The organism is Sulfitobacter sp. SK025, assembly GCF_003352105.1.
GTDB classification, from domain to species: Bacteria; Pseudomonadota; Alphaproteobacteria; order Rhodobacterales; family Rhodobacteraceae; genus Sulfitobacter; species Sulfitobacter pontiacus.
Window position 1 is genome coordinate 314950 of sequence record NZ_CP025808.1, and the last position, 114485, is coordinate 429434.

General features: G+C 59.7%; 107 protein-coding genes and 1 pseudogene (2 of these 108 only partly in view). 62 read left to right on the forward strand and 46 right to left on the reverse strand.

Annotated features, from left to right (window positions below; genetic code table 11):
• Together C1J04_RS01460 and C1J04_RS01465 are read right to left on the reverse strand one after the other, a co-directional pair.
• Positions 1-1018 carry the beginning of a TRAP transporter permease gene (locus C1J04_RS01460; protein WP_114865230.1) on the reverse strand. The gene continues 1751 nt to the left of window position 1, outside the view, so the window shows 1018 of its 2769 coding nt (coding positions 1-1018); the start codon lies at positions 1016-1018; its stop codon lies beyond the left edge, outside the window.
• Between the two features lie 123 nt (positions 1019-1141).
• On the reverse strand, positions 1142-2101 hold the full coding sequence (locus C1J04_RS01465) for a TAXI family TRAP transporter solute-binding subunit (protein WP_005850616.1): 960 nt from the start codon (positions 2099-2101) through the stop codon (positions 1142-1144).
• 445 nt (positions 2102-2546) lie between these two features.
• Between C1J04_RS01465 and C1J04_RS01470 the strand changes: the two genes are divergently transcribed.
• Positions 2547-4163 (forward strand): FMN-binding glutamate synthase family protein, encoded by a 1617-nt coding sequence (locus tag C1J04_RS01470; RefSeq protein WP_114865231.1) that lies wholly within the window; start codon positions 2547-2549, stop codon positions 4161-4163.
• A gap of 70 nt (positions 4164-4233) precedes the next feature.
• Here the strand turns inward: C1J04_RS01470 and gabT are convergent, their stop codons facing one another.
• Positions 4234-5628 (reverse strand): 4-aminobutyrate--2-oxoglutarate transaminase, encoded by a 1395-nt coding sequence (gene gabT, locus C1J04_RS01475; RefSeq protein WP_174226591.1) that lies wholly within the window; start codon positions 5626-5628, stop codon positions 4234-4236.
• 178 nt (positions 5629-5806) lie between these two features.
• Between gabT and C1J04_RS01480 the strand changes: the two genes are divergently transcribed.
• A complete protein-coding gene (locus tag C1J04_RS01480; protein WP_009825647.1) occupies positions 5807-6358 on the forward strand; it encodes a cupin domain-containing protein in 552 nt (183 codons plus the stop codon).
• 43 nt (positions 6359-6401) lie between these two features.
• On the opposite strand, the gene C1J04_RS19275 is transcribed toward C1J04_RS01480, so the two are convergent.
• The 4 genes from C1J04_RS19275 to C1J04_RS01495 form a co-directional block, all read right to left on the reverse strand.
• Positions 6402-6551, reverse strand: coding sequence for a hypothetical protein (locus tag C1J04_RS19275; RefSeq protein WP_005850628.1), 150 nt, complete (start codon positions 6549-6551; stop codon positions 6402-6404).
• Between the two features lie 295 nt (positions 6552-6846).
• Positions 6847-8517, reverse strand: coding sequence for a sensor histidine kinase (locus C1J04_RS01485; protein ID WP_254655128.1), 1671 nt, complete (start codon positions 8515-8517; stop codon positions 6847-6849).
• 53 nt (positions 8518-8570) lie between these two features.
• The gene (locus tag C1J04_RS01490; RefSeq protein ID WP_005850631.1) at positions 8571-9128 is read right to left on the reverse strand and encodes an RNA polymerase sigma factor; all 558 of its coding nucleotides are present in this window, start codon (positions 9126-9128) and stop codon (positions 8571-8573) included.
• A complete protein-coding gene (locus tag C1J04_RS01495; protein WP_005850632.1) occupies positions 9125-9280 on the reverse strand; it encodes a NepR family anti-sigma factor in 156 nt (51 codons plus the stop codon). Before C1J04_RS01495 ends, C1J04_RS01490 begins: the two co-directional genes overlap by 4 nt.
• Before the next feature lie 108 nt (positions 9281-9388).
• Here C1J04_RS01495 and C1J04_RS01500 point away from each other — a divergent pair, with 108 nt between their 5' ends.
• From C1J04_RS01500 to C1J04_RS01510, 3 genes are all read left to right on the forward strand, one after another.
• The gene (locus tag C1J04_RS01500) at positions 9389-10198 is read left to right on the forward strand and encodes a response regulator (RefSeq protein ID WP_005850634.1); all 810 of its coding nucleotides are present in this window, start codon (positions 9389-9391) and stop codon (positions 10196-10198) included.
• 146 nt (positions 10199-10344) lie between these two features.
• Positions 10345-10647 (forward strand): DUF883 family protein, encoded by a 303-nt coding sequence (locus C1J04_RS01505; RefSeq protein ID WP_235183729.1) that lies wholly within the window; start codon positions 10345-10347, stop codon positions 10645-10647.
• Positions 10648-10658: 11 nt separating this feature from the next.
• Entirely contained in the window at positions 10659-11024 is a 366-nt protein-coding gene (locus C1J04_RS01510) for a hypothetical protein (protein WP_235183728.1), read from the forward strand.
• Here the strand turns inward: C1J04_RS01510 and C1J04_RS01515 are convergent.
• Complete coding sequence (locus C1J04_RS01515; RefSeq protein WP_009825650.1) at positions 10987-11343, reverse strand: hypothetical protein; 357 nt, start codon at positions 11341-11343, stop codon at positions 10987-10989. The genes C1J04_RS01510 and C1J04_RS01515 overlap by 38 nt on opposite strands.
• Positions 11344-11426: 83 nt before the next feature.
• Between C1J04_RS01515 and C1J04_RS01520 the strand changes: the two genes are divergently transcribed.
• Positions 11427-12155 carry a Crp/Fnr family transcriptional regulator gene (locus C1J04_RS01520; RefSeq protein WP_009825651.1) on the forward strand — a complete coding sequence of 243 codons (729 nt, stop codon included), beginning with the start codon at positions 11427-11429 and terminating at the stop codon, positions 12153-12155.
• Positions 12156-12158: 3 nt separating this feature from the next.
• Here the strand turns inward: C1J04_RS01520 and C1J04_RS01525 are convergent, their stop codons facing one another.
• Positions 12159-13085 carry a YihY/virulence factor BrkB family protein gene (locus tag C1J04_RS01525; RefSeq protein ID WP_005850639.1) on the reverse strand — a complete coding sequence of 309 codons (927 nt, stop codon included), beginning with the start codon at positions 13083-13085 and terminating at the stop codon, positions 12159-12161.
• 53 nt (positions 13086-13138) lie between these two features.
• Complete coding sequence (locus C1J04_RS01530) at positions 13139-13990, reverse strand: formate/nitrite transporter family protein (protein WP_009825653.1); 852 nt, start codon at positions 13988-13990, stop codon at positions 13139-13141.
• Between the two features lie 120 nt (positions 13991-14110).
• On the opposite strand from C1J04_RS01530, the gene C1J04_RS01535 reads away from it, so the two are divergent.
• Both C1J04_RS01535 and C1J04_RS01540 read left to right on the forward strand, forming a co-directional pair.
• Positions 14111-15361 (forward strand): aminotransferase class V-fold PLP-dependent enzyme, encoded by a 1251-nt coding sequence (locus C1J04_RS01535; RefSeq protein ID WP_009825654.1) that lies wholly within the window; start codon positions 14111-14113, stop codon positions 15359-15361.
• A 100-nt stretch (positions 15362-15461) separates the two neighbouring features.
• On the forward strand, positions 15462-16742 hold the full coding sequence (locus tag C1J04_RS01540; protein WP_009825655.1) for an acetylornithine deacetylase/succinyl-diaminopimelate desuccinylase family protein: 1281 nt from the start codon (positions 15462-15464) through the stop codon (positions 16740-16742).
• A 5-nt stretch (positions 16743-16747) separates the two neighbouring features.
• Here C1J04_RS01540 and C1J04_RS01545 read toward each other — a convergent pair whose 3' ends face one another.
• Positions 16748-18019, reverse strand: coding sequence for an Hsp70 family protein (locus C1J04_RS01545; protein ID WP_050766233.1), 1272 nt, complete (start codon positions 18017-18019; stop codon positions 16748-16750).
• Positions 18020-18161: 142 nt separating this feature from the next.
• Here C1J04_RS01545 and C1J04_RS01550 point away from each other — a divergent pair, with 142 nt between their 5' ends.
• Positions 18162-19640 (forward strand): ABC transporter substrate-binding protein, encoded by a 1479-nt coding sequence (locus tag C1J04_RS01550; RefSeq protein WP_009825657.1) that lies wholly within the window; start codon positions 18162-18164, stop codon positions 19638-19640.
• 70 nt (positions 19641-19710) lie between these two features.
• On the opposite strand, the gene C1J04_RS01555 is transcribed toward C1J04_RS01550, so the two are convergent.
• Both C1J04_RS01555 and C1J04_RS01560 read right to left on the reverse strand, forming a co-directional pair.
• Positions 19711-21462 carry a type I secretion system permease/ATPase gene (locus C1J04_RS01555; protein ID WP_009825658.1) on the reverse strand — a complete coding sequence of 584 codons (1752 nt, stop codon included), beginning with the start codon at positions 21460-21462 and terminating at the stop codon, positions 19711-19713.
• Between the two features lie 122 nt (positions 21463-21584).
• Positions 21585-22793 (reverse strand): O-antigen ligase family protein, encoded by a 1209-nt coding sequence (locus C1J04_RS01560; RefSeq protein ID WP_254655130.1) that lies wholly within the window; start codon positions 22791-22793, stop codon positions 21585-21587.
• A 269-nt stretch (positions 22794-23062) separates the two neighbouring features.
• Between C1J04_RS01560 and C1J04_RS01565 the strand changes: the two genes are divergently transcribed.
• Complete coding sequence (locus C1J04_RS01565; RefSeq protein WP_254693845.1) at positions 23063-25141, forward strand: hypothetical protein; 2079 nt, start codon at positions 23063-23065, stop codon at positions 25139-25141.
• Here the strand turns inward: C1J04_RS01565 and C1J04_RS01570 are convergent.
• The 4 genes from C1J04_RS01570 to C1J04_RS01585 form a co-directional block, all read right to left on the reverse strand.
• Entirely contained in the window at positions 25113-26204 is a 1092-nt protein-coding gene (locus C1J04_RS01570; protein WP_009825661.1) for an acyltransferase family protein, read from the reverse strand. The two genes, C1J04_RS01565 and C1J04_RS01570, sit on opposite strands and share 29 nt — an antisense overlap.
• A 57-nt stretch (positions 26205-26261) precedes the next feature.
• On the reverse strand, positions 26262-27671 hold the full coding sequence (locus C1J04_RS01575) for an oligosaccharide flippase family protein (RefSeq protein ID WP_114865232.1): 1410 nt from the start codon (positions 27669-27671) through the stop codon (positions 26262-26264).
• 27 nt (positions 27672-27698) lie between these two features.
• Positions 27699-28580: a glycosyltransferase family 2 protein gene (locus tag C1J04_RS01580; protein ID WP_254655131.1), complete on the reverse strand. Its 882-nt coding sequence runs from the start codon at positions 28578-28580 to the stop codon at positions 27699-27701.
• Positions 28581-28664: 84 nt separating this feature from the next.
• Positions 28665-29981: an HlyD family type I secretion periplasmic adaptor subunit gene (locus tag C1J04_RS01585; RefSeq protein WP_037954024.1), complete on the reverse strand. Its 1317-nt coding sequence runs from the start codon at positions 29979-29981 to the stop codon at positions 28665-28667.
• 570 nt (positions 29982-30551) lie between these two features.
• Here C1J04_RS01585 and C1J04_RS01590 point away from each other — a divergent pair.
• On the forward strand, positions 30552-33821 hold the full coding sequence (locus C1J04_RS01590) for a Hint domain-containing protein (protein ID WP_009825665.1): 3270 nt from the start codon (positions 30552-30554) through the stop codon (positions 33819-33821).
• 98 nt (positions 33822-33919) lie between these two features.
• Here the strand turns inward: C1J04_RS01590 and C1J04_RS01595 are convergent, their stop codons facing one another.
• A complete protein-coding gene (locus C1J04_RS01595; protein ID WP_037954025.1) occupies positions 33920-34372 on the reverse strand; it encodes a hypothetical protein in 453 nt (150 codons plus the stop codon).
• A gap of 172 nt (positions 34373-34544) precedes the next feature.
• On the opposite strand from C1J04_RS01595, the gene C1J04_RS01600 reads away from it, so the two are divergent.
• From C1J04_RS01600 to C1J04_RS01615, 4 genes are all read left to right on the forward strand, one after another.
• Positions 34545-35492 (forward strand): ABC transporter permease, encoded by a 948-nt coding sequence (locus tag C1J04_RS01600; protein ID WP_037965886.1) that lies wholly within the window; start codon positions 34545-34547, stop codon positions 35490-35492.
• A complete protein-coding gene (locus C1J04_RS01605) occupies positions 35489-36304 on the forward strand; it encodes an ABC transporter permease (RefSeq protein WP_009825668.1) in 816 nt (271 codons plus the stop codon). The genes C1J04_RS01600 and C1J04_RS01605 overlap by 4 nt, the downstream gene beginning before the upstream one ends.
• A complete protein-coding gene (locus C1J04_RS01610; protein ID WP_009825669.1) occupies positions 36301-37887 on the forward strand; it encodes an ABC transporter ATP-binding protein in 1587 nt (528 codons plus the stop codon). The genes C1J04_RS01605 and C1J04_RS01610 overlap by 4 nt, the downstream gene beginning before the upstream one ends.
• Positions 37888-37955: 68 nt before the next feature.
• Positions 37956-38951: a P1 family peptidase gene (locus C1J04_RS01615; RefSeq protein WP_009825670.1), complete on the forward strand. Its 996-nt coding sequence runs from the start codon at positions 37956-37958 to the stop codon at positions 38949-38951.
• 62 nt (positions 38952-39013) lie between these two features.
• On the opposite strand, the gene C1J04_RS01620 is transcribed toward C1J04_RS01615, so the two are convergent.
• The 4 genes from C1J04_RS01620 to C1J04_RS01635 all read right to left on the reverse strand — a co-directional run bounded on the left by C1J04_RS01620 (position 39014) and on the right by C1J04_RS01635 (position 42875).
• Positions 39014-39496 (reverse strand): c-type cytochrome, encoded by a 483-nt coding sequence (locus C1J04_RS01620; RefSeq protein WP_009825671.1) that lies wholly within the window; start codon positions 39494-39496, stop codon positions 39014-39016.
• 91 nt (positions 39497-39587) lie between these two features.
• Positions 39588-40292, reverse strand: a complete 705-nt coding sequence (locus C1J04_RS01625) for a fumarylacetoacetate hydrolase family protein (protein WP_009825672.1) — start codon at positions 40290-40292, stop codon at positions 39588-39590.
• 159 nt (positions 40293-40451) lie between these two features.
• Positions 40452-41963, reverse strand: a complete 1512-nt coding sequence (locus C1J04_RS01630) for a heme biosynthesis protein HemY (RefSeq protein WP_009825673.1) — start codon at positions 41961-41963, stop codon at positions 40452-40454.
• Positions 41964-41975: 12 nt separating this feature from the next.
• Positions 41976-42875: a COG4223 family protein gene (locus C1J04_RS01635; protein WP_009825674.1), complete on the reverse strand. Its 900-nt coding sequence runs from the start codon at positions 42873-42875 to the stop codon at positions 41976-41978.
• Between C1J04_RS01635 and C1J04_RS01640 the strand changes: the two genes are divergently transcribed.
• Positions 42856-43587 (forward strand): hypothetical protein, encoded by a 732-nt coding sequence (locus C1J04_RS01640; protein ID WP_254655132.1) that lies wholly within the window; start codon positions 42856-42858, stop codon positions 43585-43587. The two genes, C1J04_RS01635 and C1J04_RS01640, sit on opposite strands and share 20 nt — an antisense overlap.
• Here C1J04_RS01640 and C1J04_RS01645 read toward each other — a convergent pair.
• A complete protein-coding gene (locus C1J04_RS01645) occupies positions 43579-44280 on the reverse strand; it encodes a uroporphyrinogen-III synthase (RefSeq protein ID WP_254655133.1) in 702 nt (233 codons plus the stop codon). The genes C1J04_RS01640 and C1J04_RS01645 overlap by 9 nt on opposite strands.
• An 80-nt stretch (positions 44281-44360) precedes the next feature.
• Between C1J04_RS01645 and tsaD the strand changes: the two genes are divergently transcribed.
• The 4 genes from tsaD to C1J04_RS01665 are packed head-to-tail and all read left to right on the forward strand — an operon-like array spanning position 44361 to position 47089.
• Positions 44361-45446: a tRNA (adenosine(37)-N6)-threonylcarbamoyltransferase complex transferase subunit TsaD gene (tsaD, locus tag C1J04_RS01650; protein WP_037954028.1), complete on the forward strand. Its 1086-nt coding sequence runs from the start codon at positions 44361-44363 to the stop codon at positions 45444-45446.
• Entirely contained in the window at positions 45443-46396 is a 954-nt protein-coding gene (locus C1J04_RS01655; protein ID WP_009825678.1) for an NAD(P)H-dependent glycerol-3-phosphate dehydrogenase, read from the forward strand. The genes tsaD and C1J04_RS01655 overlap by 4 nt, the downstream gene beginning before the upstream one ends.
• Before the next feature lies 1 nt (position 46397).
• A complete protein-coding gene (locus C1J04_RS01660) occupies positions 46398-46670 on the forward strand; it encodes a YciI family protein (RefSeq protein ID WP_005850688.1) in 273 nt (90 codons plus the stop codon).
• Complete coding sequence (locus C1J04_RS01665; protein WP_009825679.1) at positions 46670-47089, forward strand: EVE domain-containing protein; 420 nt, start codon at positions 46670-46672, stop codon at positions 47087-47089. The genes C1J04_RS01660 and C1J04_RS01665 overlap by 1 nt, the downstream gene beginning before the upstream one ends.
• An 86-nt stretch (positions 47090-47175) precedes the next feature.
• Here C1J04_RS01665 and C1J04_RS01670 read toward each other — a convergent pair whose 3' ends face one another.
• Complete coding sequence (locus C1J04_RS01670) at positions 47176-47517, reverse strand: DUF2853 family protein (protein ID WP_009825680.1); 342 nt, start codon at positions 47515-47517, stop codon at positions 47176-47178.
• Between the two features lie 187 nt (positions 47518-47704).
• Here C1J04_RS01670 and C1J04_RS01675 point away from each other — a divergent pair, with 187 nt between their 5' ends.
• Complete coding sequence (locus C1J04_RS01675) at positions 47705-49054, forward strand: cytochrome-c peroxidase (RefSeq protein WP_009825681.1); 1350 nt, start codon at positions 47705-47707, stop codon at positions 49052-49054.
• Here the strand turns inward: C1J04_RS01675 and C1J04_RS01680 are convergent, their stop codons facing one another.
• Both C1J04_RS01680 and C1J04_RS01685 read right to left on the reverse strand, forming a co-directional pair.
• The gene (locus C1J04_RS01680; RefSeq protein ID WP_009825682.1) at positions 49055-50554 is read right to left on the reverse strand and encodes a CRTAC1 family protein; all 1500 of its coding nucleotides are present in this window, start codon (positions 50552-50554) and stop codon (positions 49055-49057) included.
• Positions 50555-50565: 11 nt separating this feature from the next.
• Positions 50566-51792 (reverse strand): ROK family protein, encoded by a 1227-nt coding sequence (locus C1J04_RS01685; RefSeq protein WP_009825683.1) that lies wholly within the window; start codon positions 51790-51792, stop codon positions 50566-50568.
• A 262-nt stretch (positions 51793-52054) separates the two neighbouring features.
• Here C1J04_RS01685 and xylF point away from each other — a divergent pair, with 262 nt between their 5' ends.
• The 6 genes from xylF to C1J04_RS01715 all read left to right on the forward strand — a co-directional run bounded on the left by xylF (position 52055) and on the right by C1J04_RS01715 (position 58757).
• Positions 52055-53077: a D-xylose ABC transporter substrate-binding protein gene (gene xylF / locus C1J04_RS01690; RefSeq protein ID WP_037942471.1), complete on the forward strand. Its 1023-nt coding sequence runs from the start codon at positions 52055-52057 to the stop codon at positions 53075-53077.
• Positions 53078-53194: 117 nt separating this feature from the next.
• Complete coding sequence (locus tag C1J04_RS01695; RefSeq protein ID WP_009825685.1) at positions 53195-54514, forward strand: sugar ABC transporter permease; 1320 nt, start codon at positions 53195-53197, stop codon at positions 54512-54514.
• On the forward strand, positions 54511-55254 hold the full coding sequence (locus C1J04_RS01700) for an ATP-binding cassette domain-containing protein (protein ID WP_005850705.1): 744 nt from the start codon (positions 54511-54513) through the stop codon (positions 55252-55254). The genes C1J04_RS01695 and C1J04_RS01700 overlap by 4 nt, the downstream gene beginning before the upstream one ends.
• A gap of 21 nt (positions 55255-55275) precedes the next feature.
• A complete protein-coding gene (xylB, locus tag C1J04_RS01705; RefSeq protein ID WP_009825686.1) occupies positions 55276-56709 on the forward strand; it encodes a xylulokinase in 1434 nt (477 codons plus the stop codon).
• A gap of 19 nt (positions 56710-56728) precedes the next feature.
• Positions 56729-58027, forward strand: a complete 1299-nt coding sequence (gene xylA / locus C1J04_RS01710) for a xylose isomerase (RefSeq protein ID WP_009825687.1) — start codon at positions 56729-56731, stop codon at positions 58025-58027.
• 52 nt (positions 58028-58079) lie between these two features.
• Positions 58080-58757, forward strand: a complete 678-nt coding sequence (locus tag C1J04_RS01715; protein ID WP_009825688.1) for a DUF1045 domain-containing protein — start codon at positions 58080-58082, stop codon at positions 58755-58757.
• A gap of 63 nt (positions 58758-58820) precedes the next feature.
• On the opposite strand, the gene ahcY is transcribed toward C1J04_RS01715, so the two are convergent.
• Complete coding sequence (gene ahcY, locus C1J04_RS01720; RefSeq protein WP_009825689.1) at positions 58821-60209, reverse strand: adenosylhomocysteinase; 1389 nt, start codon at positions 60207-60209, stop codon at positions 58821-58823.
• Between the two features lie 108 nt (positions 60210-60317).
• Positions 60318-60620, reverse strand: a complete 303-nt coding sequence (locus tag C1J04_RS01725) for a hypothetical protein (RefSeq protein ID WP_005850714.1) — start codon at positions 60618-60620, stop codon at positions 60318-60320.
• Between the two features lie 71 nt (positions 60621-60691).
• On the opposite strand from C1J04_RS01725, the gene C1J04_RS01730 reads away from it, so the two are divergent.
• Positions 60692-61285 carry an HD domain-containing protein gene (locus tag C1J04_RS01730; RefSeq protein WP_009825691.1) on the forward strand — a complete coding sequence of 198 codons (594 nt, stop codon included), beginning with the start codon at positions 60692-60694 and terminating at the stop codon, positions 61283-61285.
• On the forward strand, positions 61285-61770 hold the full coding sequence (locus C1J04_RS01735; protein WP_009825692.1) for a GNAT family N-acetyltransferase: 486 nt from the start codon (positions 61285-61287) through the stop codon (positions 61768-61770). Before C1J04_RS01730 ends, C1J04_RS01735 begins: the two co-directional genes overlap by 1 nt.
• A gap of 4 nt (positions 61771-61774) precedes the next feature.
• Here the strand turns inward: C1J04_RS01735 and C1J04_RS01740 are convergent, their stop codons facing one another.
• Both C1J04_RS01740 and C1J04_RS01745 read right to left on the reverse strand, forming a co-directional pair.
• Positions 61775-62329 (reverse strand): ActR/PrrA/RegA family redox response regulator transcription factor, encoded by a 555-nt coding sequence (locus tag C1J04_RS01740; RefSeq protein ID WP_009825693.1) that lies wholly within the window; start codon positions 62327-62329, stop codon positions 61775-61777.
• A gap of 75 nt (positions 62330-62404) precedes the next feature.
• Positions 62405-63025 (reverse strand): SCO family protein, encoded by a 621-nt coding sequence (locus tag C1J04_RS01745; protein WP_174226592.1) that lies wholly within the window; start codon positions 63023-63025, stop codon positions 62405-62407.
• A gap of 99 nt (positions 63026-63124) precedes the next feature.
• Between C1J04_RS01745 and regB the strand changes: the two genes are divergently transcribed.
• The 8 genes from regB (at position 63125) to trxA (ending at position 75046) form a co-directional block, all read left to right on the forward strand.
• The gene (gene regB / locus C1J04_RS01750) at positions 63125-64522 is read left to right on the forward strand and encodes a sensor histidine kinase RegB (protein WP_009825695.1); all 1398 of its coding nucleotides are present in this window, start codon (positions 63125-63127) and stop codon (positions 64520-64522) included.
• A gap of 133 nt (positions 64523-64655) precedes the next feature.
• Entirely contained in the window at positions 64656-66167 is a 1512-nt protein-coding gene (locus C1J04_RS01755) for a PAS-domain containing protein (RefSeq protein WP_009825696.1), read from the forward strand.
• 51 nt (positions 66168-66218) lie between these two features.
• Complete coding sequence (gene tsaE / locus C1J04_RS01760; protein ID WP_009825697.1) at positions 66219-66689, forward strand: tRNA (adenosine(37)-N6)-threonylcarbamoyltransferase complex ATPase subunit type 1 TsaE; 471 nt, start codon at positions 66219-66221, stop codon at positions 66687-66689.
• A complete protein-coding gene (locus tag C1J04_RS01765; RefSeq protein ID WP_009825698.1) occupies positions 66677-67690 on the forward strand; it encodes an aminoglycoside phosphotransferase family protein in 1014 nt (337 codons plus the stop codon). Before tsaE ends, C1J04_RS01765 begins: the two co-directional genes overlap by 13 nt.
• A complete protein-coding gene (locus tag C1J04_RS01770; protein ID WP_009825699.1) occupies positions 67666-68358 on the forward strand; it encodes a nucleotidyltransferase family protein in 693 nt (230 codons plus the stop codon). Before C1J04_RS01765 ends, C1J04_RS01770 begins: the two co-directional genes overlap by 25 nt.
• The gene (gene addB / locus C1J04_RS01775; protein WP_009825700.1) at positions 68351-71314 is read left to right on the forward strand and encodes a double-strand break repair protein AddB; all 2964 of its coding nucleotides are present in this window, start codon (positions 68351-68353) and stop codon (positions 71312-71314) included. The genes C1J04_RS01770 and addB overlap by 8 nt, the downstream gene beginning before the upstream one ends.
• Positions 71311-74688, forward strand: coding sequence for a double-strand break repair helicase AddA (addA, locus tag C1J04_RS01780; protein ID WP_009825701.1), 3378 nt, complete (start codon positions 71311-71313; stop codon positions 74686-74688). The genes addB and addA overlap by 4 nt, the downstream gene beginning before the upstream one ends.
• A 37-nt stretch (positions 74689-74725) precedes the next feature.
• On the forward strand, positions 74726-75046 hold the full coding sequence (gene trxA, locus C1J04_RS01785) for a thioredoxin (protein WP_005850739.1): 321 nt from the start codon (positions 74726-74728) through the stop codon (positions 75044-75046).
• Between the two features lie 36 nt (positions 75047-75082).
• On the opposite strand, the gene C1J04_RS01790 is transcribed toward trxA, so the two are convergent.
• A complete protein-coding gene (locus tag C1J04_RS01790) occupies positions 75083-76048 on the reverse strand; it encodes a phosphotransferase (RefSeq protein WP_009825702.1) in 966 nt (321 codons plus the stop codon).
• Positions 76049-76122: 74 nt separating this feature from the next.
• On the opposite strand from C1J04_RS01790, the gene hslV reads away from it, so the two are divergent.
• From hslV to C1J04_RS01805, 3 genes are read left to right on the forward strand one after another with little or no spacing between them, the layout of a single operon-like run.
• Positions 76123-76680, forward strand: a complete 558-nt coding sequence (hslV, locus tag C1J04_RS01795) for an ATP-dependent protease subunit HslV (protein ID WP_005850743.1) — start codon at positions 76123-76125, stop codon at positions 76678-76680.
• Positions 76677-77984 (forward strand): ATP-dependent protease ATPase subunit HslU, encoded by a 1308-nt coding sequence (gene hslU, locus C1J04_RS01800; protein ID WP_009825703.1) that lies wholly within the window; start codon positions 76677-76679, stop codon positions 77982-77984. Before hslV ends, hslU begins: the two co-directional genes overlap by 4 nt.
• A 38-nt stretch (positions 77985-78022) precedes the next feature.
• Positions 78023-79252, forward strand: a complete 1230-nt coding sequence (locus tag C1J04_RS01805; protein ID WP_009825704.1) for an MFS transporter — start codon at positions 78023-78025, stop codon at positions 79250-79252.
• Here C1J04_RS01805 and C1J04_RS01810 read toward each other — a convergent pair.
• Genes C1J04_RS01810 through C1J04_RS01820 form a run of 3 tightly spaced genes read right to left on the reverse strand, consistent with a single transcriptional unit; the run spans position 79249 to position 81538 of the window.
• Positions 79249-79848 (reverse strand): Smr/MutS family protein, encoded by a 600-nt coding sequence (locus C1J04_RS01810; RefSeq protein WP_005850748.1) that lies wholly within the window; start codon positions 79846-79848, stop codon positions 79249-79251. The genes C1J04_RS01805 and C1J04_RS01810 overlap by 4 nt on opposite strands.
• Positions 79845-80840, reverse strand: a complete 996-nt coding sequence (mltA, locus tag C1J04_RS01815; RefSeq protein WP_037954540.1) for a murein transglycosylase A — start codon at positions 80838-80840, stop codon at positions 79845-79847. Before mltA ends, C1J04_RS01810 begins: the two co-directional genes overlap by 4 nt.
• Before the next feature lie 38 nt (positions 80841-80878).
• Positions 80879-81538: a Tim44/TimA family putative adaptor protein gene (locus C1J04_RS01820; RefSeq protein WP_005850752.1), complete on the reverse strand. Its 660-nt coding sequence runs from the start codon at positions 81536-81538 to the stop codon at positions 80879-80881.
• Between the two features lie 102 nt (positions 81539-81640).
• On the opposite strand from C1J04_RS01820, the gene C1J04_RS01825 reads away from it, so the two are divergent.
• Positions 81641-82135 carry an FxsA family protein gene (locus tag C1J04_RS01825; RefSeq protein WP_009825706.1) on the forward strand — a complete coding sequence of 165 codons (495 nt, stop codon included), beginning with the start codon at positions 81641-81643 and terminating at the stop codon, positions 82133-82135.
• Between the two features lie 117 nt (positions 82136-82252).
• The gene (gene secB, locus C1J04_RS01830; protein ID WP_005850756.1) at positions 82253-82744 is read left to right on the forward strand and encodes a protein-export chaperone SecB; all 492 of its coding nucleotides are present in this window, start codon (positions 82253-82255) and stop codon (positions 82742-82744) included.
• On the opposite strand, the gene dnaQ is transcribed toward secB, so the two are convergent.
• From dnaQ to C1J04_RS01850, 4 genes are read right to left on the reverse strand one after another with little or no spacing between them, the layout of a single operon-like run.
• Positions 82741-83427: a DNA polymerase III subunit epsilon gene (dnaQ, locus tag C1J04_RS01835; RefSeq protein ID WP_009825707.1), complete on the reverse strand. Its 687-nt coding sequence runs from the start codon at positions 83425-83427 to the stop codon at positions 82741-82743. The two genes, secB and dnaQ, sit on opposite strands and share 4 nt — an antisense overlap.
• Positions 83420-84010: a dephospho-CoA kinase gene (coaE, locus tag C1J04_RS01840; RefSeq protein ID WP_009825708.1), complete on the reverse strand. Its 591-nt coding sequence runs from the start codon at positions 84008-84010 to the stop codon at positions 83420-83422. Before coaE ends, dnaQ begins: the two co-directional genes overlap by 8 nt.
• Complete coding sequence (locus C1J04_RS01845; protein WP_009825709.1) at positions 84010-84843, reverse strand: shikimate dehydrogenase; 834 nt, start codon at positions 84841-84843, stop codon at positions 84010-84012. Before C1J04_RS01845 ends, coaE begins: the two co-directional genes overlap by 1 nt.
• Positions 84840-85439 (reverse strand): Maf family protein, encoded by a 600-nt coding sequence (locus C1J04_RS01850; RefSeq protein WP_009825710.1) that lies wholly within the window; start codon positions 85437-85439, stop codon positions 84840-84842. Before C1J04_RS01850 ends, C1J04_RS01845 begins: the two co-directional genes overlap by 4 nt.
• Positions 85440-85843: 404 nt before the next feature.
• On the opposite strand from C1J04_RS01850, the gene C1J04_RS01855 reads away from it, so the two are divergent.
• The 7 genes from C1J04_RS01855 to C1J04_RS01885 all read left to right on the forward strand — a co-directional run bounded on the left by C1J04_RS01855 (position 85844) and on the right by C1J04_RS01885 (position 93183).
• Positions 85844-86293 carry a CopD family protein gene (locus C1J04_RS01855; protein WP_009825711.1) on the forward strand — a complete coding sequence of 150 codons (450 nt, stop codon included), beginning with the start codon at positions 85844-85846 and terminating at the stop codon, positions 86291-86293.
• Positions 86294-86416: 123 nt separating this feature from the next.
• A complete protein-coding gene (gene rho / locus C1J04_RS01860; protein ID WP_005850767.1) occupies positions 86417-87688 on the forward strand; it encodes a transcription termination factor Rho in 1272 nt (423 codons plus the stop codon).
• A 30-nt stretch (positions 87689-87718) separates the two neighbouring features.
• Positions 87719-89005, forward strand: a complete 1287-nt coding sequence (mnmE, locus tag C1J04_RS01865) for a tRNA uridine-5-carboxymethylaminomethyl(34) synthesis GTPase MnmE (RefSeq protein ID WP_009825712.1) — start codon at positions 87719-87721, stop codon at positions 89003-89005.
• Between the two features lie 14 nt (positions 89006-89019).
• Positions 89020-90882 carry a tRNA uridine-5-carboxymethylaminomethyl(34) synthesis enzyme MnmG gene (gene mnmG / locus C1J04_RS01870; protein ID WP_114865234.1) on the forward strand — a complete coding sequence of 621 codons (1863 nt, stop codon included), beginning with the start codon at positions 89020-89022 and terminating at the stop codon, positions 90880-90882.
• Positions 90879-91487: a 16S rRNA (guanine(527)-N(7))-methyltransferase RsmG gene (rsmG, locus tag C1J04_RS01875; protein WP_009825714.1), complete on the forward strand. Its 609-nt coding sequence runs from the start codon at positions 90879-90881 to the stop codon at positions 91485-91487. Before mnmG ends, rsmG begins: the two co-directional genes overlap by 4 nt.
• Complete coding sequence (locus tag C1J04_RS01880) at positions 91480-92280, forward strand: ParA family protein (RefSeq protein ID WP_009825715.1); 801 nt, start codon at positions 91480-91482, stop codon at positions 92278-92280. Before rsmG ends, C1J04_RS01880 begins: the two co-directional genes overlap by 8 nt.
• Before the next feature lie 15 nt (positions 92281-92295).
• Entirely contained in the window at positions 92296-93183 is an 888-nt protein-coding gene (locus tag C1J04_RS01885; protein ID WP_037954033.1) for a ParB/RepB/Spo0J family partition protein, read from the forward strand.
• Here the strand turns inward: C1J04_RS01885 and hemW are convergent.
• Genes hemW through rph form a run of 3 tightly spaced genes read right to left on the reverse strand, consistent with a single transcriptional unit; the run spans position 93180 to position 95651 of the window.
• On the reverse strand, positions 93180-94337 hold the full coding sequence (gene hemW, locus C1J04_RS01890) for a radical SAM family heme chaperone HemW (protein ID WP_009825717.1): 1158 nt from the start codon (positions 94335-94337) through the stop codon (positions 93180-93182). The genes C1J04_RS01885 and hemW overlap by 4 nt on opposite strands.
• Positions 94330-94941 (reverse strand): RdgB/HAM1 family non-canonical purine NTP pyrophosphatase, encoded by a 612-nt coding sequence (rdgB, locus tag C1J04_RS01895; protein ID WP_009825718.1) that lies wholly within the window; start codon positions 94939-94941, stop codon positions 94330-94332. The genes hemW and rdgB overlap by 8 nt, the downstream gene beginning before the upstream one ends.
• Positions 94938-95651, reverse strand: a complete 714-nt coding sequence (rph, locus tag C1J04_RS01900; protein ID WP_005850783.1) for a ribonuclease PH — start codon at positions 95649-95651, stop codon at positions 94938-94940. The genes rdgB and rph overlap by 4 nt, the downstream gene beginning before the upstream one ends.
• Before the next feature lie 100 nt (positions 95652-95751).
• Between rph and hrcA the strand changes: the two genes are divergently transcribed.
• Entirely contained in the window at positions 95752-96816 is a 1065-nt protein-coding gene (gene hrcA / locus C1J04_RS01905; RefSeq protein WP_083779622.1) for a heat-inducible transcriptional repressor HrcA, read from the forward strand.
• Positions 96817-96825: 9 nt separating this feature from the next.
• On the forward strand, positions 96826-97389 hold the full coding sequence (locus tag C1J04_RS01910; protein WP_009825720.1) for a nucleotide exchange factor GrpE: 564 nt from the start codon (positions 96826-96828) through the stop codon (positions 97387-97389).
• A gap of 62 nt (positions 97390-97451) precedes the next feature.
• Here C1J04_RS01910 and mutS read toward each other — a convergent pair whose 3' ends face one another.
• Positions 97452-100073 (reverse strand): DNA mismatch repair protein MutS, encoded by a 2622-nt coding sequence (gene mutS, locus C1J04_RS01915; protein ID WP_037954543.1) that lies wholly within the window; start codon positions 100071-100073, stop codon positions 97452-97454.
• Positions 100074-100274: 201 nt separating this feature from the next.
• Here mutS and C1J04_RS01920 point away from each other — a divergent pair, with 201 nt between their 5' ends.
• The gene (locus C1J04_RS01920; RefSeq protein ID WP_009825722.1) at positions 100275-102533 is read left to right on the forward strand and encodes an NADP-dependent malic enzyme; all 2259 of its coding nucleotides are present in this window, start codon (positions 100275-100277) and stop codon (positions 102531-102533) included.
• Positions 102530-103408, forward strand: coding sequence for a ribokinase (locus tag C1J04_RS01925; protein ID WP_009825723.1), 879 nt, complete (start codon positions 102530-102532; stop codon positions 103406-103408). The genes C1J04_RS01920 and C1J04_RS01925 overlap by 4 nt, the downstream gene beginning before the upstream one ends.
• A gap of 26 nt (positions 103409-103434) precedes the next feature.
• Here C1J04_RS01925 and msrA read toward each other — a convergent pair whose 3' ends face one another.
• Complete coding sequence (msrA, locus tag C1J04_RS01930; RefSeq protein WP_009825724.1) at positions 103435-104100, reverse strand: peptide-methionine (S)-S-oxide reductase MsrA; 666 nt, start codon at positions 104098-104100, stop codon at positions 103435-103437.
• 152 nt (positions 104101-104252) lie between these two features.
• Between msrA and C1J04_RS01935 the strand changes: the two genes are divergently transcribed.
• The 3 genes from C1J04_RS01935 to C1J04_RS01945 all read left to right on the forward strand — a co-directional run bounded on the left by C1J04_RS01935 (position 104253) and on the right by C1J04_RS01945 (position 106356).
• On the forward strand, positions 104253-105161 hold the full coding sequence (locus C1J04_RS01935) for a D-amino acid aminotransferase (protein WP_009825725.1): 909 nt from the start codon (positions 104253-104255) through the stop codon (positions 105159-105161).
• Entirely contained in the window at positions 105161-105853 is a 693-nt protein-coding gene (locus C1J04_RS01940; RefSeq protein ID WP_037954036.1) for a hypothetical protein, read from the forward strand. Before C1J04_RS01935 ends, C1J04_RS01940 begins: the two co-directional genes overlap by 1 nt.
• Positions 105854-105942: 89 nt before the next feature.
• A complete protein-coding gene (locus C1J04_RS01945; protein WP_009825727.1) occupies positions 105943-106356 on the forward strand; it encodes a DUF7282 domain-containing protein in 414 nt (137 codons plus the stop codon).
• A 59-nt stretch (positions 106357-106415) separates the two neighbouring features.
• On the opposite strand, the gene C1J04_RS01950 is transcribed toward C1J04_RS01945, so the two are convergent.
• Positions 106416-107636 (reverse strand): argininosuccinate synthase, encoded by a 1221-nt coding sequence (locus C1J04_RS01950; RefSeq protein ID WP_009825728.1) that lies wholly within the window; start codon positions 107634-107636, stop codon positions 106416-106418.
• 125 nt (positions 107637-107761) lie between these two features.
• Here C1J04_RS01950 and ilvA point away from each other — a divergent pair, with 125 nt between their 5' ends.
• Positions 107762-108994 (forward strand): threonine ammonia-lyase IlvA, encoded by a 1233-nt coding sequence (ilvA, locus tag C1J04_RS01955; protein ID WP_037954546.1) that lies wholly within the window; start codon positions 107762-107764, stop codon positions 108992-108994.
• Here ilvA and C1J04_RS01960 read toward each other — a convergent pair.
• Entirely contained in the window at positions 108957-109322 is a 366-nt protein-coding gene (locus C1J04_RS01960; RefSeq protein WP_009825730.1) for an Hpt domain-containing protein, read from the reverse strand. The genes ilvA and C1J04_RS01960 overlap by 38 nt on opposite strands.
• A 255-nt stretch (positions 109323-109577) precedes the next feature.
• Between C1J04_RS01960 and C1J04_RS01965 the strand changes: the two are divergent.
• A pseudogene (locus C1J04_RS01965) lies at positions 109578-110666 on the forward strand (SpoIIE family protein phosphatase); the annotation flags it as partial.
• A 59-nt stretch (positions 110667-110725) separates the two neighbouring features.
• On the opposite strand, the gene C1J04_RS01970 reads toward C1J04_RS01965, so the two are convergent.
• On the reverse strand, positions 110726-111172 hold the full coding sequence (locus C1J04_RS01970; protein ID WP_009825732.1) for an NUDIX hydrolase: 447 nt from the start codon (positions 111170-111172) through the stop codon (positions 110726-110728).
• A gap of 78 nt (positions 111173-111250) precedes the next feature.
• On the opposite strand from C1J04_RS01970, the gene hslO reads away from it, so the two are divergent.
• From hslO to C1J04_RS01990, 4 genes are all read left to right on the forward strand, one after another.
• Positions 111251-112237, forward strand: coding sequence for an Hsp33 family molecular chaperone HslO (gene hslO / locus C1J04_RS01975; RefSeq protein ID WP_009825733.1), 987 nt, complete (start codon positions 111251-111253; stop codon positions 112235-112237).
• Complete coding sequence (locus C1J04_RS01980) at positions 112227-112823, forward strand: CoA pyrophosphatase (protein WP_009825734.1); 597 nt, start codon at positions 112227-112229, stop codon at positions 112821-112823. Before hslO ends, C1J04_RS01980 begins: the two co-directional genes overlap by 11 nt.
• On the forward strand, positions 112802-113986 hold the full coding sequence (locus tag C1J04_RS01985; protein WP_037954038.1) for a CCA tRNA nucleotidyltransferase: 1185 nt from the start codon (positions 112802-112804) through the stop codon (positions 113984-113986). Before C1J04_RS01980 ends, C1J04_RS01985 begins: the two co-directional genes overlap by 22 nt.
• A gap of 69 nt (positions 113987-114055) precedes the next feature.
• Positions 114056-114485, forward strand: partial view of an ABC transporter ATP-binding protein gene (locus C1J04_RS01990; protein WP_009825736.1) — the 5' portion only. 1412 nt of this gene lie beyond the right edge of the window; the window shows 430 of its 1842 coding nt (coding positions 1-430); it begins with the start codon at positions 114056-114058; its stop codon lies off the right edge, out of view.

Genomic DNA, 114485 nt, shown 5'->3' on the forward strand with positions numbered 1-114485 from the left:
AGCTGAACCCCACCTTTTTCATCAGCGGAATGGTAAATGTCCCCGTGGTCACGACGTTGGCGATAGAGGAGCCGGAAATCAGCCCCGTCATGGCAGAGGACACAACAGCAGCCTTCGCAGGCCCGCCTTTCATGTGGCCCATCATGCTGAAGGCGACCTGGATGAAATAGTTACCGGCACCGGCCTTATCCAGCAGCGCGCCGAACAGGACGAAGAGGAATACGAAAGACGTCGAGACACCAAGCGCGATGCCGAACACACCTTCGGTGGTGATCCACTGGTGGTTCACGATCTCAGAAAGCGAGTTGCCCTTATGCGCGATGATATCCGGCATCATCGGCCCCAAGACGTTATAGACAAGGAAGACCGACGCAACGATCATCAGCGCAGGCCCAAGAGCGCGGCGCGTTGCCTCTAGCAGGATCATGATGCCGATCACGAAAACAACCGTATCTTGCATGTTCGGCGCACCGACACGGCCCGAGATTTCGCGATAATACACAAACAGATACAATGCAGCCGCCGCGCCAACCAGCGCCAAGGCCCATTCCCACAAGGGGATACGGTCTTTGGGCGATCCAAGCACGACACATGCGACAATGACGATGGCGACCAGCGGGATCCACCAGGTCGGCGTGCCGTCTTTGGCCGCAACCATGAACAGATAGGCCAGCACGACGGGCACGATAATCCCCAGCCCCAGTTGCACCTTGGTGCGCGCGGCGGGGAAGGCGGCGATGCCAAGGAAGATAGCAAAGGCCAGATGGATTGACCGGGCTTCGGTGTCGTTAAAAACACCCCAGCCGAAAACAAAAGGAAGCGGGGAGGCGATCCACAGCTGGAACAGCGACCACGCCAGCGCAGTCAACGCCAGAAAGACGCCAACGCTACCGGTCGCTGACCTGCCGCCCGTGTCCGAAGACGCGACAAGTTCGTCCAGTTCGCTTTGGCTCAGCCCGCCTTTTCCGGCGGCTTCGGCTTCTACAGCGGCGGCTTGGTGTTGATCGTTCTGTGACATCTTCGTCCCCTTGGCGGCCCCGTATCAGGACAGGTGCACGTTTATTGTCGTTCTGCTGCGGTCGTTGCCGCAGGATGCGAACGCGAGGCTGTCCTCGCGTTCGCGAATGGTCAAACGGCGGGCTTATTCAATCCAGCCACGCTCTTTGTAGTACTTCGCCGCACCATCATGCAGAGGGGCGGACAGACCGTCTTTGATCATCTCTTCTTCTTTGAGGTTCTCAAACGCGGGGTGCAGCTTTTTGAAGCGGTCAAAGTTGTCGAACACAGCTTTTACAACTTCGTATACGACTTCTTCGTCCACATCAGCGGAGGTCACAAAGGTCGCTTTCACGCCGAATGTTTTCACATCCGCGTCGGTGCCTTTGTACATGCCACCGGGGATGGTGGAGTATGCGTAGAAGGGGTTATCGGCGACCAGCTTGTCGATCGCTTCGCCTTCAACCGGCACCAGCTTGGCGTCGACGGTGGACACGGCTTCCTGGATCGACCCGTTGGGGTGGCCCACGGTGTAGATGATCGCGTCGACCTTGTTATCGCCCAAAGCGGCGGCCTGTTCGGCTGGCTTCAGCTCGGATGCGAGCGCGAAGTCATCCATGGTCCAGCCTTTGGCGTCCAGAACGACTTCCATCGTGGCGCGCTGACCGGAACCGGGGTTACCGACGTTGACGCGTTTGCCTTTCAGGTCGTCAAAGCTTTCGATGCCGGAGTCGGCACGCGCGATGACGTTGAAGGGTTCGGCGTGTACGGAAAAGACCGCGCGCTCTTTGTCGAACTTGTCGCCTTCGAACTGCGAAGACCCGTTGTACGCGTGGAACTGCCAGTCGGACTGGGCAACACCCATGTCCATGTCACCCGCCTTGATGGCGTTGATGTTGGCGATGGAACCACCGGTGGACGGAGCGGTACATTTCAGGCCGGTTTTGGCGCTGTCACGGTTTACCAAGCGGCAGATCGACTGACCCACAACAAAGTAGACGCCGGTCTGGCCGCCGGTCCCGATGGTGATGAATTTCTCCTGCGCGGTGGCGGCGGTACCCGCGACCAGTGCAGAGGCGATGGCGATGGACTTGAAAATAGTCATTTGAAGTCTCCCAACTTAATTGTCTGAACATACGTCATTGATGCGCATGCTCTCCGTCATGGTTGAAATGAGCGCAGATATTCCGAAGCAAAACAAGCTGATTTATTGCGATTTTTCCCCGAAATAATGCTCTGACCCTGTGCAAATCGCGGCGTGAAATCATGAATTATTTTCACTATGCGGTACACATGGCACCCGTCATTTAAGGGACGCGGATGGTAAATCGCAACGCGAAAAACGATGTAATAAACTGATTTTCCATATTTATTTCACTTCCCCCAATCCCGTGCCTAAAAATACTAGCGCGCAGCGGCACAAAATCAAAACTGCGGGCCGGAATATGCGCCGGACATCTGCCTTCGCCGCGCGGTACTTTCGGGCTATTTGTGCTATATAACCGAAAAAGCAGCGATTTTCGACCCAGACGCGCCAGCAGGAGCCCCACATGAAAGCACTCAAATCCCTCGGCCGCTTTGGCCTTTTTGCGACTGTCATCGTCCTTTTCGGCGCGTTCGCGATGCTCACAGCGCTATGGTCGTGGTGGATGGTTCTCCCGTCGGTGATCTTCGGCATCCTCGCGGGTATGGGGGTGTACGACCTGATCCAGGCCAAACATTCGATCCTGCGCAACTATCCGGTGCTGGGACACATGCGGTTTTTCTTTGAAGGTATCCGCCCGGAAATCAGGCAATATCTGATTGAATCCGATCAGGACGAAGAACCCTTCAGCCGTGATGACCGGTCGCTGGTCTATCAACGCGCCAAAGGCGTGGAAGACGCGCGGCCTTTCGGCACGCGGATGCGGGTCTATGATGCGGGGTATTCATGGGTCACCCATTCGGTCCAGCCGGTCCATATCACCGACACGGATTTTCGCGTGACCATCGGCAACAAGGACTGCAAGCAGCCCTATGACGCGTCGATCTACAATATCTCGGCGATGAGCTTTGGGTCGCTATCGGCAAATGCGATCAGCGCCCTGAACAAGGGGGCCAAGATGGGCCAGTTCGCCCATGACACCGGCGAAGGCGGGATCAGCCGCTATCACCGCGAGGGGGGCGGCGACCTGATCTATGAAATCGGGTCGGGCTATTTTGGCTGCCGCACGGAAGACGGGCAGTTCGACCCCGACAAATTCAAGGAGCAGGCAGCCAGCGACCAGATCAAGATGATCGAGCTTAAGTTGAGCCAGGGTGCCAAACCCGGTCATGGTGGCATGCTGCCCGCGTCGAAGATCAGTGCCGAGATCGCGGCGGCACGGGGCATCCCGATGGGGCACGACTGCATCTCGCCCGCTGCCCATTCGGCGTTCACCTCTCCTGTGCAGATGATGGAGTTTCTGGGCAAGCTGCGCGATCTGTCGGGCGGCAAGCCTGTGGGGTTCAAGCTGTGCATCGGCCACCAGCGTGAATTCATGTGTATGGTCAAGGCGATGCTGGATACGGGGATCGTGCCTGACTTTATCGTCGTAGACGGCACCGAAGGCGGCACGGGCGCTGCCCCGCTTGAATTCGCCAACCACGTCGGCATGCCGATGGTCGAGGGGCTGACCTTTGTGCACAACACCCTGCGCGGTGCCGGTATTCGCGATCAGGTGAAACTGGGCGCGGCGGGCAAGGTCGTATCAGCCTTTGATATCGCCCGTGCGCTGGCTTTGGGCGCGGATTGGTGCAACTCCGCCCGTGGGTTCATGTTTGCGGTGGGCTGTATCCAGGCGCAGGCGTGCCACACCAATCACTGCCCCGTCGGTGTCGCGACCCAAGACCCCACCCGTCAGCGGGCTTTGGATGTGGATGACAAAAGCCAGCGTGTCGCGCGGTTCCACCGCAATACGCTGATGGCCTTGGGCGAGATGACAGGCGCCGCCGGTCTAGAGCACCCCAGCGATTTCCTCCCCCGCCATATGATGATGCGGCAAAGCGATAACAGCATGGTGCAGGGTGATCAGGTCTATGGCTACCTGCCCGAAGGCTATCTGCTGGATGATCAATCGCCCGACTATAACGGCAATAAAACCCGTTGGGCGCGGGCGCAGGCCGACAGCTTTGTACCGTTTGATTAAACGCGCCCAAGACCGGAAACACAAAAGGCGCGCAGGTTTCCCGGCGCGCCTTTCATTATGAAGTCAGAGCTTACTTTGCTTCTTCGGCGACCGCGGCAGCGACGGAGGCTTCGAAAATCCCGAGCCCCTCTTCGATGATCGCATCCGACGCGGTCAGCGGCACCATCACACGCACCGCGTTGCCCTGCATGCCACAGCTCAGCAGCAGCAGACCGCGCTTGAGCGCGTGCGCGATGACGCGTTTGGTGAAATCACCGTCCGGTGTCGCCGTGTCAAAGTCGGTCACAAACTCGACCGCGACCATCGCACCAAGACCGCGGATATCCCACATGCGGAAAGGCGCAGAGCGTGCGCCGATCTCGGCAAAGCGCGCCTTGAGGTGTTCCCCCATGTCCAGCGACCGCTGCAGCAGGCCTTCTTCCTCGATCGCCTCGATCGCGGCAAGCGCTGCGGCACAGGCGACGGGATTGCCGCCGTAGGTGCCACCCAACCCGCCGGGGATCATCGCGTCCATCACATCAGCGCGGCCGATCACACCCGCCAAAGGATAGCCACCCGCCATCGACTTTGCGACGGTGATCAGATCGGGGGTCACGCCGGAGTGTTCGATGGCAAACCATTTGCCGGTCCGGCCAAAGCCCGCCTGCACTTCGTCGGCGATCAGCATGATACCGTGCTGGTCACAGATCTCGCGCAGCTGGTGCATCATCTCGAACGGCACAGGGGTATAACCACCCTCGCCCAAGACGGGCTCGATGATGATGGCTGCCACACGTTCGGGCTGCGCATCGGTCAGGAAAAGGTTCTTCAGGCCGGTGATCGCATCCTCGACCGTGATCCCGTCGCGAGGCGATGGGAAAGGCGCGCGGAAGATATCGGACGGGAAGGGACCAACGTCTTTTTTGTAAGGAGAGATTTTACCCGTCATCCCCAGCGTCAGCAGCGTGCGCCCGTGGTAGCCGCCGGTAAAGGCGATCACACCGGGGCGGCCGGTTGCAGCCCGCGCGATCTTGACCGCGTTTTCCACCGCCTCGGCACCGGTTGTCACCAACAGCGTTTTCTTGGGCGCGTCACCGGGGGCCAGCGCGTTCAGCTTTTCCGCCAGTTCGATATAGGGGGCGTAGGGCACAACCTGAAAACTGGTGTGCGTGTATTGGTCTTCTTGCGCCTTGGCTGCCGCGATCACCTTGGGGTGACGGTGGCCGGTGTTCAGCACGCCGATGCCGCCAACGAAGTCGATGTAGCGGTTGCCATCCACATCCCAAAGTTCCGCGTTCTCGGCGTATTTCGCATAGATCGGCGCCGCAGAGGCAACGCCACGTGGAACAGCCTGTTCACGGCGGGCGATCAACTGAGCGTTGGTTTCGACAGATACGTTTGCATCAAGCATGTCGGGCACGACGCTGCTTTTTGCCGGTTTCTTTGCAGCGGCCTTGCGCGGCTGCTTTTTGACAGTACTAGGCATATACAAATCCTCTTGTTGAAACGCGACCCGCGTTTAAAATCCTCTTATTGCGTTTAATTTAATTGTCAATATAGATTTGCCTCAGCGCGCCTCAGTTGAATCGGCTGCGCCAAAATTTGCCTGTGATCGCACCAAGATACGGGTTAGGAAGCTGACAGAAATAATCCGGGGACCGGACGTGGACATAGGTCAAAGACTAAGATCGATTCGAGAAGAACGCGGCCTGTCTCAGCGCGAACTGGCGACCAAGGCAGGGCTGACCAACGGCACCATCTCCCTGATCGAGAAGAACAAGACGAGCCCCTCGGTCGCATCCTTGAAAAGCCTGCTGGACGCGATCCCGATCAGCATGGCTGAATTCTTTTCAACGCTGGAAGACACGCAATCGCCCAAGGTCTTTTACCGCGAGAGCGAGTTTACCAAAGTCTCTCCCACCTATGACGGTCAGGTGTCATTGCGCCAGCTTGGCAATGCGGAGCAACACTCCTTGCAAGTGCTGCACGAAACCTACCCGCCTGGCGCGGATACAGGCCCCGAACTGCTGGTGCATGAGGGCGAAGAAGCTGGTGTGGTTATTTCCGGAGAGATCGAGGTGACGGTCGATGATGCCGTGGCCGTGCTGGCACCGGGGGATGGCTATCTTTTTGACAGCCGCTTGCCGCACCGGTTCAGAAACATCGGCGACGTACAATGCATTGTTGTAAGTGCATGTACGCCGCCGAGTTTTTGATTTCGTTTTCTTGACGTGCGGATGGCTCGCACTAAACCTTTGATTATCGTTCGTCGTCGCGCCGGGAATGGCTATGCAATGACGATCTTTGGCGCTTTTTCTCTTCGCTGCCCCGTTGCGTGGTCAGCGAAACGATAGCGATTGCGGCCAAAGCGAGAATCAAAAATGAAGCGATAAACAAATCTGTCGTCATTGATGCCTCCTATTCGCTTGTGTGGCTCGTTCAGGAAACTAACAGCCCACGGGTCACATGGTTCCACAGGCTGGAGGGCGCAATTGCTGCATTGCAGAGTTTGCGCGGCGCTTTGCTGAGACGGCGAATGTCGCCTGACATACGCGATCGAGACCACATCCATCGCGAAACCACCGAAAGTCCCATGAATCCCGCAGGTTGCACCCCAACAGGCCCCGCTGACTGGGACGCGAAGGATTCACCGCCGACATACTGAAAATAAATTTAATTTTACCGAGTTTTCTGCGCCGAACCCTCAGTAATCGTAGACTTCTTTCGCCTGCAGCGGCACGTGGAATTCAACGCTCAGCGTATAGGTGCCCTCTTCATCGGTGATCTCTACCTGCCCGTTCAACTGACGCGAGAACGCGTTGATCAACCGAGAACCAAGGCCGGTTCCTGCTTCGGGATCAATATTGCCGGTGGTGTTCTTAACAAACAGCAACGCCATTTCCGGCTGGGTATGAGACAGGCTCACCTCGATATGTCCCTTTGCCTTGCCGTCGGCGGCGACATATTTCAGCGCATTGGTAATCGCCTCGGACACCAGTAACGTCAGCGGTGCGGCGTCGTCGGGGTCAAGCTGAACCGCCTCGTAGTTTTGCGACACCGTCACGCCAGAGCCGGACGGCAGACCTACGCTAAGGAGCTGGTTCACGATCTCATGCATGAGCGCGCCACCATCGACACGGGTCAGGTTGTCGTTCTGGTAAAGGCTTTTGTGCACTGTCGCGAGGCTGAGGATCCGGTCCTGCAAACGCTGCAGCACGCGTTTCGCATCCGATGTGGTCGCCTGACGGATCTGCATGTTCATGATAGAAGAGATCAGCTGAAGGTTATTCTTCACCCGGTGATGCACTTCTTTCAGCAGAATATTCTTTTGGCGCAGGTTGTCTTCTAACGACGCTTCATCCCGCAGGATCGATTCCGCCATACCGACAAAGGCATGCTCCATATTCACGATCTCAGTCGGGACGACACCCCCCAAAGGCGTGCGCGGCAAGGTTCTGTTCAACGCGAAATGGCGCATCTGCCGACCAAGTTTGCGGATGTGTTTAATGGCCAGACGGTTCAGCGCCCAGAAGGCCACGACAAGGCTTGCCAGCCACATCGCCACCGGCAGCACGAAGCTAAGCGTTGTCATCGCCCCTGCCTGAAGCAGCGGGGAATCCTCGGGCCAGACGCTCATGGCGTAGGCAACACCGGGGACGATGGGCAAAACGGCATAGACGCGGTCCTGCCCTTGCTGGTTGGCATCATGGAAGACGCGACCAGACTGGCCCACATACCATTTCAACGCGGCAAAGGAGGGCAGCTCTTGCTCGGCCGCTTCAACGCCATTTTTGGTCGTCAGGATGTCGCCCTGCGCGTTGAAGGTCAGCATCGCGATCGGCTGCGACCCTGTCTCGGGTACCGATGCGTCGTGAAAAACCTTCTCGGGAATGGACAGGTTGATAAAGCCGATCAGCTCTTCTTCCACCTTAAGCGGGTTGGTGACGATCAGCACCGGTTCCTTGCTTTGCGCCGGCGTGCTGGTGACATTCGCCATGCGACTTTTGTGTTCGATCATCTTCTGAAATACAGGCCGGCCCGACACGTTTCCCGAAACGCCTGTCGACACGCAGTCCATCCGCCCGTCGTTTTGGATGAAGCTTGCGACCGTATAAAGGTCGGAGGCTCGCTGATATTCCCGCATGAAAGCGCTGCATGACACATTGTCAGACTTGATCAGTTTGACCACGGACGCCAAAGCCGCCGCTGCGCCGAACGCTTCCTGTATGGTGCTGCTTTCCTTCGCCGAGGCTTGCTCTGTAATGGCAAGCAGCGACAGTTCGGCATTCTCGAGGTTCTGCTCCGCAATCTCTCGCGTCTGAACAACGGCGATCAAACCGATGGGCAGCAACGCAAGCGAAAGGAAAAGCAGCACGCGAAACGCGAGGCCCCGAAAGATATTTGTGGACAGAAACCCCGACGTCACGATCAGAAAGAAGACACTTTAGATGCCGAGATAACCGACATCGTCGCATCATCCGTCATTTCGAGGCTTTCGTCATCGCGCAGGCCCATCAGCTCAGCCAGTCGCGCACGGGCACGGTTCGTCCGGCTTTTGATCGTACCGACGGCCACGCCACACATCTCGGCGGCTTCCTCGTAGGAAAAGCCTGATGCACCGACCAGCAGCAATGCTTCGCGCTGTTCGTCTTTCAGCAAACCCAGAGCTTTGCGGAAATCGGTCATTTGCATATGCCCGTCATGCGCCGGCTTTTCGGCAAGGCTTTCGGTGAACACACCATCCACATCAGCGACCTCGCGGTTGGCTTTACGACGGGAAGAATAATAGGTGTTCCGCAAAATTGTGAAGAGCCAAGCGCGCATATTTGTGCCGACTTCAAATTTTTCGATGTTGGTCCAGGCTTTGACCAGAGTATCCTGAACCATGTCATCCGCGACGGCACCGTTCCGGGTCAGGCTGATGGCAAAGGCGCGCATGGCGGGCAAATGCTCCACCAGTTGGTCGCGGGGATCAGAATTGCTCATCCTTTTTTACCAGCGTTTTTATCCTGTTCTTTCAACTGATTAAGCAGGTCTTTAAATTTATCGGGAATCCCTTCTTCCATCGTCTCGTCATAAACGCGGCGAAGATTTTCGTCGATAAAGCGCTCACGCTCGTCGTTTTGGCCTGATTGCATGAACAAGTTTCCTGCCTTCTTTAAATACTGTATTTATACATATGACACGGAACCAAACACAGCGTTAGGGGGTTTGGTTCCAGAAATATTTTAAAAGGACGACAATAAATGACGGATGTCACCGAAACACCAAGTGTCAGCGATGCGTTGGGTGAATGCCTTCCTTACCTGCGTCGCTACGCGCGCGCACTGACCGGCAGCCAGAACAGCGGCGACGCTTTTGCAGCCGCCTCGCTCGAAGCGATTTTGACGGACCGGTCGGTTCTGGATGGTGTAGACACCCGCACAGGTGTGTTCCGCGTTTTGTACGGCATCTGGGCCAGCGCCGGTGCGCCTGTCGAAGAAGGTGAAAGCGGCCCCCGCGCCAAGGCGCAAAAACACCTCGCCAAGCTGACCAATCACAGCCGCGAAGCGTTGCTGCTGCACACGATCGAAGGGTTCTCCTTTAAAGAAGTCGGCCAGATCATCGGTGTAGAAGAAGGCGAAGCCAGCGAGCTGGTGCAGATTGCCCGTCGCGAAATGGCAGATAGCGTTACCGGTTCGGTCATGATCATCGAGGACGAGGCGATCATCGCGATGGACATCGAATCCATCGTCGCCGAAATGGGCCACCGTGTGACCGGTGTTGCGCGCACGCGTGACGAAGCTGTCAAACTGGGCAAAGCGGATGTGCCGGACCTGATCCTCGCGGATATCCAGCTGGCCGATAACTCCTCCGGGATCGATGCCGTGAACGACCTGCTGCGCGATTTGGGTAACCGTCCGGTGATCTTCATCACCGCATTCCCCGAGCGCCTGCTGACCGGTGACAAGCCCGAACCCGCATTCCTGATCTCCAAGCCCTACACGGTGGATCAGGTCGTATCGGCTGTTTCGCAAGCGATGTTCTTCTCGTCGACAGAAACGCTGCACAGCTAAACCGGCATACACGCAAACAAACGAGGCCGCGGTGGTTCCACCGTGGCCTTTTTTTATCGATACTGTGTGACGCAAGCCACGCCTTTAAGGAACTTATATCTACAGGGCGCGTTTGGTTGGTGAACACATGAATAATGGAGACCACCATGGCCAAGGACGTAACCAACACAAGCAACCTGTCTGTCGATGATATCTCGGTCCAGCTGGCCGTTTTGAAAGACGACATCGCGTCGCTGACAAGCACGATGGCCGATCTGACCAAAGCCAAAAGCGCTGAAGCCGCCAACCAGGCGAAATCCACAGCGCAGGATTTGGCGAACTCCGGCCGTGACAAGGCACTGGAAGCGCAGCAAACAGCCGAAGACTTTGTGCGCACACAACCAGCCGCCGCATTGGGTATCGCTGCGGGTGTCGGCTTTATCGCCGGTCTGTTTGCGACACGCCGCTAATGTTCGAATACGTGACGGATAGGGTTGCCCAAAAGGCAACCCGAACGGCGCAAACTGCCGCCATCGGCTTTGGCGCAATGCTCTGCCTGATTGTGGGCGGGGCGTTTCTTGCCGTCGCCGCGTGGCTGTTCTTGCTTACCATCACCACACCGCTGGTAGCCTGTCTGATTATGGGCAGCCTGTTTTTCGGTATGGGTCTTGTATTGATTGCGGCCCTGTCGATCCGGGCGCGTGCAATCCGGCGTCAGAAACGCGAAGCCGCCTTACGCGCACAGGCGATGCAACAGGCGCAAGCCACCGGCGGCGTCGGCGGAATCGCCGCGATCATCACGGCTTTCGTCAACGGTCTGAACGCAGGGAAGCAAGCGCGTCGCTAATGCCTTGCACCATGGTGTCATTGGTGAAAGGCCGGTCTACGACGGAGTAGATGTAGGTGTCGGGAATGCTTTGACCTTCGCCATATAGAACATAGGCGACATCTTTCGTGGGCAGGTCTGCGGCAAAGAGTTCCGACAGGTCATTCGACGTGCCGGACACAAGCGCCACGGCCTGAGACGAACAACTGCGCAGCTCAGAGATAAAAGCGGAAAGGGTTTCGGACACAGACAATGCGGCGTCACCGAATGCCTGTTCCAACATGTCGATCACATCCGCCCGAACGATCGGGTCAGTATCGAATACGAAAAAAGGAATCACATCGCGCCTTTCTAATCCCGCGAAGATAGCAATATTTCCAAAGCGCCGCGTTAAACTATGACATACGAGTTAGGAATTTTTTCATGGGTATCGATTGCCGCTATTGTCCGCTTCACAAAAAGGACGCCTTTGTCACCATGACAAGGGAAGAGCTTGAGTTCATGCAGAAATTCAAAGTCGGTGAGCTTAGCGTCGACCCTGGCACGACAATCCTGATGCAGGGGTCCAACTCCCCCCAACTCTATACGGTGCTGTCCGGCATGGGCATCCGGCATAAGTCGCTGGATAATGGTGAACGGCAGGTCATTAACTTTGTCTTCCCCGGCGATTTCATGGGGCTTCAGGCCGGTATGCTTGGCGAAATGGGCCACAGCGTAGAGGCGCGGACGCATATGCGCATGTGCGTGTTCAACCGGTCGGATTTCTGGACCTTTTTCCGCAGTAATCCCAGCCGCGCGTTCGATATCACATGGCTCGCCGCGATAGAGGAGCATTTCCTTGGCGAAACGCTTGCCACGGTCGGGCAACGCACCGCGCTGCAAGCGGTGTCATGGGCGATGCTCAAGTTCTTTGAACGCGGGATGGGGCTGGGGTTGGTGACAAATAACACAATGACCCTGCCCTTCACGCAACGCGATCTGGCGGATGCTTTGGGTCTATCGCTTGTTCATACCAACAAGACCCTCGCGAAGCTGCGGGACCAGCAACTCGCGTCCTGGTCGGATCAGATGCTGCAGGTCAACGACCTCGACAAGCTCGCCGACGTCGCCGAGACAGAGCGCAGCAAACCGGCCAAACGCCCCTTGATGTAGGCGCTATTCCTCGCTCACACTTACCAGATTATCGGCCACATAAGCCCCGCGTTTGCCAAGCGGCCGGTCACGGCCAATGGTGCTGTCAGGGCGCGTGCGCAGTTCAACCTGCGCGTTCCACGACGCCCCCATCAGTACCAGAAAACTGCTGATCCACAGCCAGACCAGCATGGCGATCACAGCGCCAATAGACCCGTAGACCTGATTGTAGTTACCGAAGTTCGCAACGTAATAACTGAACCCGATCGACACCACTGCCCATGAAAACACCGCGAAAACGGCCCCCCATGTCAGCCAGCCGATGCGCGCCGCACGACGGTTCGGGCCGAAGCGGTACAGCACACCAACACCGGCCAATAGCACCAGTATCGCAATGCTCCAGCGGATGATCTCGGCCACGAAATAGCCGAACACCCCCAGGGGGATGAACGACAGCACAATCGGTGCGATCACCACAGTGATCAGCGCAATCAGCCCCACCATCACCAAGGTAAAGGTCAGCATCAGCGCCCGCAGATAGTGTCGCGCGGCGTTGCGATTGCGTTCACTATACACGCTGTTCAGGCCGATCATCATCGCGCCCACGCCTGCCCGCGCCGACCACATCGCCACCAGAACCGAAGCGGCACCAGCCCACCCCAGTTTGCCGGTGCTGGTCGTGACCAACGACACCACCTGATCATTGAGAATATCATAGACGTCATCGGGCAGCAGACCGCGCATGTCTTCCAGCTGGGCGATGACAACCACAGGGTCAGAGATCAGGCTCAGGATCGTGACCAACGCGGCAAGCGCGGGAAACAGCGACAACATCGCATAAAAAGCGACCCCCGCCGCAATCAGCGAGACGTTCTTTTCAGAGATATCAACCAGCGCCGCTTTCAGCGCATCCCAGTACAGCTTTACGGTGCCCACCGATTTCTGTGTCAAAACCCTTGATCCTCGTTCCCCACGACTGCGGCCCCTGCCACATCACATTTACGCTACTTTTCCTCTTCTACCTCATCGCGCACCTGACCCCAAGCGACGAGGGTAAAGATGATCGTTCCGCCAACAATGTTGCCCGCAAGCACCGGTAAGAAGAACTCGAACACCGCCGCCATCAGGCCAAGCTGGCCGTCCAGTATCATCACTGCCATCTCGACCGACCCCGCAACGATATGCGCGAAATCCCCCGCGGCGATAAGCCAGGTGAACACAAGGATCAGGAAGAACGACGTCTCATCCGCTTGCGGCATCATCCAGACGATAAGCGCGACGATGACCCCCGCCGGAATGGCCCGCCAGAACCCCTGATAGGCCCCCATGCTGGTTGCGTGATGCGACAGGTCCAGAATGGCGGGCAGCACCTCGGGCGAAATCGCGGGCGTCCACAGAAACAGCATCGCCGCAGCAAAGGCCCCCACCACATTCGCCGCCAGCACGATCCCCCACAGGCGGAACATGCACATCAGCGAATGCCAGGTCTTGGCCCGCATGATCGGCAAAACGGTGGTGATGGTGTTTTCGGTGAACAGCTGCATCCGCCCCATGATCACCGCCAGAAAACCCAACGAATAGCCCAGGTTCTCGATCAGGAAACGATGCGCGGTATCGGGCAGATAGGTCCGGAACACGGCCTCGCCCAGAACCGACAGGCTGATCATCACCCCCGCCGCGATCCCCGACCAGATCAACGACCGCTTGCTGCGCGCCAGCTCTTCCTCGCCCTCACGGCGGATCACCTCGTAGATCAGCTTGGGCGACAACGCCGTCGCTTCGCTGACCGATTTCTCCTCGGCTTGCGCGTCCTGTGGTTTCTTACGCGAAACCCTGCGTTGAATAAGAGGGGCCATTCCTGCGCTCCTGAAAACTACGAACAAACGGGGCCGAAGCCTAAAAATCTGATTGTGATCCAGCATCAAACTAGCGCAGAAACTGCATAAGCACAGAAAGTAACGCAGCAGGGCCGCATAATGTTCACAGAAGATACCAAACTCATGTCGGCAATCCGCGACCGCTTTGCCCATGTTGACAGCTGCCCGTTCCAGGGACCGCGCGTGTTTTTCGAAAACGCTGGCGGCGCGCTGACGCTGAACACGGTCGTCGAGACCTCGACCAAATTCGCAGCCATCCCCGACAATCAGGGGCGCGACAACCCCGCGTCCCATGCGCTGGTCGATATCATCAAACAGGCCCGCGCCGATATGGCGTTGTTCTTCAACTCGCCTGACGGGCAGTTCTTTGTCGGCGAAAGCGGGACAGAGCTGTCGTTCCGCCTGATCCGGACAGCCGTCATGGGCAGCGCCCCCGGTGCCGTCATCGGGTCTACTGTGGAACACCCCGCCTCGCGCAGCGCGGCGCAACACTGGGCCGATGTGGCGGGCAAACCCTATATCAGCGTGCCCCACGATAACGCGACAGGTCAGGTAACGCCCGACGCCTACGCCGCTTTGATGACCCCCGAGGTACGGGTCGCCACGATCCTGCACACCTCCCCCGTGACGGGGATCTCCAATGATGTGGTGGGCATCAGCGCCGCGATCCGCGCCATCGCCCCCGACGCCTATATCTTTGTCGACGGCATCCAGCACGCCAGCCATGGGCATATCGACATCGCCAGCTATGACATCGACGGCTATGTCATCTCTCCGTACAAACTGTTCTCGCGCCACGGCTATGGCATTGCCTGGGCGTCAGAGCGTCTTACCGCGCTGCCGATCGAGACACTGGCGAACGGTCCCGCAGGGAATTGGGAAATGGGTACCCGTGACACGGGCGCCTATGCGACATTCTCGGATGTGGTGCGCTATTTCGACTGGCTCGGCAGCCAGGTGTCAGACGCCACTGCCCCCCGCGCGCGGATAGAGGCCGCCGCCGCTGCGATCCACGACCACGAACAGCAGCTGACCAACGCGCTGCTGTTCGGCACGGGAAACCTCGCCGGATTGGCCGATCTGGCGGGCGTCACGATCCTGGGCGGCACCGAAAACCCCGACCGCGAGGGGCTTGTGTCCTTCACGCTCGACGCCCTGCCCGCGGCGGATATCGTGGCCCGACTCAACGCCCAAGGCATCCGGACCCATGTACGCAAGGCGGATCACTACTCCGGCAATATCCTGACCCCACTCGGGCTTGATGCCGCGGTGCGTGTGTCGCTTTGCCATTACAACTCCATGGAAGAAGTCCGCGCCCTGCTCACGGCGATAAAGGACATCGCCGCATAAATGCCCGGTCGCCGCTTCATTTTGCAAAATAAACTCGAATCCGACGGGGCAACTGCAGACTTCGCTTGCCATATATGAACGCCCGTTCAAACATGGCGGTATGACAAGCACTCTCTCTACCGCCATTATCGCCAAGCGTGACGATCTGATCGCGCTGACCCAAGATCTGATCCGCATCCCGACGCTCAACCCGCCGGGTCAGGACTACCGGCTAATCTGTGAATACCTCGATACCCGCCTGCGCAAGCACGGGTTCGAGACACAGCTGATCCGCGCCTTTGGCACCCCCGGCGATAGCGAGAAATACCCCCGTTGGAACATCATCGCCCGCCGCGAAGGGCGCAGGGCGGGCGAATGTGTCCACTTCAACAGCCACACCGATGTGGTCGAGGTCGGGGCCGGCTGGACGTTTGATCCCTTTGGGGCCGAAATCTCGGACGGCAAGATTTACGGACGCGGCACCTGCGATATGAAAGGCGGGCTGGCGGCCTCTATCATCGCGGCGGAGACTTTTATCGAACAGCATCCCGATTTCAGCGGCGCAATCGAAATCTCCGGCACAGCGGACGAGGAATCCGGCGGCTACGGCGGTGTCGCCTATCTGGCCGAGCACGGGCATTTCAACCCGGACCGCGTGCAACATGTGATCATCCCCGAACCGCTGCAAAAAGACCGTATCTGTCTGGGGCACCGGGGCGGCTGGTGGGCCGAGATCGAAACCAAGGGCGAGATCGCCCATGGCTCCATGCCGTTTCTGGGCGATTGTGCCGTGCGCCACATGGGCGCAGTGCTCTCCGAGTTCGAAAACAAGCTGTTCCCCGCCATGGCCGCCCGTCACACAGACATGCCCGTGGTCCCCGAAGGGGCGCGTAGTTCGACGATGAACATCAATTCGATCCATGGTGGGCAAAAGGAAAACGACCCGGATTTCGACGGGCTGCCGGCCCATTGCGTGCCAGACAGCTGCCGCATCACCATTGACCGGCGCTTTTTGCTGGAAGAACCGCTGGATCAGGTGCGCGGCGAAGTACGCGCCCTGCTGGAAGGTCTGCGCGAAACGCGGGTCGATTTTGACTACGAGCTGACAGAGCTGAATTCGGTCCTGCCGTCGATGACCGACCGCGATGCGCCGGTCGTGCAAACCGTCGCCCATGCGATCGAGGATATCATGGGCAAGCCCCCTGAATACGTCGCCTCCCCCGGGTCATACGACCAGAAACACATCGACCGGATCGGCAAGCTCAAAAATTGCATCGCCTATGGCCCCGGCCTGCTAGAGCTAGCGCATAAGCCGGATGAATACATCGGCATCGACGATATGGTCGACAGTGCCTGCGTGATGGGGGCCGCGCTGGAGACGCTGCTGCTTCCGAAAGACTAAGGCCCTCAGCCTTCAGCAAAGGCGTGTGGCGCGGCGATTGCCAGACCGTCGACGATCGCGGTCATCGCGGCCCCGCGGTGCAGTTCGGCCTGCGGAAATGCATCGCGCATGGCGCGGTCGATCACGCCCATCAGGCTGGACCCGCCGACAAAGATCAGCTTGGTCACGGCATCGGGTTTTACCTCTGCCTGCGCCGTCAGATCGGTCGCAACCTGCGCGATCTCTGTCGCCATCTGCGCCAAACTCGCCGCCATCATCGCCGGTGGCAGTGGGACCGTCAGCCCGCGCTCCACGATCTTGAGGTCGATCTGCGGCGGTGCGCTGGCATCGGGGTCATTCGCCGCGATCTTGCCGGCCTCTACCGCGAAGGCCATATCGTGGCCCAGCTCATCCTCCAGCACCCGTTGCAGTCGGTTCAGCAGCTTCGGCTCCACCGCGTATTTCGCCAGATCCTCGACCGCGCGACGCTGTTCGCGGGTGTAAAGGAACGGGATTTTCTGCCACGTCGCCAAATCGGCAAAAACCGCATGAGGGGCGGCGTGGGTTTCATCCCCGAACACATGTTTGATCTGGCTGCCCATCCCCAGATGCGGCATCACATGCTGAAGGCTCAGCTCGCGGTCAAAGTCGGTCCCGCCAATGCGCACCCCTTTGCTGGCGAGGATATGAATACCCGCGTCACCTTCCTGCCGGAAAAGGGTAAAGTCAGACGTACCGCCCCCGATATCGACGATCAGCCCCAGATCGCCGGGTTCTAGCACAGCACGATTGGCCAGAGCCGCAGCCTCGGGTTCGGGCATGAAGCGGACCTGCTTGAAGCCGGCTTGCAGATAGCATTCGGTCAAATCCACCAGCGCCTGCGCGTCCCGCGCCGGATCGGCACTGTGGAACATCACAGGTCGCCCTGACAGCGCCCGATCAAACTGCTGGCCGGTGGCGTGCTCTGCCTTCGTCTTCAGCTCGGCCAGAAAGCGCGCCACGATGGCAATGAAATCCATGCGTTTGCCCAGCAGAACCCGACTTTCGCGCATCAAGGGCGTGCCCAGCAGACTTTTGAGCGCACGCATATAGCGCCCGTCCTCCCCGCCGATCAGCGCCTCTTGGGCACCGCGACCATAGATGATCCGCTTTTCCTCATTGTCGAAAAATAGCGCGGTCGGCAGCGTGTTCTGCCCCGCCTCGACGGTAATCAAATGCGGCACACCGTCTACTGCATACCCCACGGCAGAGTTAGACGTTCCGAAATCGATACCCAAAGTGGGTGACATCGTAGCCATGGCGCGCCCCTTCAAAACCTCAAAAAACGGCGCATAAACCGCGCACAGGCTGGGTACAACCGATAATTGCGACAGCATCCCGACGCTGGTCAAACCTGACAGAACTGGTTAACATTTTCCTTATTGCCAACAGGAGACACCCATGGCCCATCTTCGCAAACTTATTCTAGGCACCTGCGCTGCCGCGCTGATGGCCACCGGCGTCGCCGCGAAAAACGACATCACCGTCGCGATGCAACTTGAGCCACCGCATCTGGACCCGACCAGCGCTGCGGCGGGGGCCATTGATCAGGTGCTCTATTCCAACGTTTTCGAAGGCCTGACCCGCTTTATGGGCGACGGATCGGTCGTGCCCGGGCTGGCGCAATCGTGGGAAATCTCTGACGATGGCCTGACCTATACGTTCAAACTGCAAAGCGGCGTGACCTTTCACGACGGAACGACGATGGATGCCGCCGACGTCAAATTCTCGCTTGACCGGATCAATGCCGAAGACAGCGCAAACGCTCAAAAGGCGCTGTTCGGCGCGATCTCGGAGGTGACAGTCGTCGACCCGTCGACCGTCGAAATCAAACTGTCAGAGCCGGACGGCAACCTGTTGTTCAACCTCGCATGGGGCGACGCGGTGATCGTGGCACCCGAAAGCATCGACAATATCAAGCAACTGCCCATCGGCACCGGCGCGTTCAAATTCACCAGCTGGACCCAGGGCGACAATATCCGCATCGAGAAGAACCCGAACTACTGGGGGACCCCGGCCGCGCTGGATATTGCCACATTCAAATTCATCTCTGACCCGACCGCCGCTTTCGCGTCGATGATGGCCGAAGATGTTGATGTGTTCGCCGGCTTCCCCGCGCCCGAGAACCTGCCGCAATTCGAAGCGGACCCGCGGTTTCAAGTGCTTGTCGGTTCTACCGAGGGCGAAACCATTCTGGCGATGAACAACAAACAGCCGCCGTTTGATGACCCCAAGGTGCGCGCCGCCGTCGCCCATGCCATTGATCGTCAAGCCATTATTGACGGTGCGATGTTCGGATACGGCACGCCCATCGGTACGCATTTCGCGCCCCATAACCCGGCCTATGTCGATCAAACCGCGCTGAGCCTGCATGACATCGAAAAATCCAAAGCTTTGCTGGCCGAAGCCGGCTTTGCCGACGGGTTCGAGACCACGCTGGACCTGCCACCCCCCTCCTACGCCCGCCGCGGCGGAGAGATCATCGCCGCGCAGCTGGCCGAGGTTGGTATCACCGCCAAGATCAACAATGTCGAATGGGCCCAATGGCTTGAAACGGTGTTCAAGGGAAAGAACTTCGGCATGACAATCGTAAGTCACACCGAACCGATGGATATCGGCATCTACGCCAACCCTGATTACTATTTCCAATATGACAATCCTGATTTTCAGGCTTTGATGACCAAGCTGAACACGACCACCGACCCGGAAGCACGCAACGCGTTGCTGGGCGAGGCGCAGACCATGATCGCCCAAGATCACGTCAACGGTTTCCTGTTCCAGCTGGCGTCACTGTCCGTTGCAAAAGCAGGTCTGACCGGCCTTTGGCGCAATGCCCCGACGCAGGCTGTCGACCTTACCGGTGTTTCCTGGGCCGAATAGGGCGACATTTGAAAAAAGCGATAGAAGGGGGCTTGGGCCGTGCGCAATGCCCCTTTTTTATACCATATGATTACCCCCCGCTCGCCCGAGTTGTGCCATTGCCCAAGATCGGCAGCGTCTGAACCTTCGCCGCCACCCGCGTAGGGAAAGCGCGCCCGAAGATATCACTGGTCAAGCCGAACTGCCTTATCCGCCCCTCGGACAATATTAGCACTTTGTTCAACGCCGAAATTGCACAGGGCTGGCGCGCCGTGATCACCACCGTGCTACCCCGATCACGCATATGGCGTGCGACCTCTGCCACGATCTGTTCAGCATCGGGACAGCTGAAAAGCGACCGCAGCGGATCATCCATCAAAACCAGCGCCGGATTGCAGACCAACGCCCGCGCCAGCCCGATCTGCTGTAACTGCCCTTGGGTTAACGAGGATCCCCCACCCCCGCTCACAACACTCATATACCCATTCGGAAGAGCCATAATGGCGTGGTGTACACGGGCCAGCTTCGCAGCGGCGATCACCTGCGCATCCGTGGTATCGGGGCGAAATCTGGAAATGTTGTCGAAAATCGTCGCGGGCAGAAGATCAATGGTATCGGGCAAATAGCCGATCGCAGAGCCAATCTGCGCGGAAGGCCATCGGGCCAGATTAACGGCATCAAACCGAACCTCACCGGTTGTAGGAGCCGCAACGCCAACAGCCAGTTTTGCCAATATGCTTTTGCCCGCATTTGGCCCGCCAAGCACGCACAGCCCATCCCCCGGTGACAGGTCAAAAGAGACATCCTTCAGCCCGTTTTCCGCTCGCCCCTCGATCCCGTGGGAAACGGCAGTGAAAGAAATCCGGCCCTTTGGTTCAGGCAAAGCAACCCCCTCGCGCGCCGGGATATTCTGAGAAAAATGGTGGTGCAGATGGCGGTGCGCGGACCAACCGCATGCAATCCCCTGCCAGCCGCTGATCATCTGGTCGATAGGGGCCAGTACGCGCCCCGCCAAGATCGAAGCGGCCATAATCATCCCCGCCGAGATTTGGCCCTGAATGACCAATATGGCCCCGACTGTCAGGATCGAGGATTGCAACATCAGGCGGAACGATTTGCTGAACGATGCCAGTGCATCCGGCGGGGCATGCAGGCGCTGGTGCCACGCCAGACTGCTGCGCTGAAGCCCGCGCCAATATGTGGCAAGATCATCTTGCATACGCATGGCGCGCAGCGGCTCCGCCAGACGGCGACTGTGATAGGACATATCAGCGAGGGTATGATCCTTATTTGCAGAGATGTTGATGGTGTTGCGCGTCAAATATCGGCCCGTTGCCATCATGGCACAAGCCAACGCCGCGCCGCCCAGAACCATCGCCCCCAACCAAGGGTGAATGATGAATAGGGCCAACAAAAAGATCGGCACAAACGGCATATCACAGACACTTATGAACGCGGCACTAGACAGCAGACGTCTAAGTTGCCCCAGTTGTTGCAGGGGCTCTTGTGCGCTTGCCGGTACGTTGTTCTTTTCATCATTGCTGATCCAAGCCGCGAAACACTCAGCCCCAAGCGCCAGGTCCAAACGCACCGAAAGACGGGCCAAAAGCCGTTGCCGGATCAGGTCAAAAAGCCCGAAGAAACAATAGAGAAGCAGTACAAGCCCGAAGAGCCCCATCAGCGTGACCACTGAGCCACTAGGCAAAACGCGGTCATATATCTGGATCATGTAAATCGATCCTGTGAGCAGCAGGATGTTGATCAACCCACTGACAACAAAAAGCAGCCCAATCCCCCCAAGCTGTGATCGCAACGCGGCGGCATAGATGTTGTGCGTCTGCACGTTGCACTTCCCCCAAACCAATCAGTCGTCATGGCCGACATCCCCTTGCGGCCTGACTTCTGTGGTAGGGTGATTTCCTTTACAAAGTGGAAAAATTGGCAAATCCGAAAAGGATCAATATTTCAAATTGTACGTTCATTCTGCGGGGATCGCGGCTTCGCATCTACCATCCACAGTCCCGCCCCAAATATGAAGAATACGAAACCATAGATGCTGCCCCAAATGTGCACCGTCGACAGCGTGAGGGTGAGCCCTGTAAAGCAGAGTATCCAGCCTAGCCGTAGCGCCGCTAGGGTCCGATCCATGGTGAAATCTTTGCGCCCGACACGCCAGAGCGCATAGCCATAGCCGACTGTCAAAAAAGTAAACGCCGGCAATCCGAAACGCATCGCGATAAATAGCCAAAAATTATCGATACTCGAGGTGTGCATCCAAACCGGCCTGAGCCAATCGTTTAGCCCAAGTCCAAATACAGGCGCGCTCCAGACATTGGTCATACCCCATTGGAAAATAGCCGACCGCCAATAGGCGCTTTCGGCAGAAAATGTCGCATAGCTCATGAAAACTTGGATCGGGGTTCGATTGGAAAGGAGATCAATCACGACGTAAAAAATAACAAAACAGGTTGAGAGGATTAGCCATCGTCGCCCGATCCTGCGACATAGGTAGCTCCAGAATATCAGCCCTATCTGCACGATTGCCGCCAGCAGCGCGCCGCTGGACAGCGATAGAAAGCAGCTGGCGCAAATCACCGTCATAACCACGGACCGCAAACCCAAGCTGTGCCGCTCCCCCAGCCCGATAAAGTACAGAGACGTCGCCATTGTACAAAACAAGCCCCAGTGAATTGGATGCTCGAACGAAAGTTGCACCCGCTCCAGTCCCATGCGGCGATCAATCGCCAGATCCACCGGGGTCGTAAGCCCGGTCATCTTCCACAGCTCAATGGGAACAGATGTCCCGCTTTGCGACTCTATCAAAGCCAAAGGGAAGCATAACACGATCAGTCCTGTGAGGATCTTAACCACTGCGGCAAAGCTGTGTCTGTCTCGGATAAAGGCGCGCCCGATCAAATACCCGCCTAGAAACTCGACCCCGATTGAGCCTGCATTCTGTGTCGCTTCCACCGGGTTGTTGACCGCCAAGGCCAGCGAAACCCAGAGAAAATGCATAAAGAACATAATGTCTGTCAACAAAACACGCCCGAAGTGGCCGCAAAACAGACGGAGACTTAGCGGAATAATCAGCACTGCTAATAACGCCTTGGTCCCGGTCATATAGACCGACCCTAAATTGAAGCCGACGGGCACCAGCAGGAGCACGAAATACACGAGCACAACCCGTGATACGGGCCGTTGACGGTATAGCCGTATGCGCTTGAGAGAGCGGTGCTGGTCCGTCGCGTATATATGGTTCACGTCCAAATCATATCTGTCCTTTCGTAAGAAGAATCGGCAGTGCCACCACCATTGGGCTGAACATTTAATATTGCGTGAAGATTAACCCGCCCTTCGCCTCTTCCCCTGCGAATGCAACGGCTCAGCGAGGTTGATATGTATCGATGCCTACGAATTCTGATCGCAAGGTATGGACTATGCAGATGACACTCGGACTGGGCATGAAACTGGGGCAAACGATGGCGGGGTCGCTGCCGCTAAAGATTTCGCCCGTCACGGAAATTCTTGCAGATGGTTGGCGGGCCGAGCACCGAGATATGCCGTCGTTTTCCACCACTTCCGAGGCGCGGAATGTGACCGTGAACCGGCGCGGTTTTGATACGGCGGCGACGGCTGTCAGCAAGGCTTCGGTTGTGCAGCTCACCAGCCGTGTCAGGCAGCCCTACCCAAATCATTCAAATTTTACTGACAAGACAGTCGCGTGTTCAGACTTTGTTTACGCGGGCGATACTATCAACGGTGCAATCAATCACAGCACAAGGCCAGCGCCCCGGCCTATTGCCATGTGGTTAAACCATGACCGTGAGAGGGTAGAAGATGATGCACATATACTAAGGCTGGCAGTTGCCCACGCATATGCCCAACAGGGGCAACCCGTCGCGGCGGTGCGGTTCATCGTCCGCGATACGCTTGGCAACGAAGCATCGCAGCTTGTGTCGTCGCAAAGCAGTCTTGGATTTGAGGCGTCGGGGCTCCATGTTCCGCATTATGCAGCGACGGTTGATCTATCAGGCTTGGCCCAGGGGGATTTATTGACTGTAGATGCCACCATCTACCCATGGGTGGGGGACGCCTTTTCCATCAGTGCCGACGCCGATGAATATCCGTCCCCCAACCTGACGACGCTTCGGATGCTGAACGACACGAGCGGCGGGTATGGGGCATGTTATGCCCAGGTCGATGGAACCACGGGCGACGATGCGACGGGTCAGGCTGCGTCTGCGCGCGCAGATGCCATTGCCGCCCCATTTGCGTCAATCGCGGCCGCGGCCGACGCGATAAAGGAATTTAATGCCGCGCATTTTGGGCGGGTGGATGATGCAGGGGGTGGAACGATTTTACTGGCAGAGGGGGCGCATATCCTAACGCCTTTCAAGGCTGCCGGTCGCTCGGCACAGTTGCCCTTGTGTATCAGGGCTGAAGACCCGTCCAAACGGGATACCACGATCTTAACGGACGGTGGAGTCAATCGGTTCAACGGCATACCAACGCACCTCAAGATTTGTGATGTCACTTTGCAGAAAGGCGGGGCGAACACGGTGTTTCTGGACAGTGGTGCGGACTCGGCAGGCAATCTTTTGATAACAAAGAACTGTCTTTGGGACGCCAACGGATTCGGCAGCTACGGCGCTTGGGTTTACCGGGTGGGGCGCTTTGTACAAATCAACTGCTCCGTCGTGCCCAACGAAGATCCACACCAGGGTAATTCATTTTCGACCGAAGCAATCATGGTCACCGCGATCGGCTGCAAAAGCTGTGCCGGAACAATCACCTATCAGGCGCTCGGCTGTTCGGGGCTTGACGAATTTACCCTCCGGGCGCCGATTGGCAACCGGCCTGCCATGACCGGCACGTTTTTAGGGTGGAACACATTCAGCAATGGCAGCGCGACCAATGCAATCGTTTCCGTAAGCGCCGAGATCGGCGCGCGGGGCTTTGCTTTTGTAGGGAACATCGTGGAAAGCTGGGGGAGCTCCACAAATGCGGCGCTGCGATTGAACGCTGACAGCGACACAAATGCAGCCCAAAACATCGTTGTGCACAACAATACCATCGCGGGGGAACGCGCGAATTTGCTGTATCTGGACGGCAGCGAGAACGTGGCGAAATCGGGCTCTTTCCGGAACAATCTGTTTCACCGCATCAATATCAAAAGCGATGTATTTTCCGGCGAAACCTCCCTTACCGGCAACTGGCCAGCGCGGTACAAGGTTGGATGGTCGCATAATGTCGCAATCGCAGGGTCAAGTAATGAACCCGGCTATGGCCCGTCCTCGTGGCTGGGGGAACTGCCGTCGATCGGTGAGGTTTCACATATCGCCTCGCCTTGGGTCGACGACCGCTCTCACACCGGCAGCAACACAGGCAGCGGTGACTACCGCCCCGACGCACTGTCCGATCTGCCCAAAATATCACCCGCGCAGGCCCCCTATGGGACCGACCTTGTGGGAAATACATTGGGCGATAGCGGCTTTATCGGCGCGGTGCTATCCTTCGCGTGATCAAAGACCCGCGCTGCCCCTCCCGCGCGAAGGTCAGCGCGGGCCGTTCAATCCAGTGCCAGGACGATACCGCGCAAAGCAACGTCAACGGCAAGGCCAGCGCAATGTTCAGCGCCGGCGTCATGTCCGCCCACACCCAAACCACCAGCCCCTGCAGCGGCATCGCGTAAATATATATACCGTATGAATAATCTCCGACCCTATTGAACATCAGCAGGGGGCCTACCTTGCAATACCCTGCCCAGAGGCTGGTGTAGGTCACAGCCAGTGCAAGCATTGGAAAAGCGAAAACCGTAGCGTGCACGGCCCATGTCAGGACGATCAACCCAAGGACGAAGGGCCACCGCAAGGGGATATAATCACGCCAGATCCAGCAGGAGGCCCCGAAAACAAAGGGCAACGACAGCAGCCGCGTTTGCTGTAGGCGCGGATGAATGAGGTCGCCGAGATACGGCGCGATTCCCCACGCGATCAGGTAAAGCGCCAACAGCACCGCCATCACCCGCCGGCGGGACAGGGCCCCGACAAGGCCGACGAACAGGATAAGTGCATAGCAGGCGACCTCATGCGCGAGCGTCCAAATCGACCCCTCTACGGTGGGATAGGGGTTCGTCGTGAACACGCCCGGCAAGGTATATTGTGGTTTAAACAAGAGTATATTTTGCACGATAAACCGCGCCGTATCGGGATGCGACAGATACGTACCCGCGTCTAACCCGCTGACCAGCGGCCCCATGATCAGCGCCACGATCAAGATGGACACGGCCAACCCCGGCAGCAGACGCGCGGCCCGCGCCGTGACAAAGGACAAGGCAGACCCCTGCCGGTCGTAGCTGCCCGCGATGAAAAAGCCGGACAGGCCAAAGAACACAAAAACCGCCAGCTCCCCCAGCGAATAGCCAAGCGCTGTTTTCAAAGGCTCAACCGTGCCGCGCCCAAGCGCGAGCGGCCACGCGTGAGAGACCAACACCGCCACCGCCGCGAGAAAGCGAATGAGGTTAAAGTGGTTGTCCCGCCCGATGGCAAGCTCGGACAGACGGGGCGGCTTGACGCGTCTCTTCATGGTGAGCGGCTGCCGTTGCTTTGGCCGGGGCATGTCACTTGTGCGGTCAAAGTCTTCTTAACGGTGCTGTATCGCCTTGGGATCCATCCCATCGGGTGCTCCTTTTGTGAAAGTAATTCTGCAGACATCAGGCAGCACCATCGCCAGACCGGCCAGCAACAGGCCGAAGCCTGCGGCCCGAACCCCCATCGGCTGGCCCTGCGTGAAAACCGCCCAAGCCAATACCGCGACCATACAGATCAGCGGCAGGGCCAATGACCGGAGCGGCACCCGTTGCACGCGGTGCATCCAGAGCAGCGCAATCATCAGCCCCGCGGCTTCGCCCAGTCCTGCGATATGCACCACATGGGGCAGGCTTGCGCCTTGCAGCACACCCCATGCCGCGAGGGGTAGGAACGTGATACGCAACAGGTCCGTCAAAAGCTCGGTCTTGCGATAGCCTTCGCCCAGCGCGACAATCGCACACCCGCCTTTGACCACCCGCAACGCCTGAACCGCCGTCAAGAGCGTCAGCAGGGGCAACACAGCGCGGTATTTATCGCCCAAAACATGATGCACGAAGGAACCCCCAAGCAGGTTGACTGCCATGACCATTCCCGCAGCCAGCACAATATGGCTTTGGATCGTGGTGATCGCCTGGGCCCGAAATTCCTGGCGCGCGGTGCTGGCTGACAGGCGGGGTAGAAACAGGCTCATCGTGCTGCGCATCAGAACCAGCGACGGCGTCAGTGTCAGCGATACGGCCATGGAAAACAGGGCCAGCGCCTCTAGCCCCAGAAGACGCCCGACGATGGCGCGTTCGCCATTGAACACCAGAAACATCACCGCCCCGCTTGCCATGAGGGGCCAGCCGAACTGCATGCTTTGGACCATAATGGTCCGATCAAACCGCAGCCGATAAGGGCGTTTCGCAACTGCGTGAGACATGAGCGTGCCCAGCGCCATATGCACCAACACGGCAAAAAGCATGATGCGGAAGTCATCGAACATCCGCGATAGGGGCAGCAGCGCGGCCAACGACCCCAGCGGCGGCAGCAGCGCGATCCATATCGCGGCGCGATATTTGTGGTGACGGGTCTGGCGATAGACGTCCAGATGCATCGCCCCCTGTAACAGCGGCACTACAGAGATCAGCTGAAACGCCCATGTCAGCTGCAACACCCCGAAGGCACGCGCCAGAAGCGGCGCGAGAAGGAACAGCGCCGCCGCCCCGATCACGCCGCGTATCAGCGCCACACCATGCAGCGCGCTATGAAAATCCGCATCATCCCCCTTGGGCGCATTGACGATCTGTTGTTGAAAGCCAAGCGCGGTCAGCATCTCTATCATGGCAAGCGCGAGCACGAGGCTTGTGCCGATCCCGAAATCTTCGAGGCTGATCAGACGCGACACCACCACCATGCGCAGCAGCAAGATCGCGGCGGCGCAGGCGTTGCCGGACAGCAGAAAGCCAAACGACCGGATCACGGGCCACCCCCTGTCGCGCATCTGATGTCAGGGCAGGTCAATGCGGTTCCACCGGTGCAAAAGCCGTTCGGGGTCATGGCCCCGCAGCAGCGACAGCATCCGTCGCGCGCGGTAAAGACGGATAGACATCAGCCCGATCAACGCCATCAGACGGTTGCGCGCGCCCTTGACGCGGGGACTGGTCGCGACCTCTGCCACAGCGCAGAGCGGTGACGGAACGAGCAGCAGCGCCTTTATCGCCCACCGGATCCGGCCGCCAAGGCCGGTACAGCGCGCCCAGTCATGGGCAAGCTGCCTGTCCCATTTCAGCCGCAGGCCCGTCGCCGTATGCGGCGGGTGATAGACAAGCAGATCGGCGGCGAAGCCTATGCGATATCCGGCAAAGGTGGCGCGCTGGCCCCAGTCGCGGTCTTCGGCATGGTGGAGGCCCTTGAACGGGCCGACCGCGTCGAACACCTTGCGATGCACGATCAGATTGCCCGTCCCCGTGAACCCCTGCTGCGCGATGTAGCGGTCCATCCGATAAGCAAAAATCGCTTGATATGCGGTCGCGGGATCAAGTCTGCGCCCATTACGTTCGATACGGACATCACCGCCAAGGATCGCATTGGGGTCGCGCGCCATATGCGCGGCAATATGCGCCAGCCAATGCGCGTCGGGCAGGCAATCGGCGTCGAGAAAGGCAAGCACATCGGCCTGTGCCCGCGCCGCGCCAAGGTTACGTGCGGGGCCGGGGCCGGGGATCGGCTGATGGATCAGGGATACCCATGGGTAATCGCTAACAACTCCTTGCGGTGACCGGGCGGAGCCATTGTCGACGACGATCACCTCGACCGGCTTGCATGTGCCCGCATCCAGCGCGGCAAGGCAACGCGCAAGGGCCTTGTGTTGGTTGAGATGGGGGATCACGACAGTGATTCCGGGTGGGGCGGACGGTGTGTTCATCCCCTCTTAAGACGGGAAGATGGTAAAGATTTCGCTAACGTCGAGGTCTCAGGAGCCGCGGAACCCCCGGCGCAGCTGGCTGCTGATAGGTTCCGCCAGATAACTCAACACGGTCCTGTCCTTGGTCTTCAAAAACGCCTCGATCGGCATGCCGGGGACCAAACGGACGGAGGTTGGCAGACGGTCCAGCTCGGTACGGGGGATATCCAGAATGACCCGATAGAAGCTGTCGCCATTGCGCGGGTCCACCACCACTTGCGGAGAGATGCTGTAAACGCTGCCGGTCAGTTGCGGGGTCGTATGCGGGTCAAAGGCGGTGAGCACGAGGGTGGCGGGCTGATCATAGCGTACTAGATTGATCGAGCGCGGATCGACCTGCACCTCGAATTCGAACTTTGATTGCTGCGGCACGATATCCATCAAGGTCGCACCCGCCCCGACAACCGCGCCAACGGTCGTGGCGCGCAGTTCATGCACCATCCCGTCGACGGGGGCCCGAATGGCAATACGGTCAAGCTGCGCTTGGCGGGTGAGGATCGACAGGGTCAGTTCCTGAACTTCAGCGGTGACCTCGCGCAGTTGCAGCGCGACCTGTTCCTGAAACCGGCGATCGGCTTGCAGGCTTTCCAGCTTGAGCGTCCAACGTTGGTGGATCAACCGCGCCAGATCCGCCCGCCGCGCGGCAAGGTCACCGCGCAAACCGGCCCGCGTGGACTGTAGTTGCGACAAACGGACCTGCGGGGCCAGCCCCTTTTCAACCAAGCGCGTGAGGCTGCGCAGCTCTGTCGTGAGGATGGCAAGTTGTTGTTCCAGCGCAGAGATTTGGCCATTAAGGCCCGTGGCCTGGGTTTCGACATCGGCAAGATCACTGGCCATGCGGGCGCGCATCCCCGCGCGCATCTGGGCCCGCGCCTCGAATATCGCGGCCTGCCCTGCCTGCGCTTGCGTCATATCCAGCGCGCCGATTTTTGCTGGCAGATCAATGGCATCGAAACGGGGGGCGGGGCTTTCGTCACGCTCTGCCTCCAGACGGGCGCGCAGGCCCGCTGCCTCGGCCAGACGGGCGCGCGCCATGCGCAGGTCAATCTGCAAGATCGTGGCATCAAATCGCGCCAAGACCTGCCCCGCCTTGACGATATCCCCGTTCTGGACCGGCAATTCCGCCAATACGCCGCCATCCACCGTCTGGATCACCTTGGGCTTGCCCGCCACATCGATCTGCCCCGTCGCGATCACCGCCCCCGAAATCTGTGTTGTCGCGGCCCATCCCCCAAGCAGCGCAAACAAGCAGAACATCGCAGCCATCGCAGCACCGGTAATGTGCCAAAGGCCGGTCTTGGGCTCAGGGGGGGCATGATGTGGCACGGAAAGCTCCTTTGGTTGATGAACCCGGCGGGGATGCTGGGAGTGCATTCACCTTCGACAGAGGCTTGAGGCGCTGCGGCGGCATTCGTGCGGCGGAATTGAGGCGCGGAGTCTGCATGACGGCGCGGCACGGGGGTCAGGGGCGACCCGTTGCGCGATGGGTTTAAACCAAGCAGGAGGTCAGCCCCGAGGGGGGAGAGACTGATAAACTCGCTTATTTTCAGTAGACTAGGTCAAAACCTCTGCGGTCAACCTTCAGCAAGCCCCCCTATGACCGCTGCAAGTTCACGCCGCTTTTACCGTGCACTTCGGTCACATCTCTAAATACCCGGCATTTTAGACCATTTGATCACATCGCGGCGCATACGCCCTGCCCCCGCGTTTCCACGCTGTGCGCTTGGCGTTGATCCTTACCAGACTGTGTATTGTTTCGATCAAAAGCATAGAAACATGGCCACATTGTTTTTGTTTCCGGTCAAAGTGACGCCACATTGTCCCCGTACCCACAACAATACACAGGACGCGGGCCACAGGCCTGCCACCGGTTCAAAGATGTTGAGGGCTGTAACAATGGCAACCAGATTTAACGTTTTCTACCTTGGGAATGTCGATCGTATCGATACGACCGAGGGAAACCAGATCAGCGAAAACGCACGCTCGCTGGAGGGGGAAACCTTTGGGGGTGCCAACAGCCCGCTTTACAACAACGTCAAATCCTTCTCTCCGGGGGCGCGGGGGTATGGAAATACGGCACGCGGCACATACTCTACTGATAACAGTGGGGAAAACGGGTCTGACACCTTCCGCATCGACGATGGCAACAGCCAGAACTTTGACGCCATTGCCTCCTATGCCGCGACGCTGACCTACGCCGACGGTTCCCAGGCGACCGTAACGGCGATTGTCTTCCAATCCACCAACGGCGACCTGTTTCTTGCGCCGGCTGCCAGCTCCTCCGATTACCAATCCGCGCTTGAGGCGGGGCCGATTGAATCCATCACGTTCAACACTGTCTCTTCAGACGAGGCGATGATGTACGCCAGCCGGGTCGATGCTGACTATGTGGCGCCAGATGGCACCGTTGATGGGACGTCGGGAGACGATTCCATGCGTGTGGGATCGACCGACGCGCAAGCGGACGAGGTCGACAACAGCGGCAACGCGGTAAAGCTGGGCGCGGGCAACGACAAAATCTCGGCCGGGTCGGGCGATGACACGATTTTGGGCGGCGCGGGAAATGACTATATCGCAGGCAATGACGGCGACGACCGCATCCACGGCGATGCCGACACCACCGAAGAAACGACGTTTTCCTGGGCCAACCAGAATATCGAGGACGGCGTTAGCGTCACGGGTGGCATCACCGGGGTCACCTCGTCGGGCAATATCCAGGTCACGATGTCGGTGGATCAGGGGGAGAACTTCCGCTCTGCCACGATGGAGCGGAACGACCCGCTGTATGACTACAACGAACTAAGCGACAGTTCGTCGATCCGTATCCTTGGCGGTGCGGCGGGGTCGGACCCGAATACCGCGAAGATGAGCATCGACTTCTCGTCGCTGGACAGCGGCGTGTCGGACGAGGTGAGCAATGTCACCTTCGGTATTTTCGACATCGATCAGGCCTATGGCTTCGTGGATGAAGTCATCGTGCGCGCCTATGACGCCGACGGCAATCTTATCCCTGTCAATCTGACGGCGGGCAATAGCGATACGCTGGACGTGAACGACGAAACCGGCCGTGCCATCAGCACGGATGCGGGGCGGGGCACGACCAATGCCAAGACGGGTTTCCTGCAGGTCGATATCGCGGGCCCCGTTTCGCGGATCGAGATCGAGTATAACAACCACGACCCCGATGATACCGGCCACGCGATCCGTGTTGGCGACCTCAAGATGTCGACCATCAGCGCGACCGATGCGGGCAATGATACGCTGGACGGTGGGGCTGGCAACGACACGATCTATGGCGACGGTGGGGATGATAGCCTTTCTGGTGGGGCGGACAATGACAGCCTGTCCGGCGGCAGCGGTGACGACCGGATCGAGGGTGGCACAGGCCACGATACGATCGCGGGCGGCACTGGCAATGATGCCATGTCAGGCGGGGATGACGCCGATCTGTTTGTCATGGAAGATGATTTCGGCACCGATAAAATCGTCGGTGGCGAAGGCGGCAAGGACTATGATGTCGTTACCTTCGACGCGCTGAGCAACGGTGTCTCTGTCACCTATACCGGCGCAGAGGCGGGCACCGCGACCGAAGGCCCCAACAGCGTTTCCTTCACCGAGATTGAAAAGCTGGTTCTGACCAATTCATCGGACTATGTGGATGCCAGCATTGGCGGTGTCGCGGTTGATACCGGTGCAGGCGATGACACGATCAAGGTTGGTGATGGTGCCTATGACATCGACGCCGGGACGGGCGACGACCGGATCATCCGCGAGACGGGCACCACAGCGGACGACGCGAACTCCGTCATCGACGCGGGCGATGGCATCGATACCTATGTCGCAGGCAGCGGGCTGGGGGCGGACCACACCGTCGATCTTGCCGCCAGCCGGCTGGACCACGCAGGGAGCGACCGTGGCGATCTGCTGAACTTTGAAAACGTCGCGCTCGAGAACTCTGCCGCGTCGGTCAAGGGCGACAGCAAAGACAACACCATCACCGCGCGCGGGACACAGGACAACAGCTTGTCCGGCGGCGACGGCGATGATTCAATCGACGGCGGCGGTGGCAATGACAATCTGCATGGCGACGCGGGCCGCGATACCCTGATCGGGGGCGACGGCAATGATACGCTGGACGGCGGCCAAGGCGACGACCAGCTGACAGGCGGCGACGGCGATGACGTATTCGTCTACTCCGGCGGTCACGACACGATCACCGATTTCAACACGGGCAACACCGGCCCGCTGGATGACGACGACACCACCAATAATGATTTCATTGATCTAAGCGGCTATTACGACAAGATCTTCGATCTGCGTGCTGACTATGAAGACAATGGCATTCTGGATCAGTCCAACTTCGAGACCACGGATTACACCTATAATTCCAAGTTTGAGGATGGGTCGCTCAAGTTCATCGGCGTGCAGGCGCAGCACTTTACCTATGACAACACCGGCGTTGTCTGCTTTGGCAAAGGTACCGCCATCCGCACGCCGCGCGGGGATGTCTTGGTCGAAGACCTGCGTGTCGGCGATCTTGTCACCACAATGGACAACGGCCCGCAGAAAATCCGCTGGATCAACACGCGGTCTTACGATGCCGGACAAATGCAAAAGGGATCACATCTGCACCCCGTGCTGATCAAACGTGGCACTTTCGGTGCCGAACGGGATCTCTTGGTCTCGCAGCAACATGGTGTTTTGGTCGGCCAGAGCGGCGATAGCTTTGCCCGCGCCAAACATCTTGCCGACGCGGCCAAAGGCGTGCGCATCGCCAAGGGCAAGAAATCGGTCACCTACGTTCACCTGATGTTCGACGACCATCAGGTGATCTTTGCCGAGAACGTCCCGTCGGAAAGCTTCTACCCCGGCCCGATGGCGCTGTCGCAGATGAGCAAACCGCATCGCGCGGCATTCTCCAAGGTAGTGCCCGCCTTGGGCACGGGGCGCGTCAGCCGGGAAGAAGTCGCCAAGGTCTATGGCCCCACAGCACGCGTGTTCCTGAAAAAGAAACAGGTGTTGAACCGGCACGGCGCGCCTGCGCGCGGCAAGGGCAAGGCCCCCTCGCGCCTGATCCTGCAAGCAAGCGCTGATCTGGCCCGGCAACAGGCGAGCAAGGCAATTCGGACCCGTAACACAGTGACAACGGCAGAGGCCCGCGCCTGACCCTAAAGCGCGGTATCGTCACTGCATCGTAGGCTGTATCGCACAAAAAAGGCGGGCGCATTTCTGCACCCGCCCGCAAAACCCTGAAGGGTTAAGTCTTATTTGTCGCCTGGCAGACCAGCAGCGGCCTCACCTACGGTGGCGTCAAGGTTCTGGTTACATACAACCATGAACTGTTCCATCGCGGCTTCGTCCATTGGCTCTGCTGTCATGTTGGATTCAGCAGTGTTACCACCGGTGTCTTCCACAGCTTTCAGGTCACCTTCCAGCGAACCTTCTTCAGGCTCATCGTCGGTCGCTTCGGCTGCTGTTACAGTAGTGGTGGTGGTTGTATCACCTGTGTCACGGCCAGAGTTGCCCATGGAACCGCCGTTGTCACCATCATCGATCTCTGCGATCGCAGCGGAAGCCACCATCATCTGATCGTCTTTCGACAGTTCGTTGAACTCGGCGCAGGTCATCGAGGTGTCAGCATGTGCGGCAGCAAATGCTGGTGCGGATACGGTACCCATAAGGGCGGCAATAGCGAGTGTCTTAAATGTGTTGGTCATCGTTAAGCTCCTAAATTCTCGTTTCTGCATACCCAACCCCGGGCAGCGCGAATTGGTTCCCCTGCCCCAAAACTAATCGCTTCACCAAAAAGAGAGCGACGGGTAACCCGCTCGCCTTAAAAAGGTTTTTCTGCGCTGGACGCTGTTGATTTGCGCGCCTACCTTCAGCCGCATGATCCGGTACACGCTCAAACGTTTGCTTTCGCTCTGTATCAGCCTGGCTGTTGCGTCGCTGGTGATCTTTACCGTCATCGAAGTTGCCCCCGGTGACCCGGCCTCTTTTATGCTGGGGATGAATGCGCAGCCTGAAACGCTTGCTGCTTTGCGCAGTGAACTTGGGCTCGATGCATCGAAACCGGCGCGCTATCTGGCTTGGGTCGGCGGGCTGCTGCAGGGGGATTTCGGCACCTCCTATACCTACCGCACCCCTGTGTCCGAGATGATCGCCGCGCGGCTTTGGGTGTCCCTGCCACTGGCGCTATACGCGCTTGGGCTGTCCACGCTGATCGCCTTTCCCGCGGGGATCTATGCGGCGGCACGGCGTGGCAAAGCCGGTGATATGGGCGTCATGGGGGCCACACAACTGGGGGTCGCGGTGCCCAATTTCTGGTTCGCGATGATCCTTGTGCTGATATTCGCCATCAACCTGCGCTGGTTCGCCGCTGGCGGTTTTGTCGGCTGGGATCAGGGTGTGCTGACGGGGCTGCACGCCCTTACCCTGCCCGCCATCGCACTGGCCCTGCCCCAGGCGGCCATTCTGGCGCGGGTCATGCGGTCTGCGCTGCTGGATGTCTTGGGCGAAGACTATATGCGCAGCGCCCGCGCCAAAGGGCTGACCGAAAGACAAGCGCTGTGGCGGCACGGGTTACGCAATGCGCTGATCCCTGTGCTGACGATCATCGGGCTGCAATTTTCGTTCCTGCTGGCGGGGTCGATCATTATCGAACAGGTGTTCTATCTGCCCGGGCTTGGACGGCTGGTGTTTCAATCCATTTCGGCGCGGGATCTGATCGTGGTGGAATCCGTGGTCATGCTGCTGGTCTTTTCGGTCATTGTGGTGAACTTCCTTGTGGATCTGGCCTATGCGGCGGTTGACCCGCGTCTGAGGGCGCGCGCATGAACCGGAACCTGATCCTTGGCGCGCTGCTGACCTCGGTCTTTCTGCTGTCCGCGCTTGTGTCCTTTGTCTGGACGCCGTTTTCCCATACGGCGATGGATATCCCGAACAAGCTGCAAGGGGTCGGCGGTGCGCATCTGCTGGGCACCGATCACTTTGGCCGCGACATCCTGAGCATGATCATGGTCGGCGCGCGCACCTCTATCGCCGTGGCGCTGGTGGCGGTGGGCATCGGCATGGGCCTTGGCGTGCCGCTTGGTCTGTGGGCGGCAGCCAAACGCGGGTCGCTGGTGGACGAGATCATCATGCGCGGCAACGATCTGGTCTTTGCTTTCCCCTCGCTGGTGATCGCAATCCTGATCACGGCGATCTTCGGGGCCAGCGCGGTGAACGCGATCATCGCCATCGGCATCTTCAACATTCCCGTCTTTGCGCGTATCACCCGCGGGGCCGCGCTCAGCCTGTGGGAGCGTGAGTTCATCCTCGCCGCGCGGGTCGCTGGTAAATCGGCGGCGCGGATATCGGTCGAACATATCCTGCCCAATGTGACCAATCTGCTGATCGTGCAGGGGACGATCCAGTTCAGCCTCGGCATTCTGGCCGAGGCAGGGCTGTCCTATGTCGGGCTGGGCGCGCAGCCGCCGACGCCTTCCTGGGGCCGGATGCTGGCAGATGCGCAAACCATGGTCAGCATCGCGCCGCATATGGCGCTGGTGCCGGGGTTCGCGATCATCCTGATAGTGCTGGGGCTGAACCTGATGGGCGACGGGCTGCGCGATGCGCTGGACCCACGGTTGCGGGTGCGCCGGATATGAGCTTGCTTAGCATCACCAACCTGTCGGTGGCGATCCACCGGTTCAATATCCTGCAGGGCGTAACCCTCTCTGTCGACGCCGGAGAGATCGTGGCCGTCACCGGCGAAAGCGGGTCGGGCAAATCCATGACCGCGCTGGCGGCGATGCAACTGCTGCCCAAGGGGACGCAGGCGCGCGGTCATATCATGCTGGGGGATCAAGACCTGCTGGCCCTGCCCGAAGCCGAGCTTTGCGCGATCCGCGGCAATGACATCGGCATGGTGTTTCAGGAACCGATGACGGCGCTGAACCCGGTGCAGACCATCGGCCATCAAGTGGCGGAAACCATCCGTATCCACGACAAAACCGTGTCACGCCAAGCCGCGGCCCGCCAAGCCGCCGAAACGCTGGAACGGGTCGGCCTGCCAAATGACCGCTTTCCCCTGTCCCGCTACCCGCACGAGCTGTCGGGCGGGCAACGCCAACGGGTGGTGATCGCGATGGCGATCGCGCTGCGGCCGCGCTTGCTGATCGCCGATGAACCGACCACCGCGCTGGATGTCACGACGCAGGCGCAGATCCTTGATCTGCTGAAATCGCTGGCGCGGGATGACGGGATGGGGCTGCTGATGATCACTCATGATCTGGCAGTGGTCGCCGATATGGCCGACCGCATCATCGTCATGCGCAAGGGAGAGATCGTCGAACAGGGGCACACACACACCCTGCTGCACACCATGCGCCACCCCTATACGCGGATGCTGTTTGCCGCCTCGACCCATGCGGTCGCCCTGCCTGCCGCCCCGCCTCCGCAACCACTGCTGAAGGTGGAAAACGTGAGCCGCGATTATGCCCTGCCACGCAAGACGCTGTTCGGCAAACCGGGGCGTTTCCGCGCCGTCGATAACGTGTCCTTCACCCTGCAACGGGGGGAACGCCTTGGCCTCGTGGGTGAAAGCGGCTGCGGGAAATCGACCCTGACACGGGCGCTTTTGGGTCTGGAACCGGTTCAATCGGGCAACATCACACTCGACGGCACCGCGGTCTATAGCGGCAGCAAACCCGATCTTGCCGTGCGGCGCAAAATGCAGGTGGTGTTCCAGGATCCCTTCGGCAGCTTCAACCCGCGCCACCGCGTGGACCGGCTGATCACCGAACCGTTCCACCTGCTGCCCGACCCGCCCAAGGGCCGCGCCCGCAGCGATGCCATCGCCGATGCGCTGACCGCCGTGGGGCTGTCGCCGGACGATGCGACCAAATACATCCACGAATTCTCGGGTGGGCAGCGCCAGCGCATTGCCATCGCCCGCGCCCTGATCATCCGCCCCGACCTCATCCTCTTTGACGAGGCGGTGAGCGCGCTCGACGTCTCGGTTCGGGCGCAGATCCTTGATCTGCTGGCAGAGCTTTGCAGCGCCTATGACCTGACCTACCTCTTTATCTCCCATGATCTGTCGGTGGTGCGCACAGTCACGGACCGGGTGCTGGTCATGAAATCGGGGCAGATTGTCGAACAAGGCGCCACCGCCGACGTCTTTGATCGCCCGCAACACCCTTACACGCAAAAGCTCCTCGCCGCCGCGCCCCGTTTGCCGGATCTGTGATGCCCCTGCTTCATTTTGCCAAATAAACTCCCCGCGGAGCGTCCCGCACCAACCAAAGGCCCTGCCCTATGAAACCCGGACCCAGAAACCTGATCACCGATGTGCCCGGCCTTCGGGTGGGAAACGCGCAGGACGATGCGCTGAAATCCGGCACGACGGTGCTGCTGGCGGATGACCCCTTTACCGCCTCTGTCCATGTGATGGGCGGTGCCCCCGGCACGCGCGAGACGGATCTGCTCGCCCCCGATAAATTGGTCGCCGCGGTGGATGCGCTGGTGCTGTCGGGCGGGTCGGCCTATGGGCTGGATGCCTGTTCGGGCGTGGTGGACGGGCTGCGCGCGGCGGGGCGCGGGTTTCGGCTGGGCGACGCGACGATCCCGCTGGTGCCGGGGGCGATCCTGTTCGACCTGCTGAACGGCGGGGACAAGACCTGGGCAGAGAACCCCTACCGCGCCTTGGGCCGTGCCGCCTATGACGCCGCGGCTGAAGATTTCACGCTCGGCACCATCGGCGCGGGCACCGGCGCGCTGAGCGCGATGGTGAAAGGCGGGCTGGGGTCCGCGTCACTGCACCTGCCCGATGGAACAATGGTCGGCGCATTGGTCGCGGCCAATCCGGTGGGGGCCGTCACCACGCCGAGTGACCGTCACTTCTACGCCGCCCCCTTCGAGGTGGATGCAGAGTTCGGCGGCATGGGCCCGGACCCGGCGACGGGGCTGGGGATGACGATGGAAAGCCGCAAGATGGCGTCGATGTCCCCGCGCGAGAATACGACGATCGCGATTGTCGCCACGGATGCGACCCTGACAAAGGCGCAATGCCAGCGGATGTCCGTTGCGGCCCATGACGGGATCGGGCGGGCTACGGTGCCTGCGCACACCCCCTATGACGGTGATCTGGTCTTTGGCCTTAGCACCGGCGCGCATGAGGTTGCCGAAAGCATTCTTCCGCTGATCGGCCATGCCGCGTCACTGTGTCTGGCGCGCGCAATTGCGCGGGCAGCCTATCACGCGACACCGGCGGCGGGCGATCTGCTGCCCTGCTGGTCTGATCTGAACAGTTAAGGTCATAAAAAAGCCCGCGTCCCCCTCTGGAAACGCGGGCCAATCAGGCGGGTTAGAGCCGCTTATTCGGTTTTCTCGGCCTCTGCATCGTCGGCCATGGGCGCGTCTGCTGCGGCCTCGACTTCGGGAGAGAACGTCGCGAGATAGGCCGCTACATCTTCGCCGCCTTTACGCATTCTGAACGACATCTTCGAACGGGCTTTCTTGTCATCCAGTGTGGTGCGCAGGAAATCGGTGGGGTTCTGCAGGTATTTGGCCACATTGGCTTCGTCCCAGACCAGACCGGCTTCACCGGCGGCGACCAGATCATCGCCGTAGCGATAGTCTTCGACGGTGCCGGCCTGCTTGCCGATGATACCGTAAAGGTTCGGACCGACTTTGCCGCCGCGCTGGATCGTCTCGCCTGCGTCGTCCACGATCATGTGGCAGGCTTTGCATTTGCCGAACTGCTTTTCGCCGGCGTCTGCGTCACCCATGCTATGGCTGTCTGCCAGGGCCGGAACCGCGATCACGGTGGCCAGTAGAGCGCTATAGATATGTTTCATTGCGATTTCCCATATGTATCAATCATCTTGTAACCTAGGGGGCGCCCCCGTGATTTCAACGGGCGCTTTTGTCGCGGGGCGATGCTGGGGCTCAGGCGCGGGGGCCTATTGTCACCTCAAGCGTCGCGACCCCGTCAACGCCGCCGGTCACGACATCCCCTTCCACAAGGGCTGCGACACCGGCCGGTGTGCCCGTCATGATGATATCCCCCGGGGCCAGCGCCATAGATTGCGACAAGATCGCCACATGTTCACGTACCGACCAGATCAGATCGGCCAGATCGGCGTCCTGCCGCACCTTACCGTTCACGGCAAGCCAGATGCGCCCCTGTTCCACAGACGGGACATCGGCGATGGGTTTCAGCGCGGCAATCGGGGCGGAGTTGTCAAAGGCCTTGCCCCAATCCCATGGCCGACCGGCTTTCTTCGCCTCTGCCTGCAGGTCACGGCGGGTCAGGTCGATCCCGACCGAAGCCCCCCAGACGTGATCCATCACGTCAGCTTCCGCGATGTTGCGCCCGCCTTTGCCGATGGCGATCACCAGTTCGATCTCGTGGTGCAGATCCTCTGTCTGGGGCGGATAGGGGATGGTGCAGGGCGTATCCAGCGCCGCATCGGCGGGTTTGGTGAAAAAGAACGGCGCCTCACGCGTCGGATCTTTGCCCATCTCGCGGGCGTGCGCCTCGTAGTTGCGACCCACGCAGAAGATGCGGCGCATGGGAAAACGGGCGTCGGTGCCCTGCACAGCCAGACTGGCCTGAGGTGCCGGGGGGAATACAAAATCATCAGCGGGCATGGGGGATATCCTTTGCAATAGTCGTGCCACAGACATACGCCCCTGCGGCAGCCCCGTCATCCGATAAGACACCAAAAGGCCGGTTAGACATAAACCCCAACGCAAAAGGCCGACACAATACGTGCCGGCCTTTGTTTTCGTTCACCTTTGGGCCCTGCGCTATTTCTCGGGCTGGGTCGCTGGTTTTTCAACCGGATCGACGGCGCCTGCGGGGGTGTCGTCGATCAGCTCTGCATCCTCGATATCGGCGCGGGTGGCGACAGGCGGCTTGGCATCCGCGCCCGAGTTATCCTCTAGTGCGCCGACGATCAGCGGCAGCATCTGCACACCGCCGGGCATGGCGACTTCGGACATGGGCGGGGTTTTCCACGCCAGCGTATCGAAGCTGTGGCAGTTTTCGCAGATCGGCTTCCAGCTCGCGTGGATATGTTGGCAGTTGTCACAAATCCACTGAGGGCCGCGCGATACGGTCAGCGCCCGTGCCAGCCAGCCTTTGACGATAGTATCCGAGGCCCCCTCGCCCCGTTCGATGGCCGCCATCAAGGTGACCGAACGCGCGGTCGGGTCGGTTTCAACCAGATCGCCCAAGGACCGGCGCGCTTGCGGGAAATCTTCGGCGGCGATGTTCAGCTCTGCCAGCAGCATCTTGGTCTCGGGGTGGTCCGGCTGCACGCGGGTCAGCGTGGTAAACCGCTTGAGCCGCTCTTTCGGGGTCTCGTCCGGCTGGATCGCGGCGAAGGCACCGGCCAGATCGGGGTGCGGCTGCACGTCCCACGCTTTCTTCAGCACGCGAGCCGCATATTTCGGTTTGCCCTGATCGATATAACCATGCGCCGCCATCACGGCTGCGGGGATCAGATCGGGGGACAGGCGGTTCGCCTCGATCGCGGCCTCGCGGGCTTCGATGCTGTTCCCTTCGGCAATGACGTCTTTCGCCTCGGACAGGGCGAGCACGGCATCGCGACGTTTATGCACATCGCGCGGCATCTGGCCGTTCTTGAGCTTGGTGTTCAGCGTTTGGCGCGCACCGGCCCAATCTTCTTTCTCGGCCTGCAGTTTCAGCAGCACATCACCGGTTTCGGCGTGTTTCGGTTTGATGGCAAAAGCTTTCTCGGCCAGCTTCAGCGCGGTTTCCGTGTCGCCTTCGGCCAGCTTCTGTTTCATGATCCCGCGCACACCGACAAAGCGGGTGCGTTCGTTGGTGACCAGCTTGCGATAGGTCTCTTCTGCCTTGCGACGGTCGCCCGCCATTTCCGCGGCCTGCGCGATCAGCAGATTGGTCAGGTCAGGACGTTCAAGGTATTTATCCGCCTTTGCGGCCTTGGCCATCGCCAGACGCCCTTCGCCGCTGGCCAGCGCCATAAGCCCTTCGGAGAGCGCCTCGTAGCCTTTGCGTTCGCGGTTGCGGTCGAAATAGCGCGACAGCGCGGTTTCGTCGCCGTTCAGGAAATGCCAGACCGCAACCAGCAGCGCAAAGATCTTGAGCATGATCCAGACCGCGACAACCAGCAGGACCACGGCGATGACGGATTGCAGCGGGCCAAAGCTGTATTCGGTGCCCATCACGGTGACCTGCAACCCGCCCGAGCTTTCCAGCAAGAACGATGCGCCCCAGGTGATGGCGGCAATCACCGCAACGAACACAACGATCTTTATCAGTGACCAAAGCATAAATCAGGTTCCTCAGTTCGCCGTCAGGCGTTGTGTCAATGTCTGTACGGCGTCTTGGGCGTCGTGGCGCGCTTGCGCATCAGAGAGCCATTCGGACAGGGGTTCTTGGGCTTCGGGCGGCAGGGCTTTCACCTCTGCCAGCGCATCGGCCAGACGCCCGTCGCGCATTGCCGCTTCGGCGCGGGACAGGATCGCGTCGGGGTCATCCCCATCACGCGGTGCAACCGACCGCGCCCCCAACTGCTGCTTGAAGAAGCCGCCAATGCCGCCCCCGTCCACATCAGGCGAGGCCGCGCGTGCCGCGGCAAGCGATGCCCGTGCCGCATCGGGGAAACGGTCCTGAAGATTGGCCGCAGTAACAACGCCCGTCGCCGCCGTATCGGCAAGGGCCGGCGGGACATCCTGAATACCATTGGCTTTCAGATCGGCGATCTCTGCCTCGAAGGGCTGGCCGGTTGTGACGGCAGAGACGATCCGGCCCAAGGCGGATTGCAACGTCGCGGCCTGTGCGGCCTGTGCCGTCGCTTCTTCGACGCTGAGCGCATTGTCGAGCAGACGTTGAATTTCATCGCGCTGCGTCTCGACCGAGGATTGCAGCGCTGCCAGTTCCTGTTCAAAGGCTGACGTATCGACGGGGGCCGGTGCCTCTGCCGCGGGGCGGTTGCCCAGATCATCGACACGGGTGGCCAGTTCGGCCACCAGCGCCTGAACCTCTTGCAGGGCGGCGTCATCGGTGGGCGCGGGGGCCGGGTCTGTCTCTTCCAGCGCCTTGATCCGTGCTTCTTGCGCGGCGATCATGTCGGTCAGGTTAGATTGCGACGTGTCCGCAGGGCGCAGGCCCGCCTGTTCCAGCAGATCATATTCCGCCACGGCAAAGCCGATCCCGCCCGCGATGATGCCGCCAAACAGCATCGGCCAAAAGACACTACCGCGCTTTTCAGGCTCTGCCACGGGGGTGACGGGGGGCGGCGTCTTGGTCGGCGTGGCCGGTTTCGCCGTTGTGGTCGATGCGGTTGACGTCGCTGGCTTTGACGCGGGTGTCGCCGGTTTATCAGAGGCCGCGTCCGGCTTTACATCTTTCGCGTCGGGCTTTGCATCGGATTTCGCGTCGCTCGGCTTCGTCTCGGGTTTGGCAGACGTCGAGGCGGTCGCGGTGGTCGCGGGCGAAGCAGCCTTGGCCGCCGTATCACTGCCCCCCGTTTTCACAGCGGGTGTCGTTGCTTCTTTGGCGTCGCTTGCTTTCGCGGCACTCGATGCGGTGTCGGTGGTTTTCACGCTTTCCGGTTTGGCACTCGCTTTGTCATCGCTGGCTTTACCCGTCGCGGTTTTATCGGCGCTCGCCGCGCTTGCAGCAGATGTCTTGGCCGCGGGCTTGGGCTTGGCCGTTGATGGCTTCGCCGTTGTCCCAGCCGGTTTTGTCGCGGTGGACGATCCGGTTTTCTTGGCTGTGGTCTTCGGCTTGGCGGCGGCAGCAGACGCCCTTGATGTCGAAGATGTCTTCGGGGTGTCGTCACCTGAACTGGGTGTTTTCGCTTTCGCCACGCTTAAAAACCTTTCCGATTCTGACCTGATATCAGACGTATTGCACAACCTTAGACGGCATCTAGGTCGATCTTCAAGCTAACCTGTTCCAATCCACCGCAGTTTCAAGCGTAAAACGCAGTGACGTGGCGGTTGGTTCAGGGGCGATGAGCATCTGCTGAACCACTGTGCGGTCCAGCGCCTCGGCCACGGCGGGGCTCAGGGCGATGATGGTGGCCCGCCGCGTGTCATGAGCCTGATCAGCGAATTGCGCGGCGGTGCGCGGGGAAAACAGCGGCACGATCGACGGGCCATCTGACAGCGCGGCTTGGGCGTCACGCGTCAGGGGCAGCGCCTGCTGGTCATAAAGCACCACAGCGCGTGTCGGCAGACCGGCCTGCGTCAACCGTTCGGCAATATCCCCGCGCTGATGCGTGCCGCGCAGATGCAGCAGGGGCGTTGCGGGGCGATGTGCCTTGATCATCGGGAGCAAATGCGCAGCATCGGGGGCGTGAAACGCGACCTGCCAGCCCTTGGCCGCAGCCGCCTGCGCCGTCGCCTCGCCCACACAATAGGCCGGCACGGTGCCGCCCTCCGGGCCATGCGCCACCCCATTGGCCGAGGTAAAAATCACCCCGCCGATGCCGCCCAGATCAACAGGCGCTGCGGTCGGTAGAATGTGCAGCAACGGGCTGGTCACCACCCGCACCCGCGACAGCAGCGCAGCCGGCAGGCTGGCCGCAAACGCCGCGCAGGCGGGCGCAGGGCGGGTCAGGATCAACGCTGGTTTTGTCATCTGACGCTTGGGCCCCAAGGATTGTTCCACCTGCCCCAAGGTGTTACTTGGCCCCTGTCACCCTTGCAACGGAAACAGCCATGTTACTTCTTGGATTGGAAAGCAGCTGCGATGATACCGCCGCCGCGTTGGTGCGTCAGCTGCCGGGGCAACGCGCCCTCGTGCTGTCCTCCGTCGTTGTGGGGCAGACCGAGCTTCATGCCTCTTTCGGCGGTGTCGTCCCAGAAATCGCAGCCCGCGCCCACGCGGAAAAGCTGGACCTTTGTGTCGAAAAGGCGCTGGCCGAGGCCGCGCTGACCTTGGCGGATGTGGACGGCTTCGCCGTGACCGCGGGACCGGGGCTGATCGGCGGCGTGCTGTCGGGCGTGATGTGCGCCAAGGGGCTGTCTGCCGCGACGGGCAAGCCGCTTTATGGCGTGAACCATCTGGCGGGCCATGCGCTGACGCCACGGCTGACCGATGATGTCCCCTATCCCTATCTGATGTTGCTGGTGTCCGGCGGGCATTGCCAGTTCCTGCTGGTGCATGGGCCGGACCGGTTTGAACGCCTGGGTGGCACCATCGACGACGCCCCGGGCGAGGCTTTTGACAAGGTGGCGCGCCTGATCTCACTGCCGCAACCGGGGGGCCCCGCGATTGAAAAGGCGGCCAAGGCGGGCGATCCGAAGCGCTTTGCCCTGCCGCGCCCGCTGCTGGACCGGCCCGATTGCGACATGTCTTTTTCGGGGTTGAAAACGGCGGTGCTGCGCACGCGGGACAAGGTGATCGACGAAAAAGGCGGGTTGAGCGTTCAGGATCAGGCCGATCTGGCTGCCGGTTTCCAGGCTGCCGTTACCGATGTACTGGCCGAAAAGACCCGCCGCGCCTTGCGGAAATATCTGGATCACGCGCCTGATGTGCGCACCCTTTGTGTTGCGGGTGGCGTGGCCGCGAACAAGGCGATAGGCCGCGGGTTAGAGACTGTTGCCGCCGAAGTAGACTGCGCCTTTGTCGCGCCGCCGCTGTCGCTGTGCACCGATAATGCCGCGATGATCGCCTTTGCCGCGATCGAGCAAAGCCAGCTGCGCGCGCCCGATGATCTGACCCTGTCGGCCCGTCCGCGTTGGCCGCTGGACACACGCCAGCCCGCCATGTTGGGCAGCGGCAAAAAAGGAGCGAAAGCATGAGCATTGCCGTTCTGGGGGCCGGTGCCTTTGGCACTGCGTTGGCGATCTCTTTGGCGGGTAAGGGCGCGGTGACGCTATGGGCGCGGGATGCGCAGGGCATGGGGCAAAGCCGCGAAAACACCGCCCGCCTGCCCGGTTGCCCGCTGCCCGAGGGCCTGTTCGTGACCGAGGATCTGGCAGAGGCCGCCAAGGCGCAGACCTTGCTCGCCGCCGTCCCGATGCAAAAACTGCGCGGGTTTCTGCGTGACAACGCTGCCGCGCTGGACGGCAAGACCATCGTCGCCTGTTGCAAGGGGATCGAGTTGAACACCGGTCTTGGCCCTGTCGCCGTGATCCGCGAGGTGCTGCCCCATGCGACCGCAGCGATCCTCACGGGGCCAAGCTTTGCCGCGGATATCGCACGGGGGCTTCCCACGGCGCTGACTCTTGCTTGCGCCGACAAAACCACCTGCGCGACCCTACAACAGAGCCTAACAACGGCAAACCTGCGTCTTTACCGCACCGCTGATACCGTGGGTGCGGAACTGGGCGGGGCGCTGAAAAACGTTGTGGCCATCGCTTGCGGTGCGGCGATCGGGGCCGGTCTGGGCGAAAGTGCGCGGGCTGCCGTAATGACCCGTGGCTTTGCCGAAATGCAGCGGCTTGCCGCGCATCACCACGCGGATCCGGTGACCTTGGCGGGCCTGTCCGGTTTTGGCGATCTGACGCTGACCTGCACCTCGACCCAATCGCGGAACTACCGGCTGGGGCTGGCCCTGGGCCGGGGGGAGCCCTTTGACAGCGCCACCACCGTCGAAGGTGCCGCCACCGCGCGGGCGGTCGATGCGCTGGCCCATGACAACGGGCTGGATCTGCCGATCACCGCCGCCGTTGCAGGTCTGGTCGAGAACCGCTTAGATGTAGCCAGCGCGATGAAAGCGCTTTTGACCCGCCCTTTAAAGGAAGAATAACATGCTGGTTGCCCTTATTGCCAAAGACAAAGCTGGCGCGCTTTCCGTGCGTCAGGAAAACCGCCCCGCCCATGTGGAATATCTGAAATCCACGGGCGTCGTTGCCCAGGCCGGTCCGCTGCTGGATGATGCCGGCGATATGATCGGGTCTTTGGTCATTCTGGATGTCGCCGACAAAGCCGCGGCGCAAGATTGGGCCGACAATGACCCCTATGCCAAGGCCGGGTTGTTCGCCGATGTGCAGCTGATCCCGTGGAACCGGGTGATCGGGTAATGGCCTACTGGCTGTTCAAATCCGAACCCTCGACCTGGGGCTGGCTGGATCAGGTCGCCAAGGGGGACACGGGCGAGGAATGGGACGGCGTGCGCAACTATCAGGCGCGCAACTTCATGCGCGAGATGGCGGTTGGCGATCTGGGGTTCTTCTACCATTCGCAGGGAGAGCGCGCGATTGTCGGCATTGTCGAGGTCTGCGCCGCCGCGCATCCCGATAGCTCGACCGAGGACGCACGCTGGGAATGTGTCGATATCAAAGCCGTGCGCCCGTTTGAAAAACCGGTGACGCTGGACGATATCAAGGCCGATGGCCGGTTCGATGATATGCTGCTGGTCAAAAGCCCGCGTCTGTCTGTCCAGCCTGTCACAGCAGAGCAATGGAGCGCGATCTGCGCCCTGGGAAACACCAAACCCTAGAGCCTACCACACGCTTTAGGCACACGCTTTGGACATAAAAACGCCCGCTGAACCAAGCGGGCGTTTCCAGTTCGACAGGGTCAGATTTACGCGTAAACGGATTCTTTGCCGAAATGTTTGGTCAGCATATAGTAGACCACCGCGCGGTATTTGTTCCGCTCGGATTTGCCGTAGGTCTCTACGGCTTTGTTGATACCGTCCATCAACTCGGGGCTATCCGAGAGACCCAGCTTTTTGATGAGGAAGTTGTTCTTGACCAGCTCAAGCTCGCTTTCCTGCGACGCGGCGATGGTCTGCGCGTCAGCGTTATAGATCGACGGACCGCAACCGATGGTCACTTTTGTCAGCAGGTCCATATCTGGCGTCATGCCGCATTTCGTTTGCAGATCGTCGGCATATTTCGCGATCCATTCATCTCTTTTGCCCATTCGTGGTCTCCAACCGTTGATTTGACCGATGTTTCCGGCCTTGTTTCAGACCCTAAAGCGGTTTTGACGCGCGCAAAAGAAATTTTTCCCCCCTGCGTTTGTCTGTGCGGTTTTCGGCATGTCTTGATTGCGGGTCGCCCCGCGTCAAACGCTTGTACCGAAGCGGTTTTTCCGCAAAACTGCGAGGATGAAGACCGCCCTCGCCACCGCTTTCGCCCTTTGTCTTGCGCCGTTTCCTGGCGTCGCGGGTCCGCTGCCCGATCCCGTTGATCCGGCCAGCTTTGCGCCCGTTGATCTGGACGAGGCGATCCTCGGGCAATTGCTGTTTTACGATCCGATCCTGTCGGGAAACCGCAATATCGCCTGCGCCACCTGTCACCACCCTGATTTTGCCACCAGCGATGGTGTATCATTGGGTCTGGGCGAAGGTGGGGTCGGGCTGGGGCTGGAACGGCGCGGGGATCCCGACAACATGCCGCCCCATCGCATCCCGCGCAATTCGCCCGCGTTGTTCAATCTGGGCGCAAAGGAATTCACCGTGCTGTTCCACGATGGCCGGATCGAGGTTGACGCCGAGATGCCCTCCGGTTTCCGCACGCCGCTGGACGACGATATGCTTGACGGTTTTGCGTCTTTGCTATCGGCGCAAACCATGTTTCCGGTGCTCAGCCCCGACGAGATGGCCGGCCAGAATATGGAGAATGACGTTGCCAAAGCAGTGCGTCAGGGTCTGATCACGGCGCAGGGCGGGGCGTGGGATATTCTGGCGCGACGGGTGGCGGGTTTGCCCGACTATGCGCAGCGGTTCCAATCGGTCTATGATCATATCAACAGCCCCGACGACATCGGATTTACCGATATTTCAAACGCGATTGCCGTCTTTGTGGCCCATGAATGGCGGTCAGACAGCTCTGCCTTTGATGCCTATCTGCGCGATCCGTCAGCCCTGCTGGACGCCGATGCGCAAAAGGGCATGGCGCTGTTTTATGGCGCGGCAGGCTGTAGCGCCTGCCACGCGGGGGCGTTCCAGACCGACCATAGTTTTCACGCGATGGGGGCGCCGCAGCTTGGCCCCGGTAAGGCGGCCGCGTTTGAAACCCACACCCGCGATACGGGGCGCATGGGTGTGACCGGCAATGGGGCCGATGCCTATGCGTTTCGCACGCCGTCCCTGCGCAATGTGATGCAGACCGGCCCTTGGGGGCATGCGGGCGGGCACAGCCAGATAGAGAAGTTCTTGCGCGATCATATGGATCCGGCCCGCGCGGCGAAACGCTTTGCCCCCGGCGCGGCTGACAGAAACGGGGTGCGCCTGCCGCCGCTGGACGGGGATGACTGGCGCGAGATGGACGACCCCGCCGCCCGCGATGCCATCACCCAAGCCGCGATGATCCGCGCGCCCAAAGGGCTGAATCCCGGTGATATCGCCGCGTTAGTGTCTTTCTTGCGTAGTCTGGATGACCCGCAGGCGCTGTCGGGGCGCTTGGGTATCCCTGACACGGTGCCAAGCGGTCTGGCCGTAGGCGGTGCGCCCTGATCAATTGGGCTGCGTGACCGTGATCTGATCGCCTGACGTCATGCGCATGGGGTCGCTTTGCGTGCCGTCGGGCCAGCGGACCTGCACCGTTGCTTCTGCGGCGTCGCCGATGCCGAAATGCAGCGGTGCCAGCACCGCCCCCGCATGACCGCCGCCAAGGGTGACTTGCTGGCTTTGCACAGCGTCGCCCACCGTCACGATCACCCGCGCCCCCACGGCAAAGCGATTGCCGCCCGCGCCCCGCACCGCGATGCGCACAAAGCGGCCTGCCTCGGGCGTCACATTGCGATACATACGCATCGGCGCGCGCCGGTTCACCACGGCAAGATCCAGCAGCCCGTCGCCGTCAAAATCCGCCAGTGCCGCCCCCCGTGACCGCGCGATATCGGCCACACCTGCGGTGTCACCAACCTCGGTAAAGCGGCCATCGGCCTCTTGGATCAACAGATTATTCGGATCGCGCATCGCCATGCCGGGCATCTGGTCGACATTGCCCTTGGCGATAAACAGATCGGCGCGGCCATCGTTGTTCACATCGGCGAAACTGGCGTGCCAGCCGGTAGACGGGCGGCCATCGCCGGGCACATAGGGGCGCTGCGCATAGGTGCCGATGTCATAGGGCGCGCCGCGATAGCTGCCGTCGGCTTGCGCCACCTGCATCAATTGGTCCCCCATAGAGGTGAGCATCAGCTCGTCCCGTTGGTCGCCGGTCAGGTCACGGCTGGCGATCCCCATCCCCCAAAGCGAGACTTTGGCCCAGCCATCCGCCTCGGTCAGGAACCGCTGTTCGGCGATGTCCCACATCTGCTCGGCCCCGCCGGAGACATAATAGTGTCTATCATTGGAGATTCGCAGCGATTTGAGCCCACGCGCATCCTCTGCGGCAAGCATCGACAGGGCGCAATACCCCGGCGACAGCTCTTGCGCGGTATATTGGGGCGAGGTGCCGCCCCTGGGCCTGAGCAGCGTGTTGGTATCACATGCACCAAACGGCCCATCGGGATTGGCGCGGTCAACATAATGGCCGACAGCAAGCGTGGGGAAGGATGCGCCATCCTCCCACCAGGCGGTGAAGGCGGTGGTCCATTGATCGGTTTGCGGGATGCCCCATGCCTCTGTCACATCGGTGAACTGGCAATCCGCGCCGCCCTGAAGCACGCGGTCCGGCCCGACGCGCATGACATATAGATCAAGCAGCCCGTCACCGTTCATATCGACAGGATAGGCCCCCGTGGCCCCCGTAATCTCGGGGTCGATCACAGCCCGTTCAAAGGCGATTTTCCTTGTGTCAGAGACGTTTTTGAGCAGCAATAGCGGCGCGGTGCCGCCTGCGGCCACCAGATCGGGCAGCCCGTCGCCCGAACAGTCAAACGCCGACACACCGCCGCCGACAAAATGTTCCCACCCGCCGGTATAATGGTGATCGGGCAGGCCCGCGCTGATGTCCTGAAACAACGGATCGGCATGGGCAGCAGAGGCAAAAACACAGGCTGCCGCCATCAAACGATGGATCACGCAGCATTCTCCCCCAGCAGGGCGTCGGTCACATCGGACAGGGCCAGTGCAGCGGCCCCTTTCGCCCAGACGGACCCGCCCCAAGCGTGGATATCGACAGGGGTCGGCGCGCGGCCTGCGGGTAGGATCATAGAGTTCATCTCGCTTAACACATCGTCAACGTTCAGATAGTCATAGCGCATCCGTTCGCCGCTGAGAATGATCCGTTCGGGGTCAAATAACTGCACGATATTGGCAAGCCCGACGCTGAGGAACCGTCCGGCGCGGTTAAAGATCGCCAGCGCGGCCTCGTTGCCTGCGTTCGCTTCGTCATACAGGGTTTCGATCATCGACACGGCAGAGCTTTCGGCGCGCGGGTCGCGTTCAAACGCGGTGCCTGCCTCGCGGATAATGGCGTAATCGGCGACATAGGCCTCAAGACAGCCGCGCTGCCCGCAACGGCACAGGGCACCGTCCAGCTGCACCTTGGTGTGGCCCAGCTCCATCCCCGGGCCAAGGGCGCCGCGGAACAGTCGGTTGTTCAGCACCAGCCCCATGCCGACGCCGCGTTCAATGGTCACCACGGCAAAGTTGGAAATCCCCCGACCGGCCCCGAACCACAGTTCGGCCAGCGTCAGCAGGTTGGTGTCATTGTCCAAAGACACCGGCAGCCCCAGCGTTTTCGATAGCAGATCGCGCAGCGGCATGTCTGTGTCCAGCATCACCGGCGACCATTTCACGATCCCGAGGCTCGCATCCACCAGCCCGGGCAAGCCGATTCCCACGGCGCTGATGTCGGACATCACGCGCCCCGATTTCTGCAACAACCTGTCCATGAGGGAACTGACTTCGGTCAACATATCCTCGGTAGACTGCCGCAGCGACGCACTGGCGACATGGGCCTCGGCGATGATCGTGCCGGCAAGATCCAGCAATACCGCGGTATGGCGTTCGTCCGACAGCTTCATGCCCACGACGAAACGGCTTTGCGGGGCGACCCGCAGGGCAATGGGCGGGCGGCCACGGCTGGGGCCGCGCTGGCTGTCCTCTACCTCTTGCAGCAGACCGCGCGCGATCAGATCAGAGGTGATGGTGGTCACCGACCCGGGGCTGATATTGAGCTTGCGCGCCACATCCATGCGCGGCATCTGCCCGTTCGCGCGGACCTGTTCAAACACCTGTTGGCGCAGCGGGCGTGTATCATCCTGCGGCAAGGCCAGCAGCGGGCCACAGCCTGAAGACACAAGTTTTGACCCCTCCGACCCAAGGTCGCGAATTAGTTCGCTCGCCAAACTTTATCCTCCCGATGTATTTTGAAATTCCCCTGCAACAGGTTAATCCCTCTGTCTCCCACAGGAAATAAGCCGTGTTTTGCCAATCTGTGTCAAATTCTTTGTGTCATAATGTAAAATTTATTTTGACAACTGAATTAAAGTGCGCAACCTCATACTACGACGTCACCGATGCCACCAAGGACATCGGATCATTTCATCTGGGAGGAAAGAAATGCGTAAACTCTTTATGGCAGCGGCCGTCGCCACTGCTGGCTTCACTCAGACCGCAGCAGCCGAGGATATCACCGTCGGCGTGAGCTGGTCGAACTTCCAAGAAGAGCGCTGGAAAACAGACGAGGCCGCGATCAAGGCCGCGCTGGACGCTGCCGGTGCGAAATATGTCAGCGCCGATGCGCAATCGTCGTCGGCCAAGCAGTTGTCGGATGTGGAAAGCCTGATCGCCCAAGGCGTTGATGCGCTGATCATCCTTGCCCAAGACAGCCAGGCCATCGGCCCCGCAATCACCGCAGCCGCGGACGAAGGTATTCCGGTTGTGGGCTATGACCGTCTGATCGAAGACCCCCGCGCCTTCTACCTGACCTTCGACAATGTCGAGGTGGGCCGTATGCAAGCGCGTGCCGTGCTGGAAGCGATGCCAAAGGGCAACTATGTGATGATCAAGGGCTCGCCCACCGATCCGAACGCCGACTTCCTGCGCGGCGGCCAGCAAGAAGTGCTGCAATCCGCGATTGATGCAGGCGATATCACCATCGTTGCCGAAGCCTATACCGACGGCTGGCTGCCCGCCAACGCGCAGCGCAACATGGAGCAGATCCTGACCGCGCAAGACAACAACGTTGATGCGGTTGTTGCCTCCAACGACGGGACAGCAGGCGGTGCCGTTGCCGCGCTGACCGCGCAAGGCATGGAAGGCACGCCCGTATCCGGCCAGGACGGCGACCACGCGGCGCTGAACCGTGTTGCCAAGGGCACGCAGACCGTCAGCGTCTGGAAAGACGCCCGTGATCTGGGCAAGAACGCTGCTGAAATCGCTGTTGCCCTTGCCGGCGGCACCGAGATGGCAGACGTGGACGGCGCGCAGGAATGGACATCCCCTGCGGGCACAGCCCTGTCGGCCAAGTTTCTGGCCCCCGTGCCTGTCACCATCGACAACCTGAACGCGGTTCTGGACGCCGGCTGGATTTCGAAAGAAGCCCTGTGCCAAGGCGTGACAGACGTCGCGGCCTGTAACTAAGACCATAACGCACACCCCGCCCCTGATGCGGGGTGTGCCACCCGTTTGCTTCAGCCCGGCTGCCGCGCTTTGCGGCCCCGCTGATTGACATTGCGACCCAATCCGGAAGCCAATCACATGACAGATACGACCACCGAAACCGGGGCAGATGTACATCCGTCGCCGACAGCGCCCAAGCGCTCTTTTCTTAGCCAGCTCGAAATCGATACCCGTCTGTTAGGGATGATCGGTGCGTTCATTCTGGTCTGCCTCGTGTTCAACGTGCTGACCGACGGGCGCTTTCTGACGCCGCGCAATATTTTCAACCTCACGATCCAGACGGTCAGCGTTGCCATTATGGCGACCGGTATGGTCTTCGTGATCGTGACCCGTCACATCGACCTGTCGGTCGGCGCGATGCTGGCCACCTGCTCTGCCGCGATGGCGATGACCCAGACCGATATCCTGCCGCGTATGCTGGGCATGGGGCTGGGGCATCCGATGATCCCCTGGATCGCCATCGTCGTCGGCCTTCTGTTTGGTACCATCATCGGCGCGTTTCAGGGCTGGCTGATCGGGTTCCTCACGATCCCCGCCTTCATCGTGACCCTTGGCGGCCTGCTGATCTGGCGCAACGTGGCGTGGTATATGACCGACGGTCAGACCATCGGGCCGCTGGATGAAACCTTCCGCAAGTTCGGCGGAATCAACGGAACCCTGGGCGAGACATGGTCTTGGGTCATCGGGCTGATCGCCGTGGTTCTGGCGCTTTGGGCGCTGTGGTCGTCACGCCGCAACAAGGTCACCCACGGGTTTCACGTGAAACCGGTTTGGGCCGAGGTGCTGGTCGGTCTGATCATCGCCGTGGGCATTCTGGGCTTTGTCGCGATCCTGAACGCCTATGAGGTTCCGACCGCGCGTCTGATGCGCGAGTTCAAGGCCCGTGGCGATGTGATGCCCGAAGGCTATACCGCGTCTTACGGCATCCCCTATTCGGTATTGCTGCTGATCGCGCTGGCGATTGGCATGACCGTGATGGCAAAACGCACGCGGCTGGGGCGCTATATCTTTGCCACGGGCGGTAACCCCGACGCGGCGGAGCTGTCGGGCATCAATACCCGTCTGCTGACGGTCAAGGTCTTTGCCCTGATGGGGGCCCTGGTGGCGCTGTCCGCGGTTGTTGCCTCTGCCCGTTTGACCAACCACTCGAACGACATCGGCACGTTGGACGAACTGCGTGTCATCGCGGCGGCTGTCATTGGCGGCACGGCTCTGGCAGGCGGTATAGGGACGATCCACGGGGCTATTCTGGGTGCCTTGATCATGCAATCGCTGCAATCGGGCATGGCTATGGTGGGCGTTGACGCACCGCTGCAAAACATCGTCGTCGGTGCGGTTCTTGTTTTCGCCGTCTGGATCGACATCGTCTATCGCCGCCGTATGGGAGGGAAATCATGACACCGCTTGTAGAGCTCAAGAATATCTCGCTGTCCTTCGGGGGGGTGCGTGCCGTCGATAACGTGTCGCTGGACCTGTATCCGGGCGAGGTCGTCGGCCTGTTGGGGCACAATGGCGCGGGGAAATCCACGCTGATCAAGATCCTCGCTGGAGCCTATCAGATGGACGAGGGCGAAATCTGGATCGAGGGCAAGAAAGCCAGCATCCATTCGCCCCGTGACGCCCGCCGCCACAACATCGAGACCATTTACCAGACGCTGGCGCTGGCCGATAACCTTGATGCGCCCAGCAACCTGTTTCTGGGGCGCGAACTGACCAATAAATTCGGCCTCGTGGATGATGCGCGGATGGAGGCAGAGACCCGCAAGATCATGGCGCGTCTCAACCCCAACTTTAAGAAGATAAGCGAGCCTGTCTCGGCGCTTTCGGGCGGTCAGCGGCAATCGGTTGCGATCGCCCGCGCGGTCTATTTCAACGCCAAGATCCTGATCATGGACGAACCAACCGCCGCCCTTGGGGTGCATGAAAGCAAGATGGTTGCCGATCTGATCAAAGAGCTGAAGGCCCAGGGGCTGGGCATCTTCCTGATCAGCCACGACACCCGCGAGATGCTTGAGCTGTGCGACCGTGTGTCGGTGATGAAGAACGGTGCGCTGATCGGCACCGAAAAGGTCGGCGACGTGACCGAGGATGACATCCTGAGCATGATTATCATGGGCAAGGCGCGCGACGCCGCATAGGCGCTGACAAAGGGGAAAACCATGTTTCTGGGGCTTGATCTGGGCACCTCTGGGCTGAAAGCCCTGCTGGTGGACGACGCCGAAAACATCATCGCGGAAAGCGTGGCGCCCTTGCAGGTGTCGCGCCCCCACGATGGCTGGGTCGAACAGGACCCGCGCGATTGGTTCACCGCCTGCGCCGACGCGATTGCGGGGCTGGGGGTTGATCTGGCCGCCGTGCAGGGCATCGGGCTTAGCGGGCATATGCATGGCGCGACTCTGCTGGATGGTGCGGGCACGCCGCTGCGCCCCTGTATGCTGTGGAACGACACCCGCGCCGCAGCACAGGCCGCCGCGATGGATGCTGCCCCCCTCTGGCGCGCGGTCACGGGCAACATCGTGTTCCCCGGTTTCACCGCGCCCAAAGTGGAATGGGTGCGCGACCATGAACCCGATATTTTCGCGCGGATCGACAAGGTGTTGCTGCCCAAGGACGCGCTGCGCTTCTGGCTGACCGGCGACGCGGTGTCAGAGATGTCGGATGCCGCGGGCACAAGCTGGCTGGATACCGGCGCGCGCGACTGGTCCGATGCTTTGCTGGAACGGTCCGGCCTGACGCGAGCACAGATGCCATCACTGGTTGAAGGATCGCAGGTGTCAGGGCACCTAAGCGGCTCTATCGCTGCGCAACTGGGCCTACCTGCGGGGATCCCCGTTGCGGGGGGCGGCGGCGATAATGCCGCCTCGGCCATCGGGATGGGTGTGGTGAAACCGGGTCAGGCGTTCGTCTCGCTTGGCACCTCGGGCGTGCTGTTTGCCGCGACGCCGGGCTATGCCGCGGCACCTGAAAGCGCGCTGCACAGCTTTTGCCACGCGTTGCCGGACCTGTGGCACCAGATGGGGGTGATCCTGTCGGCCACGGATTCGCTGAATTGGCTGGCCGGTGTTTTGAACGAGGACGCGCGGACGCTCACCTCTGATCTGGGCGCGCTACAGGCCCCCGGTCGCACGATCTTTATGCCCTATCTGGGCGGCGAGCGGACGCCCCATAACGACGCCAATATCCGGGGTGGTTTCCTGCATCTAGCCCATAACACCGACCGCGCCGCCATGACCCGCGCGGTGCTGGAAGGGGTAACCCACGCCCTGCGCGACAGTTTCGACGCGATGCGGCACACCGGCACCCACATCGATAGCCTGATCGCCGTCGGTGGCGGATCTAAATCCGACTATTGGCTGTCGGCCATCGCCACGTCGCTGAACATGCCGATCCAGCTGCCCGCCGCGGGTGATTTTGGCGGTGCCCTTGGGGCTGCGCGCTTGGGTCGTATGGCCGCCACAGGTGCCGGGGCCGAGATCGCCGTGCCGCCCCCCATTTCCCGCGTGATAGAGCCTGTTCCAGCCCTGGTAGACGCCTTTTCAGAGGCCCACGCCCGATATTCAGACACGTATAGCGCCGTAAAACATTTGCGCTAAGACAAGAAGGACCATCCCCATGACCAGCTTTTTCGACGGCATCCCGACGATCTCTTACGACCCGCAAGCGGACCATGATTTCGCCTATCGCAACTATAATCCCGACGAGATGCTGATGGGCAAGACGATGGCAGAGCATCTGCGCTTTGCCGTTGCCTATTGGCACAGTTTCGCATGGGAAGGCGGCGACCCTTTTGGCGGCCAGACCTTCCTGCGCCCGTGGTTTGACACCACGATGGACGCCGCCCGCGCCAAGGCCGACACCGCGTTTGATATGTTCAAGATTCTCGGTCAGCCGTATTTCTGCTTCCACGACGCCGATGTGCGCCCCGAGGGCGATACCTTTGCCGAAAGCACCGCGCGGCTGCACGAGATCACCGATTACTTTGGCGAAAAGATGGAGCAGACGGGCACCAAGCTGCTTTGGGGCACGGCCAACCTGTTTTCCAACCGCCGCTATATGTCGGGTGCCGCCACAAACCCCGACCCCGATATCTTTGCCTATGCCGCCGCGACGGTGAAGGAATGTATCGACGTCACCCATAAGCTGGGCGGCGAGAATTATGTGCTGTGGGGCGGGCGCGAAGGCTATGAAACGCTGCTGAACACCGACCTGAAACGCGAACGCGAACAGGCGGGGCGTTTCTTGCAGATGTCCGTCGAATACGCCCGCAAGATCGGCTTCAAGGGTGCCATCCTGATCGAGCCTAAACCGCAGGAACCGACCAAACACCAGTATGATTATGACGTTGCCACCGTCTATGGTTTCCTCAAGGACTACGGGCTTGAGAACGAGGTGAAGGTGAACATCGAACAGGGTCACGCCATTCTTGCCGGGCATTCGTTCGAACACGAATTGGCGATGGCCTCGGCGCTTGGGATTTTCGGGTCGATCGACATGAACCGCAACGACTACCAGTCAGGCTGGGACACCGACCAATTCCCCAATTCCGTCCCCGAAGTCGCGCTGGCCTATTACGAAGTGCTGAAAGCGGGCGGTTTCACCACCGGCGGCACCAACTTTGACGCCAAACTGCGCCGCCAGTCGCTGGACGCCGAGGATCTGATCCTTGCCCATGTCGGTGCGATGGATGTCTGTGCCAAGGGCCTGAAAGCCGCCGCCGCGATGCTGGAGGATGGCAAGCTCGAAGCGGCGCGTGACGCGCGCTATGCCGGTTGGGGCTCTGAACGCGGCCAAGGCCTGCTGAGCAGCGATCTGGAGACGATCAACGCGCAGGTCAAAGCCGATGCGCTGAACCCGCAGCCCGCCTCGGGCCGTCAGGAAGCGCTGGAAAATCTGGTTAACCGCTATCTTTAAGCTGTTACATGGCGCTGTTAGGGGTCTAGGCTGACCGATAAGGGGGCCCAAGATGTTCAAACGCTACGCCATTTACTATACGCCGCCGCCGGGGGATTTCGCCCGGCGGGGCGCGGCCTGGTTGGGCTGGGATGTGCAGGCAGGCGAAGCTGTGGCACATCCCGATATCGCGGGTCTTGATATTGCCAAGCTGACCCAAAGACCACGCAAATACGGGCTACACGGGACGGTCAAGGCGCCGTTCTTTCTGGCCGACGCCACCAGCGCGGCACAGCTGACCGAAGGCCTCGCCGCCTTTTGCAAGGGGCAAGCGCCGGTGCAGTTGGATGGGCTGGCGCTGTCGCAGATCGGGCGGTTTCTGGCGCTGGTGCCGCAGGGCGACACGACCGCGCTTGGCAGTCTTGCGGCCTCTGCCAATGTGGTGCTGGACGCCTTCCGCGCGCCGCTGTCAGAGGCGGAGTTCACGCGCAAGAACGCCCCCTATCTGACCGATCAGCAGCGGATTTACCTCAAAACCTACGGATACCCCCATATTATGGAGTATTTCCGCTTTCACATCACCCTCACCGGACCGCTTGCGCCCGATCAGATCGACCCCGTAAAAACGGCTCTGCACCGCTATTTAGGATCGGATACCCCTGCCCCCTTCACCATCGATAGTCTGACGCTCTGTGGCGAGGATGCGCAGGGACGTTTTCACGAGGTCGAACGCTTCGCGTTTGGCACCTGACCCACGAAAAACGCCGCCCTGCATCCCTGCAAGGCGGCGTTTTGTCAGACGGTATGAACCGGCTTAGTAGCGGTAGTGTTCGGGCTTGAACGGGCCCTCGGGTGTGACGCCGATATAAGCGGCTTGTTCGCTGCTCAGCTGGGTCAGTTTCACGCCGATACGATCAAGGTGCAAACGGGCGACTTTCTCGTCCAGATGCTTGGGCAGGATATAGACCTTGTTCTCGTATTTGCCGGTGTTTTCCCACAGTTCGATCTGCGCCAACACCTGGTTGGTGAAAGACGCGGACATGACGAAGGACGGGTGACCGGTGGCATTGCCAAGGTTCAGCAGACGACCTTCGGACAGCAGGATCAGACGGTTGCCCGAAGGCATCTCGATCATGTCGACCTGTTCCTTGATGTTGGTCCACTTGTGGTTCTTCAGCGCGGCAACCTGGATTTCATTGTCAAAGTGGCCGATGTTGCCAACAATCGCCATATCCTTCATCTCGCGCATATGCTCGATGCGGATCACGTCCTTGTTGCCGGTGGTGGTGATGAAGATGTCGGCACTGTCCAGCACGTCTTCCAGCAGGACAACCTCGAACCCGTCCATCGCGGCTTGCAGCGCGCAGATCGGATCGGCTTCGGTCACTTTCACGCGGGCACCGGCACCGGCCAGCGATGCGGCAGAGCCTTTGCCAACGTCGCCATAGCCACAGACAACAGCAACCTTACCGGCCATCATCACGTCTGTCGCGCGGCGGATACCGTCGACCAGCGATTCACGGCAGCCGTATTTATTGTCGAACTTGGACTTGGTGACGCTGTCGTTGACGTTGATCGCGGGGAAGGGCAGCTGGCCTTGCTTCACCAGATCATACAGACGGTGGACGCCTGTGGTGGTTTCCTCGGACACGCCCTTGATCTGGTCGCGCATCTTGGTGAACCAGCCGGGGGATTGCTCCATCCGCTTTTGGATCTGCGCCTTGATCGCGACTTCTTCTTCCGACGACGGCACGGGGATCACATCTTCGCCAGCTTCGGCACGGGCGCCCAGCAGGATGTACAGCGTCGCATCGCCGCCATCATCAAGGATCAGGTTCGGGCCGTCGGGGAACTGGAAGGATTTATCCAGATAATCCCAATGCTCTTCCAGCGATTGCCCCTTGATCGCGAAAACAGGCGTGCCGCCTTCGGCAATCGCCGCCGCCGCGTGATCCTGGGTCGAGAAGATGTTGCACGACGCCCAACGGACATCGGCCCCCAATGCGACAAGCGTTTCGATCAGAACAGCGGTCTGGATCGTCATGTGCAGCGAGCCCACGATGCGCGAACCGGACAGCGGTTTGCTGTCGCCGTATTCCGCGCGCAAGGCCATCAGGCCGGGCATTTCGGTTTCTGCGATATCAAGTTCCTTGCGGCCATAGGCGGCAAGGCTAATGTCTTTAACGATGTAATCGTTGGCCATCGGGGCATCCCTTTTCAAAAGATCGGCTATGTATCGTATATTTGAAAAGGGCCGTAGCACTTTGATGCGGTGATCTCAACGGTGGCGGTCAAGCGTCACACGAAACGGTTACTCTGCCGAGGCGACGATCATCTCGTCCGTGGTCATCCCCGCCATCCAGTTTGCCCCCTGCGCGGTGACGCAGGCCATCCCGTTCGACAGGGTCTTTACAGCAGACCATGTGCCCGTGTCATCCGAGGCCCAGATTTGCACCGCGCCGTCGTCCTGTCCTTCAACCGGTGTTTCGCCGTACCAATCCACCAGCGACGCCTTCAGTTCTTGCGCGGGCATGCAGACATCGCTTGCCATTGCGGGTGCGGCCACGGTCCCGAGGCCAAGTGCGAGTGTGAGAGCAGAAATAACAGGTTTCATGATCGTCTCCTTCGTGGGAAGAACACGGCGAAACCCGCAAATGTTCCACGTGTCAAAGGCAGAGCAATAGAATGGCGCAGCAATCCCGTGCATGGCAACGTATGTTATCCGGTCGCAGGCTTGACCTGCTAGACCCGACGCCGGTCGATATAGAGATCGAGGATATCGCCCACGGGCTGGCCTTTGTCGCGCGGTGGAACGGGCAAACGCGGGGGGATTTTGCCTATTCCGTGGCCGAACATTCGCTGCTGGTCGAGACGATTTACGGCCGGATGAACCCCAAGGCCCCGCCAAAGTGGCGGTTGGCCGCGCTGCTGCATGATGCACCGGAATATGTGATCGGCGATATGATCTCTCCGGTGAAGGCGGCGGTCGGGCCGGAATATGGTGCGCTGGATGACCGGTTGATGTCCGCGATCCATATCCGCTTTGGCCTACCTGCGGCGCTGCCGAAATCCGTCAAGCAGCAGATCAAGCGCGCCGATAAGGTCAGCGCCTGGATGGAGGCGACGCAGATCGCCGGTTTCTCGGAGGCAGAGGCGTCCAAGTTCTTTGGCCGACCCAAGCCCGATCTGATGGAGGGGCTGTCGATCATGCTGCGCCCGCCGGTGGAAACGCGCAATGACTTCACCGCGCGGCATCTGGATTTGCTGGGCGCGTTGTGATGGTCAAGGTCCGCCCGCCAATCGCGCTGGATGCCGGCAATATGGCGCAGCTGCTGAACGAGATCATCACCATCGGGGGCACCACGGCGATGACCCGCCCTGTCACCGGCAAGGATCTGACCGAATGGATGTCCAGCAACGCCGATCAAAGCGCGTGGCATGTGGCGCTGGACGATCAGGAGAACGTCGTCGGGTTCCAGTGGATCAGCCCGCACCCCGATCTGCCGCCCGAGGCCTGCGACATCGCGAGCTTTGTGCAGGTTGGTCGTACCGGTCTGGGCATCGGGTCAGCGCTGTTTGATGCCACCGCTCAGGCAGCGGCACGGCTGGGCTATGTCTGGATCAACGCCACGATCCGCGCCGACAACCACGGCGGGTTGACCTATTACCAAAGCCGCGGGTTTCGCGACTGGCACTATGACGAAGGGGTCGCGCTTGCCTCGGGTCAGGTCGTGGACAAGATCAGCAAACGCTACGACGTGTAGCGCGTTACTGCGGGGACCGTTTTGCCAGGATGCGCTGCAGGGTCCGGCGGTGCATGTTCAGCCGCCGCGCCGTTTCGGACACATTTCTATCGCAAAGCTCGTAGACACGCTGGATATGTTCCCACCGCACACGATCCGCGCTCATGGGGTTTTCCGGAGGCGGCGGCATGTCATCGCCCGAGGCCAGCAGCGCGTTCACGATGTCATTGGCGTCAGCGGGTTTTGACAGGTAATCTGTCGCACCGATCTTGACCGCGGCGACGGCGGTGGCGATGGCACCGTAGCCGGTCAACACCACAACCCGCGCATCGGGGCGTTTGTCGCGCAGCACCTCGACCACATCCAGCCCGTTGCCGTCCTGCAACCGCAGATCGACCACCGCATAGGCCGCGGGCCGCGCGGTCGCGATGGCCACACCGGCGGCGACGGAACCGGCGGTTTCTACGTCAAAGCCGCGCTTCTCCATCGCCTTGGCAAGGCGTCGCAGAAACGGTTCGTCATCATCCACCAGAAGGAGGGACCGATCCTCGCCGAGATCAAGCGCATTTTCCTGAACCATATCATGCTCCGCTGGTTGAATGTTGTACCGGGACTTTATCCAGATATGTGGCGGTGGCCTAGCTTGGTCAAACTTTTACTGATGTTCCACAAAGCAGGCGACCTTGTCGGCCAGCTGCTCTGGCGGGACATCGCGGCGGAAGAAATCGACGAAACCTTCGCCCGGCATCACCAGATAACTAAAGGTCGAATGGTCCACGAGGTAGTCATCGCCTTCATCCTCATGCGCCTTGTAATAGGTGCGGTAGGCATCGCTTGCTGCTTTGACCTGTGCGGGAGATCCGGTCAGACCGATCATCTTGGGGTGCATGTTGGCGGCGAAATCACCAACAACTTCAGGGGTATCGCGGGCAGGATCGACGGAAATGAACACCGGCGTCACGGACATACCACGCGCCTCCAGCTCATCCACGGCGCGGGCGTTCCGGTCCACATCCAGCGGGCAGACGTCCGGGCAGAAGGTATAGCCAAAGTAAACGAGGCTGGGCTCGGTGATCACATCCGCGTCCGTCACGGTCTGGCCTTGGGCGTTCACCAGTTCGAACGGCCCGCCCAATTCGGCACCACCGGCCACGGCAGAGTTCTTGCACTGAGCGTATTTGTCGCTGTCGCCATCGGTCCGGTATACCAGCATCAGGGATACCGCCAGAAACGCCAGCACGACCAACACCGCGCCAATTGCCAACACTCTTCTCATATTCATTCTCCTGCGCGGTTAGGCGCTCTTGATCCCGGTCGGACACAGACCTACGCTTTCCCTTTATCAACGCAAACGACATTTTGAAAAGGTGCGCCGATGACGCAGGCCGCTAACATTCCCGTGGGTAGAGGCCTGGGCAAGGGCGCGCGTGCCAACTGGATCCGCCTGCGCACGATGATCGTGCTGCGGTGGGTGGCGATTGCGGGGCAACTGACGGCGATCACCGTCGCGCAACGCATCTTTGGCCTGCAGCTTGAACTGGGGCTGTGCTATTTCGCGATTGGCGTGTCGGTGATCGGTAATCTGATCGCCATTCTGGTCTTTCCCGAAAACAAGCGTTTGTCTGAATATGAAAACCTGCTGATGGTGCTGTTCGATCTGGTGCAGCTGGCCTTTCTGCTGTTCCTGACGGGCGGGCTGCATAATCCGTTTTCGCTGTTGTTGCTGGGGCCGGTGACCATCTCTGCCACGGCGCTGAGCCTGCGGTCGACCATCGTGCTTTGTGGCACAGCCATTGGGCTGGCGACGGGGTTGGCGCTGTTTCACCTGCCGTTGGTCACCCAGAACGGGGGCCGGCTTGAGCTGCCGGGTATCTTTATCTTCGGCATCTGGATCGCGCTGGTGATCGCGATTGTGTTCTCTACCGCCTATTCCCGCCGCGTCACCACCGAGATCCATTCGATGGCCGACGCCTTGGCCGCCACCCAGATGGCGCTGGCGCGCGAACAGAAGCTGACCGACCTTGGCGGCGTGGTGGCCGCTGCCGCACATGAACTGGGCACGCCCCTTGCCACGATCAAACTGGCCAGCAGCGAGCTGTGGAATGAACTGCAAGACCAGCCCGATCTGGCCGAGGATGCCGCGTTGATCCGCGATCAGGCCGACCGGTGCCGCGATATTCTGCGCGACATGGGGCGGGCGGGCAAAGACGATCTGCATCTGCGCCAAGCCCCCTTGATGACGGTGCTTGAAGAAGCCGCCGAACCGCACCGGATGCGCGGCAAGACGTTTACCTTTACCCTCGGACCAGATGCCGGAGACGCCGCCGACCAGCCCGCGATCCTGCGCCGACCCGAGATCATCCACGGCCTGCGCAACCTGATGCAGAACGCGGTGGATTTCGCCGCCACAACGGTCTGGGTAGAGGCGAACTGGTCTGAGACAGTCATCTCGGTCCGGATATTTGACGATGGTACGGGCTTTCCGCCGCATATCCTTGGCCGCATCGGTGACCCTTTCATGCGGCGGCGCCCTTCGGACCGCAGCAACGCGCGGCGCCCCGAATACGAAGGCATGGGGCTGGGGCTGTTCATCGCCAAGACCTTGCTTGAACGCTCGGGTGCGGAGCTTCGTTTTGCCAACGGGCCGGACAGCGCCCCCAAGACGGACACCCCCGTCGGTGCGGTGGTCAAGGTCACATGGCCCCGCGAAAAGCTGGATGCGCATCACGGCGAAACGCCCCTGCCCACCGGAGAGAACACCCGCTTCACGTGATCCCTGCGGCAGCGGCGTGGGGGGCACCAAAGACGACCTCGGCGATTTTCCGCGGTAGGTCACACGGCGGTTAATAAACTGTTAACTATTTGGGCGCTTAACTGAGTGGAACCCTAAAGAATTGAGTCCCGCCGTGGCTTCCACCTTCGACATTGCGCTCGTGATTTTTGCCATTCTTTCGAGTGGCTATATCGCCTATCTCTGGCTCGATAACGCAGAGACCGCCGACAAGGCCGATCCGCGGGGGGAGCCCGAGCTGTCCTATCTTTTTGACCACGGGGTGTTGCAGCACGCCTCTGGCACGACAGCGCAGTTTTGCCCGCTAGAGGCGGGGTTTCACGAATGGTCCGACTTGCATCACAACGTGTCAGGTCGCTTTGCGATGTTCCCCGACAAACCCCCTTCGACACCTGAAGGCCAGTTGATCGTCCCGGCCACCGACCCCAAGATTCACACGTTGATCCGCATCACCTGGGAAAAGCACCTGTGCCGCGTGGTGGTGCTGGACCCCAATGATATGGGCGTCGATCTGCGGTCAGAGGCAGAGGTCACGTTGACGCGGCTACGCTCTACCGTGTCGGTGCCGCTTTGGCATACAGACCATGCAAACCGGCTGCTTTGGTACAACGATGCCTATCACGAGTTGTTTAACGCCTGTCACCCCGGTCAGGCGATTGAAACGCAGCGGTTGTTTCCCAGCGATTTCAGCAACGCGACCCATCGTCTGTCCTTGCGCGACCGGACCACGGGGGTGAAAGACTGGTACGCGGTCACCCACAGCCAATCGCGTAGCATCAACTGCTATCAGGCGACCTGCATCACCGCATTGGTCCGCGCCGAAGAGGCGCAACGCAATTTCGTGCAAACGTTGACCAAGACTTTTGCGCAGCTGTCCATCGGGCTCGCGATATTTGACCGCAAAAGCCAGCTGGTGCTGTTTAACCCGGCGTTAATCGACCTAACCGGATTGGGGGCGCAGTTCCTGAGCGCGCGCCCCGCGATCCAGACCTTCTTCGACAAGCTGCGCGAGGCACGCAAAATCCCCGAGCCGAAGGATTATGCCACCTGGCGTACCACCGTGTCCGAGCTGATCAGCGCCGCCCATGATGGCCGCTATGAAGAGATATGGTCGCTTGAGTCAGGGCAGACCTTTCGGGTCAAGGGTCGGCCGCACCCCGACGGGGCCACGGCCTTTCTGATAGAGGATATCAGCGCCCAGGTCAGCCTGACACGCACCTTCAGGGCAGAGCTGGAACAGGGGCAGGCGATGCTTGATACGCTGGACGATGCCATCGTCGTCTTTTCGTCGTCGGGTATTCTGACCTTCTCTAACACCGCGTATAATGACCTTTGGGGTGTCGATCCCGACATGACCTTTGCCGATATCTCTATCCACGACGCAATACAGGGCTGGCACCGCCGGTCCGCCCCCAATCTGCTGTGGCAAGAGATAGAGGATTTCGTGACCAACCGCGAAGATCGCATGAAGTGGAGCATGCCGCTGTATCTCGCCAATGGGACAGAACTGACTTGCCTGTTTTCCCCCATCGTGGACGGGGCCACGCTGATCCGGTTTCACCAGCCGAAAAAGCCGGTGGCAGAGATTGAAAACCCCGAAGCCGAGAAACCGCCACAAGACGCCTGACGCCCCGCTTTCGCCTTGCGGCGCACCACCACGCCCAAGTAACCTTGGCGCATGGCATCACACGCACTTGATCTTACGCTGCATGACGCAGACCAAACCGCCCGATTGGCCGTGACCCTTGGGTGCGCGCTCACTGCGGGCGACGTTGTTTTACTGACCGGCGACGTTGGCGCGGGCAAGACGCATTTCGCGCGGGCGCTGATCCAGTCGCTGCTGCCGGTGCCCGAAGACGTGCCCTCGCCCACCTTCACGCTGGTGCAGACCTATGACGCCCCCGCCGCCGCGATCTGGCATGCGGATCTGTATCGTCTGACCTCTGTCTACGAGATCGAAGAGCTGGGGCTGACCGATGCGTTCAGCGATGCCATCTGCCTTGTGGAATGGCCCGACAGGCTGGGCGATCTGCGCCCCGAAGATGCGCTTGATCTGACGTTGACGGTCACCGGCGACGACACACGGCGGCTCTCTGCCACGTGGAACGACGATAAATGGCCCGAAAAGCTGGGGGCATGGCGCAAATGAACGACCGTATGACCGCCTTGGACAGCTTCCTTGCCGATGCGGGTTGGGCACAGGCGCGGCGCGATCTGCTGGCCGGGGACGCATCGAACCGCCGCTATGACCGTCTGACCCGTGATGATGGCCGCACCGCCGTGCTGATGGACGCCCCCGCCGACAAGGGTGAAGACGTGCGCCCCTTTGTCCGCATCGCCGACTGGCTGCGCGCCCAAGGGGCCAGCGCGCCCGAGATTTACGCGCAAGACGCAGGCAACGGCTTTCTGCTGATCGAGGATCTGGGCGATGACCTGTTTGCGCGGCTGATGGTCCAATCGTCCGCGATGACGCGGCAGCTTTATACCGCCGCGACCGACTGTCTGCTGGACCTGCACAAGGCCCCGCCCCCCGATCTGCCGCTCTGCGATGCCGATTGGCTGACAGAGGCGGCGCAGATGGTGTTTGACTGGTACGCCCCCGACAGCGGCGCCGCGGCGGAGTTTAACGCCCTCTTCACCCCGCTGGCCCGTGCGCTGGACAATAGCCCCCGTGTGATCATCCTGCGCGATTACCACGCTGAAAACCTGTTGTGGCGGCCCGAGCGGACGGGCTCTGCCCGCGTGGGGCTGCTGGATTTCCAAGACGCGCTACAGGGCCACCCCGCCTATGATCTGGTGTCGATCCTGCAAGATGCGCGGCGCGATGTGACCCCGCAGATCGAGGCGGCGATGATCGTCCACTACATCCGGCTGAGCGGACAGGAAGATGCCGCCTTCCGCAGCGCCTATGCCTTGCTTGGCCTGCAACGCAACCTGCGGATCTTGGGGATCTTTGCACGGCTTTGCCTGCGCGACGGCAAGGCGCATTACGTCGATTTCATCCCCCGCGTTTGGGGCTATGTGCAGCGTAACCTTGATGATCCGGCGCTTGCACCCTTGGCCGATGTGCTGCGTCCCGCCCTCCCCGCGCCGACCCCCGATTTTCTGAAGGATTTGAAAGCCAGATGCGCCACGCCCCAGATGCCGTGATGATGTTTGCCGCCGGCTTCGGCACGCGGATGCAACATCTGACCAAAGACCAGCCCAAGCCGATGATCCCAGTCGCAGGCAAGCCGTTGATCGACCACGCGCTTGATCTCGCGCGCGGTGTCGCGCCGCGACGGATCGTCGTGAACCTGCACTATAAGCCCGACGCACTGCTGGATCATCTGGCAGGGCGCGACGTGCAGACGATTGTGGAACAGCCCGATATTCTGGAAACCGGCGGCGGGCTACGCAATGCGTTGCCGCTTTTGGGCGACGGCCCCGTGTTTACCATGAACACCGATGCGATCTGGGCGGGGCCCAACCCGCTGTCCTTGCTGGCAGACGCATGGGACCCCGACAGGATGGATGCGCTGCTGATGGGCGTGCCGGTGGCGCAGGCCGTGGGGCATGGGGGCGAAGGAGACTTTACGATGGGCACCGACGGCGCGTTGAAACGCGGGCCGGGGGTTGTCTATGGCGGGGTGCAGATCATCAAAACCGACTTGTTAGAGACGATTTCAGAGCGTGCATTCTCGCTCAACCTCTTATGGGACGTGATGCTGGACCGCGGGCGGATGTATGGGCTGTCCTATCCCGGCGGCTGGTGCGATGTCGGCCACCCCGGCGGGATCACCCTTGCCGAAAACATGCTGGACGCCGCCGATGTTTGAACCGCAGGACGCACCGCGCGTTTTCGGGCTGGCCCCCGGCGTCGACTTTCCCAAGGAACTGGTGCGGGGTTTGCTTTCGCGGCTGGAAGGGCAACCCGCCCATGCCATCGGGCGCATTGATCTGGTGGTCAACACCCGCCGGATGCAGCGGCGTTTGCGCGATATTTTTGACGCGGGACCGCCCAGCCTACTGCCGCGCATCCATCTGATCGACAACCTTGATACCCTTGGCAGCGGCGTTGACCTGCCGCGCCCCGGTCCGGCTCTACGCCGCCGGTTAGAGTTGATTACGCTGGTGTCAAAGCTGCTGGATCAAGCGCCTGAACTGGCTCCGCGCGCGTCGCTTTATGACCTGTCGGACAGTCTGGCGCAGTTGATCGACGAAATGCAGGGCGAAGGCGTACCGGTCGAGGCCGTGACCGAGCTGGATGTCAGCGACCAATCGGGCCATTGGGAACGCGCGAAACAATTCCTCGCCATCGCGCACCAGTATCTGGGGGAAAGCGTCACCCGCCCCGATCCGCGTGCGCGGCAACGTCAGGTCGCACAGCGCCTGATCGCAGAGTGGGAGCAGAACCCGCCCCGGCATCCGGTGATCGTCGCGGGCTCTACCGGATCGCGGGGCACCTCTGCCCTGCTGATGGAGGCGGTGGCAAAGCTGCCACAAGGCGCGCTTGTGCTTCCCGGTTTCTGTTTCGACATGCCGCAAGCGGTCTGGACCGATCTGGGCGAGGATCAGGAAAAGATCTCGCAGGATCATCCGCAATACCGGTTCCGCGACCTGCTGCGCCAGCTTGAGATGTCGCGCAGCAAGATCGAGGCCTGGACCGACACGCCGCCGCCCTCTGCCGCGCGCAATGCATTGGTGTCGCTGTCCCTGCGCCCTGCCCCTGTGACCCACGTCTGGCTGACCGAAGGGCCGAAACTGCCCGATCTGCATCAGGCCACCGAAGGGTTAACCCTGATACAGGCCCCCACCCCGCGAGCAGAAGCGCTTGCGATTGCGCTGCGCCTGCGCCAAGCGGTCGAGGACGGTAAAACCGCCGCGCTGATCACCCCGGACCGGATGCTGTCGCGTCAGGTGACCTCGGCGCTGGACCGGTGGAACATCCTGCCCGACGACAGCGCGGGCTTGCCGCTGCATCTGTCGCCTCCGGGTCGGTTCTTGCGTCATGTGGGCGATCTGTTCCTGCGCAAGCTGGATTCCGAAGCCTTGCTGACCCTGCTGAAACATCCGCTGACCCACAGCGGCGGCGATCGCAATTTTCACCAGCTCAACACCCAACGGCTGGAACTGCAACTGCGCCGCGACGGGCTGCCCTACCCTGATGCGGAAGGTGTGTTGAAACTGGCGCGCAAGACGGTATCGCGGTCGAAAGACCCCGCGCAAATGGATGTCTGGGCCGATTGGGTCGGCACCCATCTGACCGATTGCGAACTCACCGGCGACCGGCCGCTGGAAGACTGGGTCGCCCTGCATATGGCGCTGGCCGATGCCATCGCCGACGGTGCCACGCCAAGCCAGCCCAACGGGTTGTGGCAGCATCACGCGGGCGAAGAGGCGGCGAAGGTGATGAACGACCTTGCCGAAAACGCGCCCTATGGTGGCGAGATGTCAGCGGCGGATTACACCGATCTGGTGGGTGCCCTGCTGCAACAGGGCGAAATCCGCGACCGCGACGCGCCGCATCCCAACGTCATGATCTGGGGCACGCTAGAGGCCCGCGTGCAAGGCGCCGATCTGGTGATTCTTGGCGGGCTGAATGACAGCACATGGCCCGAAGCCCCGCCGCCAGACCCTTGGCTGAACCGCCAGATGCGCCTGAAAGCCGGTTTGCTGCTGCCCGAACGGCGGATCGGCCTGTCGGCCCATGACTATCAACAATCCATCGCCGCGCCCGAGGTCTGTTTGACCCGCGCGATCCGGTCGGACGAGGCGGAAACCGTGCCTTCGCGTTGGCTGAATCGTTTGGGCAACCTGCTGAACGGTTTGCCCGCACAGGGCGGTGATGCGGCGTGGAAGGCGATGATCAAACGCGGCGACCACTGGCTGGATCAGGCCCGCGCGCTGGAAACCGTGACCCGTGTGCCCCCCGCGCCGCGCCCGTCGCCGCGCCCGCCCCGTGCCGCACGCCCCCATGCGCTGTCGGTGACAGAGATCAAGCGCCTGATCCGCGACCCCTATGCGATCTATGCCAAACACAGCCTGAAACTGCGTGCGCTGAACCCGCTGGTGCAATCGCCAGACGCGCCCGTGCGCGGCATTATCGTACACGAGATCATGGAACGGTTCATCAAATCGGTGACAGCGGAGCCTGCGCTTTTGACGAAAAGCCATTTGTTAGAGACTGCCCGCACCGTGTTGGAGGCCGAAGCCCCGTGGCCCGCCGCGCGCGTCATGTGGCTGACCAAGATCGAACGGATTGCCGATTGGTTCATCGAAAACGAATTGCACCGACAAAGCTATTCCACCCCCGCCGCCTTTGAAAAAGCCGCCAAGGGCAGTCATGAGTTCCCCGATCTGGGCTTTACCCTTATGGGCTTTGCCGACCGGATCGACCGGACGGAAGATGGCGATATTCTGATCTATGACTACAAGACCGGCACGCCGCCCAGTGTGGCCGAGCAGAAAGCCTTTGATAAGCAGTTGTTGCTCGAAGCCGCGATGGTCGAGGAAGGCGGTTTCAAGGAAATCGGCCCCGCCCCCGTTGCCCAAGCCGCCTATATCGGGCTTGGCAGCAAACCGGTGGAACGCCCAGCGCCGCTTGAGGATGAACCCCCGCACGAGGTGCTGGCCAAGCTGCACGCGCTGATCACCAGCTACCTGTCGGATGAACAGGGGTTTACCGCGCGCCGGATGGTAAAAACCACGGATTTTGCAGGCGATTATGACCAGTTGGCCCGGTTTGGCGAATGGGATGCCACGACCGAACCCACGCCGGAGGATCTGACATGACCGCCCCCTTTGACGACGCCACCCGCGCCCAGATCGACGCGGCGCGGCCCGATGCCTCTACGTGGTTGGGGGCGAATGCGGGGTCGGGTAAGACCCGCGTGCTGACCGACCGCGTGGCGCGGCTGTTGCTGAACGGGGTCGAACCGCAGCATATCCTGTGTCTGACCTACACCAAAGCCGCCGCGTCAGAGATGCAGAACCGGCTGTTCAAACGGCTCGGTGCCTGGGCCATGCTGACCGACGCCGATCTGCGTCATTCGCTGTCGGAGCTGGGGGTCGAGGATGGCTTTACCCCCGAAAAGCTGCGCATGGCCCGCACCCTGTTTGCCCGCGCCATCGAAACCCCCGGCGGGCTGAAGATCCAGACGATCCATTCGTTCTGTGCGTCTCTATTACGGCGCTTTCCCCTAGAAGCAGGGGTCAGCCCGCAGTTCACCGAGATCGAAGACCGCGCCGCCGATCTGCTGCGGGCCGAGATCGTGGACACCATGGCCGAGGGGCAGGATGCCGCGCTGATCACCACGCTGGCGCGGATGTACACGGGCGAGGATTTCAGCAAGCTCACCCGCAGTATCGTCGGGCAGCGCGAAGGCTTTGCCACTGTGCTGTCATGGGAAGACGTGCTGGCATTGTTCGATCAACCCGCCGATCTGACCGAGGACAAGATCACAACTTCGGTGTTTCTGGGATCAGAGGCGATGATCCTTGAACAGATGATCCCGCCGATGCGGGCCAAGGGCGGGCTGGACGGCAAAGCGGCGGAAAAGCTGGCGACGATCCAGACAATGGATATCTCTGCCCTGCCCGTTCTGGAAGACGTGATGCTGACCGGTGCGGGCGCCAAGGAACCCTTTACCGCCAAGGTCGGCAGCCTGCCCACGAAACCGACGCAAAAGCTGCTGTTTGATCTGATGCCGCAGGTCGATGACCTGATGCGGCGGGTCGAAGATGCCCGTGACGCGCGGCTGGCGCTGCGGGCGGCGCAGAAGACCCATGTGCTGCATCAATTCGCGCATCGTTTCCTTGAAATCTATGCCCACGAGAAACAGAAACGCGGCTGGCTCGACTTTGATGATCTGATCCTCAAGGCGCGGGCGCTGCTGACGAACCCTGCGGTGGCCGCTTGGGTGCTTTATCGGATCGACGGTGGCATTGATCATATTCTGGTGGACGAAGCGCAGGATACCAGCCCGCGCCAATGGGATGTGATCGAACGGCTGGCCGATGAATTTTACAGCGGCGACGGTGCCCGCGAAGAGGAAGACCGCACGCTGTTTGTCGTGGGCGATAAAAAACAGTCGATCTATTCCTTTCAGGGGGCCGACCCGCGCGAGTTTGATCACAAACAGGATCTGTTCGAGCAGAAAATCACCCAAGCGGGTCAGATCTTTCAACGGCGCAGTCTTGAATATTCGTTCCGATCGTCCTCGGCGATCCTGCAACTGGTGGATACAACGCTCGCCCCGCATACGGATGCAGGGTTTCAGGCCGATGCGGCGCATAAGGCGTTCAAATCCGCCCTGCCCGGCCGTGTTGATCTTTGGCCCGTGGTCGAGAAAACCGATGAGCCCGATGACCGTGAATGGTCCGATCCCGTCGATCAAAAGTCGGCGCATCACCATACGGTCGTTCTGGCCGATCAGGTCGCGTCGCAGATCAAGGAGCTGATCGAGGGCGAACATTATCTTCCCGTCGATACCGATACCCCCGGCGCCTTTGCGCGGCGGCGTATTCGGGCCGGTGACTTTCTGATCCTTGTGCAGCGGCGCAGTGATCTGTTCTCGGAAATCATCCGCGCGTGCAAAACAGCCGATGTGCCGATTGCGGGCGCGGACCGGCTCAAGGTCGGGGCCGAACTGGCGGTCAAGGATCTGGCGGCGCTGCTGAGCTTTCTTGCCACGCCCGAAGACAGCCTATCGCTGGCGACGGCGCTGAAATCGCCTCTGTTCGGGTGGACAGAGCAGATGTTGTTCACCCTGTCCCACTACCGCAAGGAAGATCACCTGTGGCAGGCGTTGCGCAGCAGCGATGCCTACCCCGAAACCGTTGCGATCCTCCGAGATTTGCGGGCACAGGTCGATTTCCTGCGGCCCTATGACCTGATTGAACGTATCCTGACCCGCCATGACGGGCGCCGCAAGCTGCTGGCGCGGCTGGGGTCAGAGGCAGAGGACGGGATCAACGCCATGCTCTCGCAGGCGCTATCGTATGAACGCGGCGCGATCCCCAGCCTCACGGGGTTTCTGGTGTGGATGCAGACCGACGACCTCGAGATCAAGCGCCAGATCGACAATGCCTCGGATCAGGTGCGTGTGATGACCGTGCACGGGGCAAAGGGGCTTGAGGCGCCGATCGTGATCCTGCCGGACACGGGCAAACGCCCTTTGGTGATCCGGGACGAGATCATCAAGATCGGTGACACGCCTGTGTGGAAACTGTCCGAAGGGGATATGCCCGCTGCCATGCGCGGCGCACTTGACGACCGCAAGGCGCGCGAGATGGCCGAACGGCTGCGGCTGCTCTATGTGGCGATGACGCGGGCCGAGAAATGGCTGATTGTGGCCGCGGCGGGAGAGCTGCCCAAGGATGGCAACAGCTGGTATCAGATGGTCGGTGCCGCGATGGGTCAGGCCGGTGCCAAGCCGGTTGGCAGCTCGGGCGGGATGCGGTTTGAACATGGCGACTGGGATGCGCTGCCGGTAATCGATACCGCCCCCAAAACCCACACCACGCCAGTGTTAGAGCCTGTTTTTAACACCCCTCTTACCAATATCCCATTGCGCGCCAAAACGCTGGCCCCCTCTGATCTGGGCGGTGCCAAGGCCCTGCCCGGCGATGATGGCCAGTCGGAGGATGCGGCGAAATCCTACGGCAATCTGGTGCATAAGATGCTGGAAACCCTGCCGATGATGCACAGCGACCGCTGGAACGGCGTGCTGCACACGCTGGCGCAGGGGTATGACGAAACCGTCGCCCAAGCCGCCTTGAGAGAGGCGATCGCGGTCTTGGATACGTCCGAACTGGCACATGTCTTTGGCAAGGACGCCTTGGCAGAGGTACCGATCACCGCGCCCTTGGGCACCGAACGGCTGCACGGGACAATCGACCGGCTGCTGGTGTCGGATACGGATGTATTGCTGGTGGATTACAAAACCAACCGCGTGGTGCCCGATACGCCCGATCGCTGCCCCGAAGGGCTGTTGCGCCAGATGGGAGCCTATGCCGCCGCGCTGGCGCAGGTGTTTCCCGATCACCGCATCCGCACCGCTATTTTATGGACCCGCACCGCCACGCTGATGGAACTGCCCGACGCGCTGATCACAAACGCCCTATCGCGGGTGCGCGATCTTGACGGGACGCATGGGGCTACATAGGTTCCCACTCTAACCAACCCCGTGCAGGAGCAGCAACATGGCAACCGTCGCAGTCACAGACGCAACATTCGACGCAGAAGTTAAGAATTCCGATATCCCCGTTGTGGTGGATTTCTGGGCTGAGTGGTGCGGCCCCTGTAAGCAGATCGGCCCCGCGCTCGAGGAACTTTCCTCCGAGATGGACGGCAAGGTAAAGATCGTCAAAGTCAACGTTGACGAAAACCCCAACAGCCCCGCCCAGATGGGTGTGCGCGGCATCCCTGCCCTGTTCATCTTCAAGAACGGCGAAGTCGTATCGAACCTGGCCGGCGCCCGCCCCAAGGCCGCGCTGCAAGGCTGGATCGAAGAGTCGATCTAAGCTGCCGCACCCGCAGCAAGCACATTCAATGGCGCGTCAGGCAAAGGCTTGGCGCGCTATTTTTTTGATCCGCTCGAACCGCATGACATTGGCGATAGATCCATGTTCTTGAATCCGGTTCCAGTCGGTCAGGATCTGCACCCGCGTCAGGAAGTGCACCGTGGGATCATCGGGCGGCACCAGTGTGTATCCTTCAAAGAACGCGTCCCAGGCGGCGGGGGGAACGCTATGGCCTTTGGGCAAGGCGTCAAGGTCGCCGACCATCTGGGTATAGCTTTGCAGCAGCCGCGCGATGTCATAGCCCACGGGCGACGGTGTGGTCGCTGAAAAATCGAACGCTGCCGTCTCGTCGGGCGCCATCACCAGATTATACCCGTTCAGGTCGCCATGTTTCGCCGCAATCTGGCCCGCGTGCCCTTGGGCCTGCGGCGCGTATTCCGCGATACGACCCACATAGGCTGCAAAACGTTGCTTGCCGTTGATCCGACGCGCACCGCTTTCAACACGCGCCACCAGACGGTGCAGGTGATTGACCATGAACCGCGGCTGAAACGGATGGGTGCCCTGCAAAGTTGCCCCGTGAAACGCCGCCAGCCAGCCGCCCGCCCGTCGCAGCAAGGGGGCGTGATCCTCTGCTTGGCGGCACAGGTCCAGAAACGTGTCGCCCTTGGCAAAGCACATCAGATAGGCCTGCTGGCCCGCCTCCGCCGCGAGGATCTGTGGCACGCTATAGCCGGGCACACCGTCGATCGCGTCACAGGCTGCCTGATGGGCCGCAAGCATCGCGGTGAACCTGTCGGTATCCCACGGACGGGCCACGTGTTTGAGCACGACAGAGACCCCGTCACGCCCGTCATAGCGCTGCACGATCTGGCGCTGGTTGCTGTCATCCTTGATCCACTCGGCCCCGCAGGTACAGGTTTCGGGCGCAATCCCCGCCTTGGCTGCCAATCGCTCAAATATCTGAAATCCTTCGGTTTTCAGGTCGTCTACCGGTGGCATTCAAATCCTTTCGGGACATTAGCCTTGCGAAACAGCGGCGGGGTTTTCATATAGGTTTGAACTATGGAGGCTACATGTCAAAGCAAGAATTCCCCGGCTGGCACGGGACCACCATCATCGGTGTGAAGAAAGACGGCGAAGTCGTGATCGCGGGCGACGGTCAGGTCAGCCTTGGCCAAACCGTGATCAAAGGAACCGCACGCAAGGTACGCCGGCTCAGCCCCGGCGGGTTTGACGTTGTGGCGGGTTTTGCCGGTTCGACTGCTGATGCTTTCACGCTGCTGGAACGGCTTGAAGCCAAGCTTGAAGCCACGCCCGGACAACTGGCGCGCGCCAGTGTCGAGCTTGCCAAAGACTGGCGCACCGACAAATACCTGCAAAAGCTCGAAGCGATGCTGATCGTGTCAGACGGGCGCGAGCTGCTGGTGATCACCGGCGCGGGCGACGTGCTGGAGCCTGAACATTCTGTCGCGGCCATCGGGTCGGGCGGGAATTACGCGCTGGCCGCGGCGCGCGGCATGATGGACAGCGACCGCGACGCCGAAACCGTCGCACGCGACGCGATGAAGATCGCCTCGGACATCTGCGTTTATACCAATGGTAACCTCACGGTGGAGAAAATCACACAATGACCGATCTGACCCCCCGCGAAATCGTCTCTGAACTTGACCGTTTTATCATCGGCCAGAACGACGCCAAACGCGCCGTGGCCGTGGCGCTGCGCAACCGCTGGCGCCGCAAGCAGTTGGGCGATGATCTGCGCGACGAAGTCTACCCCAAAAACATCCTGATGATCGGGCCCACCGGCGTGGGCAAGACCGAGATCAGCCGCCGCTTGGCAAAACTGGCGCGGGCCCCTTTCCTCAAGGTCGAGGCGACGAAATTCACCGAAGTCGGCTATGTCGGCCGCGATGTGGAACAGATCATTCGTGATCTGGTAGACAGCGCCATCGTCATGACCCGCGAATACATGCGCGAGGACGTGAAGGTCAGCGCCCATAAGGCCGCCGAAGAACGCGTTGTTGACGCGATTGCGGGCAAGGACGCCCGCGAAGGCACCCGCGATATGTTCCGCAAGAAGCTGAAAGCGGGCGAGCTGGACGATACGATGATCGAGCTTGAAGTCGCCGATACCTCTAGCCCGTTCCCGGCTATGGATATCCCCGGGCAACCCGGCGGCGGTATGGGGATGATGAACCTTGGCGATCTTTTTGGCAAAGCCATGGGCGGCCGGACGGTCAAGAAACGTCTGTCAGTCGCCGAAAGCTACGAGGTGCTGATCAGCGAAGAGGCCGACAAGCTGCTGGATGACGAAACCGTCAACCGCGCCGCGATCGAGGCGGTAGAGCAGAACGGCATCGTCTTTTTGGACGAGATCGACAAGGTGTGCGCCCGCTCTGACGCGCGTGGCGGCGATGTCAGCCGTGAAGGCGTGCAGCGCGACCTGCTACCCCTGATCGAGGGCACCACCGTATCGACCAAACATGGGCCGGTGAAAACGGATCATATCCTGTTTATCGCCTCGGGCGCCTTCCATATTGCCAAGCCGTCCGACCTGTTGCCCGAATTGCAGGGCCGCTTGCCGATCCGCGTCGAGCTGCGCGCGCTGACGGAGGATGATTTCGTTCGCATCCTGACCGAGACCGACAATGCGCTGACGCTGCAATACACCGCTTTGATGGGCACCGAAGAGGTCGAGGTCACATTCACCGACGAAGGTATCAAGGCGCTGGCCAAGATCGCCGCCGACGTGAACCAGTCGATCGAGAATATCGGCGCGCGGCGGCTTTACACCGTGATGGAGCGTGTCTTTGAAGAGCTGTCGTTCAGCGCGCCGGATCGCACCGGCGAAAAGATCACTGTCGACGGCGATTTCGTCGAGAAGAACCTGGGCGAGCTGACACGATCCACCGATCTGTCACGCTACGTTCTTTAGGGCTTTTCAATCTGCCATGCGCCTGAGAATGATGGCGCATGGCATACTTCAGATTTATCCGCGCCAATTGGGTGTTCTTGTTGGCGGGTTTCCTGCTGACATTTACCTCGGCCTATGGGCAGACCTATTTCATCTCGCTTTTCGCGGGCGAGATTAAGGGCAGTTTCGGGCTGTCTGACGGTCAATGGGGCGGGATCTATACCATCGGCACGACGCTCTCGGCGATCACGATGATCTGGGCGGGTGTGCTGACAGACCGGTTTCGGGTGCGCCGACTGTCATTCTGGGTGATGGTCGCGCTGGCGGGCGCCTGTCTGGCGATGGCGGCCGTGCCGAACTGGATCGCTCTGATCTTTGTTATCTATGCGCTGCGTCTGACCGGGCAGGGGATGATGTCTCAGCTTGGGGCCGTGGCGATGGTGCGCTGGTTCGAAGCCGCACGGGGCAAGGCGCTGTCGCTGTCGTCTATGGGCTTTGCGGCGGGTCAGGCGATTTTGCCGGTCGTCTTCGTCGCCCTTTTCGCAAGCTTTCACTGGCGCAGCCTTTGGGTGCTGGCCGCCGCTTTGGTGCTGATCACCATGCCGGTGATGCTGCTGCTGCTGCGGCAAGAGCGTACGCCGCAATCCATGGCGCAAAGCACGCAATCGGCGGGGATGGACGGGCAGCACTGGACGCGGATGCAGATGATCCGCCACGGGTTGTTCTGGCTGATGATCCCGCTGGTGATCGGTCCTCCGGCTTGGGGGACGGCGCTGTTCTTTCAGCAGGTCCACCTGACAGAGGTGAAGGGCTGGACGCTGGTCAGCTTTGTCGCGCTGATGCCGCTTTATACGGTGACATCCGTGGTCTCGACCTTTGTGTCGGGCTGGGCAATCGACCGGTTTGGCGTGACGCGGGTCACGCCTGTGCAAATGCTGCCTTTCGCGCTGTCTTTCGCCGTGCTCGCCTTTGCCGATACGATTGCGATGGCGGGTGTCGGGTTGATGATCTTTGGCGTGGGGCAGGGGATGCAGGCGACCGCGACCTCTGTTTTCTGGGCCGAATTCTATGGCACGCGCTATATCGGGTCGATCAAGGCCGTGGGCGCCGCGCTGATGGTGTTCGGGTCGGCCATCGGGCCGGGTGTGACGGGGCTGTTCATTGATCTGGGCGTTGATTTCCCGCAGCAGATGATCCCGATTGCGATCTACTATGCCGTGGCCGCGATCATGGCGACGGTCGGGGTGTTGCGCTATCGCAAGCGGTTGGTCGCGCCTGCCACGGCCTAACGGTGACGCCGCAGATAGACGTAATAGGCGCCGCCGCCGCCGTGGCTGATATGTGCCTGACTGACCTGAAGCACAGCTGACGACAGCGGCGGCATCGACAGCCATTGCGGCACCTGGTGGCGCAGCACGCCGTGGCGCACGGGGATCGGGCCGCCTTCGTCCCGCATCTTGCCTTTGCCGGTGATCACCAAGACAAGGCGCCGCCCCTTGGCATGCGAGCCCAGAATGAACTTGGTCAGCGCAGGGTGAGCGCGGTCCAGCGTCATGCCGTGAAGGTCGATGCGACCCTCGGGGCGCATCTTGCCCCGCTTGAGCTTGCCAAACGCCTTTGAATCCATCTGCACCGGTGCCTGACGCAGCTGATCGGGCAGGGAGGGCATCAGATCATGGGTGTTTCGCCGCGGCTTGGGATCGGGCTTGCCCATGACGACAGAGCTGCGCTTGCGGATTTGCGGCGGCGTCGGCGTGGGGCCGTGGATCGGGGAGGTGCCGTCAATCTCGGCGCGGAACAGCTTGTCAACGTCGAGCTTTTCCGTCCGCTCTGTCACCTTTTTCCAGAGCGACAGATCATCCTTATCCAGACGCTTGCGGCTCATAGTAGCGGCTCCGGCAAAAGCGCATAGGCGCGCTGGATCGGCATCAGGACCATCATCCGCCCCGGATCACGCAGCTTGCCCGCGGCACGCCCCGCCTTGTCGCCGGTGCCAAAGAACACATCCGCCCGTTGCGCGCCCTTGATCGCCGACCCGGTATCCTGCGCGATCATCAAGCGGTGCATCGGTTCCTTGCCCTCTTTTTCGATCCAGACAGGGGCACCGAGCGGTACAAAATTGGGGTCCACAGCAACGGTGCGCAGGGTGGTCACCGACCGGTTCATCGCGCCAAGCGGCCCCTGATCGGCGGGCACCTGATTGACCTCGCGAAAGAACACATAGGACGGGTTGTGATACAGCAGCTCGCGTCCGTCATCAGGATTACGGCGAACCCAGTTCTTGATCACCTCTGCGCTGACCTGATGCGGGTCATAGACGCCGCGGCGCACCAGTTCGACGCCGATCGACCGGTACGGGTGACCGTTCGCACCACGGTATCCCACGCGCAGATAATTTCCATCGGGCAGCCTGATGCGGCCAGAGCCTTGGATTTGCAGAAAGAAAAGTTCGACCGGGTCGTCGACATAGGCGATCTCAAGGCCGCGGCCCTTCATCACGTCGGTATCCAGAATATCGCGGCGGGTCAGCCACGGGTTGTTCGCCTTCGCCTCTGGCGGCATGGCATAGACCGGATAGCGGTAGCGGTCGGAGGGGTAGAGATCGCCGTCAAGTTCAGGTTCGAAATAGCCCGTGAACATCGCCTCGTTGCCGTCCTCGATCAACACAGGCCGGAACAGAAGTTCAAAGAACTGGCGTGGATCGGGGTCGGATCTGGCATAGGCGCAGATGTTGCGCCAATCGACATCCTTCATATCACCGCAGGTATTCAGAAACGCGCGCAGGGCGGCGGCGTGGTCGTCGGTTTCCCACCCCTCAAGCTGGTCGAACGACAGGATCGAATAGGACACATCTGTCGCAGAAGCGGGCGGCGCCATCAGGCCCGCCCACAGCAATGCACCCGCACAGGCACGCTTTAACCGTCTGTAGAAACGAGCAGCCAATTTGGATCATCCGAGCCCATGACACGGGCAAACACCCATGTGTCTTTTTGACGATTGACCTCTGTCGTGCTGCCTTCGACGATTTCACCATCGCGGTCTTTCACGACCGACGTCAGCTCGGCCACGAAACGGATCGTCAGCTCTGCCTCGTTGGTGGTCTTGTCCATCGTGGCGTTCTCAAGCTCCATCTCGCGGATGCCGATAAAGTGGCTTTCCACGGTCAGGCCCTGATCTTCACGCGCGGCAACGCCTTCGACAAAGCTTTCGTAGATGTCTTCCGAGAGGAAGGGTTTGATCTCGTCCAGATTACCGTGTTCGTAGCCCATCACGATCATCTCGTAGGCGCCGCGGGCGCCGCCCAGAAAGTCGCTGACCCCAAAGGACGGCTCGACACGCTTCATCTCGGCCAGTGCGAGCGCGGTATCGGACCCTTCGGGCGCGTGATCGGTAATATCCAGATCGGGGCCACCTTCGATGACTTCGAACGCGGGGCCGCTGGGGCGTTCGGGTTTCTCGCTGACCTCGGCCGGTTTTTCAAAACCGGTGCGTGTGCCAAGCACATTCTTGAGCCGCAGGATCAGGAACACGGCAATAGCGGCCAGTACCAGAAGCTGTATCATGGGCGAATTCATAGGTACCTCGTGCTGAGAAACATGGAAACGTCGGTCTAGTGCCCCTATGTAGGGTGTGAACCGGGCCAAGTCCACTCTGGCCCATAGGAAAGGACGCATGCCATGTGGCTGTTTTTGGCTTTTATTGCCGTACCGTTGATAGAAATAACGTTGTTCATTCAGGTGGGTGGGGCAATTGGCCTCGGCTGGACGCTGGCGATTGTTGTTTCTACCGCGATCATCGGCACCTATCTGATGCGCGCTCAGGGTGCGCTGGCACTTGGCCAGATCAAATCGTCCCTGTCCGAAGTCCGTGATCCGACCGAACCGCTGGTGCATGGCGCGATGATCCTGTTTGCCGGCGCGTTGCTGCTGACACCGGGGTTTTTCACCGATGCCCTGGGCTTTGCCCTGCTGATCCCCGGTGTGCGCACCGCTGCGTTCAAAGCTGCACGCAGCAAGGTCAACGTGAGCAGCGTCCATATGGGCGGCACCTCGGGGCCACGGCGCCCACAGCCCCATCGTCCGATGCAGGGGGATGTGATCGATGGCGAATACCACGAGCTGTCGGAACAGGACCGCGGGCCCAAACGCCCCTCTGGCTGGACAGACCACTGACGACGGGGCATTGACTGCGGGCCACTGACTTCAGGCCATTTGATGCGGGCCATTGAGCGCGGCAAGGCGATCTGATAAGCCCGACTAAATGAGTTTATTGTCTTAAGGAGCCTTTAAATGGCTGAAGAAGAAGCAACACAACCGACCCAGGCCGCACAGCCGCAGATGCGTATTCTGGGTCAGTTCATCCGTGATATGTCCTTTGAAAACATCATGGCGCAAAAAGGCGCGCCGACAGATGTGCAACCCGACGTTCAGGTTCAGGTCAATCTGGATGCGAAAAAGCGGTCGGCCGAGAACCAGTATGAATCCGCGATCAAGCTTCAGGTTACGTCAAAAGCCAAAGGTGGCGACGCGACGCTGTTCCTGCTGGAAATCGACTATGTCGGTATCTTCCACGTTGAAAACGTGCCCGAAGACCAGATGCACCCGTTCTTGCTGATTGAATGCCCGCGCATGATCTTCCCGTTCCTGCGCCGCGTTGTCAGCGATGTGACCCGCGACGGTGGCTTCCCGCCGCTGAACCTAGAAAACATCGACTTTGTTGCGCTGTATCGCAACGAGATCGCGCGCCGTCAGGCCGAGAATACGCAAAAAGCGGACGCCTAAAGCGTCTTCCACACAGCGCTGTCGCCCAGTTTATCGACAAATTCGGTATGGGCGGCGGCCTCTTGCGGGGTAATCCGCGAGGGCAGGGGCGTCGGGCGCGGTTTTGGCGTCCAATCGGGGGTGGTGTCGCCCTCTTTCTTTTCCGGTTTGGTCGACAGGCCGAAGTCCGGTTGCCGCCCGCCAATCAGCTCTAGATAGACATCCGCCAGAATTTCACTGTCGAGCAAAGCACCGTGGAGCGTCCGCGACGTGTTATCGATGCCAAAGCGGCGGCACAGCGCATCCAGCGACGCGGGCGAGCCCGGAAAGCGTTTGCGCGCGATGGCCAGCGTATCAAGCGCCTGTTCCCACGGGATCTGGGGCAGACCCATCCATTTCAATTCCGCGTTCAGAAACTTGATATCGAAGGCGGCATTGTGGATCACCAGCTTTGAATCACCGATGAAATCCAGAAAATCCTGCCCGATCTGCGCAAACTTGGGTTTGTCGCGCAAAAACTCGTCGCCCAGCCCGTGCACTTCGAAGGCTTCGGCGGGCATGCTGCGTTCGGGATTGATATATTGGTGATAGGTATTGCCGGTCGCCACGTGACCCATCAGTTCAACCGCACCGATTTCAACGATCCTATCGCCGCTTTCAGGGTCGAATCCGGTGGTTTCCGTATCCAGTACGATCTCACGCATGGGACAGCTTTCCTTTGATATCGTCGATGACAGCCTCCACCTGTGCGCGGGCGTGGGGCAGGGTGTCTGTTTCAATCACATAATCGGCCAAAGCGCATTTTTCATCGTTTGGCATCTGTTTGGCGCGGATGTTTTTGAACTGTTCCAGCGTCATCGTCCCGCGCGCCATCACACGCTTTTGCTGGATGTCGGCCGAGACCGTGACACAGGCCACCGCATCCATGCGTTTGTCACCACCGGTTTCAAAAATCAACGGGATGTCGAGCACGACGATCTTGGCCTTTGTGTCCGCGAGAAAGGCCGCCCGATCTTCACCGACCAGCGGATGCACGATGCTTTCGATCGTTTTCAATACGGTGGGGTCCGCATCAATCAGGCTTTTGAGTGCGGGCCTCGACACTTCGCCCGCAACCACCGCATCGGGCAGCGTTTCCTGAAACGCCGCGACGGCCGCCCCCCCCTTGGCATAGAGCCGATGCACGGCGGCGTCCGCGTCCCAGACGGCGCAGCCAAGATCAGCGAACATTTGTGCGGTGGTCGATTTCCCCATACCGATCGACCCGGTCAGACCCAGAAGAAACATCAGCGCAACGCCGCCAGACGTGTTTCATGGTCCACCGTCGGCCGCGCGCCAAACCACCGTTCGAACCCCGGCACCGCCTGATGCAAAAGCATGCCTAAACCGTCAACAGTGACGCATCCCTCCGCCTCTGCGGTTGCCAGAAGCGTGGTTTTCAACGGCGCATAGACCAGATCCGTAACCACGGTATCGGCGCGCAGCCCATCAAGCGGCACGCGCAGCTCGGATTTTCCGATCATCCCCAGCGACGTGGTGTTCACCACCAAGGACGCATGGCTGACCATCGTCCCCGCCTGCGACCAGTCATAGACCGTCACGCGGTTACCAAAGACCGACCGCAACCGTTCGGCACGCACACGGGTGCGATTGGCAAGCAGAATTTCGGGCACGCCGGCGTCCAGTAGAGAAGAGATCACGGCACGCGCGGCGCCGCCGGCACCAAAGACGCAGGCGGGGCCGTCACCCGGCACCCAATCCGGCGCGCCTGCCTTGAGGTTTTCGATAAACCCGTAACCGTCCGTATTATCGCCCTGAATTTTACCGTCTGCGCGGAAGGTGATCGTATTCACCGCCCCAATCATCGCGGCGCGGTCTGTGATGATATCAGCGATCTCGATCACCGCTTCTTTATGGGGGATCGTGACATTGGCACCGATGAACCCCATTTTCGGCATCGCCTCAAGCACTTGGCGCAGATCTTCGGGTTCGACGTGCAGGGGGATATAGGCCCCCTTCAGCCCAAGCGTTTTCAGCCAGTGCCCGTGGATCTGCGGGGATTTTGAATGGGCAATCGGCGATCCGATCACACCTGCCAGCGGTATTTTAGCCAAGCTCATGCGGATAGATCCCCCCGTAGCGTCAGATAATTCAACAGTTCAAGCAGGGGTAACCCTAGGACATTAAAGTAATCGCCTTCAATGCCGCTGAACAGCCTGACGCCTTCCTCTTCTAGTTTATAGGCGCCGACCGCATGTTGGATACTGTCCCAGTTCCGCGCGACATACTCCTCTATATAGCTGTCGGACGCGTCGCGCATGCGCAGCCGCACCTGACCCACGTGACGCCAGATCGGTTTGCCATCCTCGACGATCACCACGGCGGACAGCAAGCTATGGCGATCGCCGCGCAGGGATTTAAGCTGGGCAATCGCATCGTCTGGCGTGGCGGGTTTTGACAGTAGCGTCCCGCGATGGTCGAGCACCTGATCACAGCCCATCACCAAGGCGCCCGGGGTCTTGTCGCTGACCTTGCGGGCTTTCATCTCGGCCAATGTATCGGCGATGTCACGCGGGGGGGCCTGCTCTGCCAGCAGGGCCATCTTAATCATTTGTTCATCAATGCGCGCCACGCTCACCTCATGGGGGACGCAGGCCTGTTGCAGCAGCTGTGACCGGATCGACGACCCGGAGGCGAGGATGAAACGTTGGGGCATGGGGATAAACCTGTGTGCGACGCTAGGAAGTTCTTAGGGATTTTTCTCCCGAATGGCGAGAGTGCGCGAAAGCGTCGGGAAAACCCCTGCCTGCCAGCGGGAAATTCCAGCTTTATACGGGGCGGCATAAGGATAAATCGCAAACCCCCTGAACGGAGTTAGTCCCAAGCTTATCCACAAAGCTACACAGTTTATCCCCTGAAAATTTTTTATTTAAGTATTTGAAAAAGGGTGAATTTATCCGCGCGGTGCCGAGTTATCATCGATAGGGGATTCACAACATGCACAGGTGGATAAATCGAGGTACAAAACAGTAATCCACAGAAAATGATCTCCCTACTTACATCATCATCTTTCTTCTTTTCTTATTTATATTAGTAAGAAGGCACCAACCGGAGTGTGACATGACCGACTTGCTTGCCATCGCCTATCCTTGGGTAAAATCGCTTCATATTATCTCGGTCATTTCGTGGATGGCGGCGCTGTTCTATCTGCCGCGGCTTCTGGTGCATCATACAGAGCAGGTGGGCCAAAGCGGCCAGACCCACGATCTTTTCAAGATGATGGAGTTCAAGCTCGCCACCGTGATCATGCGCCCCGCGATGATCGGCACCTGGATTTTCGGGCTGGCGCTGGTGTTCACACCGGGCATCGTCGACTGGGCCGCTGTGTGGCCCTGGACGAAAGGCGCAAGCGTATTTGCGATGACAGGGTTCCACGGGTGGCTTGTCGGGCGTGTGAAGGCCTTTGCAGCGGGGGAGAACCGGCTGAGCGGTAAACGTTACCGGATCATGAACGAGGTACCGACGCTGCTGATGATCATCATTGTATTCTCGGTCGTCGTGAAATTCTAAGCTGATTGACGAAACCCGCCATTCTGAGTATGTGTTTCCTGCACCCCGTCCGGGGACCGTATACATCTGCCCATTTTTATGACACGACCCGCCCGCATTCCGGGATCGGAACAGGATATTTCCATGACAACTGAAACACTTAACCTTGCGGATCTAAAGGCGCAGACGCCCAAGAATCTTCTGGCGATGGCCGAAGAGCTTGAGATCGAAAACGCATCGACCATGCGTAAAGGCGAAATGATGTTCCAGATCCTGCGCGAACGTGCGGATGAAGGCTGGGAAATCTCGGGCGATGGTGTGCTGGAAGTGTTGCAGGACGGTTTTGGCTTCCTGCGGTCGCCCGAAGCGAACTATCTGCCGGGCCCCGATGATATTTACGTCTCGCCCGAGATGATCCGCCAGCACTCGCTGCGCACGGGCGACACAATCGAAGGTCTGATCAAGGCGCCAGATGATGCGGAGCGGTATTTCGCGCTGACAGATGTCACCAAGATCAACTTTGAAGAGCCGGAAAAAGCGCGCCACAAGGTCGCCTTTGAAAACCTGACGCCGCTTTACCCCGATGAACGTCTGACGATGGAAGTCGATGATCCGACGATAAAGGACCGGTCCTCGCGTATCATCGATCTGGTATCGCCCATCGGTAAGGGCCAGCGCTGCTTGATCGTGGCGCCGCCACGGACCGGTAAAACGGTTCTGCTGCAAAACATCGCCAATTCGATCGAACAGAACCACCCCGAGTGCTACCTGATCGTTCTGCTGATTGACGAACGCCCCGAAGAAGTCACTGATATGCAGCGTAGTGTCAAAGGAGAGGTTGTTTCTTCCACCTTCGACGAGCCTGCAACGCGCCACGTGGCCGTGTCGGAAATGGTCATCGAAAAGGCGAAACGTCTGGTCGAGCATAAGCGTGACGTTGTGATCTTGCTGGATTCGATCACCCGTCTGGGCCGCGCGTTCAACACTGTTGTGCCGTCGTCGGGTAAGGTTCTGACCGGTGGTGTTGATGCCAACGCGCTGCAACGCCCCAAACGTTTCTTCGGCGCCGCGCGGAACATCGAAGAGGGTGGGTCGCTGACCATTATCGCTACTGCTCTGATCGATACCGGCAGCCGCATGGACGAGGTGATCTTTGAAGAATTCAAAGGGACTGGTAACTCTGAAATCGTGCTGGATCGCAAGATTGCGGACAAGCGCGTCTTCCCTGCGATCGATATTCTGAAGTCCGGTACGCGGAAAGAGGATCTGCTGGTCGACAAGAACGATCTGCAAAAGACCTTTGTGTTGCGTCGTATTCTGAACCCGATGGGTACGACAGATGCGATTGAATTCCTGATCGGGAAGTTGAAGCAAACCAAGACGAACTCCGATTTCTTCGACTCAATGAATAGCTAAATATTCACTTAAATCAGTGGGTTAAATGATATGGATACGATATTCGCCCAAGCCACAGCGCAGGGGCGGGCCGGTGTTTGCGTCATTCGTATCTCGGGCCCGCAAGCGTTTTTTATCGCTGAAACCATCGCGCAGCCGTTGCCCGCCCCGCGGATGGCCGCGGTGCGCGCAATTAGTGACGCCGATGGGCAGGTGATTGATCGTGCCCTTGTCCTGACTTTCGAAAGTCCGAACAGCTTTACCGGCGAAGACACGGTCGAGCTTCATTTGCATGGGAGCATCGCGGTGGTGCGTGCGGTACTGGCGCTGCTCTCTGGTTTTGACGGCACGCGCCTTGCCGAGCCGGGCGAATTTACCCGCCGTGCGATGGAGAATGGCAAGCTGGATCTCACGCAGGTTGAAGGCTTGGGCGACCTCATCGAGGCAGAGACCGAAGCGCAGCGAAAACAAGCCTTGCGCGTTTTGTCCGGTCACCTGGGTCAAAAGGTCGATATCTGGCGCGAAAAACTGATCCGCGCGGCCGCTCTGCTTGAGGTGACCATTGATTTCGCGGATGAAGACGTTCCTGTCGATGTCTCGCCCGAGGTTACGGAACTGCTGAATGCGGTGAACATCGATATTCTGGCTGAAATCGCCGGTACCCATACGGCGGAACGTATCCGAACGGGTTTTGAGGTCGCTATCATCGGCCGGCCCAATGCCGGGAAATCGACTTTGTTGAACGCATTGGCGGGGCGCGATGCGGCGATCACCTCTGCCGTGGCGGGTACGACGCGAGACGTGATCGAGGTCCGGATGGACCTTGGTGGCCTGCCGGTGACCTTGCTGGATACGGCGGGCTTGCGCGAGGGGGCAGACGAGGTCGAAGCCATCGGGATCGACCGCGCGAAAACCCGCGGCGAGCAAGCTGACCTGCGCGTGTTTTTGAGTGAAGAGGGTGAGGAACTGCCTGTTGCCGCAACTGCGGATGATATCGTCCTGCGACCAAAGGGTGACTTACGCGATAGCGCGGACGACGCTATATCTGGTGTGACGGGGCAGGGCGTACCGCAGCTGATAGAAAGAATACAGACCATCCTTGGCGCGCGAAGTCTGAATGCCGGCCTTGCAACGCACGAACGTCACCGCGTTGCATTGCAGAAATCAGCCGAGGGATTAGCCGCTGCGATGTTGGTTCTGGATCACGGCCCCGATCAATATGATATAGCATCAGAAGAACTGCGCCATTCGATTCGCGCGCTTGAGGCGCTGGTAGGCCGAATTGACGTTGAGAACCTGCTGGATGTAATCTTTTCGAGCTTTTGCTTGGGAAAATAGATGGAGTGTTTCACGTGAAACATTTTGACGTGATAGTTATCGGTGGCGGCCATGCCGGGGCCGAAGCGGCCCACGCATCCGCGCGTATGGGCGCGAATACTGCTTTGATCACGATGTCGCGCGATGGGATCGGGGTGATGTCCTGCAATCCGGCTATCGGTGGCCTGGGTAAGGGGCATTTGGTGCGCGAGATTGACGCGCTGGATGGTGTTATGGGTCGTGTCGCGGACAAAGCCGGCATCCAGTTCCGTCTTTTGAACCGCCGCAAGGGGCCCGCTGTTCAAGGCCCGCGGGCGCAAGCGGACCGGGCGATCTATCGGAGAGAAATGCTGGCCGAGACCGAACGCCAGGAGAATCTGACCATCGTAGAGGGTGAGGTGACCGACTTCATTCTCGACAATGGTAAGGTTTCTGGTGCCGTTCTTGCCGATGGTGAACAGATCTCCGCGGCTGCCGTTGTTTTGACGACGGGTACTTTCTTGCGCGGGGTCATCCATATTGGGGATATGTCGCGCTCCGGCGGTCGGATGGGCGATAAAGCCTCCGTCGACCTGGCAAACCGCATTGATTCGTTCAACTTGCCACTCGGCCGCTTGAAGACGGGGACGCCACCGCGTCTGGACGGACGGACGATTGACTGGGAAAAGCTGGAATCGCAACCCGGGGATGATGAGCCTGTCTTGTTCTCGTTCTTGTCAGAGACGACGTCGGCCCCGCAAATCTCCTGCGGTATTACGCATACCAATGAAGAAACGCATCAAATTATTCGCGATAACCTGTCGCGCTCCGCGATGTACGGGGGGCATATCGACGGGGTAGGGCCTCGATACTGCCCGTCGATTGAAGATAAAGTTGTCCGCTTCGCTGACAAAACCTCGCACCAAGTTTTCCTGGAGCCTGAGGGCGCCGATGACCATACGATCTACCCCAATGGTATTTCGACCTCGCTGCCTGAGGATGTTCAACTTGCCTATGTGCGGTCGATGGTTGGGTTGGAAAATGTTGAAATCATCCAGCCCGGTTATGCGATTGAATATGACTATGTCGACCCCCGCGCCCTTGATCTGGCCCTTTCCGTGAGGACTGTGCCTGGCCTATATCTCGCTGGTCAGATCAACGGGACCACCGGCTATGAAGAAGCTGCAGCACAAGGGTTGGTTGCCGGATTGAACGCGGCACTTTCAGCACAGGGTAAAGAACCGGTGACGTTCAGCCGCGCCGATAGCTATATTGGCGTGATGATTGATGACCTGACCACCCGAGGCGTGACAGAGCCCTATCGCATGTTCACCTCTCGCGCCGAATTCCGTTTGTCGCTTCGTGCTGATAACGCTGACCAGCGCCTCACCCCTTTGGCGATTGCCTTGGGCTGCGTCTCGCAAGAGCGGGTTGCGCATTTTAGCGCCAAAATGGCCAAGATCGACGCAGCGATGGCAGAACTGACGAATACGCCCTATGCATCAAAGGCGATCGAGGCGGCAGGGATCAAGGTTAGCCAGGACGGAACAAAGCGGACCGGTTTCCAACTATTGGCGTTTCCGGACGTGACATTCGAGCAGATCGTCTTGATTAATCCAGCGCTTGATGCGGTAGAACCCGAAATTCGCCGTCAGGTCGAGCGGGATGCGCTATATGCAAATTATATCGCGCGTCAGCAACGGGATATCGACCTCCTCCAGAAGGACGAGGCGCATGTTATTCCCGCGAGTTTTGATTATGAAGCCATCGACGGGCTGTCAAATGAGCTTACCTCGAAGCTGTCGCTGATACGCCCGACCAATCTCGCGCAGGCGGCTCGAATTGACGGTATGACACCCTCGGCCTTGACGCTGCTTCTGTCTCATCTCAAGCGCGGCAGCCAGAAGAAGTCTGCATGATGGGCGCTTTTGAGCAAGATGTTTCACGTGAAACATTGGAAAAGCTTCAGCATTTCTCGCAATTGGTCGAGAAGTGGACGGCGAAGATTAATCTGATATCTAAGCCGAGCGTCCCTGAGATGTGGGAGCGTCACATTCTGGATTCTCTACAAATCTATTCCCACGCGCCGAATGCGGGCCATTGGGTAGATCTTGGAAGCGGTGGCGGTTTTCCGGCAATTGTCGTGGCGCTGATGTCGCAGCAAGACGAGCGTGCGACGAAATTTACCTTGGTCGAAAGCGACCAACGTAAATGCGCGTTCCTGAGAACAGCCATTCGGGAGCTTGAGCTGAACGCAACAGTGGCGAACGCGCGGATTGAGGCGATCGAACCCTTGGAAGCAGACGTTCTAAGCGCGCGGGCCTTGTCCGACTTGACCGCTTTGCTTGGCTTTGCAGATCGCCATCTCTTACCCACTGGCACTGCGCTTTTCCCGAAGGGGGAGAACTGGCGCGCAGAGGATGCCGCCGCGAGAGAGACATGGGCATATACCTGCGACGCTATCCAAAGCCAGACGAACCCCTCCGCCGCAATTCTTAAGATCAAGGAAATCAAACATGTCTGATCTGTCTCGACCTTCGGGGCCCAAAATTATTGCGATTGCGAACCAGAAGGGTGGGGTGGGCAAAACCACGACGACGATCAACCTCGCGGCGGCTCTGGTTGAGCAGAAGCAGCGCGTTCTGGTGATTGACCTTGATCCGCAGGGCAACGCGTCAACTGGTCTGGGCATCGAATTGGATGATCGGGAATTTACAACCTACGAGCTTTTGCTTGAGGATATCGACCTTGATCAAGTGATTATGACGACCGAGACTGAAGGCCTGTATATCGTTGCCGCCACTGTCGATCTCAGTTCCGCAGATATGGAATTGATCGCTAATGAAAAGCGTAGTTTTCTTCTGCACGACGCCCTACGGCAGACGCAGATGGACAGCTACGCCTTCGACTATATTCTGATAGATTGCCCGCCATCGCTGAACTTGCTGACGGTGAACGCGATGATCGCGGCGCATTCGGTGCTTGTCCCACTACAAAGCGAGTTTTTCGCGCTTGAAGGTTTGTCGCAATTGATGCTCACCATCCGCGAAGTGCGCCAGAGCGGGAACAAGGATCTACGGATCGAAGGAATTTTGCTGACGATGTATGATCAGCGGAACAACCTGTCGCAACAGGTTGAGCAGGACGCCCGAAGCAATTTGGGCGAACTGGTATATAGAACCGTTATTCCGCGCAACGTAAGGGTCAGTGAGGCACCCAGTTACGCGATGCCGGTTCTAAGTTACGATAGCGGGTCGAAAGGTGCCAAAGCGTACCGCGATCTGGCGAAAGAAGTACTGGCAAATAGTGCCGTATAAATAAGGGGTCAGGCAATGGCAGATAAAGACAAACGGCGCGGTTTGGGTCGAGGATTGTCGGCTTTGATGGCGGACGTAGCGGAGACACAAACGGTGGCATCAGAAGGCGCGGCGGAACAGTATGTTCCTATTGAAAAGATTTCCCCCAATCCGGAGCAGCCGCGCAAGCGGTTTGATCCGCAGGATTTGGATGATCTTGCAAACTCTATCCGCGAAAAGGGCGTTATCCAGCCGCTGATCGTACGCCGCCGCGATGATGGGACGTTCGAAATTGTCGCGGGTGAACGCCGTTGGCGCGCGTCGCAGATGGCGCAACTGCATGAACTTCCGATCATCGTGCGCGAGTTCACCGATGTCGAAGTTCTCGAAGTTGCGATTATCGAGAACATCCAGCGGGCGGACCTCAATTCAATCGAGGAAGCGGCGGGCTATCGTCAGCTGATGGACCGTTTTGGTCACACGCAAGAGAAGATGGCCGAAGCCTTGGGTAAAAGCCGCAGTCATATCGCCAACTTGCTGCGCTTGCTGAACTTGCCCGAAAATGTTCTGGAAATGGTGCGTCAGGGCGATCTGACAGCGGGTCACGCTCGGACCTTGGTGCCGTCGAAGAACCCTGAAAAGCTGGCCAAACAGATTATCGCGGGCGGCTTGTCGGTGCGCGCGGCCGAGGCGCTGATCAAGAAAGAGCAGCAAGCTGAGAATGAGGGACCAAACAAGCGGGCGGGGAAATCCTCGAACGAAAAAGACGCGGATACCCGCGCGCTTGAAGGGGATCTGTCAGCGAACCTTGGATTGAAGGTAACCCTGAACCACAAGCCGGGGCAGGAGGCGGGGCAGATGGTGCTGCACTACACGACGATGGACGAGCTGGACGAGCTTTGCCAACGTCTGTCGGCTTCCTAATCCGACAAAAGCTCGGCCAGGATCGCGTTTAGCACCATAAAGCCCTGATCCGTTACATAAAGCTGGTCTTTATCCCTAGAAATCATCCCGATGTCCTGCATCTGGGTGATTTTTTTTGTCGAAAGCGGTGCGCCGGAAAGCGCCTCGTACCGACGCAGGTCCACGCCTTCTTTCAGACGCAGCCCCATCATCAGAAACTCGCTCCCCTGATCTTCGGTCGTCAGAAGCTCGCGGGGCTTTTCGGTGGCACCGCTGGCAGCAGCGTCAAGCCAGCGTTTGGGGTTGCTAAAACATTCGGTCGCAAAGCGATTGCCGTTCTGGGTCAGGCGCCCGTGTGCCCCCGGACCGATGCCAAGATAATCACCATAGCGCCAGTAGATCAGATTGTGCCGCGACTGCGCCCCGTCGCGGGCGTGGTTCGATACCTCGTAAGAGGGCATCCCCATCTCGCCGCAAATATCCTGAGTTGCCGCATACATATCGGCACCCAGATCATCGCTGGGCAATCCGCGCAGCTTTCCTACCGCATAGCGGTCGCCAAAGGCGGTGCCTTGTTCAATGGTTAGTTGATACAGCGACATATGGTCTATCGCTAGGGATAGGGCCTGTTTTAGCTCGGCTTTCCAGTCGGGCAAGCTCTGGTTCTGGCGGCCATAGATCAGATCAAAACTGACGCGTTCGAAGGTATTGCGGGCAATGTCAAAAGCGGCAAGCCCTTCGTCGACCGTATGGATGCGGCCCAGACGTTTCAGGTCCGCGACATTCAGGGCCTGTATCCCCATTGAAATACGGTTCACGCCCGCCTGACGGAAGGCCGCAAAACGGTCGGCCTCAACCGAACCGGGGTTCGCCTCGAGCGTGATTTCCAGATCATTCGCTGTGGGCCACAGTCGACGGATCGCGGCGATGACATCGGCGACGACATCGGGGTCCATCAGGCTGGGGGTGCCACCGCCGAAAAAGACGGCGTTCAAGACGCGCCCTTGGGTTTCGGCGGCGCCGCGTTCAAGCTCTGCCAGATAGGCATCGCGCCAGGCCCGTTGATCGATTGTGCGACTAACATGACTGTTAAAGTCACAATAGGGGCATTTCGCCTCGCAAAACGGCCAATGGATATAAAGGCCAAAGCCCCCCTGGCGCCAATCCTCAGTCAAAGCAGGCAGAGATCAGTTTGGCGAATGCGTCCGCACGGTGGCTGATTGCGTTCTTGGCGTCGGCGGACATTTCGCCAAAGGTCTGCTCGTGCCCGTCGGGTTGGAACATCGGGTCATAGCCGTGACCGATGTCGCCGCGGATCGGCCAGACGAGCGTGCCGTTCACGCGGCCTTCGAAAACCTCTTCATGGCCGTCGGGCCAGACCAATACCAATGTCGCGCAGAACCGCGCGCGGCGCGGGTGGGGGGCGTTTGCCTCTTCCAGTAACCTGTGGGTCTTGGTCATCGCCATGACGAAATCGCGGCCGTTGGGCGTTTCGGACCAATCGGCGGTATAGACGCCGGGGGCATTGTCCAGCGCTTCGACCTCGATCCCGGAGTCATCTGCAAGCGCGGGAAGGCCCGTTGCCGCCACCGCCGCACGTGCTTTGATGCGGGCGTTGCCGATGAAAGTGTTTTCGGTTTCCTCCGGCTCGCCCAGGTTCATTTCGGCGGCGCCTTTGACGGTGACGCCGAAGGGGGCGAAAAGCTCGGTCATTTCCTGCAGCTTGCCAGCGTTGTGGGTGGCGACCAGGATCTGGTCGCCGGTGAATTTACGGGTCATGCGGTGGCTGCCTTCTGCTTCTCGACCAGCTCTGCCACGCCCTTTTCAGCGAGGTCCATCAGCTGGTTCATCTGGTCGCGCGAATAGGTGGAGCCTTCGGCGCTCATCTGGATCTCGATCAGTTTGCCGGTGCCGGTCATAATAAAGTTACCGTCCACGCCTGCTTCGGAATCCTCGGGGTAATCAAGGTCAAGCACGGGCTGGCCCGCATAGATGCCGCAGCTGATCGCGGCGACCGGATCGACCAGCGGGTCGCTGACCACGTCGCCCGCCTTCATCAGCTTGTTCACCGCCAGTTTCAACGCGACCCAACCGCCCGTGATAGAGGCACAACGCGTGCCGCCGTCGGCCTGCAGCACGTCACAGTCGATGGTGATCTGACGTTCGCCCAAGGCGCTACGATCCACGCCGGCGCGCAGGGCGCGACCGATAAGGCGTTGAATTTCAACGGTGCGGCCCCCTTGTTTGCCCATTGCCGCCTCGCGGCGCATACGGGTGTTGGTGGCACGGGGCAGCATGCCGTATTCCGCCGTGACCCAGCCCAGACCGGAGCCTTTGATGAAGGGCGGCACGCGGTCCTCGATCGTGGCGGTACACAGCACATGGGTGTCGCCCATCTTGATCAGGGCCGATCCTTCGGCGTGTTTGGTGAATCCCGTTTCAATCGATACGGCACGCAGTTCGTCAAGTTTCCGACCAGAGGGGCGCATAGGTATTTCCTTTTCCATTTGCCATTGGGGATAACTCTGCGTTGCGGCGCGATGCAACCCCGATTGACGTTTGCCCCCTGTCGCACATACTTCTCCCACTATGGACAAAACACCTACAGTTTTAGACGAGATGAACGACCGCTCGCGCGAGGTGTTCCGCCGCGTGGTCGAAGGCTATCTGGCGAATGGCGATCCCGTGGGGTCGCGCACGCTGACCCGTGATTTCAGCGAAAAGGTCAGCGCGGCGACGATCCGTAATGTGATGCAGGATCTTGAATATATGGGACTGCTCGGCAGCCCCCATGTCAGCGCGGGTCGTATCCCGACGCAGATGGGGCTGCGCATGTTCGTCGACGGGATGATCGAGATCGGCGATCCAACCGAGATGGACCGTGAAAAGATCGATGCGACCGTTGGCAGCAACAACGCCGATGTCAGCGGCATTCTTGATCGGGTGGGGTCGGCGCTGTCCGGCGTGACCCAGGGCGCCTCGCTTGTGCTGACGCCCAAGCACGAGGCACCGATCAAGCATATCGAATTTGTTTCACTGTCTCACGATAGGGCGCTGGTCGTTTTGGTATTCTCCGACGGTCACGTGGAGAACCGGTTGTTCACACCGCCGCCGGGCCAGACCCCCAGCAGCATGCGAGAAGCCGCGAATTTCCTGAATGCGCTGGTCGAGGGGAAAACCATCTCGGAATTGCAGCGCACCATCGCGCATGAGATCAGCCAGCGGCGCCAGCAGATTGACGTACTGGCGCAGCAGCTTGTCGAGAGCGGTCTGGCGCTGTGGCAGGGCGAAGGGGAATCCCCCGAGCGGTTGATCGTGCGCGGACGGTCGAATCTGATCAACACCGAAGGCGAGGCCGAGAACGTCGAATTGATCCGCCAGCTGTTTGACGACCTTGAACGCAAGCGGGATATCGCGGAATTCCTTGAATTGGCCGACGCGGGCGACGGTGTGCGCATTTTTATTGGTTCTGAGAATAAACTTTTTTCACTTTCGGGTTCCTCTCTGGTCGTTTCCCCTTATATGAACGCTGATCGTAAGGTGATCGGGGCGGTCGGTGTGATCGGCCCCACGCGCCTTAATTATGGACGTATCGTGCCGATTGTGAATTACACGGCGCAGCTGGTTGGAAAGCTGATTTCGAACCGCAGCTAGAGGTGAATTATGGCAGAGCCGAAAGAGAACGAATTTCTGGATGATATCGATGACGCAGAGGCCGAAGCCTATGCCGACGAGATGTCTGAAATTGACGACGAAGCGCTGGAACTGGACGAATTGCGTGCCGAGCGTGACCAGCTGAAAGACCGTTTCATGCGGGCCCTGGCCGACGCAGAGAACGCGCGCAAACGGTCTGACAAGGACCGTCGCGAGGCGGAAAACTATGGCGGGTCGAAACTGGCACGCGACATGCTGCCGGTCTACGACAATATGAAACGCGCCCTGGAGGCCGCTACAGAAGAGCAGCGCACCATCTCCGGCCCATTGCTGGAAGGGATCGAGCTGACGATGCGCGAGTTGCTGAGCGTGTTCAAGAAGCACGGCATCGAAGTCATCTCGCCCGCAGTGGGTGACAAGTTCGATCCGCAGCATCATCAGGCGATGTTCGAGGCGCCCGTGCCAGACACCAAATCAGGCGATATCATCCAGGTCGCCGCCGAAGGTTTTATGTTGCACGACCGTCTGCTGCGTCCGGCGCAGGTTGGCGTTTCCTCTACCCCCGCAGGGTAAACGCCCGGGATAGAGCGGCCCTTCGGGGAGGATTTAACACCATTTGGAAGCGAGGGAGGCGGTCAGGTTTTGGCCGCCTCTTTCAATTTATAAAGCAGGTCGAGCGCTTCACGTGGAGAGAGCTCGTCGGGGATAATCTCGGCCAGCGTTTCTTCAAGCTTGGAGCTTTGTTTTGGTTGAGGCGCAGGTGCCGGTGCCACGGCAAACAGGGGCAGGTCGTCGATCAGGGTTTTCTGCGTCGCGCCGCCTTCGCGTTCGCCCTTTTCCAACGCTTCAAGCACGACGCGTGCGCGCGCGATGACGGAAGGCGGCAGGCCGGCCAATTGCGCGACCTGCACACCGTAGGACCGATCGGCGGCGCCTTTGCGGACCTCGTGCAGGAAGATCACCTCTCCGTCCCATTCCTTGACCGCGACGGTGGCGTTATCGACCCCGCCCAGCTTGTTCGAAAGCGCGGTCATTTCATGGTAGTGCGTCGCGAACAATGCGCGAGAGCGGTTGATATCGTGCAGATGTTCCAGCGTGGCCCAGGCGATGGACAAGCCGTCATAGGTCGCCGTGCCGCGCCCGATTTCATCCAGGATCACAAGCGCACGGTCGTCCGCCTGATTGAGGATTGCGGCAGTTTCGACCATTTCGACCATAAACGTGGAACGGCCTCGTGCCAGATCGTCAGAGGCACCGACACGGCTGAAAATCTGGCTGATCAGGCCGATGTGCGCGCTGGCGGCAGGCACGTAGCTGCCCATTTGCGCCATCAGGGCGATGATTGCGTTCTGCCGCAGGAAGGTCGATTTACCCGCCATGTTAGGGCCGGTCAGCAGCCAGATATTCGCGTTGTCGCCATCGGCCGACAAGGTGCAATCGTTTGCGATAAAGGGGCTGCCGGATTGCTGGGCCAAGGCACGTTCCACGACCGGATGGCGGCCCCCCTGAATGTCGAAGGCACGTGAATTATCGACGCGGGGTTTCACCCAGTTTTCGGACTGCGCCAGATCGGCCAGACCGGCGGCCAGATCAATCTCGGCCAATCCAGCCGAGGCGACACCGATCGGGCCGGAGTGATCCAGAATCGCGCGTTTCAACGTTTCATAGAGCCGCTTTTCAATCTCCAGCGCGTGGTTGCCCGCGTTGAGAATCTTTGTCTCCATCTCGGACAGTTCCACGGTTGTGAAACGGACCTGATTGGCGGTGGTCTGACGGTGGATAAAGGTATCGGACAGCGGCGCCGACAGCATTTTCTCGGCGTGGGTCGCTGTGACTTCGGCGAAATACCCAAGCACGTTGTTGTGCTTGATCTTCAACGTCGAGATACCGGTGAGCGTGATGAAATCCTGCTGCATCTGGGCAATGACGCTGCGGCCTTCGTCCCGCAGGGTGCGCACCTCGTCCAGCTCGGCGTCATACCCCGGCGCGATAAAGCCGCCGTCGCGGGCCAGCAGGGGTGGTTCGGCGATCAGCGCGTCGTCGAGCAGATCAATCAGGCTGTCATGGCCGGTAAGCCCTTTGGCGGCCTGGGCCAGCAGATCGGGCAGGGCGGCGGCTTGCATCTTGTCGGCTAGATGGCTGGCTTCGGTCAGGCCGTTGCGGATGGCGGCAAGGTCACGGGGGCCGCCACGGTCCAGCGACAGGCGCGACAGGGCGCGGTCCAGATCAGGGACATTGCGCAGATGCTGGCGGATGTCATTGCGGATCGACGGTGTGTCATAGGCAAAGCCGATCGCGTCCAGACGGGATTGAATCGTCTCTAACACACGGGAAGGTGACGAAATGCGCCGTTCCAACAGCCTAGCGCCACCGGCGGTCACCGTCTTGTCCATGACGGACAACAGCGTGCCGGCGCGACCACCGGTCAGCGCGTGTGTCAGTTCAAGATTGCGACGTGTGGCAGCGTCGATCTGCACGCTGCGGGCCTCGGCCTCTTTCTGCGGCGGGCGCAGGAGGGGGAGTTTGCCCTTCTGTGTAATCTCGAGGTAGTCGATGATCGCGCCCATGGCCGAGATATCGGCCCGTTCAAAGCTGCCGAAGGCGTCGAGCGACCCGATGCCGAACAGATCGCAGACCCGTTTTTCAGCGCTGCTGCTGTCAAAGGCAGAGCGTGCGATTGGGGTCAGCGCGATGTCGAAATCAGAGACTAATTCGCGCAAATCAGCCTCTTTCGCTTCTGACACGATCAGCTCTGACGGGGACAGACGGGCCAGTTCGGGTCCAAGCCGCGACAGGGTCAGGGGCATCACGTGAAACGCACCGGTCGAAATATCGACCCAGGCCAGCGCATGACCATCGCGGACCTCTGCAAATGCGGCCAGATAGTTGTGGCGCCGCGCTTCGAGTAGGGATTCCTCGGTCAATGTGCCGGGGGTGACCAGCCGCACGACATCGCGTTTGACCACGGATTTATAGCCGCGTTTCTTCGCCTCTGCCGGGCTTTCCATCTGTTCGCAGACCGCCACGCGGAAGCCTTTGCGGATCAGCGTCAGCAAATACCCTTCGGCGGCATGCACCGGAACGCCGCACATGGGGATGTCTTCGCCCCCGTGTTTGCCGCGTTTGGTCAGCGCGATATCCAGCGCTTCAGCCGCGGCGACGGCATCGTCAAAGAACATCTCGTAGAAATCGCCCATGCGGTAGAACAGCAGCGCTTCGGCGTACTGGGATTTAAGCTCTAGATATTGCGCCATCATTGGCGTGATTTTTTCTTCGGTCACCCTGCGCCCCCGGTTCGAGTTAACGTTGTGTACAAAACCGCGCCTCCGGACGAAAGGGCGGACCGGCTTTGCACGCGAGGCGTCGCCGCGACGTCGCGCAAACCGTGAGCGCCATCATGATTGTGTGAGGGGCCGATCGGCGATATCAAGCGGGAAACCATGAGGAAAGCCGTTCTAGTGACCAAAAACCGCATCACGTCCGAAGAGGCGCTCGCCTTTCACCTTGAACCCACGCCGGGCAAGTTCGAAATCACCGCAACCGTCCCGATGACGACCCAGCGGGATCTGAGCCTCGCCTATTCCCCCGGTGTTGCCGTTCCCTGTGAAGCGATCGCCGAAAATCCCGAGCTGGCATATGACTATACCAACAAGGGCAATATGGTCGCGGTGATTTCCAACGGCACTGCTGTTTTGGGCTTGGGCAACCTTGGTGCGCTGGCGTCGAAACCGGTGATGGAGGGCAAGTCGGTGCTGTTCAAACGGTTCGCCGACGTGAATTCGATCGACGTCGAACTGGACACCGAAGACCCCGAGGCGTTCATCAACGCGGTCAAGCTGATGGGGCCGACGTTCGGCGGGATCAACCTTGAGGACATCAAGGCGCCGGAATGTTTCATCATCGAACAGCGTCTGAAAGAAGAGATGGATATTCCGGTCTTTCACGACGACCAGCACGGCACCGCGGTGATCTGTGCTGCCGGTCTGCTGAACGCCTTGCGCATTTCGGGCAAGAAGATCGAAGATGTGCAGATTGTGTTGAACGGTGCGGGGGCGGCGGGGATCGCCTGTCTTGAACTGCTCAAGGCGATGGGGGCCAAGCATAACAACTGTATCATGTGCGATACAAAAGGTGTGATCTATCAGGGCCGTACCGAGGGTATGAACCAGTGGAAGTCGGCCCATGCTGCGCAGACCGAACTGCGCACGCTGGAAGAGGCGATGAAGAACGCGGATGTGTTCCTGGGTGTGTCGGTCAAAGGGGCGGTAACGCCTGCGATGGTCGCCAGCATGGCGGATAATCCGGTGATCTTCGCGATGGCGAACCCCGATCCTGAAATCACCCCGGAGGAAGCACACGAGGTGCGCCCCGATGCGATTGTCGCCACAGGCCGCAGCGATTACCCCAATCAGGTTAACAACGTTTTGGGCTTTCCTTACCTGTTCCGCGGGGCGCTGGATATCCACGCCCGCGCCATCAACGACGAGATGAAGATCGCCTGCGCCCACGCTTTGGCCGATCTGGCACGCGAGGATGTGCCGGACGAAGTGGCGCTGGCGTATGGCAAGAACCTGAGCTTTGGTCGGGATTACATCATCCCGACGCCGTTCGATCCGCGTCTGATCCATCGTATTCCGCCTGCTGTTGCACGTGTAGGTATGGACACCGGTGCCGCGCGGCGCCCGATCATCGATATGGACGCCTACGAGCTGAGCCTGAAGTCGCGGATGGACCCGACGGCGAATATCCTGCGCGGGATCAACGCCCGTGCGCGGGCCAATCAGGCGCGGATGATCTTTGCAGAAGGGGATGACCCCAAGGTTCTGCGGGCTGCGGTGATGTATCAACGCTCCGGTCTGGGCAAGGCGCTGGTGGTCGGACGCCCCGACGACGTAAAGGCCAAGCTGACGGCGGCGGGGATGGAGGATGCCTACCGCGAAATTGAGGTCGTGAACGCGGCCAATACCCAGCACCTAGAGACGTATAAGTCATTCCTTTACAATCGCTTGCAGCGAAAAGGGTCGGACAGCAAGGATATCCACCGTCTGGCCGCCCGTGACCGCCACGTCTTTGCCGCGCTGATGTTGGCGCATGGGCATGGCGATGGTCTGGTGACCGGTGCAACCCGCAAATCCGCCCATGTTCTTGAACGGCTGAACCACGTGTTCGATGCCAATGCAAAACACGGCGCCGTCGGGATCACTGCGTTGCTGCACAAGGGGCGGATTGTGTTCATCGGCGATACGCTGGTGCATGAATGGCCGAACGAAGAAGATCTTGCGAATATTGCTGAAAAAGGGGCCAAGGTCGCCCGCCACATGGGGCTTGAGCCACGGGTTGCCTTCGTCAGCTTTTCGACATTCGGCTACCCCGTGTCCGAGCGGGCAGAAAAGATGCAGCGTGCCCCCGATGTGCTGGACGCACGCGGGGTCGATTTCGAATACGAAGGCGAAATGACCGTGGATGTCGCGCTGAATGCCGAAAGCCAGAAGAACTATCCGTTCTCGCGGCTGACAGGGCCTGCGAATATCCTCGTCGTGCCGGCGCGGCATTCGGCCAGTATCTCGGTCAAATTGATGCAGGAAATGGCGGGGGCCACGGTGATCGGCCCGATCCTGACGGGGTTGGACAAGTCGATCCAGATCTGTTCGACCACATCCACCGCGAATGACATCCTGAACATGGCCATTCTGGCGGCCTGCAAGGTCGGCGAATGATCTGGAACCTCGGCTCTATCAACGCGGATAATTTCTACTATCTGCGGCATCTGCCGGCGCCGGGGGAAACGATTGCCGCGCATGATTTCCGGCAAGGGTTGGGCGGGAAGGGGGCCAATATGTCGGTCGCCGCCGCCCGCGCCGGAACGCGCGTTATGCATATCGGCGCCGTGGGGCCGGACGGTAAATGGGCCGTGGACCGTTTGCTGGAATACGGCGTTGAAACGCAGCATATCAGCATGATCGACACGGCCACCGGTCACGCGAATATCTGTGTGGCCGAGGATGGCGAAAACTCTATCGTGTTGTTTTCAGGGGCCAATCACCAGATCACCACCCAGATGATCGGGGCCGCCTTGGCAGAGGCATCGCCCGGTGATTTTCTGCTGATGCAGAACGAAACCCTGGGCCAACGCTTTGCCGCGCAGACCGCGCATACTCTGGGCCTGCGCGTCGCTTATGCCGCCGCGCCCTTTGATGCTGAAATCGTCGCGCAGGTTCTGCCCGACATTGATCTGCTGGTGTTGAACGAGGTCGAGGCAGAGGCGCTTGAAAAAACCACAGGTGCCCGCATCGACGCGCTGCCGATCGACGATATTATCGTAACCTTGGGTGCTGAGGGGTGCAAATGGGTCTCTAACAAGGCGAAAACGGTGCAAATCTTTCCGGCCTATCCGGTCAAAGCCATCGATACCACGGGCGCGGGGGACACGTTTACCGGCTATCTGATCGCCGCCTTGGACCGCAAACTGTCGATGCCGGATGCGATTGCGCTGGCAATGCAAGCTGGCGCCTTGATGGTCACGCGGCAAGGGACAGCGGATGTGATCCCGGATCTCAAAGACATCCAGGATCACGGTTTTGACGAAGATTAACGCTCGCGATTAACGCAGGGTTAACGTTATTTCGCGAAGGGCGCAGCGCTGCCCCAAAGTTGTTTCACGCGCTGGTCGCGCCCGCAGCCGTTGCGATAGCGCTTGTAGGCGACGGATTTCTTCACGCCCAAGCCGACGCTGGTAAAGGCCAGACGTTCGTCGCTTTTGTAGTAATCCTGATGGTAGGCATCGGCGGGGTAGAACGCGGCTTTGCCCAAGATCGGGGTTACGACGGTCTTGCCCAAAGCGGCCTGCGCATCGGCCTTGGCCTTTTCTGCAGCGGCCTTCTGCCCATTACCGTCGGCAAAAATCGCGGTGCGGTAGCTATCGCCGCGGTCGCAGAATTGCCCGCCCGCGTCCGTTGGATCAACCGACCGGAAGAACATCGACAGCAGCTGGTCCGCAGACACCACCGCCGGATCATACTGGATCTGCGCTGCTTCATAGTGTCCGGTGCCGCCGGCGACGACCTGTTTATAGGTGGGGTTTTTCACGCTTCCGCCTGCAAAACCCGATACGACCTCTTTCACACCTTTCACGCTTTCAAAGTCCGCTTCAACGCACCAAAAGCAGCCGCCCGCGACCAAAAGCGTCTCTGTTCCGGCGGCTTTTGCGGTTGTCGCCTGTGCTGCAAGGCCCAGACCAATGGCAGCGCTTAACGCGATCATGCGCATATTTGTGGCAAATCCCATGGAATACTCTCCTTTATTTTGCCTGACGGTGACCGCAATGCCTGCGCGACGCAACTCAGGTGCCTGTGATGTCACAGCCAAGTGATGTCGGTTTCACCCTTGGCCCCGCGGCACGAAGTTCTTAGCGTCAGCCCCAAAGAAGGAGCAATTTGATGCAAACCCACGTCACCACGCACCAAGCCGAAGAAGATGCCCGCAATGAAGACATTTTGATCTATTTAAACGGTCAGATTGTCCCCAAGGCACAGGCCGTGGTCAGCGTCTATGACAGCGGTTTCATGCTGGGCGACGGCATCTGGGAAGGGCTGCGGCTGTATGATGGTACATGGGCCTTTCTGGACGATCACCTTGACCGCCTGTTCGAGGCGTCCAAAGCCATTGACCTTGACATCGGGATGACGCGCGACGCCCTGATTTCGGCCTTGTTAGAGACGCAAAAAGCCAATGGCATGACCACCGATGCCCACGCGCGTCTGATGATCACACGGGGGCCAAAAACGCGGCCCTTCCAGCACCCGTCGCTGTCGCAATCGGGCCCTACCATCACGATCATTATGGAACACTCGCGCCCGAATATGCCGCGCCCGATCCGGCTGGCGACAGTACCGCATCTGCGCGGGCTGCCGATGACGCAGGACCCAAAGCTAAATAGTCATTCCAAATTGAACTGTATTCTCGCGTGTATTGCCGCGGAAAAAGCGGGTGCCGACGAAGGGCTGATGCTGGATATTAACGGTTTCGTGAATACAACCAACGCCTGTAACTTTTTCATCGTCCGCAAAGGGGAGGTTTGGACCAGCACCGGCGATTACTGCATGAATGGAATCACCCGTCAGAAGGTGATCGACCTGTGTCGCGCCAATGATATCCCGTGTTTCGAAAGGAATTATTCATTGGTCGACACCTATGGTGCTGACGAGGCCTTCTTGACCGGCACATTCGGGGCGCAAACACCGGTCGCGATGATCGACGGCCGTCAGATTGGCACCGGCGACATGGGGCCGGTAACAAAAAAGCTGCGCGGGTTGTACAAAGACCTGATTGCAAAGGAATGTGCCTGATGCGTATCGCAATGTGGTCCGGCCCCCGCAATCTGAGCACGGCGATGATGTATAGCTTCGGAAACCGGGCCGATTTCACCGCGATGGATGAACCGTTCTATGCGCCGTATCTTAAGGCCACCGGCGCCGATCATCCGATGAAAGATGAAATTATCGCGGGCCATGAATGTGACCCCTCGAGCGTCGCGGCGCGCTGCGCAGAGCCGGGCACGCCGCATCGCTACATGAAACACATGCCCCATCATATGATTGACGGGTTTCCGATGGGTTGGGCAGAGGGCTGCGTGCATGTCCACCTGATACGCCACCCCGCCCGCGTGATCGCGAGCTATACCGCGAAACGGGAAGCGCCGAATTTTAATGATATCGGCTATGGCCAACAGACCGCGCTGTACGATCAAATCGGTGGGCTGGTCATCGATTCCGCTGATATTCGCGCGAACCCCGAAGGCATGTTGCGCAAGCTGTGTGATGCCATCAACCTGCCCTTCGATCCGGCAATGCTATCCTGGGCGGCGGGCCCACGTGCCGAAGATGGCATCTGGGCATCACATTGGTATGGTGCCGTGCACAAAAGCACCGGTTTCGCAGGGGTGGAGGGGCCGTTGCCCAGGCTTGAACCTGCCGCAGAAGCGCTGTGTGCCAAAGCACTTCCACATTATCAAAAGCTTTATGATCAACGGCTTAGGTGATTTCGAGTAAAAATCTTCGATTTATCGAAACTAAATCATCTCATGTTGCGTGAATTATCAGGAAGAACCACGCAACAAGGAGATTTAACATGAAGATGTTTACAGCAACCGCTCTGGCTCTCACGCTTGCCACGGGTACAGCCTTCGCCGCCGCACACAGCAACGCGATGATCGAAGCGATGGATCAAGATGTATCCAACGGTGTGGTCAGCGCCGATAAGGTGATGGCAACTGAAAACGGCTGGATGGTCGTTCACCGCACAGATGCCGAGATGAAACCCGGCCCCGTTGTCGGCTACGCGCCTCTGCGTGCGGGTGAAAACGTCGACGTTGCCGCCATTCTGCAAGAAGAAGTAAAATCCGGCGATATGTTGATGCTCATGGTCCACTCCGAAGAGGGCGGCATGAAAACCGGCGGCTTTGAATACACATTGGGCGCCAAAGAAGACGGCCCGATCAAGCCAGATGGCAAATTGGTAATGACGGTTATAACGGCAGAGTAAACCGTTCTAACCCAAAAGAAGGCCCGGACAGAATATCCCCCTGTCCGGGCCTTTTTTGTTTACCCTTTGAGGCGCTTTTCGCGTGCGGCCAAGAGCTTGAGACGCAGTGCGTTCAGCTGAATGAAGCCCGCCGCGTCTTTTTGATCATAGGCACCAGCGTCATCTTCAAATGTCACGTGGGCTTCGGAATACAGCGAATGATCCGACCAGCGCCCGACTGTACGCACGTGGCCTTTGTACAATTTCAGTCGAACTGTACCGGTTACATGGGTTTGCGAGGCATCAATCGCCGCTTGCAGCATGGTGCGCTCGGGGCTGTACCAGAAACCGTTATAGATCAGCTCCGCATAGCGCGGCATCAGCTCGTCCTTCAGGTGCATCGCGCCACGGTCGAGGGTGATTGATTCGATCCCGCGGTGTGCTTCAAGCAACAAGGTGCCGCCCGGCGTTTCGTAAATACCGCGGGATTTCATTCCGACAAAACGACCCTCGACAAGGTCAAGGCGCCCGCAGCCATGTTTGCCGCCAAGTTCGTTCAATTTAGCCAGAAGTGTCGCGGGCGACATGGCTTCACCGTTGATGCTTACCGCATCGCCACGTTCAAACCCGATCTCCACATACTCGGGCGTATCTGGTGCTTGCTCTGGCGAGACCGTGCGCTGGTACACATAGTCGGGCGCGTCCACGGCCGGATCCTCCAGCACTTTGCCTTCCGAAGAGGTGTGCAGCAGGTTCGCATCCACGCTAAACGGCGCTTCGCCACGTTTGTCCTTCGCCACGGGGATCTGATGTTTTTCGGCAAATTCGATCAATTTAGTCCGGCTGGACAGGTCCCATTCTCGCCATGGCGCGATCACCTTGATGTCGGGGTTCAACGCATAGGCCGCCAATTCGAAACGAACCTGATCGTTGCCCTTGCCTGTCGCGCCATGCGCAACGGCGTCGGCGCCGGTTTCGGCGGCGATTTCAACAAGGCGCTTGGAAATCAGAGGGCGCGCGATGGAGGTGCCCAACAGATATAGGCCTTCGTAGACCGCATTGGCGCGGAACATGGGGAAGACGAAATCGCGCACGAATTCTTCACGCACGTCTTCCACGTAAATCTCGGATGCGCCCATCATTTCAGCTTTGGCGCGGGCGGGCTCAAGCTCTTCGCCTTGGCCGAGGTCAGCGGTAAAGGTAACCACCTCGCAACCATATTCGGTTTGCAGCCATTTCAGGATGATCGAGGTATCAAGCCCACCAGAATAGGCGAGCACAACTTTTTTGGGCGCGGACATGATGTTTCCTTTTCGGTTTGCACCGCGAAGTACCTGTTTTTCAAGGCGTGAGCAAGATTGAAGGCTGCGTTGACCGCGTCACCTGGGAATCGTATCGACAAGTATTCAACGGGAAGGTCGATGAGATGACAGATATGTTTAAAACTGCAGCACGCAGCGCAGCGCAACAGATGCGAGAGGTGTTTCCCGCCACCCCCTTGATGCGCAACGAACATCTGTCAGAAAAATATGACGCTGACATATGGTTGAAACGCGAAGACCTAAGCCCCGTTAGATCATATAAGTTGCGCGGGGCGTTCAACGCGATGCGCAAAGTGATCCCCGAGAAGTCTGTTTTCGTTTGCGCAAGTGCGGGCAACCACGCCCAAGGTGTTGCATTTATGTGCAGTCATTTCGGTGTGAAAGGTGTGATTTTCATGCCCGTCACGACGCCTCAACAGAAAATTCAGAAAACCAAGATGTTCGGTGGGCTTCAGGTCGAGGTTCGCTTGATCGGCGATTACTTTGACAAAACGCTCGCCGCGGCGCAGCAGTATTGCGTGGAAGAGGGCGCGCATTTTCTGTCTCCTTTCGATGATGAAGATGTCATAGAGGGGCAAGCCTCCGTTGCGGTGGAAATAGAGGAGCAGTTAGGGCGCGTGCCCGACCACATTCTGCTTCCCGTTGGTGGCGGCGGTCTTTCGTCCGGCGTTTACAGCTATTTTCAAAATGCATGCCGATATAGCTTTGTTGAACCTGAAGGGGCCCCTAGTTTGGCCAAAGCTTTGGCCGCGGGTGCACCGGTGGATGTGTCTCCTATCAATAGTTTCGTCGATGGGGCCGCGGTCGCAAAAATTGGCCAACGTAACTTTGCACGGTTGGATCGTGTCGCAGAGAGTGATGTGATCCATCTGGCCGAAGACCGCATCTGCGTCACGATCATCGAAATGCTGAATGTTGAAGGCATCGTATTAGAACCTGCTGGTGCCCTTTCTATTGAGGCGCTGGGCGAAGTAGCTGACCAGATCAAGGGCAAGACCGTTGTATGCGTAGCATCCGGCGGAAACTTCGATTTTGAGCGTCTGCCAGAGGTGAAAGAGCGGGCGCAGCGGTACTCCGGCGTCAAGAAATATTTTATTCTGCGGATGCCGCAGCGCCCTGGTGCGCTGAAAGAATTCTTGAGCATTCTCGGCCCGGACGATGACATCTGTCGGTTTGAATACCTGAAGAAGTCTGCGCGAAACTTCGGCTCTGTCCTGATCGGAATTGAAACACGCAGCCCTGAAAGTTTTGGGCCGTTCTTGGCGCAACTGAAGGACGCAGGATTTACCTATACGGACATCACGAATGACGAAACCTTGGCTCAATTTGTCCTATAGGCGTAATGCAGGTCTCCGTGTTCGATAGGAAATGTTCTTTCGATTTTTCATAGCTGGTAAGGATCTCCTTCCAAATAGATGTGATTTGATGGCTGCCGGTAAAGTCGCCTTCGGCCTGCGCGCATTGTTCTGACAATTCGACAAACCCCACGCTTAATGCGCTGCCCTTCACAAAGTGAAGTATATCGCGAAACTGATCGGTCGTTACGCCCATCGTTAGCTGAGCATTGGCTTCTTCCACCTCCTTAAAAAACACGCACATAATTGTGCTGAAGTCGTCGCGCCCAACAGCGGTTTGCAAGGTCGCGACCTGTTCCCAGTCAATCACTGATTCGCCCTCTTTCTCCGGCCAATGTGGGGCAAAATTCTTAACAAAGCGTGCAGGGCGATCATCACTTTTAAACTTTGGGGCTTCACCGAATCTTAATCAGTCGTTGGCTAGGCTCGGGGCGAAGTTGCCGAAAGTTTTTGAATGTTGCAGAACAAGATTGAACAAATAGCCCGACCAAACACGCCGCAGCGGTTTCGCGCGATCAAAACAGCTATGGTTGTCGACGATAGCGCGCTGCAGCGGCGAATCTTGATGGCGACGTTGTCGCGATGGGGATTCGATGTGCAGGAAGCGGCCTCTGCTGAAGAAGCATTGGCGGTCTGCGAACAAAATCTACCAGATCTGATCATCAGCGACTGGATTATGCCAGGTATGTCGGGGCTGCAATTTTGCGAGGCGTTTCGCAAACTTTCGAAGGGCAGCTACGGGTACTTCATTTTACTGACGGCAAAATCTGATAAATCCGAGGTGGTTAAAGGGTTGGACAGCGGTGCGGACGATTTTGTCAGCAAGCCAGTCAACGTTGACGAGCTACGCGCGCGAATTATGGCCGGCGAACGCATTTTGACGATGCAGCGTGAATTATCGTCGAAAAACCGTGTCATTAGTGAAGCTCTGGACGCGTTGCAAAACGTACATGACGCATTGGATCGGGACCTAGACGAGGCGCGAAAGTTTCAGAAATCCCTTTTGCAGGAACCGTTTTGCGCCTTCGATGCGGGTGCCGTGTCTTTGATGCTCAGGTCTAGCGGGCATGTAGGGGGCGATCTGGTGGGATATTTCACAGCGGGAAATAGCATCGGGATCTACGGGCTAGATGTGTCCGGCCACGGGGTGAGCTCGGCCCTGATGGCCGCCCGATTGGCCGGTATTTTTTCCGCCGTCGCACCGGAGCAAAACCTGGCGTTGGCACGCCAATCTGACGGGACGTATAAAATGCGCCCGCCCGACCAAGTAATCGCCGAGCTGAACAGCCTAGTGCTCTCTGACATGGAATCGGAGCAGTATTTCACACTTTTTTTGGCGGAAATTGAACTTGATACCGGCAGGATCAGGGCAACCCAGGCCGGCCACCCGCACCCCTTTATTCAGCGACGCAACAGCAGGTTGGAAAACTTCGGGAGAGGCGGGCTGCCCGTAGGGCTGATTGCCGATGCGCAATATGAAACAGTCGCGAGCCAGCTTTACCCTGGCGATCGTCTGATCGTGCTTTCCGACGGGGTGACCGAATGTCCTGACCCGATTGGGCAAATGCTGGACGATAATGGTTTAAATCAGGTTCTACATGATCTGCACCCCATCAGGGGGCCGCTTTTCTTTGACGCGCTCACGTCGAGGCTAGAAGATCATGCGGGGACGGCTGACTTTCCTGATGATGTTTCCGGCATCTGCTTCGAATTTCAGGACCTTGCCGCCAGAAACCGTTCAAGAAAGTGCCGATCCCCATCGTTGCCTAGCACCGAAACGGCCTCCTCCCCCGACAGAACAACTGTTGCGTGGTCAGGCTCTATCGGGGGGGCAATATGACGGACGGGATGGGCGACATAGACATGGCAAATTTTCTCTGCCCAGATGTTATACTCCGGCATATAGACGTATCGTCGGAATGCGCCCAACCGCCGAGGGCGCGCAATGGTCCAGCCAATCTCTTCCATCACCTCGCGGTGGAGCGTTTGGAGAGGCGATTCACCGGGGTCAATGCCACCGCCTGGCAACTGAATATCAACATGTGGCCTAAGCTGGGCGGTCATCAAAAAGCGGCCCTTGAGGGGCAAGATCGCATAGGCTCCGGGGCGCGACGTGTATGTTTTTCCCGGAATGGGCGGTTCCCCAACGCGTCGCATCATATGACTCCCCCTTTTCGCACGGCTTGTTGCCCTTATATAGACGCGGTATGCCAACCGTCTGCCGGTAAGGAAAGTCAAATGACCCAAGGAAACAAAATCGCGTGGGACGACACCGTTCTACCCTTTCAACTCGATGCCTCTGATATTCGGGGGCGCGTCGCGCGTCTGGATGGCGTGCTGGAAGGGATTTTGCGTCAGCATGACTATCCCGAAAAGGTAGAAGCGTTGGTCGCCGAAATGGCCTTGCTTACGGCGCTGATCGGGCAAACCATTAAGCTGCGCTGGAAGTTGCAACTGCAGGTCCAATCCAAAGGGCCCGTGCGCATGATTGCGACAGACTACTACGGCCCGACGGATGATGGTGAACCCGCGCGCATCCGCGCTTACGCCAGCTATGATGCCGACCGGATCACCGATGGGCCGGCCTTCGATCAGGTGGGCGAGGGGTATTTTGCCATTATGATCGATCAGGGCAACGGGATGACCCCCTATCAGGGGATTACGCCGCTTACCGGTAAATCGCTGTCCGAATGTGCAGAGGCGTATTTCGCGCAGTCCGAACAGCTGCCCACACGGTTTGAGCTGAGCTTTGGCAAATCCACCTCCCCGGGGGAGGATGAGCATTGGCGCGCCGGCGGTGTTATGCTGCAACATATGCCCAAAGCCTCGCCCTTTGCCGCGCAAGGGGAAGGCAGCGGCGAGGTGCTGCAAGCCACTGATCTGGTCGACGGTGAAGAGGGGGATAACTGGCACCGCGTCAACGTCTTGCTGGATACGGTAGACGAGCTTGAACTGATTGGGCCGAGCCTGCCGCCGACAGATCTTTTGAAACGTCTGTTTCACGAGGAGATGCCGCGCGTATTCGACGCGCAGGCGGTCCGCTTTGGCTGCACTTGCTCCGAAGATCGTGTGCGGCAAAGCCTGTCGATCTATTCGGCGGGGGATATCGAAACGATGACGACAGACGACGGCCGCGTCACGGCCGACTGCCAGTTCTGTGGTGCGCATTATGATCTGGATCCGAAAACAGTCGGGTTCGAGGCAGAAGACAACAGTGGCAGCTGATCAGCTCGCCCATTTTCGGAAGGCGCTGGCGCAAACTGGTGTCACGTCTTCCGATTTCGATCTTAACAAAGGGTCTACGCCACCGGCGAATCGGACATTGCGGCCAGCTGGCGTTCTGGCCCCGATCGTTGAACGGGGCGGGCGGTTGGAACTTATCCTGACCAAACGGTCGTCCGCGCTAAAGCACCATCCGGGGCAAATCGCCTTCCCGGGCGGCAAGCAGGATGGCGGTGATGCGGATGTTGTTGCCGCAGCTCTACGCGAGGCGCGGGAAGAAATCGGCCTGCCCTCGGATCTGGTCGACGTCTTGGGTACGCTGCCCGCACATGAGACAGTTACCAACTTTCTGGTGACGCCCGTCATTGCCTTCGTGAAAAAAGACTTCGAAATTATCCCCGAGCCTGGCGAAGTTGAGGAAGTCTTTACCGTTCCACTTGATCATGTGCTCAACGCCGAAAATTACGTGGTCCAGTCGCGCCGGTGGCAGGGGCAGCGACGGTATTATTACACGGTTCCTTATGGTCCCTATTACATTTGGGGGGCAACCGCGCGTATGTTGCGGGCATGGACAGAACGTATGATGTGACCCTTCCTGCCAGCACGCGCTGGCTTTCCGACCCCGATGCCCAAGCCGTATGCGATGCGGTGACGGACGGCGGGCATGCGATCTATTTTGTCGGGGGCTGTGTGCGGAACGCGCTTTTGGGCGTGGCGGATAGCGATGTCGACATGTCGACCAATGCATTGCCCGAGCGTGTCATGGCTCTTGCCGCGCGCGCTGGGCTGAAAGCCGTACCGACGGGCGTGGAACATGGAACTGTCACCGTGGTCAGCGGCGGTAAGGGGTTCGAGGTGACGACCTTCCGCCGGGATGTGGAAACGGACGGGCGACGCGCGGTTGTCGCTTTTTCGGACAGTATCCTCGACGATGCGTTGCGCCGTGATTTTACGATGAACGCGCTTTACGCGGATGCGCAGGGGCGGGTGATCGACCCGCTTGAAGGTCTTGTTGATTTGCGCGCGCGGCGGGTGAGGTTTATCGAGGATGCCGCCCAACGTATCCGCGAAGATTACCTGCGCACTTTGCGCTATTTCCGGTTTTGCGCGTGGTATGCGGACCCGGTCGAGGGCTTCGATCCGGAGGCTTTGGCCGCGATTGCAGCGCATATCGACGGGTTGGAACGCCTGTCGGCAGAGCGGATCGGGGCAGAGCTTACAAAGCTGTTAACCGCGCCGGACCCTGCGCCAGCAGTCGCGGCGATGCGCCAAACCGGCGTCTTGGGGGCGATTCTGCCGGGGAGCGATGACCGCTGGCTCGGGATGGTCGTGCATTTCGAACAGCTGTTGCAGATGTCTGTGGACTGGCGCAGGCGGCTGGCAGCACTTGGCGGTGAGGATATCGACCAGCGCCTGAGGTTGAGCAAGGCAGACGCGAAATACCTGCATCGGCTGAAAGAGGCGGCATATGGCGCAGAGACGGTGGCCGCGATTGCCCATACCGACGGCGGCGATATGGCGCGCGCGGTTGTTGTGCTGCGCGCCTGCCTGTCTGAAACGCCACCGGATGCGGCAGTGCTTGATCGTATCGCGCAGGCCGAAGCTGCCGTATTTCCCGTGCAAGCCGCTGATTTGATGCCGGAATACACCGGCCCTGCTTTGGGCAGGCGGCTGGCCGAGCTTAAGGCGCTCTGGATCGCTTCGGGGTTTGCGGCGACGCGGGACAGTTTGTTGGACACGCCAGAAAGCTGACGCAACCTGTGGTCTTTTCGGCGCGGCTCTTTCTATAGTGGCGGCGAACACGCGCCCCACAGGTGAATTATGTTTCGATTTTTCGAAAGTCTTGTCGATCCCTATGCGGACTACGCCGAGCAAGACACGCCACCCACGCGGCTGTGGCCCTTTTTCCGCAACTACAGCGCGCCGTTTAAAACGGTGTTCTGGGTCACGGGTGTGCTTTCCGTTGTCGTCGCGGCGATCGAGATCGGGCTGATCTACTATATGGGCCGTCTTGTCGATCTGATGGACGGCAGCCCGGCCGAGGTATGGCGCAGCTATGGGGCGGAGTTTATCGTCGTCGCGCTGCTTATCCTGATCGCGCGTCCCGCTGTGCAAGCGGTTCATGTGTTACTGCTGAACAACGCTGTGTTGCCAAATTACGGCACGCTTTTCCGTTGGCGCGGACACCGGCAGGTGCTGCGGCAATCGGTCGGCTGGTTCGAGGATGACTTTGCCGGGCGCATCGCCAACC

Excerpts from the sequence above, each read along its gene's own strand:
- C1J04_RS01465 (WP_005850616.1), bottom strand. The coding sequence starts at position 2,101 with ATGACTATTTTCAAGTCCATCGCCATCGCCTCTGCACTGGTCGCGGGT.
- C1J04_RS01470 (WP_114865231.1), top strand. The coding sequence starts at position 2,547 with ATGAAAGCACTCAAATCCCTCGGCCGCTTTGGCCTTTTTGCGACTGTC.
- gabT (WP_174226591.1), bottom strand. The coding sequence starts at position 5,628 with ATGCCTAGTACTGTCAAAAAGCAGCCGCGCAAGGCCGCTGCAAAGAAA.
- C1J04_RS19275 (WP_005850628.1), bottom strand. The coding sequence starts at position 6,551 with ATGACGACAGATTTGTTTATCGCTTCATTTTTGATTCTCGCTTTGGCC.
- C1J04_RS01490 (WP_005850631.1), bottom strand. The coding sequence starts at position 9,128 with ATGAGCAATTCTGATCCCCGCGACCAACTGGTGGAGCATTTGCCCGCC.
- C1J04_RS01495 (WP_005850632.1), bottom strand. The coding sequence starts at position 9,280 with ATGCAATCAGGCCAAAACGACGAGCGTGAGCGCTTTATCGACGAAAAT.
- C1J04_RS01500 (WP_005850634.1), top strand. The coding sequence starts at position 9,389 with ATGACGGATGTCACCGAAACACCAAGTGTCAGCGATGCGTTGGGTGAA.
- C1J04_RS01505 (WP_235183729.1), top strand. The coding sequence starts at position 10,345 with ATGGCCAAGGACGTAACCAACACAAGCAACCTGTCTGTCGATGATATC.
- C1J04_RS01520 (WP_009825651.1), top strand. The coding sequence starts at position 11,427 with ATGGGTATCGATTGCCGCTATTGTCCGCTTCACAAAAAGGACGCCTTT.
- C1J04_RS01530 (WP_009825653.1), bottom strand. The coding sequence starts at position 13,990 with ATGGCCCCTCTTATTCAACGCAGGGTTTCGCGTAAGAAACCACAGGAC.
- C1J04_RS01535 (WP_009825654.1), top strand. The coding sequence starts at position 14,111 with ATGTTCACAGAAGATACCAAACTCATGTCGGCAATCCGCGACCGCTTT.
- C1J04_RS01540 (WP_009825655.1), top strand. The coding sequence starts at position 15,462 with ATGACAAGCACTCTCTCTACCGCCATTATCGCCAAGCGTGACGATCTG.
- C1J04_RS01545 (WP_050766233.1), bottom strand. The coding sequence starts at position 18,019 with ATGGCTACGATGTCACCCACTTTGGGTATCGATTTCGGAACGTCTAAC.
- C1J04_RS01550 (WP_009825657.1), top strand. The coding sequence starts at position 18,162 with ATGGCCCATCTTCGCAAACTTATTCTAGGCACCTGCGCTGCCGCGCTG.
- C1J04_RS01565 (WP_254693845.1), top strand. The coding sequence starts at position 23,063 with ATGACACTCGGACTGGGCATGAAACTGGGGCAAACGATGGCGGGGTCG.
- C1J04_RS01570 (WP_009825661.1), bottom strand. The coding sequence starts at position 26,204 with ATGAAGAGACGCGTCAAGCCGCCCCGTCTGTCCGAGCTTGCCATCGGG.
- C1J04_RS01590 (WP_009825665.1), top strand. The coding sequence starts at position 30,552 with ATGGCAACCAGATTTAACGTTTTCTACCTTGGGAATGTCGATCGTATC.
- C1J04_RS01595 (WP_037954025.1), bottom strand. The coding sequence starts at position 34,372 with ATGACCAACACATTTAAGACACTCGCTATTGCCGCCCTTATGGGTACC.
- C1J04_RS01600 (WP_037965886.1), top strand. The coding sequence starts at position 34,545 with ATGATCCGGTACACGCTCAAACGTTTGCTTTCGCTCTGTATCAGCCTG.
- C1J04_RS01605 (WP_009825668.1), top strand. The coding sequence starts at position 35,489 with ATGAACCGGAACCTGATCCTTGGCGCGCTGCTGACCTCGGTCTTTCTG.
- C1J04_RS01610 (WP_009825669.1), top strand. The coding sequence starts at position 36,301 with ATGAGCTTGCTTAGCATCACCAACCTGTCGGTGGCGATCCACCGGTTC.
- C1J04_RS01615 (WP_009825670.1), top strand. The coding sequence starts at position 37,956 with ATGAAACCCGGACCCAGAAACCTGATCACCGATGTGCCCGGCCTTCGG.
- C1J04_RS01620 (WP_009825671.1), bottom strand. The coding sequence starts at position 39,496 with ATGAAACATATCTATAGCGCTCTACTGGCCACCGTGATCGCGGTTCCG.
- C1J04_RS01625 (WP_009825672.1), bottom strand. The coding sequence starts at position 40,292 with ATGCCCGCTGATGATTTTGTATTCCCCCCGGCACCTCAGGCCAGTCTG.
- C1J04_RS01630 (WP_009825673.1), bottom strand. The coding sequence starts at position 41,963 with ATGCTTTGGTCACTGATAAAGATCGTTGTGTTCGTTGCGGTGATTGCC.
- C1J04_RS01640 (WP_254655132.1), top strand. The coding sequence starts at position 42,856 with ATGATGCCGCCAAACAGCATCGGCCAAAAGACACTACCGCGCTTTTCA.
- C1J04_RS01635 (WP_009825674.1), bottom strand. The coding sequence starts at position 42,875 with ATGCTGTTTGGCGGCATCATCGCGGGCGGGATCGGCTTTGCCGTGGCG.
- C1J04_RS01645 (WP_254655133.1), bottom strand. The coding sequence starts at position 44,280 with ATGACAAAACCAGCGTTGATCCTGACCCGCCCTGCGCCCGCCTGCGCG.
- tsaD (WP_037954028.1), top strand. The coding sequence starts at position 44,361 with ATGTTACTTCTTGGATTGGAAAGCAGCTGCGATGATACCGCCGCCGCG.
- C1J04_RS01655 (WP_009825678.1), top strand. The coding sequence starts at position 45,443 with ATGAGCATTGCCGTTCTGGGGGCCGGTGCCTTTGGCACTGCGTTGGCG.
- C1J04_RS01660 (WP_005850688.1), top strand. The coding sequence starts at position 46,398 with ATGCTGGTTGCCCTTATTGCCAAAGACAAAGCTGGCGCGCTTTCCGTG.
- C1J04_RS01665 (WP_009825679.1), top strand. The coding sequence starts at position 46,670 with ATGGCCTACTGGCTGTTCAAATCCGAACCCTCGACCTGGGGCTGGCTG.
- C1J04_RS01670 (WP_009825680.1), bottom strand. The coding sequence starts at position 47,517 with ATGGGCAAAAGAGATGAATGGATCGCGAAATATGCCGACGATCTGCAA.
- C1J04_RS01675 (WP_009825681.1), top strand. The coding sequence starts at position 47,705 with ATGAAGACCGCCCTCGCCACCGCTTTCGCCCTTTGTCTTGCGCCGTTT.
- C1J04_RS01680 (WP_009825682.1), bottom strand. The coding sequence starts at position 50,554 with ATGGCGGCAGCCTGTGTTTTTGCCTCTGCTGCCCATGCCGATCCGTTG.
- xylF (WP_037942471.1), top strand. The coding sequence starts at position 52,055 with ATGCGTAAACTCTTTATGGCAGCGGCCGTCGCCACTGCTGGCTTCACT.
- C1J04_RS01695 (WP_009825685.1), top strand. The coding sequence starts at position 53,195 with ATGACAGATACGACCACCGAAACCGGGGCAGATGTACATCCGTCGCCG.
- C1J04_RS01700 (WP_005850705.1), top strand. The coding sequence starts at position 54,511 with ATGACACCGCTTGTAGAGCTCAAGAATATCTCGCTGTCCTTCGGGGGG.
- xylB (WP_009825686.1), top strand. The coding sequence starts at position 55,276 with ATGTTTCTGGGGCTTGATCTGGGCACCTCTGGGCTGAAAGCCCTGCTG.
- xylA (WP_009825687.1), top strand. The coding sequence starts at position 56,729 with ATGACCAGCTTTTTCGACGGCATCCCGACGATCTCTTACGACCCGCAA.
- C1J04_RS01715 (WP_009825688.1), top strand. The coding sequence starts at position 58,080 with ATGTTCAAACGCTACGCCATTTACTATACGCCGCCGCCGGGGGATTTC.
- ahcY (WP_009825689.1), bottom strand. The coding sequence starts at position 60,209 with ATGGCCAACGATTACATCGTTAAAGACATTAGCCTTGCCGCCTATGGC.
- C1J04_RS01725 (WP_005850714.1), bottom strand. The coding sequence starts at position 60,620 with ATGAAACCTGTTATTTCTGCTCTCACACTCGCACTTGGCCTCGGGACC.
- C1J04_RS01730 (WP_009825691.1), top strand. The coding sequence starts at position 60,692 with ATGGCGCAGCAATCCCGTGCATGGCAACGTATGTTATCCGGTCGCAGG.
- C1J04_RS01735 (WP_009825692.1), top strand. The coding sequence starts at position 61,285 with ATGGTCAAGGTCCGCCCGCCAATCGCGCTGGATGCCGGCAATATGGCG.
- C1J04_RS01740 (WP_009825693.1), bottom strand. The coding sequence starts at position 62,329 with ATGGTTCAGGAAAATGCGCTTGATCTCGGCGAGGATCGGTCCCTCCTT.
- C1J04_RS01745 (WP_174226592.1), bottom strand. The coding sequence starts at position 63,025 with ATGAGAAGAGTGTTGGCAATTGGCGCGGTGTTGGTCGTGCTGGCGTTT.
- regB (WP_009825695.1), top strand. The coding sequence starts at position 63,125 with ATGACGCAGGCCGCTAACATTCCCGTGGGTAGAGGCCTGGGCAAGGGC.
- tsaE (WP_009825697.1), top strand. The coding sequence starts at position 66,219 with ATGGCATCACACGCACTTGATCTTACGCTGCATGACGCAGACCAAACC.
- C1J04_RS01765 (WP_009825698.1), top strand. The coding sequence starts at position 66,677 with ATGGCGCAAATGAACGACCGTATGACCGCCTTGGACAGCTTCCTTGCC.
- C1J04_RS01770 (WP_009825699.1), top strand. The coding sequence starts at position 67,666 with ATGCGCCACGCCCCAGATGCCGTGATGATGTTTGCCGCCGGCTTCGGC.
- addB (WP_009825700.1), top strand. The coding sequence starts at position 68,351 with ATGTTTGAACCGCAGGACGCACCGCGCGTTTTCGGGCTGGCCCCCGGC.
- addA (WP_009825701.1), top strand. The coding sequence starts at position 71,311 with ATGACCGCCCCCTTTGACGACGCCACCCGCGCCCAGATCGACGCGGCG.
- trxA (WP_005850739.1), top strand. The coding sequence starts at position 74,726 with ATGGCAACCGTCGCAGTCACAGACGCAACATTCGACGCAGAAGTTAAG.
- C1J04_RS01790 (WP_009825702.1), bottom strand. The coding sequence starts at position 76,048 with ATGCCACCGGTAGACGACCTGAAAACCGAAGGATTTCAGATATTTGAG.
- hslV (WP_005850743.1), top strand. The coding sequence starts at position 76,123 with ATGTCAAAGCAAGAATTCCCCGGCTGGCACGGGACCACCATCATCGGT.
- hslU (WP_009825703.1), top strand. The coding sequence starts at position 76,677 with ATGACCGATCTGACCCCCCGCGAAATCGTCTCTGAACTTGACCGTTTT.
- C1J04_RS01805 (WP_009825704.1), top strand. The coding sequence starts at position 78,023 with ATGGCATACTTCAGATTTATCCGCGCCAATTGGGTGTTCTTGTTGGCG.
- C1J04_RS01810 (WP_005850748.1), bottom strand. The coding sequence starts at position 79,848 with ATGAGCCGCAAGCGTCTGGATAAGGATGATCTGTCGCTCTGGAAAAAG.
- mltA (WP_037954540.1), bottom strand. The coding sequence starts at position 80,840 with ATGGCGCCGCCCGCTTCTGCGACAGATGTGTCCTATTCGATCCTGTCG.
- C1J04_RS01820 (WP_005850752.1), bottom strand. The coding sequence starts at position 81,538 with ATGAATTCGCCCATGATACAGCTTCTGGTACTGGCCGCTATTGCCGTG.
- C1J04_RS01825 (WP_009825706.1), top strand. The coding sequence starts at position 81,641 with ATGTGGCTGTTTTTGGCTTTTATTGCCGTACCGTTGATAGAAATAACG.
- secB (WP_005850756.1), top strand. The coding sequence starts at position 82,253 with ATGGCTGAAGAAGAAGCAACACAACCGACCCAGGCCGCACAGCCGCAG.
- dnaQ (WP_009825707.1), bottom strand. The coding sequence starts at position 83,427 with ATGCGTGAGATCGTACTGGATACGGAAACCACCGGATTCGACCCTGAA.
- coaE (WP_009825708.1), bottom strand. The coding sequence starts at position 84,010 with ATGTTTCTTCTGGGTCTGACCGGGTCGATCGGTATGGGGAAATCGACC.
- C1J04_RS01845 (WP_009825709.1), bottom strand. The coding sequence starts at position 84,843 with ATGAGCTTGGCTAAAATACCGCTGGCAGGTGTGATCGGATCGCCGATT.
- C1J04_RS01850 (WP_009825710.1), bottom strand. The coding sequence starts at position 85,439 with ATGCCCCAACGTTTCATCCTCGCCTCCGGGTCGTCGATCCGGTCACAG.
- C1J04_RS01855 (WP_009825711.1), top strand. The coding sequence starts at position 85,844 with ATGACCGACTTGCTTGCCATCGCCTATCCTTGGGTAAAATCGCTTCAT.
- rho (WP_005850767.1), top strand. The coding sequence starts at position 86,417 with ATGACAACTGAAACACTTAACCTTGCGGATCTAAAGGCGCAGACGCCC.
- mnmE (WP_009825712.1), top strand. The coding sequence starts at position 87,719 with ATGGATACGATATTCGCCCAAGCCACAGCGCAGGGGCGGGCCGGTGTT.
- rsmG (WP_009825714.1), top strand. The coding sequence starts at position 90,879 with ATGATGGGCGCTTTTGAGCAAGATGTTTCACGTGAAACATTGGAAAAG.
- C1J04_RS01880 (WP_009825715.1), top strand. The coding sequence starts at position 91,480 with ATGTCTGATCTGTCTCGACCTTCGGGGCCCAAAATTATTGCGATTGCG.
- C1J04_RS01885 (WP_037954033.1), top strand. The coding sequence starts at position 92,296 with ATGGCAGATAAAGACAAACGGCGCGGTTTGGGTCGAGGATTGTCGGCT.
- rdgB (WP_009825718.1), bottom strand. The coding sequence starts at position 94,941 with ATGACCCGTAAATTCACCGGCGACCAGATCCTGGTCGCCACCCACAAC.
- rph (WP_005850783.1), bottom strand. The coding sequence starts at position 95,651 with ATGCGCCCCTCTGGTCGGAAACTTGACGAACTGCGTGCCGTATCGATT.
- hrcA (WP_083779622.1), top strand. The coding sequence starts at position 95,752 with ATGGACAAAACACCTACAGTTTTAGACGAGATGAACGACCGCTCGCGC.
- C1J04_RS01910 (WP_009825720.1), top strand. The coding sequence starts at position 96,826 with ATGGCAGAGCCGAAAGAGAACGAATTTCTGGATGATATCGATGACGCA.
- mutS (WP_037954543.1), bottom strand. The coding sequence starts at position 100,073 with ATGATGGCGCAATATCTAGAGCTTAAATCCCAGTACGCCGAAGCGCTG.
- C1J04_RS01925 (WP_009825723.1), top strand. The coding sequence starts at position 102,530 with ATGATCTGGAACCTCGGCTCTATCAACGCGGATAATTTCTACTATCTG.
- msrA (WP_009825724.1), bottom strand. The coding sequence starts at position 104,100 with ATGGGATTTGCCACAAATATGCGCATGATCGCGTTAAGCGCTGCCATT.
- C1J04_RS01935 (WP_009825725.1), top strand. The coding sequence starts at position 104,253 with ATGCAAACCCACGTCACCACGCACCAAGCCGAAGAAGATGCCCGCAAT.
- C1J04_RS01940 (WP_037954036.1), top strand. The coding sequence starts at position 105,161 with ATGCGTATCGCAATGTGGTCCGGCCCCCGCAATCTGAGCACGGCGATG.
- C1J04_RS01945 (WP_009825727.1), top strand. The coding sequence starts at position 105,943 with ATGAAGATGTTTACAGCAACCGCTCTGGCTCTCACGCTTGCCACGGGT.
- C1J04_RS01950 (WP_009825728.1), bottom strand. The coding sequence starts at position 107,636 with ATGTCCGCGCCCAAAAAAGTTGTGCTCGCCTATTCTGGTGGGCTTGAT.
- ilvA (WP_037954546.1), top strand. The coding sequence starts at position 107,762 with ATGACAGATATGTTTAAAACTGCAGCACGCAGCGCAGCGCAACAGATG.
- C1J04_RS01970 (WP_009825732.1), bottom strand. The coding sequence starts at position 111,172 with ATGATGCGACGCGTTGGGGAACCGCCCATTCCGGGAAAAACATACACG.
- hslO (WP_009825733.1), top strand. The coding sequence starts at position 111,251 with ATGACCCAAGGAAACAAAATCGCGTGGGACGACACCGTTCTACCCTTT.
- C1J04_RS01985 (WP_037954038.1), top strand. The coding sequence starts at position 112,802 with ATGGACAGAACGTATGATGTGACCCTTCCTGCCAGCACGCGCTGGCTT.